Source organism: Microvirgula aerodenitrificans DSM 15089 (genome assembly GCF_000620105.1).
Lineage (GTDB): Bacteria > Pseudomonadota > Gammaproteobacteria > Burkholderiales > Aquaspirillaceae > Microvirgula > Microvirgula aerodenitrificans.
Genome location: NZ_KK211072.1, coordinates 102,919 through 184,611, shown reverse-complemented (window position 1 = coordinate 184,611; position 81,693 = coordinate 102,919). Strand labels below are relative to the sequence as shown.

Sequence of the window (81,693 nt, the reverse complement as noted above, 5' to 3'; positions counted from 1 at the left end):
CGACAATGGCAAGGAATTCTGTGGCCGAGCCATGCTCACCTGGGCGCATCAGCGCGGAGTACTGCTGCGGCAAATCGAGCCTGGCAAGCCAAACCAGAATGCCTACATCGAGTCGTTCAACGGACGGTTTCGGGACGAGTGTCTGAACGAGCACTGGTTCACCACTTTGGCTCACGCCCGTGTCGTCATCGAGGTGTGGAGACGGGAGTACAACGACGAGAGACCAAAGAGGTGTTTGGGTGGGCTGACACCGTCAGCCTATGCGAAGCAGTTAGCCGGAAAACCGGCTACATTAACCACCGGGCTCTAAAGCTGAGTGCTACTGAATCCGGGGTGACGTCGGCCTCACATTAAACTCAAATTGATTTAAGCATCTATTTTTATTTATTTTCTCTAGTTTCAACTGCAAATCAAATGCGTTTTTTGGATATTATTTGAACGCTCTGTAGACTTAACGGTTTTTCTATAATTTTTTACGGTTACAATCAAAGTTAACGTTGCTAAAATTGAATGTAAAGTACCTCCGGCAAAATCGCCAAAAGTTCCCCAACCCCCATGATTTCCTGACAAATAATTCAATATAAATTTCCATACGTCACCTTTGCCTTTTAATTCATCCCCTACTCCCAATCCAAACCATACCCCATAAATAGAACACAGAATGAAAACAGGGAGCATTATTAATAAATAAACCCAAGGAAAATTGCATAAACCATTAAGAAACCGCCATGCCGAAAAATTATTACACTAAGTATATTTCTCCCGGTTTCATTTGCTTTATTGTTACCCATACCCATCCATACCACCCATTTGAAACCTCAATTTTCTCACATTAAAACATAGGTTCATCCGGATGAAGAACCTCCTGCATACCTCACATGAGCATTAAAAATATCTGAATCAAAGATCCGTCATTTTGCTAGCTTTCTCTTTTTTCCCAGCATTTAAATTATTCACCAGCGCCAATATAATTTCCTGGATATTAATAGGGTAGGATTCTTTCCCTTCTTTCGAGCGATTCTGTGAAGCAAAAAGTCTTGATGCAATTTCTATTTTCAACTTGTGCTGATCTTCTTCTGGGAGAGATGCGATATAAGGTGTAATAGCCTTTAAATCAAGTGATTTTTGCTGATGATAGTACTGTTGTTCTCGGTGCTTAGAAGATTCTCTTGCCAGATATGCGGCAGGAATTGAAACCAAAAATATCAATGAAATACGTACAATAGCGTTGTCAATTTTAAAATCATTGTCAAATGATTCGTAGACAGAAAAAGCTCCAATTAAAATTATTATGAGCATACAAAAAAGTGAACCTCCTCGAAGCCAATTTGCCACTTTTTTCTCTTCGGAGGCATTTCTGTCGTAGTCACTTGCCATCGCCTTTTTGGAAATATGGCCGATTAAATCATCAGCCTGCGCATTTTTTTGGTTTAATTTCAAAAGCTCAGCGTCTGCTTCTTTTTTCGCAGCAGTTAGAAATTCATCAACAGCCTTATTTGATTCATTGACTATATTGTTTAATTTATCAATTTTTTCAATTACTCCGTTAGCTTCTTTAGCTACATATTCATATTTTTTTTCAACCACAGATGCATCATAAATCTTTGCAACACTTTCAGTAAGTTCATCCTCTGTGTTGTGCTTATATTTTTCATCTTTATATAAGTATTCTAAAATTAGATTTCTATCCAAACAATCAATACCATTGGATTTTAATTGTTTACTCAGAATTTTCCACATATTTTCAATAGTAACAATTTCATTTTCAAAATCACTATCTTTATAATTTTCATTGGCAAAAATTTCAGCGGCATGGCCACATAAAATTGAAATCTCACATATTCGTTTCAAGTCAATATCTGATTTATTTTTATGCGCGGCATCATTTTTATAATCAACACACCGCTTACTAATAGCACGAAAAACATTATCCAACTGCCTCTGATTTGCATCACCCTCAAGTAAAAATTTTAATTTAGTAATAGTATCTACAATACGATCAATACAATCATCAACAAGCGTAAAATCCACTATTCTCTCCATTTAAAGCAATGAAAAAGCACTCTGAGCGTGAGCTAATTAACCTCCGCGCCAGACAATTTTTCCAAAGATATTTACAAAAAATGCCCGTTCACCCGTTGCATCAATATCCCGGTATTTAACTGAATTGTCACTATGCAAAATCAGCCCACCCGGCGCCTTGAAAATCCGCTTGATTAACCACTCATCGCCCAAGCAGACCGCATACACCTCACCATCCTTCGGTGCCGTGTCAGTGACATCAATCACCACCGTATCGCCGGCCGACAGATAAGGCTCCATGCTATCACCTGCCATATACAGGGCTTTCAGATTACCGGGGACAAATCCCCGCTCATCCGCGTAGCTCTTGCGAAACGCCAACTGGTCGTCTTCCCGGACGATCCAGTTCAATGCCCCGTCCGCCGACAGTTCCAAGTCGTAGCGGTCGATCAGCACATAGTCATCCTGGCTGAGTTCTTCGGCATGGTCATAGGTGACGATGCTGCCAGCGCCAGTCAATTGCTCTTCCGGGCCGAACAGCATCTCTTTCACGGTCACGCCTAAAGCACGGGCGATCAGTTCCATGTCGTGCAGGGTGGGTTCGCGCGTATCGCGCTCATAGTTGCCGATGCGCGACTGCCCGTCCCATCCGCAGGCTTCGGCCAGTTGCTTCTGGGTCCAACCTTTTGCGTTTCTCAGGGTGGCGATGCGCTGTCCGAGTTTGATCATGTTTGACTCCATTACTGCATGAAGGGTGAAGCTATCACGCACCGTGTTTGCCGAAGGCGACGTTCCGTGTTTACAAAAATCACATAACGTGTTTTCATTGCCAGCATGAACCCCTCTCCTTCCTTCATCCGAGATGTCATTCAGGCGGCTGGCGGCGCACTGGCGATTGCCAAGCGTCGCGAGATCGGTCTGTCGGCCGTTCACAACTGGCCGCTGCGCGGCCGAATCCCGGCCGACCACTGCCCGACGCTGGAGCAAATGTGCGCGGGGACGTTTGTCTGCGAGCAGATGCGTCCGGATGTGGAGTGGTCGGTCATCCGTGGTCAGTCCACGGCGGTTTTCTCCTCTGCTGCTTGTCCTGACTCTTGAGCGGCAGTTCGCCGGTTCGCCCGGCGTTTTTTATTCATGCCTGCAGCGTAAGTCGTGGTGGGCGCGTTGAGAACCTTTGACGGCCTACGTTTCGGGCCGGGAGTGTAGGCAATGGGATTGCAGGACGCGATTAGGGCGGACGCCGACAGTTGGCCGGGGCTGCAGGAAGAGCTGAGCCGCACAGTCTGTGGCTCGGCTCAGGGGCTGCGCCACAAGCTGGTGGGCTACAAGGGCGCCAAGTTCTCACCAGAGGAACTGGCCATGCTGATGCTGGCGACAGGCAGCCGTCATACGGTGACTGCGCTGGCGCGGGAGCTCGGCGGCGTGTTCCTGCAACTGCCGCCGCTAACCAGTGGCGTGGACCTGTCGACGCTGGAAGCGGAATGCCAGGCAGTGACGATGCGGCTGGCTGACATGTTCGCCGAGATCCACCGGGCCGTCGCGAATGACGGGCAGATCGACGGTGATGAACGCAAGCGCATCGAGGCGAGTTCACATGCGCTGCGCGAGCAGGTCCTGCGCTATCTGACGCTGTCCTTCCGGCTGTATGCACCGCTGGAGTCGCAATGACTGAGCCGCGCCGCCCTTTCCAGCTTCGGCGGTTGAAGGCGCAGGCGTGGCAAATCCGGTTCCTGCCGCCTGATCAGCAGCGGGAGGCAGGCAAGGCCCTGCTGAAAGCGATCAAGCATTACCTGGAAAGTTTGAGCGATGGCGCAGAACTACCGAGATCCGACGTTCGACATAGTAGCGGCCCGCGAAGCGGCCGCACAGCGGGAAGCAGACAAAAAAATTGAGCAAGCCCGCCGAGAGGCTGAACGCCGCGCCGATCCACGCTACACGGCCATGCGGCGACGGAAGATTGCCCGACTGGTCAAGCGAGCCATGTCTGGCATACGAAAGTAGGCAGTAGGCGGTTTCTTTTTCCTGGCGGCGCCAGCAGGCAATGCCAGCAGTACATGCAGTTCTTGGGGGCGAATCATGGGGGCGACGCTGGAAGGGGTATTGAACCAGTTCCGCGATAACAAGATGCCGGAGATCGGCGTGTCCGATCTGCGCGCCGACGGCAAGAAGCACATCTTCGGGCCGAAGCGGAAGGCGTTCTATCGCCTGTTCGAGTACGTGTCGCCCCGCACCGGTATGGTCTGGGTCAGTGGCACCTTCGGCCACAAGGATCAGTGGTGGAAGGTGGAACGCGAGGCGCTGGCGGATACGATGACGCCTGAGGAGCGCGCTCAGGCCCAAGCTGAGTGGGCTCGCAAGGAGCAGGCACAAAAGGCCCGCCAGAAGCGGGTCCATGAACTCGCAGCCAGCCGTGCCCGGCATCAGTGGGAACGTGCCAATAAGGGCGGAACCTCACCCTATCTGCAGCGCAAGCAGGTGGCCCGGCCGGAAAGCATCCGTTTCATGACGGACAAGGGCTGGGAGGGCTGGATCATCATTCCGTTGATCCGCTATGACGAGTCCCGGCTGGTCGGCGCCCAGAAGATCGCCCCCGCCAGACTGGAGGACGGCGGCGACAAGCGCTACAGCAAGGGTTTCGAGAAAATCGGTGCTGCCTGCCGCCTGGGCGATGAACCAATGGATGGCGATGCGATTCTGATCGCCGAGGGCTACGCAACGGCGGCCAGCGGGCGCGAGGCAGTGGACTACGCGCACCCGGTCTATATGGCGATGGACAGCGGCAACCTGCCCCATGTGGCCCGGATCCTGCGAGCCAAGTATCCGAACAGCCCACTGCTGTTTCTGGCCGATGATGACTACCTGCCGAAGCGTGACGGCGAGCCGAACCATATAGGCATGCTCAAGGCCCGTCAGGCAGCGGCGGAGGCCGGCAACGCTGATCTGGTATTGCCCTGGTTCTCGGTCCGCCGGCGGGAAACGCGCGGGGACGACAGTCTGCCCGAGCTGACGGACTTCAACGATCTGCACTGTGTGGAAGGGATCGCGCCGGCCCGGGAACAGATCGCGGCAGCGATCGCCTCGCTGCTCTCCCCTACCCCGCTCAAGGAGACTGCGCCGCTTCCGGCCGCCAACGACCCGGACGGGGGTGCGGGGAGTCTGGATGAAGTGGTGTCCGCTGAGCTGTACCGGCATTTCGCGCTGGTAGAGGGCAAGACGCGGGTTTTCGACCGGCGTACAGCGGTGGAATACAGCAAGGCGGCGTTGAAAGACCGCTTCGGCCGGGCTGCCGTCGATGCCTGGCTCGCGCGCGGCGACAAGCTGCTGATGACGCAGGCCGAAGTCTCTACTGTCAAGCGTGACCGGGCCGAGATCGAGCGTAAGACAGATGTCGAGCTGGTACCGATCATGCAGCGCTATGTCTATCTGGACGGCTCCAGCAATATCTGGGATGCAAAGCTGTACCGGGTGATCGATCAGGGGGCAGCCAAGCTGGCCATGGGCAGTTACTTCGATGTCTGGCGTGACAGCCCGGAGCGCAAGGTGCTGCCGTTCGATGCGATCCGCTTCGAGCCCGGTCGTGATCTGGGCCCGAATTACATCAATCTGTACCGTGGTTTGCCGCTGATGCCGGCAATACCTGCGGGCGACCTTCCGCGCGATCTGTGGGCGCTGCTACCACTGTTCCCCCAGTGCGAAGCGATTGTCGGCTTGCTGCAGCAGTTGTGCGGCTGGCGGCCGGCGGTCATCGAGTGGCTGCTCAACTGGATTGCGTATCCGCTCCAGCATGTCGGGGCAAAGATGGACTCGGCGGTGCTGATGCATGGTGACATTCACGGTTCGGGCAAGTCGATGTTCTGGGAGCTGTGCGTGAAGCCACTGTACGGCGAATACAGCACGACACTGGGACAGCACCAATTGGAAAGCCAGTACACGTCCAGTCGCAGCCGGCGGCTGTTCATTCTGTTCGAGGAGGTATTCGCTTCCAATCAGAAGTACAGCCACACCGGGGTGCTGAAGCACATGATCACCGGCAAGACCCAGACGATCGAGAAGAAATTCGTGGACAGTTGGGAAGAGGAAAACCACCTTAATGCGGTATTCCTGTCCAATGCGATCCAGCCTTTCCATGTCGAGGCGCACGACCGCCGCTATCAGGTAGTCTGGCCAGCAGAGAAGCTGACCGAGAAGGTCAAGGCGGATGTGAGCTTTGAACTGGCCAATGGCGGGCTCGAAGCGTTCTATGGTCTGCTGATGTCGGTACCGCTGACGTTGACGGTCGAGCGGGAGGAGCCGGTCAAGTTCGATCCGCACACCCAGCCGCTCATGACCCCGGAGAAAGCCCGGCTGATCCGCTATGGCTTGTCGGGCTGGGAGCTGTTCTGCTCCGAGTGGATGCGCGGCGATCTTCCCGCCCCCTTTGTGAGTTGTCTGGCGGATGATCTGGTGGCGGTATATCGCCACTGGTGCAACAGGTCGGGCGAAAAGGAAATGTCACGCAACAAGTTCGTGCAGGCGCTGGCGACCAAAGTACCCAAGGCACGACGCTGGTGGCGCTGGAAAGGCATGGGCAATGCGCGGCAAGCCCAGGTGTTCAAGGTCGGGCGGGAGGGTGCAGGCGTTGCTGAAATGGACTTTCTGGGCGACCATATCAACTGCTTCCGCGTTGCGGCGCGGGAGGCTGAAATAACCCTTCCCGAAGTAGCCTGATATGCAGCTTGTGCAGGGACTATGCAGGGTTCTGTGCAGGGCTGATACCCAGTAACGGCGGGGGTTTGTGCAGCTTGTGCAGGGTAAACAGGTCACGTGCGGGTGCGCGTGGCCTTTTTTGTTTTCCCCCTACCCTTTTTCAATGTTTCAGGCGGGAGAAAAAATATCCACGCATGTATGAGAAATTACCCTGCACAAGCTGCATATCCTGCACAAAAGCCCGTCGTTACTGGATTTCGTGAACCCGGTTTGCTGCACATTACCCTGCACAGCCCTGCACAAAGGGCGGCTCACTTTCTGGTGAAATTCCACGCGCCATGCTGTAATATATTGATTAATAAAATAAAGCCTGACTTGATTTGGCTAAAGGAGTCTCCAAGAGTCTTCACGGAGGCGAACGTGGTAAACCTGAATGATATTGATGAGGCCCTGCGGCTCTGGGCCGGCTATGTAGCCCGGCGAGAAGATGGTGGTCTCGGCTATGCGATGCAAAGCCTTTACCGGATGGTGGAGTCCGGCCCGGAACGGGCGGTCGGCTTCGGTGTAGTGGTACCGTTTGCCGGCGTTCCGATCGATGTGCGCGACCCGGCCGAGCAGGAAAAGCTGGAACTGATCGAGCGGGTGGTCATGCGCGAGGTCACGCCATCGGTCAGGGTGGTTGTTCTGAGCTGGTATCTGGGGAGTGGGACTGTCGACCAGCGTGCCCGAGACCTGGGCACCACCCGGCGCACGCTCTACCGCTGGGTCGAGAATGCCAAGCTGGCAGTTGCGCAAAAAGTAGCCGCCGTGCGCTATGGCGTTCGACAGACCGCATTCCCGATAGTGGCCGACCGCTACCGCCTGGCAGCGAACGATTAGCCGTTGACAGCCATGGCACACTTTCGATAGCATTTAGGTAGGCTGTTTGTTTTTGCGTCCAACACAAACCCGAGATTGCATGTCTCGGGTTTTTTTGTGCCTGTCGCCTCCGCGCCCCGGTCGATCCATATCGTCGGGGCGCACCTCTTTATCGGGGGTCTCCCATGCGCATCGAAATGAAGGGCATCGAGACCCTGCACCGGGTGCTCGACAAACTGTCCGACGTCCAGCAGCGCCAGGTGCCGTTTGCCACCGCCAAGGCACTGAACTCCTTGGCTGAGCGTATCCGGATGGGCGAACGCGCCGTGATGCGGCAGCGCTTTGACCGCCCGACCGGTTACACGATGGACAGCATGTACATCCGCTATGCGAGCAAGTCCAAGCAGTACGCCGAGGTGAAGATCAAGGACTCGGCCTACAAGGCGGCGCCGGCGGCGAACTGGCTGAATACAGAAATCGTCGGTGGGCCGCGCCGGCAGAAGCGCAGCGAGAAGGCGCTGTCCATCGCTGGGCTGGGCAGCTACTGGACGCCCGGGCCGGGCGCAGTGATGGATGGATTCGGCAACGTCGGTCGCGGTTTCGTGGTCAAGATGCTGTCGGCGCTCAAAGCCTTCGGCGAGCAGGGCTATATGGCGAACCGGTCGAAGAGCCAGCGCAGTCAGCGCAAGGCACGCAACTTCGACATCTTCATCGGTACACCCAACGGGGAAGCGATGGGGGTATGGCAGCGCGTGGCCATGGGCCATGGCACCGCTCTGAAGCCGCTGATGTGGATTCAGAATGACGCGCCTGCGTACCGTATCCGCTTTCCGTTCGACAAGATCGCGGGCAACACCTTCAACGCACACGCGCCTGCCGAGTTCGAGCGGGCGCTGCGCGAGGCCATGGCAACTGCGAGACCGTAGGTCGCCGGCAGCACCGGCCGGTGGGCCGGTGGGCCGGTGGGCCGGTGGGCCGGTGGGCCGGTGGGTTAGCGGGTCCTTCCCCCACCTTCCCCCGACGCGGGTAATTCGAGCCGTGTTTTGGCGCTAGCCACGGGATTGCCAGGGACTTCCTTCCTTTTGCAATCCTAGTTTAGAGAAAACTACTGGCTGCTCTTATGCCACCTACCCACGCAACAGCACCAAGAGCTTCAAGGATGCTGATAGCCGCTGTTCCCCAAAAAATTTTTGATTTCTTGCTCGGCATCTTCGAGATCCATTTATTGATTTCCCGAAATGCATGGATAAAGAAAAAAGCACAAAGCATGTAAGCAAATAAAATCACGGCAACCGTAAGTATGCTGAAGTGAGCCGCTTGCACAGCCGGAATACTCAGCAAAGCTGTAATTATGCCTATCAATACCAAAGCCTCAGCGGTCCAGCTTCTGGTCATTTTCATCAGATCATTTGCAATAGCATCCGTGCTCATTTCCGCACCATCCAATTGAAATCATCAAGAAAAACCATGGTTATCCAGAATGGGCAAACTCGTCAACAAACGCGAACTCGCGCAGATCCTCGGCGTGTCCGAACGGACGCTGACCGAGTGGCAGCGTGACGGCCTGCCGATCGTGATCAACGCCGGCCGTGGCGCGTCCAACCAGTACGACACCGCGGCCGTCATCCAGTGGCGCATCGCCCGCGAGGTCAACGGCGCCAGCAAGGAAAGTCCGAAGGACCGCCTCGACCGCTTGCGCGGCGACCAGGTCGAGCTGGAACTGGCCGAAACCCGGCGGCAACTGGTCAACCTGGCCGAGATCGAGCCGGCGCTGGGCCAGTATTTTTCCGATGCCGTTGCGCTGATGGCCTCGATGCCCGACAAGTACGCGCCGCTGCTGAGCGAAGTGGCAACCGATCCCGATGCCATCCACGCCGCGCTCGAAGACCTGATTGAAGAACTGCGCCAGCAACTGGGTGACTATGAATTCCGCAACGACACTGATCGTGGCGCTGCTGAAGAAGCTGATGCGCCCGCCGCCCAAGATCAGCCCGGCTGAGTGGGCAACCACATACCGGCGCATGAGCGCCAAGGAATCGGCCTTTGTGGGCCGATTTTCGTTTTACCTGAACCCGTATTTCGAGTGGTTCCTGACCGAGATGATGCGACGCGACGTGACTCGCGGCGTGTGCCGGAAATCCGCCCAGGTCGGCTGGACCCAGGCCGTGATTCTCAACCTGCTGGGCTGGCTGATCCAGATCCGCAAGGGCACCGCCATCGTCATGTTCCCGAAGGAAGGGGCGGCGCAGGCATTCAACCTGGAAAAATTCGAACCGATGGTCGAAGGCACGCCCGAGCTGGCCGAGATCATCCCGACCAAGGGCCGGTCGAAGGACGTCAAGCAACTGTTCAAGAACTTCCTCGGCGGCTTCCTGAAGTTCGTCGGCTCGAACTCGATCTCCGACGTCAAATCGACCTCGGCCCGCTACCTGGTGGTCGAGGAACCGGACGACTGCAACCTGAACCTGCGCGGCCAGGGCGACGCCATCGCCCTGCTCGAAGAACGCGGCAAGACTTTCCGCGACGCCAAGCTCTTGATCGGCGGCACCCCGTCGATCAAGGAAGTGTCGTCGATCGACCGCGAGTTCGAGCAGAGCAACCGCTGTTACTGGCACGTCCCCTGCCCCGACTGTGGCGAATACCAGCCGCTGCGCTGGGAACAGGTGAAGTGGGAAAAAGACCCGCAGCAGCATGACCCGCTGTACGGCCACCACCGGCCCGACACCGCACGCTACTGCTGCGAGCACTGCGGCAGCCTGTGGAACGACGCGCAGAAAAACGCGGCGATCCGCGCCGGCAAGCCGGTCGAAACCGCGCCGTTCCGCGGCGTACTCGGGCTGGCGCTGAACGAGCTGTACAGCCAGATGCACGCCAGCCGGCTATCCGAACTGGTGGCGAAGTTCATCAAGGCAAACACCAAGCTGCGCACCGGTAACGCCAACGAGATGATCGTTTTCTACAACGCCACGCTTGGCGAGAGCTGGGAATTCAAGGACGGCCAGGCCAAGCCAGACGAACTGCGCGAACGCGGGCTCGACTACCCGCCGATGACCATCCCGCGTGGCGGGCTGATCCTGACCGCCGGCGTCGACGTGCAGACCGCACAGGGCGGCTGGCTGTCGGTCACCCTGCGCGCCTGGGGCCGTGGCGAAGAAAGCTGGCAGGTGCAATGGACCGACATCGCCGGCAACCCGCTCGACACCGAACCGCGCGACAACGACGGAAAGCGCCTCGACAGCGTATGGGACAAGCTCGACAAACTGCTGTTCACCCCGCTACGTCACGTCGACGGCTTCTACGTGCGGATCTCCGCCATCTCGATCGACTCCGGCGACGGCAACACCTCGGACGCCGTCTATGGCTGGGTGCGCAGCCGCCGGCGCCGCTATCCGGGCATCGAGATCATGGCCATCAAGGGCGCCAAGGCTGCCGGTGCGGAAATCTTCAGCCGCCCGCGGCCCTCGCTGGATACCGACTACCGCAACAGCAAGGTCAGCAAATACGGGCTGCGCGTGTTCATGGTCGGTACCGCAAAAGCCAAGGACCTGCTGATCGGCCCGAAAGGGCGGTTGACGCTCGACGGCTACGGCCCGGCGCGCTTTCACTTCTCGCGCCATGTGCGCAGCGACTACTGCGAGCAGTTGCTGGCCGAGCGCAAGGTGCCCAAGCGCGGCGCCGCCGGCTACAGCGACGAAATGGTGTGGCAGAAAGTGCCGGGCGCACGCAACGAAGCGCTGGACACCGAGGTGTACGCGCTGCATGCGGCGCGGGCAGTCAAGGTTCACCTGAAGTCGGATGCCGACTGGGACCGGATCGACCAGAACCTGCGCCAGTCGCCGCTGTTCGACGAACCGGTCGCCACCGCACCGGTCACCGACGAACCGCCCGACCCCGAAGACAACGACGACGACTTCGAGCCGCTGGAAGCAAGCTCGATGCTGGAGGACTGATGGATACCACCCTGCTGCGCAATCGCCTGATCGAGGCCGAAACCGCGCGCCACAAACTGCTGACCGGCTCGATGCGCGAACGCATCAGCCGCGGCGGTACCGACATCACTTACACCCGGGCCGACATCGGCAAGCTCGACCGCTACATCACTGACCTGCGGGCCGACATCGCCAAGGCCGAAGGACGCGGCAGTGGCCGCCGCGCCCTGAACATCCACTTCTGAGAGGACACACATGGGACAACGCACCCGAAAACGGCTGGAGAAATCGCCCATGCCGCGCCTCGGCGCCGTGTCCCACCAGGGCGCGTCGACCACCAGCCAGCAACTGGCCAGTTGGCTGCCGATCCGCGCCAGCGCCGACGCCGACCTGCTGCCGGAACTCGGCACCCTGGTGTCACGCAGCCGCGACCTGACCCGGAACAACGGCATCGCCGCCGCCGGCGTGCAGACCCTGGTCGACAACGTCGTCGGCGTCGGCCTGCGACTGTCGGCACTGCCGGACTACCGCGCCCTGGGCCAGAGCGCCGAATGGGCAATGGACTGGCAGCGCACCACCGAACGGCTGTGGCGAGAGTGGGCCGACAGCCCGCATTGCGATGCCGCCTGCACGCTGAACTTCGCCGGCCTGACCGAGCTGATGTTCCGCTCGCAGGTCATGAACGGCGACGCCGTGGCGCTGCCGCTGTGGCTGCCGCGTCCCGGCTCGCGCTTCGCCTCCTGCCTGCAGGTGGTCGAGTCCGACCGGCTGAGCAACCCGGGCGGGCAAGTGGACAGCGCTACCCTGCGCGGCGGCATCGAGCACGACACCTACGGCGCGCCGCAGGCGTATCACATCCGGCAGAGCCATCCCGGCGACTACCTGATGGGGATGATCGGCGACACCGGCGTCTGGCAGCGCATCCCGGCGCGAACCGCGTGGGGCCGGCGGCGCGTGATCCACCTGCACGACAAGGAGCGCTCCGGCCAGTCACGCGGCAAGCCGGTCATCTCGGCGGTGATCCAGCAATTCAAGATGCTGGACAAGTATTCCGGTGCCGAGCTGGACGCGGCAGTGATCAACGCCATGATGGCCGCGTTCATCGAAACCGAGATGAGCAGCGAAGACCTGTTCGAGCTGATGGGCGGCACGGCAGAAGGCATGGACAAGGAAATCCGCAAGCGCAACCGCGGCCGACCCCGGCTGAAACCCGGCGCCATCATCCCGCTGTACCCGGGCGAGAAAATGTCGCCGTTCATGCCGGCGCGGCCGGCCGCACAATTCGAGGCATTCACCGTCGCCGTCATGCGCCATATCGCCGCATCGATGGGCCTGCCCTACGAGCTGCTGCTGAAGGACTTCAGCAAGACCAACTACTCCAGTGCGCGGGCCGCGCTGCTGGAAGCCTGGCGCACCTTCCGTGGCCGGCGCGAAAAGCTGGCCGACTACTGGGCACAGCCGTGCTACGAGCTGTGGCTGGAAGAAGCGGTCAATGCCGGCCTGATCGACGCCCCCGGCTTCTATGAACACCGCGCGGCCTACTGCCGCAGCAAGTGGATCGGCCCCGGTCGCGGCTGGGTGGACCCGGTCAAGGAAGCCCAGGCGGCGCAGATCCGCATGAACGCCGGCATCAGCACACTGGAGGCCGAGTGCGCCGAGCAAGGACTGGACTGGGAAGAAGTGCTCGAACAGCGGGCGCGGGAACTCACCCGGCTGCGCGAACTCGGCATTGACCCGGCCTCACTGGCCGCCGTCGCCCCGGTGACCTTTGTCGAAAACCAGAACGTGAAAGGCGCCGATGACGGACAAGGCCCAGGCAGCACTGCTTAAGTTCGGCACCGTGGTCAGCGTGACCGACGCCGGCCGCATCTGCGTGCGCTTCGACGACCTCGACGGCATGGTCAGCCAGCCGCTGAAAGTCATCGTGCCGCGTGCACACCGTGACAAGGCACACCACGCGCCGGACGAAGGCGCGCTGGTCGCCTGCGTGGTCGACGAAAACATCGAGGACGGCGTCGTGCTCGGCGAGGTCTACAGCGACGTCGACGCCCCGGCCACCAGCAACCCGGCGCTGTGGCACTGGAAGATGGCCGACGGCAGCGAATTCGAGTTCGACCGCGACAGCGGCCGGCTGCGGATCAAGACCAGCAGCGACATCAGCGTCGAAACCTCGGCCGCTGCCAGCCTCAAGGCCGCGACCGACATCACCCTCGACGCGCCGCTGGTCAAGGTCAGCAACAACCTGGAAATCGGCGGCGGCATTACCCAGGGCGGCGGCGCGGGCGGCAAGGCCGTGTTCAACGGCCTGGTGGAAACCCTCGCCGACTTCGTTGCCCGCGGCAAATCGTTCCTCGGTCACCGCCACCAGGAGAACGGTGCCGGCAGCCAGACCGACCCGCCGGGCTGAGGCCGTACGCGCCCCCCTGCGGAACATACCTGTGGCATTGATAACAACAGGAAAGACATGCCATGAAATTCGAACAAGCCCTCAACGACGCCCGCGACGGCAAGCTCATTGCCCGCGCCGACTGGCCCGCCAGCCGGGCCCTGGCCCTGCAACTGCACTGGCGCGTGGGCGAACAGGTTCGCGCCAGCGGCTACCTCGCCACGCTGACCGGCCAGCGCTACCTGCCGGCCGACGATGACCTGTCTGCCGAGGACTGGCTCAGCGCCCGTTGACCCTCTTCACCACTGCAAGCCGCCTGCCCCGGGCGGCTTTTTTATGGGAGATCGCCATGCGCATCCTCACCCGCCTGCGCTCGCTGTTCCACCGTCTGGCCGAGCGGTTCCGCCTGCACCGACCGGCCACGGCGCCCGTCATCACGCTGTACAGCACCGGCCGCCCCGTCGGCGGCGGGCCGCGCGAAGTCGCCCGCCGCCGACGCCAGATCGAACGGGGGATGCTGAAATGCAGCCCCACGACCTGAAATACGCGCGCCTGCTCGGCCGGCTGTACAACGCCCCGCTGATGCTGCTGCCCGACAAGGCCGAGGCCCTGCATCAGGCAATGGCTGCGGCCCTGGCCGGCGGGCTCGCCTGGCGGTCCGAGGCAAGCAGTGGCGGCCGGTCGGGTACCGGCGAGCAGCCTGCGCGCAGGCCATACGCAGTCGTCGGCAAGGGCGTCGCCCTGATCCCGGTGTTCGGCCCGCTCGTGCAGCGCGGCGGCTGGCTCGATGCGCTGTGCGGCATGAGCAGCTACGACCGCACCGCGAGTCTGGTCGACCAGGCGATGAACGATCCCGAGGTCAACGCCGTGCTACTCGAAATCGACAGCCCGGGCGGCGAAGTCGCCGGCCTGTTCGCCCTGACCGACCGGCTCAAGGCCATGGGACAGCGCAAACCGGTCTGGAGCTACGCGAACGAAGGCGCCTTCAGCGCCGGCTACGCAATTCCCTGCGCGACCGAGCGGATCTACCTGCCGCGCACCGGCATGGTCGGCAGCGTCGGCGTCATCGCCATGCACGTCGACCAGAGCCAGCGCGACGCCACGCAAGGCTACGTCTACACCCCGATCTTCGCCGGCGAACGCAAGGCCGCCGGTTCGCCCCACGCCCCCCTGGACGATGCGACCCGCGCCGGCATGCAGCACGAAATCGACCGGATCTACGGCATGTTCGTTGACCACGTGGCGATCGGGCGACAGCTCGACCGCCAGGCGGTCATCGACACCCAGGCCGGCCTGCTCAACGCGGATGACGCGGTGGCCGGCCGCTTTGCAGACGGTATCGCGTCGCTGGACGACGTGGTGTCGATGCTCTCCGACGCGGCCAGTCCGCACACCTCTGTTTTCATGAAAGGCACCCAGATGGATCCCCAGGCACAACAACCCGACAACGCAGCACTCAACGCCAGCATCGCCGCCGACGCCAAAGCGGCCGAACGCACCCGCATCGCCGCCATCCTCGACCTGCCGCAGGCCCAGGGCCGCGAAGCACTGGCGCGCAAGCTCGCACTGACCACCGACATGGACGCGGCCGCTGCGGCCGGCCTGCTCGACGTCACGCCGCAGGCCAGCGCCGCCGCGCCGGCCCCGGCCAATCCGTTCGTCAGCGCCATGCAGGCGCTCGGCAACCCGCAGGTCGGCGCCGGCGGCCAGGCCGAACAGGACCCGGCTCAAACCGCCGCCAGCCTCGGTGCCGCCATCGCCGCCCTCGCTTAAGGACCACCATGCACGCCCAACTGAAAACCGAAGGCAGTTACCAGCCCGTCGCCCTGCTGTCGGGCGACGCCGCCAGCGCCCACCTGAAACCGGTCGTCGTCCTCGCCGGTCAGGCCCTGTCCGCCGGCGCAGTGCTCGGCACCATCACCGCCAGCAAGAAAGTTCTGCTGTCACTGGCCGCCGCCAGCGACGGCTCGGAAAAACCCGACCTGATCCTCGCCCACGACGTGGATGCCAGCGCCGGCGACACCGACGCGCTGGCCTACTTCACTGGCCCGTTCAACAGCCAGGCACTGACACTCGGCACCGGCCACAGCCTCGCCAGCGTATTCGAGCCGCTGCGCGCCAAAGGCATTTACCTCGACTGACCGGAGCCCCTCATGGATATCTTTACCACTGCCGTACTGGCGCAAGTCGTCGCCAACCTCAAGCGTCCGAAGCTGTTCCTGCTGAACAGCTTCTTCAAACTGGAACAGCGCGAAACCACCGAAGAAATTCACTTCGAGGTCGAACACGGCCGGCGCACGATTGCGCCGTTCGTCTCGCCGCTGAGCGCCGGCAAGGTCATCGCCAGCGAAGGCAGCACGGTCGTTTCCCTGAAGCCGGCCTACGTAAAAACGAAGACCCCTTTCAACGCCAATGACGCGATGCGCCGCGCCATCGGCGAGCAGATCGGCGGCGTGATGAGCCCGGAACAACGTGTTCAGGCCAATCTGGCCCGCACGCTGTCCGACCACGTCATGCAGATCGACCGCCGCCAGGAATGGATGGCCGCCCGCGCGATGATCGACGGCAAGTACACCATCGTCGGCGAGAAATACCCGGCCAAGCTGATCGACTTCCAGCGCGACCCGGCGCTGCGCGTGGTCAAGGGCACGGGCAGCAAGTGGTCCGACAACGGCGTCAATCCGCTCGACGACCTGCAGGACTGGGCGCTGCTGGTGGCGCAGAAATCGGGCGTCTACCCGAGCGAAGTCGTCATGGACCCGAACGCGTGGAAGCGCTTCCGCGACAACCCGGCGGTCAAGGAACGCTGGAACAGCCTGAACGGCAACATCAGCGGACTGACCCCGGCCGCGGCCGGCGACGGCGGCAAGTTCATGGGCAGCATCGACGGCTTCGACATCTACACCTACGCCGACTGGTACGTCGACCCGGTCGACAACCAGGAAAAACCGATGCTGCCGATCGGCAGCGTGCTGCTGTCGTCGGCCGACGGCCTGCAAGGCTACCGCGCCTTCGGCGTCATCCGTGACGAAGAAGCCGGCTTCCAGCCGCTGCCCTACTTCCCGAAGAGCTGGGTCGAAAAAGACCCGTCGGTGCGCTGGCTGCTGACCCAGTCCGCGCCGCTGGTGGTGCCGTACCGCATCAACGCCTCGCTGTCGGCCACCGTGCTGTAAGGAGCCCGCCATGAAAATCACGCTGCTGTGCCGCTACGAGCACAAAAATGGCGTCGCCGTCGCCGGCGAGCTGATTGAGGTCAGTGACGACGAAGCACGCCGGCTGGTCGACGAGCTCGGCCTGGCCGAGAAAGTCGGCAAGGCGGGCAAGTTCTCCGGGAAGCCGGCGCCGGCCGATGATCCCGGCACGGATCCTAACAACCCCGAGGTCCCGGCATGACCTGGGCGGATGAGCAGGCCGCCGCCTTCAATGAACTGGCCGACACCTTCGGCGCCACGGCGAGCTGGGCTCCGTCCCTGGGCGGCGAGCCGGTTGACAGCCAGCCGGTCCTGTTCGAATCACCGACCCGGGGTATCGGCATCGACGCCCCGGGCGATGGTCTCAACACCCGCTTCGACATCACCGACTTCGTACTGACCGCCGAGGCCCGCGCCTTTACGGGGCTCAAGACTGCGGTCGATTCGGGCCGGGCCGAGGTCCTGACCATCGCCGAAGACGGCCGGGAAACCGGCCGTTTCCACGTGCGCAGCGTGCGTCATGTCGGCGACGGCAAGCTGATCGAGGTCCGGCTCTCCGACATTTTGGACTCTGCTCATGCTCAACAAGATCGAGGACAGCCTGATCCGGCGGTTGCGCGACTCCTTGCCGGACGCGGTTGAAGTCATCCCGCTCCCGGACACCGTCGAGGGAATCGCAAGGCCGTTCGCAACCGGCCAGATCTGCGTCTACTACGCGGGCCTGAACGGACGGCCGCAGCCGAGCACAACCGGCAGCATCGAGTCCCGGCGCCAGATCTGGCAACTGCTGCTGCGTCACCGCCACCGTCGTCAGGATGGCGGCCTGCACGGGTTGATCGACTCGGCGCGCTACCTGCTGACCGGATTCCTGCCGGCCGGCGCAGCCGGACGGCTGCAGCTCGAAGAGGAAAGCGTGCCCGAGCCGCTCGATGGCGTCTGGGTCTCGTTCCTGACGCTGTCCTGCCCTGTACCCGTTCTGCATCTGGAAGACCCCGAAGCCGGGCCGCGTCTGGTCCGGCTCGAATGGGAAGGCCAGGTGCAGCCACCCAATTTCAAGGAGTCTCCATGAAATACCGCTATACCGGCCCGGTTTCGGGGCTGGACGTACCCGAACGGGGCGAAGTCGTCCTGGTCAACGGCGGGGAATACGACCTGCCCGCAGACAGCGATGCTGTTCGTCGTCTGGTGAAACTCGGCCATCTGCAACCTGTCACGGAGAGCATTCCCGATGCCGGCTAATTATCTGCACGGTGTGGAAACCATTCGCATCGACAAAAGCCCGCGCGCCGTCCAGGTGGTCAAAAGTGCGGTCATCGGCCTGATCGGCTGCGCACCAACCGGCCCCGTCAACGAACCGACCCTGTGCCTGAATGACGGGGATGCTGCGGCATTCGGTCCGCTGTTGAGCGGATTCAGCGTGCCCGACGCCCTGGACGCCATCTATGCCCAGGGTGCCGGCACCGTCATCGTCATCAACGTGCTGGATCCGTCTATCCACAAATCGCTGGTCACCAACGAGTCCGCCCAGTTCAACGCGGCGACCGGCCGGCTGAAAACGGCGCATCCGGCCATCGCCGACCTGGTCGTGCATCCGGCGGACGGCTCGGCCCCCTACACAGCCGGCGCCGACTACAGCGTAGATGCGGTCAGCGGCACCATCGACCGGCTGCCCGGTGGACGTATCCCGGCCGGTGCCACGACGGTCAGGCTCGACTACAGTCATGCGGACCCCTCCCTGGTTACACCGGGTGACCTGATTGGCGCCATTGATGCGATGACAGGCAAGCGCAGCGGCATGAAGCTGCTCGACGACACCTTCCAGAAATTCGGCTTCTTCCCGAAGATCCTGATCGCCCCCGGCTACGCGAGCCTGGCCTCGGTGTCCGGCGAACTGACCGCCTGGGGTGCCAGGCTCGGTGCCAAGGCGCTGATCGATGCGCCGATCGGCACCAGCCGCACCGTCGCTATCGCCATGCGCGGCCCGACGGTCGCCAACTCGCCGTTCAACACGTCGAGCCGGGCAGCCATCCTCTGCTACCCGCACGTCAAGGTCTACGACCGATCGACCGACAGCAACCGCCTGCAGCCGCTTTCGGCACGGCTGGCCGGCGTCATGGCTGCCCGAGACTTCGAAAAGGGCTACTGGTGGAGCCCGTCCAATACCGAAATCAAGGGCATCGTCGGTCTCGAATTCGAGTTATCGGCGCGTATTGACGATGCCCAGAGCGACGTCAATCTGCTGAACGAGGCCGGCATCGTGACTGTGTTCAACTCGTTCGGCAGCGGCTTCCGCGTTTGGGGCAACCGTTGCGCAAACTGGCCGAGCGAGACCGGGCTGACCACCTTCATTCCGGTCACCCGTACCCAGGATGTCATCGACGAATCGCTGCGCTACAACGCACTGCAGTACGCAGACAGGCCCTTCAACCAGGCGCTGATCGACATCATCACCGAGTCAACCAACAAGTTCCTGAGCAAGCTCAAGGGCGACGAGGCCGTTCTCGGCGGCGTGTGCTGGTTCGACCCGGCCCGGCAGACGGAAACCGAACTGGCCAACGGTCACGCCGTCTTCAGCTACAAATTCACCCCGCCGCCGCCATTCGAGCGCGGCACGTTTGAAAGCGAACTGACCAGCGAATACCTGGTCAGCCTGAAAGGCAGCCAATGATCCTCGAAGAAATCCGGGAAGGTGTGGTCTACGTCAACGGCACCAGCTACTTCGGCGCCGCCGAAACAGTCAAGCTGCCCGAAATCCAGTTCCGCACCACCGAGCGCAAGCCAACCGGCGGCATCGGCGTCATCGAACTGCCGGGTGGCGGCGTGGACAAAATGGAAATGGAAATCAGCTGGCGCAGCTACGACAGCGGCCTGGCCGGCTCCGTGTTCAATCCGCGTGCCGCCACCGCCCTGATGATCCGCTCGGTCAAGCGCACCTTTGACGCCAGCGGCGCCATCAGCAGCGAAGAGGCCGTCGTCACCCACGTCACCGTCGTACCGAAATCATTCGGTCTGGGCGAGCACAAGAGCGGCGAATCAATCGAGGTTCCGAACAAATTTGCCGTCCATGCGATCAAGCAAGTCGTCGGCAAAAAAGAGCTGGTGAACATCGACGTCATTAACCAGATCATGGTCATTGGTGGCCAAGATCTGCTGGCCAACCTGCGCAGCATTCTGGGGATTTAAATCATGAGCACCCGTACGAACGAAACGACCGAACAGACAACCGGGACTAAATCCGAACAGCCGGGCATCCTGCTCAGAGACGGCCGCCGCGCTGTGGTGGCCCCGGCGATGGGTCGCCATATCCGTCTGGCACGCCGCATGCAGGCCGAGGTCGGCCACGACTTCCTGTTCTCCATGATCGCCCAACTGACGACCCTAGACGGCAAGCCGATCGTGGTAGAGGACCTCGACGACATGCCGGCGCCCGACGTCGCCCGACTGCAGGGGCTCGTCGAGGGAAACTGAACGTGGGAGAGCTGCCCGATCTCCTCAGTTTCATGCATCTGATTGCGACAACGGGCTGGTCGGCGGCCGAAGTGGATGCACTGCCTGCCGCCGAGCTGGTTTTCTGGTGCGGGCAGGCGGTTGCCTATCACAATCACTTGAACAGGCCGCCGGGGTAAGGCTATCGTGTTGCTTTTTAGGGAAATGTCATGAAGTGGTTCGGTGCTGCATTCCTGTTGCTCATCCTGATCGGGTGCTCTGGAGAGGAAGCTCAGAACTTCAAACAGCCGAACTGGCAACGCGACGCCATTGTCTCGGCTCCAGGTGTGGCTCCGCGCAAGGTGCAGCAGGATGTCGATGCGAAGGGGCGCAAGGAAGTTCGCCATTTGTATCTGCCGGATGGCAAACCGGGCTTCCAAATCGAGCTGGATGGCGATAAGCGCATCGAGCAGATTGTGATTGCCTTCGATCAATTCAGGGACGCAGGGACTGAGCAAGACAACACGGCTGTTAAAACCATGGCAAAGCAGACCCTCGCCGTGCTGACTGGCGGCGACGGCCGGGAGGTTGATGCCCTGATTGAGGCGGGGAAAGGTGACGGTGGTACCGCTGCCAAACGCCGCGAGATCAATGGTGTGGAGATTGTTGCCAATACTGACGACGCCATGGTGATATGGACCTTGCAGCGCCCCGCAAATGCCGTGGCCGATGCCGAGAAATCCGCCGGGCCGGCAGACATCCCTACTCTCGGCATCTCGACAGCCACAATCAAGGCGGCGGTCGATAGCTACGCTGAGGGCTACCAGCATGGCACCCAAAAGGACGGTGTCCCTACTCTTGCAATCAAACTGCGACCTCAGGCCCGGATAGAACTGCTCGGCGACAGTGACGACCTGACTCTGGTTTCGGTGCTGATCCCGGCTGGCGGCGAGGAGGCGATTATGCTCAAGAACATGGCCAGGCTACTCGCCGTGCTTAAGGTGGCGTGCCCGGAAATGCAGTCCAAAGTCACCCCGGCGGCATGGATGCAGGAGCGTTTGGCTGAAACTGTCACTGACGGCAAAGGGCGCAAGCAATTTGCTCGTGTCGAAGAGTTTGGTAACAAGCGTGTGTACTATCACGCCAAAATCACAGACAAGCAGATCCGCGTCACGGTTGCCCATAAGGACATGCCGACCTCTCTGGTGCCATAAGGATCGACGCACACCCGTGTAAACCCAGGGCCCGATGGTTTGCCTCCATCGCGGCTCTGTTCTATCTGCAAACCGCCGTCAGGCGGTTTTTTCTTTAGGGGGCCTCCATGGATATGATCCAGTTCGGCATCGTACTGAAAGCCGTCGACCAGATGTCGGGGGTATTCAGCTCGGCCGCAGGCAAGTCGATCGGTGCCATCAGCCGGCTGGATCAGCGCATGAATGCGTTTTCCGACCGGCTGGACCGCCTTGGCAGCAAGGCCATGGGCGACGGCGCCCTGCTGTCCGGCATGATGCAGAAACCGATCGCAGCCTTTGCCGATGCCGAGGACGCCTCGGTCGGCCTCAAGGTAGCGATGCTCGGCGCCGGCGGCGAGCTCGATGCCCGCTTCAGCAAGATCAACAAGCTGGCGACCGATCTCGGCGACAAACTGCCGGGTACCACTGCCGACTTCCAGAACATGATGTCCGAGCTTGTCAAGCAGGGCATCAGCTACGACGCCATCCTCGGCGGTGTCGGCAAGGCGTCGGCTTATCTTGGTGTCATGCTGAAGAAACCACCGGAACAGGCTGCCGAATTCGTCGCCAAGATGCAGGACGCCACCGGCACGGTCGAAGGCGACATGATGGGCCTGATGGATACCATCCAGCGGGCGACCTATCTCGGCGTCAACGACGGAAACATGCTGGCGTTCTTTAATAACATGGCACCTGCCATGGACACCATGCGCGTGAAAGGCGCCAAGGCCGCCCAGGATATGGCCCCGTTCGCCGTCATGTTCGACCAGATGGGCATGCAGGGTGAAGCCGCAGGTAACGCGCTACGCAAGACCATTCAGCTCGGCATGGATGTACAGAAGGTCGCCAAGGCGAATGCCGGCTTGGCAAAAAAGGGGATCAAGCTCGACTTCACCGATGGCAAGGGTGAATTCGGCGGCATGGCAAACCTGATGTCTCAGCTCGACAAGCTGAAGAAGCTGAACACAGTCGATCGATTGAAGGCGCTCAAGAGCATTTTCGGTGACGAAGCTGAGACCTTGCGGGTGCTGGCCAAGCTGATCGAGAAGGGAGCCGACGGCTATAACGAGACCGTGGACAAAATGGCCCGGCAAGCCGATCTGCAGGCTCGCGTCAATCTGCAGCTCGGTACGTTGAAGAACCTGTGGGATGCCGCGACCGGCGCCTTCACCAACTCGCTGGCCGCCTTCGGTGCCCAGGTGGCGCCGGAACTGAAAGCGGTCACCGAGTGGCTGGGTGAAGCGTCCAGTCAGTTGACCACGTTTATTGCCGAGCATCCAAAGCTGGCCAAGGCCGCCGGCCTGGCGGCAGGCGGACTTGGCGGACTGCTGCTGGTCGGCGGTGCTGTCGCCGTCACGCTCGGTACCGTCAGCCGGCTGGCCGGTTATGCACTCGGTCCGCTAGCAAAAATCGGCGGGCTGTTCGGCAAGAAAGGGGGCGCAACCGGCAAGGCCGCTGAAGCGGCGGCCGGCATGGCGGTTCAGCGCGTCTGGGTCACAAACTGGCCTGGCAGCGGCTTCGATGCCGGTGGACCTGACGGCGGAGGCGGCAAGCGGAAGCCTGCCGCCACTGGCCGTAGCCGGATGTCGCGGCTTGGCGGCGGGATCAAGACTGCAGGCCGCTTCCTCGGACGTAACGCTGGCGGGCTGCTGGCCGTCGGCGCCTCGATGTATCAGGCATACGACACCTACCAGAACGCCAAGACCAGCAAGGACAAGGGTGCCGGCTATGGCGGCGCTGCGGGGAGCCTCGCAGGCGGACTGGCCGGTGCCAAGGCCGGCGCCCTGATTGGTGCGCTGGGTGGCCCGATCGGCATGGCGCTCGGCGGGCTGATCGGCGGCGCCATTGGCACCTTTGCCGGTCAGAAGCTCGGCGCCTACGCCGGCGGCAAACTGGCGGCCAGCGAACCCACGCCCCTTGCCAGAACCGGCACGCCCCCGGTGACGGCACCGCGTGCAGCCGGGCTGGGGGCGCCAGCTGGACCAGTACCGGCTCCGGTACCGCTGAACCCGGCCGCCCGGCAGCAGGCTGGCGCCACACCACCGGCGGGCAAGACCGTCGTGCCGCAGGTCAACCTGACCTACAACCCGTCACTGACCATCCAGGGCGACCCGATTCCGGGCACGGCCGAGAAGTTCAAAGCCATGCTCAACGCACACCGCGACGAGCTCCTGCGCCTGGTCAACCAGGCGGTAGAGAACAAGGCGCGTACCGCCTATTAAGGAGGTCCCATGTTTGCACTGCTGGGCACGATCCAGTTCAAGCTGATCACCTACTTCGACGGCATCGAGGTCAACAAGGCGACCAAGTTCGCCCGGCATGAAGTACTGGACGGCAAGCCGATCCTGCAGCGCACCGGCGACGAGCTGGACGAGATCAGCATCGAACTGGCGTTCCACGACTACTACTGCGATCCGGCTACCGAACTGAAACGGCTCGATGACGCCCGGCTGGCGGCCGAAGCCATGCCGCTGATCTGGGGCAACGGCGTGGTCGAAGGCCAGTTCGTGATCGAGAAACTGCGCGTGACCGGACAGACCGCCACCCGCTTCGGCAAACTGACCTCGGTATCCGCTTCGGTAAGCCTGATCGAATACGTCGAGCCACAAGTGCCGGTCGAAGCGGCCAGGGCGCGCAAGAAACAGAAGGCGCCGGCTCGCAAGAAAGGCCGGAGCAAGAAGGTAACCGGCACCAAGGTCACCCGCCCCGGCACGACCACTATCAAGAACAAGGACGGGGTCGAATTCACCAAAATCACCCGGAACTGACATGGACTATCTGGAACACCTGACCCGTGACGGTGACCGCTGGGACCTGCTGGCCTGGCACTACTACGGCGACGCGGCGCTGATGAACCCGATCATCGATGCCAATCCGCAGTTGCGCCTGCTGCCGACACTGGGCGCCGGTCTGACGGTGCGAATTCCGGTGCTGGAGGACGACGAGCCAATGCTGAGCAAGGAAGAACTGCCACCATGGAAACGGTGACCACCCACAAGACCGGGCCGCGACGCCTGGTCTTTTTCATTCGCTACGAAGGCCGCGACATCACCGCCGACATCAGCCGCGACTTCATCCGCCTGGTCTACCAGGACAAGCGCAGCGGCGAAGCCGACGAACTGGAAATCGTGCTGGAGAACAGCCACGGCCGCTGGACCCATGGCTGGTACCCGGAGAAAGGCGACCGGATCGTTGCCAGCTTCGGCTACGCCGGCGAAGCCATGCTGCCGTGCGGCACCTTCGAGGTCGACGAGTGCGAACTCAGCGGCCCGCCGGATGAAGTGTCGATCAAGGCCATCGCGTCCGGCATCACCCGCGCAGTACGGACCCGGCAGACCCGGGCCTACAACGGCCAGACCCTGGCCAGCGTCGCGCGCCAGGTTGCACAGCGCAATGGCCTGAGCCTGGTCGGCGACCCGGAACCGGTGCAGCTGGAACGGCTGACCCAGAATCAGGAAACCGACCTCGGCTTCCTGAAGCGGATCGCCGAGCAGTACGGCCACATGGTGTCGGTACGCGGCGAGCAACTGTTCGTCGCGCCGCTGTCGGCGGTCGACGACCGCGACGCAGTACTGACCATCAGCCAGCGCCAGCAACTGAAAAGTTACCGTATCCGCGACAAGACCAACGCCACCTACAAGAGCGTGTCGGTCACCTACCTTGATCCGAAAACCCGCAAGCTGGTCGAGCACACTGAGCAGGCCAAAACCACCAAGCGCAAGCGCGGTGACAAGGTCATCGAGGACAAGGCCGACACCCTGAAGCTGAACACCCGGGCCGAGAGCAAGCAGCAGGCTGTCGCTATGGCAAAAGCCGCCCTGCGCGACAAGAACCTGAAAGCGGTCGAAGGCGAGTTCACGCTGGTCGGCGACCCGCGCCTGCTGTCCGGCAACACGCTGAACATCTCCTGCCTCGGCAAACCCGACGGCGACTACCTGCTGTCGGAAGCCCGCCACAACATCACCCGCAGCAGCGGCTGGGACGTCTCGGTGACCGGCCAGCGGCTGCGTACCCATGCCGAATCCAGTGCGGCGGCGAAGAAACGGAAACTCACATGATTCTTGCAAACATCCAGTCCGCCGACTGGTCACTGGCGCTGGGCGAACAGGGTGCGGTCGTCGAGGACTTGGACGACATTGACCAGTGCATCCGCATCCTGCTCGGCACCCGTCCGGGCGATGTGCCGCTGGAGCCGCTGTTCGGCTGCAATGCTTGGCAGTGGATCGACGCCCCTATCGAGACCGCCCTGCCCCATGTGGTCGGCGACGTCCGGGCCGCGCTGCTGATGTGGGAACCGCGTATTGAAATCATCGGCATCACGCTGGCGCCGGGCGACGACGGCAGCCATTGGCGCATCCGGGTGAACTGGCGGCCGGTCGATGGCCGCGAAAACCGTACAACGGAGGTCCACCATGGACGCGCCACCTGATTTTATCGAACGGAGTCCCGACACCATCGTGGCCGAAATGGTTGCTGATATCGAATCACGGTCAGGCAAGACGCTGTACCCGGCACAGCCGGAACGGCTGCTGATCGACTTCATGGCGTACCGGGAATCCTTGCTGCGCTCGGCCGTACAGGATGCCGCCAGTTTGAACCTGGTGCGATTCAGCCGAGACAAAATCCTTGATGAATTGGCGACGGATCGCGGCATGCAACGGATGCCGGCCTATGCGGCCGGCTGCACGCTCGAATTCTGCGTGCCAGCCGTGCATTCGGCCGCCGTCCGGATTCCTGCCGGCACTGTCGTCGCCACCGGGGACGGTGCCGTGTCAGTCGTTACACGCACAGCGGCCGTGCTGCCGGCCGGTCGCCTGACCGTCAGCGTGCCGGCCTCGGCGCAGGACGCCGGGACGGCCGGTAACGGGTATGTGCCTGGCCAGATCAGTCAGTTGGTCAGCATCCTGCCGGATGCACCGGCCGGCCTGACAGTCACAAACACCAGCGCCACAGAGGGTGGCGCCGACGCCGAGACCGATGCGCGACTCCAGCAGCGGCTGTTGCTGGCGTTCGATAGCTACAGTGTCGGCGGTCCGGCCCCGGCCTACCGGATCATGGCCATGAACCAGCATCCGGACGTGATCTCGGTCGCGGTGGTATCGCACGATCCCGGTATTGTGACCTTGTACCCGTTAACGTCTGATGGTCCTGCGGGTCCGACCGTGCTGGCTGCAGTGCAGCGCGGCGTCAGCGCTGACGAGGTTCGCGTACTGAGCGATACGGTACGCACCGTGCCACCGGTTGCCCGACCCTATGCTGTACGCGGACGGCTGACCCTGCGGCCCGGGGCGGATCCGGCCACCGTGCTCGCACAGGCAGAGTCGGCAGTCCGGGACCTGGTTGACCGCATGGCCGGCGAGATGGGAGGGGACATCGTGCCCAGCCAGTTCATCGGTGTGCTGCAGCCGCTGGTTCACCGTGTTGAGCTGGACGAGCCGGCGTCATTCAGCACCTGCGAGTCCTGGCATTGGCGACAGTGCACAGGCATCGACTTGCGGCAGGCGGACTGACCATGACAGACGCGTTGATTGACCTGCCCGCCGTCCTGGCTGCCGATGCAAGATTTGCGGCTCTGGCCCAGATGTGGGGCTCCCGACTGGCTGCCATTGACCCGCAGGACGTCATTGTGCGCTGGATCGACCATGTAGACGCCTCGCTGCTCCCGATTCTGGCAGAGGAGTACAGCCTGCTGGATGACGGCTGGGAACTGGCGGATACCGAATCAAAACAGCGGGCACTGCTCAAGCTCTCCAGTCAGCTGCACCGCCGAAAGGGAACGCCGTGGGCCGTCAAGGCGGCGTTAGCCACTATCGGCTATCCGGTGCTGGATCTGATCGAACAGCGGGCCAGCCATGATGCGTGGGTGGCCGCAGGCGGGCTGACGCTGAATGGCGACTGGCTAACAGATGGCCATTCCACACTGGATCCGCCTGCCAGTATCGGTCCGCTGGTCCGCCACGCCCGACTTAACCACTGGGCTGAGTACTCAATCCGCCTCAATGTCGCTGATGGCGAGTGGACGCGCGAGCAGCAGCGCCGCATCCGCGCCACCGCCGAACGGTACGCACCGGTGCGGTCGCGGCTGGTCGCCCTGATCACGGCGGTCCGGCTGGCATTCGACGCCCGCATCCGCCTGACCGGCTATCGCGGCCGCGTGCATACCCGCCTCGACCGCTGCCGGCGTCTGAGTGCGTACAACCGCACGACGCTCGACGGCTGCTGGCTGCTCGATGGCGACGACGCCCCGCTGATGCTGGCCGGCTGGCCGCTCGACGGCCGCCGCCTGCACGGACGCACACCGACCGGCCGGCCGCTCAATGCCGGCGCGATGTCGCTGCACACCCGCCTGCGCCAGCGTATTCGCTCCAGCCTCGGCGGGTCGCGCACACGCACGGTCACGCTCGGCGGCAGGTTCGCCCGGCTCAACGGCCGCGCCCGACTGTCCGAATCCACGCTCGGCGGCGGCTGGCCGCTCGCCAGTGGCCGCTCGCTGGGCGACGCCACGCTGGACCGCATCGCGGCACCACGGCTCGACGGCACGTGGCTGCTCGGCGGTGAGACCGGCCAGCCGGGGCTGTGGTTCACCGGCACCCTGACCATTCGCCGTAATGGCATCACTACAACGGAGGCCATCTGATGGCTCAACAGGCTATCGCCGTTTCGCACACGTATCGGCACCAGGTCGCACTCGCCGCGGCCGCCGGCACCGCCATTCCGAAAACCGCGTGGATGGCATTCGGCCGTAGCGACCGACCGTATGAGCCGGAGACCGATTTCGCGCTCGGCGACGAGTTCGTGCGCGTACCGGTCACGACACAGGTCGACGGCCCGACGCTGATCGCGTCCGGCGTCCTGACCGGCGAGGCGGCCGGCGGCAACACACTGCGCGAGGTCGGCGTGTTCACCGCCGACGGCACGCTGATGGGCCGCCGCGTGCTGGCCCCCAAATCGTTCGAGCCCGACACCGAGTTCGAGGTCGAACTCGTTTTTGAATACTGAGAGGCACCATGACCCAGACCACGCTGACCCCGTCCGACGCCCCGGCGCTGACGACCTCGCTGCCGGCGCTGACCACCAGCAGCGTCGCCCACCCGGATACCTGGAATCCGACCCATCAGGCGCTGCTCGACAACGACGCCTATCTGAATGCCACCCTGGCGTCGCTGAGCGACAGCACGGACACCCGCGTCGGCGAGCTCGATGCGCGCGTGTCGGGCGTCGAGGCGACCAGCAGCGTGGCTGTCCAGCGCGCGGTCAGCCTCGACTGGCTGTATCGCGGCAACCGCGTCGCATTCGAGCTGTTCACGCCCGGCTATACGCTGATCGATCTCGCGCCGGTCCCGGTGACCGGTGGTGTCAATGGTGACGACTCGCTCGATGTGGCCAGTACCGCCAGCCTGCGCGTCGGTGATTACTATGTGCTGGCTGATGCTGGCGGCACTGCAGCTCTGGTCCTGGTGTCGGCCATCCTGTCGGCGACCCGCCTGCGCCTGAGCGCCAACCTCAGCCGAGACTGGGCGGCCGGCGCGACCCTGTCGCGGTCGAGCCTCGACGTGCGCGGTGCCGCAAACGCGGTGGCCGCCGTTGGCGACCTCTACCTGAGCCGCCCGATCAATATCGGCACCGACCTCGACGGCGGCGCCGTCGTGCTGCGCCGCACGCTGAATGCCGGCGAGGCGCGGCTCTACTATCGCGATGCCTACCAGACGACCTGGCGCGAGTGCGGCTGGTCGGTGCGTCGCCAGGGCGATGGCGTGCCGGCCGGATTTGCCGACTACGAATACATGCTGCCGATGCGTGGCGACGGCGCACTGCGCCTCGACATCAGCGGCGAGCCGATGACGATTCAGCATCTGGTCGCACTCGGTGCGCCGACCGGCCTCGGTGGGTTCATCAACCCGTCCCAGCGTCCCGCTACCCCGGTGATCAGCGCGCCGGCCGCCGCGGCCACCGGCATTATGGAGCGGCCGACGCTGGCGCTGGCCGGCTACAGCAGCCCGGCCGGAAATGCCCAGGCGGCGGTGCAGTTCCAGGTGTCGGCGACGGCGGATTTTGCGGCGGTGCTGCACGACTCCGGCGAACTGCCGGCCGGGCTGTCCTACCCGCTGCCGGCCGGCGTGCTGGCAGTCGGTAAAACCTATCAGGTGCGCGCCCGTGTCCGTGACGTGGCCGGCCTGTGGTCGGACTGGTCGGCCGCCAGCGCGTTCACCACCGCTGCGTCGTTCGTCTACGTCGCCACGCCGACGCTGACCGGCCCGGCCATGAACGCGGTCGACATCCCCGAACAGCCGACGCTGGCATCGAGCCCGTTCGCGGTGTCGGTCGCGACCGACACCCATACGGCCAGCCAGTGGCAGATCCGCAGCGCGGCCGGCAGCTATGCGGCGCCGGTCTGGGACAGCGGGACCGATACCGTCAACAAAACGTCGGTCGTGACCCCGGCCGGCAAACTGCAGCCCGGCCAGAACAGCTATTTCCTGCGCGTGCGCCACCAGGGAGCAGCCCGGGGCTGGTCGGACTGGTCGAATGAAATCAGGATCACCACCAAAACCCAGTTTGCGAACGTGATCGGCATCGTGCTGGCCCAGACCGGCGGCGGAGCCGGGACCTGGCGGCGCATCGACGAGAACGGCAATGACCGGGTCACGGATGCGTCGTTTTTCAACACGCACCCGATCTATGGCGCCATCAGCAGCGTGACGATCGACGGGCAGGCGATGGTCCGCATCCCGGCGTTCTATGTGAAGGCCGGCACGCTGGCCGCAGGGCCATATGCGGGGCGTCGATTCTGGTCGATCTCGGACCAGCCGCTGCCCGGTTACACGCTGCACCCGGCGTTCATGGTCGATGGGGCGCCGGTCGCGCAGTTCTGGGTCGGCAAGTATCAGGGCACGACGGATGGCACCAAGCTCGGCTCGGTCGCTGGCGTGGCGCCGGCGGTGGACCTCGCCTCCCTGACCCTGAAGGCCAGGGCCGTAGCACGTAACACAGGAGGTGTAACCGGATTTGGTCTGTGGAATATCTACCAACTGGCGGCGATCCAGTTGCTGGCTCTGATCGAAATGGGGGGCGCTGACAGCCAATCCCTGATCGGTCAAGGCTGCGTCAACGAAATGGCCACACAGGCAGTCGATAATTCTCTCGTGGCGCAGGCAACTTGGCGCGGCATCGTGGGCCTGTGGGGCAACATCTGGCAGATAGTCGACGGACTTCGGACCGACGCGAATTCCAGATACATGGTCTGGGACAGGAACGGTAACAAAACCTATCAGACTACCGGTCAGACCGCACCACGCAGTGGAACCTATCCAGCCACATTCTCAATCGACAGTGGTGCCCTCCATGACCTGTCGATCTGTTTTTTACCAGCTACCGGAGACGAGCTGGCTGCCAACGGCAGCTCTGGAGACCTCTTCTACCAAAATCCCGTCTGCATCGCCTATCACGGTGGCCATGCCCGCGGCGGTGCGGGTGATGGCCTGTTCCATCTCAGCATCATCGAATCCGAATCGGCGGTAACCGGGCTCGCCGGCACTCGTCTCGCAAAGGTCTGACCCATGAAAATTGAAAACCATACCCTGATCCTCGGCGAGACTCTGCTGCCCCTGCCGCGTCTCGCCGCCCCGGCCGCCGTCGATGTCTGGACGGTGCCGACCGACTACCGTGCCGACGGCTATTTTGTCGCCGTGACCCCGGCCGGCCGGCCGCCGGAAATTCCGGCCTGCGCGATGGCTGATACCGAGTACCTCGGTCAGCTCGCGCTGGCGCCGGATGACGACGCGCTGCTCGATGCGGCTCGACAGGCGGCACTGGCACGCATCAATGCCGCATGCAGCGCAGCACTGGCCGCGCTGGCCGCCAGCTACCCGGACGGCGAGGTCACCAGTTGGGCGCAGCAGGTACGTGAGGCCGAGGCGCTGGCGCACGATGCCGAGGCCGACACGCCGCTGCTGTCGGCGATTGCCGGCGCGCGCGGGCTGACCGTGCCTGTGCTGGCCGAGCGGGTGCAGGCCAAGGCCAGTGCCTATGCGCTGGCGTCCGGTGCGCTGATCGGCCGTCGCCAGGCCGCCGAGGACCGCATTGCTGCCGCCGGGACGCTGGACCAGGTGCAGGAGGTGACGTGGTGACCTGGCGCTATCGGCTCGATACGGCCTACACCCTCAAATCCCCGCACCTCGCGGGGATTTGCTTTTGCAACGAGTGGCTGCGGATTGGCGACGGCGCGCTGACCATTCCGGCCGGCTACGCCTGGGACGGCTGCAGCCCCGCCTGGCGTGTGCCGGGCGGTCTGTGGCTCGGGACGCCGGATGGTCCGCCCGGCATCGACGGCCGGCCGCCGACCTTCTATCCGAGCCTGGTGCATGACGCGCTGTGCCAGTTCGCCGCCGATGTGCCGGTGACCCGGGCCGCGACCGTGGCGCTGTTCCACGACATGTTGCGCGCAGCCGGCATGCCGGCCTGGTGTGCCGCGCTGTATGCAGCCGCGGTACGGGCATTCGGCCCGGCTGCGTTCGGTGGCGATCCGCACCCGGCGACCTGACTGTTGTCCTGAATCCATCCCCGTCGTGTGCGGGGTTTTTTCGTCCGAGGGAACCGTATGACCCATATCCGCCGCCGTGCGTGGCAATTCCTGATCGCTGTCGTCGTCGGATTCGGCGCCCTGATTGCGTTCCGCAGTCTGATAGTCGCCGCGGTATCCGCCGCCCTGGCCGGCCTGTCCGCCCAGGCGGTCGCCGCCATGGTCGGTAAGGCGGCCACCACCACAGCCGTGCCGCCGGTGCACCTGACCGCGGCCGTCGGAGCCTTCGTCGGATCGCTGTTCCTGCTGCTGAACCTGCGCGGCCGTGCCTGGCCGGAAAAAAGCATGCTGCTGGCCGTGTCGGCCGGTGGTTCGTATTTCGGCGGCGTGGCCACCTCAGAAATCTGGGCACTCGGCCCGGGCGGTACTGGCTTCGCCGGCATGCTCTGTGGCGTGCTGCTGATCCCGATCGCCGACGCCGCGATGGCGGTGCTGAAAGACATCGCCTGGATCAAGCGCTTGCTGTTCGTCAGATTGGGTGGCCAGCGCGATGCCGGCGACAGCGAACAGTAATCAAGTCATCCCATTCAGAAGCCCCGCTCAGTCGGGGCTTCATCATTTTCGGAGATACCAATGTCAGACATCACACTCGACCAGCTCAAGCGGGTTTATCCGAAAGCCGGCGCCCGGGCGGCGACATTCCTGCCGCACCTGAACGCCGCCATGGCGCAGTACGCCATCACCACGCCGGCACGCCAGCGTGCGTTCCTGGCGCAGATCGGGCACGAGTCCGGCCAACTGCGCTACACCCGCGAACTATGGGGGCCGACCGCCGCCCAGTCGGGCTACGAGGGCCGGCGCGACCTCGGCAACACTGTTGCCGGTGACGGTCGCCGGTTCATGGGGCGCGGCCTGATCCAGGTGACCGGGCGTGCCAACTACGGCACGACGTCGCAGGCGCTGTTCGGCGATGACCGCGTGTTGCGCCAGCCGGAGCTGCTGGAACAGCCGGAGCTGGCCTGCCGGTCGGCGGCGCTGTTCTGGAGCCAGAAGGGGCTGAACACGCTGGCCGATCGCGGCGACTTCGCCACCATCACCCGCCGCATCAATGGCGGGCTGAACGGCCAGGCCGACCGGCTGGCGCTGTTTCAGCGTGCGCAGGCGGTGATCGTATGACCGCTGCGCTCTATCGCTACGGCGCCGGCGCACTGCTGCTGATCACCCTGCTGGCCGGCGTCTGGTGGCACGGCTGGCATACCCGCGACCAGCAGGCCGAACGCGCCGTCCAGGACAAGGCACTGGCCGACGCCCGCCAGACACTGACCGACTTCCGCACCGAATCCAATCGCCTGAATACCATCGCTGGCGACATCCAGACCCGCGTCAACCAGATCAACGCCAATGCCGCCCGGCACAGCACGGAGTACCGTACCTATGTCACCCAGAACCCTCTGCCTGCCGATTGCCGTTTTGATGCTGAGCGCCTGCGCCGCATCCAATCCGCCGTCGACGATGCCAACGCGGCCATCACTGTCAGCCAATCTGGCGGCGCCAGCGCCACAGATCGAGCGCCTGGCCAGCGATAACCCGGATGATCTGGTCGAGCGCTATCTGGTTCTGGTGCGGCAGTATGCGGCCTGTGTTGTTGAGCGCATCGGGTTGCAGCATGCCTACGAGCAGAAATGAAAAAGCCCCCTCCCGTACGGATTCATACCGTAATGGGAGGGGGCTTTTTTTGCGTTAAAGGTCCATGCACATACCGTTCTCCTGCATGTGAAGGGCTTGAATCTTTATTAATTCCCGGAAAGGCATGCCGAGCTGGCAGGCTGGAAAAAGTTGCCCAGTATCATGCAAAGGCTCTCTAGCGATGCACTAATGGGTGCTACAGGAAAAATATAAATCACCCAATGCATTGATAAAAAATACTTTTTAAGTAATAGCTCACCAGTCCAGCATCGGCGCCACGGCAACGCGGCGGGGCGGGAGCTGGCTGGCAAATCCTTGCCCTGACTGGGTTTTGTCGTTGTCTGCGGCGGTCTTGTTGCTGTCCATTTCTACCTGTTTTTGCCGGTTTTCGTCGCTTCGGTGCAGCGCCGGGAGCGCATGACCGCCGCTGCCGCACCCAGGAATGCTTTTGCTGCACTGAAAACAGTGCCATGGCAACGATAACTAAGCATTTGAAATCAAACCGGGAATTATCCTACCTCGCTCAAGAGAGGGTCAAGCGCAGAGGGAAGATCGTTTTCAGTGAGACCAGCCGCTTCCCGAAGGAGGGCAATCACCTTGGGCAAAGGCTTGCCAACAACCCGACAAGACTCCGGCCGGCCCCTCCTCACCAGACAACACTCTCCCTGCCCTCCCGCCGGAAATGGCAGATGCACTGCCCGGACTGCTTGGCCCGGTACATGTCCTGATCGGCATAGCGCAGCAGGGTATCGGCATCGTCGCCATCCTCGGGATGCATGGCCACGCCAATACTGGCCGTGACCTGTGCCGTCTGACTGGCGCCCAGCTCGACCGGGGTCGCCACGGCGGCGGCAATCCGTTCCAGGACATCGTCCATTTCCTGTGCGCTGCCCAGCCCGTTCAGCACCACGACAAACTCGTCGCCGCCCAGCCGGGCCACGGTATCGCCAGTGCGTACCACCTTTTGCAGCCGCTTCGCGATCTCCATCAGCAGCGCATCGCCCGCATCATGACCATGCTTGTCATTCACCGGCTTGAACCCGTCCAGATCCAGAAAGCAGACGACCAGCCGGCCCGGTTGCCGGGCGGTCCTGGACAGGGCCTGGTTGAGGCGGTCCGACAGCAAGCGGCGGTTCGGCAGGCCGGTCAGTGCATCATGGAAGGCAATATGCTCTACCGCCTGACGGTGATTCCGCGAATGGGTAATGTCGATAAAGGCAATCACCACGCCATAACCGGCGTCGGAGCAGGGAATGGCGCTGATCGACAGCCAGCACATTGCCTTCTGCGCCGGATGGATGAAGCCGACTTCTTCATGGTGCACCAGTTCCCCGCCAAGCAGGGCGCGCATGCCGGGGAGCTCGGCAGCGCTCATGCGCGATCCGTCAGCGTGGTACAGCCGCCCCTCGAACCTGCTGAGATCGCTGGACAGCTGCACCTTACGTTCCAGGCCAAGCAACTGCTCGGACATCTGGTTGCAGTCGACAATATGCCCCTGCGGATCCGTCACCACGACACCGACCGGCAGCACATCGTAGATGGCCTGCAGCATGGCCCGATGGCGCTGCAGGCGCATGATCAGCCAGGTGATCAGCACGCAGACCAGCAGCAGCAGGATATTGATCGCCACACTGCGCAGCCGGGATTGGGTGATATAGCTCTCGACCGGGGACATGACGGCGTCGAGATCCAGCCCGACCGCTGCGGCCATATCGCCCGTCCCCAGTTTCTGCCAGCCGATCAGCCGGTGCACGGCATCGAAATCGCTGTCCCTTTCCAGCAGCCCCTGGCGTCTTCCACTGCGGCCCGGATGGGGCACTTCATCGGGCTCGCGCTCGGTCATGGCCTGAGACAGGGACAGGGAGCGGGCCAGATAACTGCCGTCCCGGCGGATCACGTACACCACATCACGCGGCAGCAACTGCAGCTCGTGCCAGCGCTGCAGCAGGTAGGCGGGCGCGATGCCGATGGTAATGACCCCGGCAAAGCCGCGCTTGTCGAACATCGGGCGGGAGATCGGGATCAGCCAGGTGCCGGTCGTGCGGGCCAGCAGCGGCTCGCCGACAAACAGGCCGGACCGGGCCGTGCGCTGATGAAACCGGAAATACTCCCGGTCGGCCACCGAGATGGTGTGATTCAGTCCCACCGAGGAATACACCATCTGTCCCTGGGCATTGTTGATCGACACCTGCATTTCGGCCACGGCCGGAAAACTGGCACGGGCATAGGACACCGAGCGGAGAAAGCCGGAGAACTCCTCGTCAACGTACTCGTTGCCCAGGGTCTGCAGCGTGACATCGACCATCTGCAGCAGCGTATCGGTCTGCTGGGCAACGGCACTGGCCAGCTGGATGGCCCGGTGTTCCGCCGCCTGACGGGCGGTGTCCAGCAATTTCTGGTGCGCCAGGGACTGGCTCCACCAGTAGCCGCTACTGAGCAGCAGCGCCGCAGCCGGGACAAGCAGTGCCGCGGCCAGACGCAGGCGGGATGGCAGCATGAAAATAACGCCATAACGGAATCCGTTTATGACAATAGTTTTGGACAACCGGATATGCAAGCAATTGCAAATTGCCAATTCCGCACAAAAACAATGCCTTGCCCCATCCCGTGCTGCGGTGCATGCCGATGCGCCACGCGCCATGTCACCGCCCTGCCCTCATGCCGGACCGGCTGCCGCAAACAGACTTACGGCGCCTGCTTCAGGCTGATCTTGTTGTGTACCGATTGCACGCCATTCACGCTGCGGGCCACGCTCACGGCGCGATCGATTTTTTCCTGCGAATTGACAAAGCCGCTCAGCTGGACCTTGCCCTTGAAGGTTTCGACATTGATTTCGGCAGCGCTCAGGCCGGGGTCATTGAAGATGGCGGCTTTGACTTTTGTCGTGATGGCCGAATCATCAAAGTATTCACCGGTGCTTTCCTTGTGTGGTGTCGATGCACAACCGGCAACGGTGACAAAGCCCGTGGCCAGTGCCACAAGCAGCAAACTGCGCATATAGCGGTTTGACATGATCAGATCCTTCAGAAGTCAGAGTGCCTGCAAATGAATATTTGCAATGCGACTCACTTCAATCTGCACTTGCTGACACCCGCTGTCTGTGCGATGACGCACAGACAGCGGTTCCGTGTCCGGCGTATTTTCAGCGGGCCTGATCCTGCCCAGGATGACAGGCCCCGTACCCCCCGAAAAAAGGACACACCATGGACAATCCCGTCACGCAGCCGCCCCTTGCCACCCCCGACACGCCGGCGCAGCCATCACCCGCCGGACCGGAATCCGGCCCTCCGGCACCGGGCAAGACGCAGCCGGCTCCCCACCGGGCGCCCAGCATCCCGCGGAACCCCAACATCAATCCGGCACGCAAGTAATCCTCCTCCGGCGGCGACCATTTGCGGCACACTGGAGCCTCTCCTCTGCTGGAATGATGATGATGCTGATTCGCCATGCCCTCCCCGCCGACAATGCCCGGGCGCGGGACATCGTGCGACATTCGCTGCAAGCGTTTGCCATCGAGGCGGAATTCGACGGGCTGGACCAGGCCATCGGTGCTCTCGGGCGCGAAGACAGCCCCAATGCCATCGAACTGGTCGCCGAGTGGCGCCAGCAGGTTTGCGCCTGCCTGGCGATCCAGGAGGTCAGCCACGGCTGCGGCAAGCTGTCCGGTTTTCATGCCGACGCGGCCTGTCGCGGCCATGGCATCGGCCGCGCCCTGCTGTCGCGCGCCATCGACGAAGCCCGGCAGCACGGGCTGTCCCGGCTGATACTGGATACCTGTGCAGACATGCACGCGGCGATACGGCTGTACCAGTCGCTGGGCTGGCAGCGCATTGCCGATCCGTCACCGGATGCAGGCGCCGACCGCAGCTATGAACTGACGCTGTAGCCGGTCCTACAGCAGGACCGCGCGCCGTACCCGTCCCTGCGGATTGGCCGAAGCGCCGATTGGCTGTCCCGAAGCCGGCACCGCCCGCGCGCGCCCCCACTGCCGGATGCCCTCGATCTGCTGATGAGTTTGTCCGGATAGACCTCGACAAAGGCATACCCCGGGTGCAGGGCCAGCGAACGGCCGCGGGCCAGCATCGTCGGCAGGCTTTCGGAGTACTTGTAGTGCTGGATGATCTGCCCGGCACAGTCCAGCGCGGCAGGCGACAGGCCGACCGGCGGCCGGAACGAAGGGGCCAGTGACGGGGTATCGAGTTTCGGAGAAGTGCCTAAAAGAATGCGCGCCATCTGTTTCGCCATATTGACCGGGAGAGCCTGGCCCATTGCCTGTCCGTCATGGCTTGCGCGTCAATAACTGCCGCGCAGGGTCAGCATCACATTGCGCGGCTCACCATAGAAGTTGTACGCCGTGCTGGTGCCGACCGAGGCGTAGTACTTCCTGTCGAACACATTGTTGACCAGCACGCCGACGGTGAAATGGCGGTCCAGCCGGAAGGCGGCCCGGGCGTTGAATACTGCATAGCCACCCTGCCCCTGCACCGCGCGATTGCCGCGCGAGCTCTCGCTGCCGCTGTTCGCCTGCACGCCGCCACCGAGGCTGAAGCCGGGCAGGCTGTCCTCGCTGAAGCGGTAGTCCGCCCACAGCTTGAACTGGTGCGACGGGGTCTGGATCGAATAGGCCTTTCCTTCCAGACTGCGGTCCTTCACATAGCGGGTCATCAGCCGGGTATAGCCGGCAGTCAGGTCCAGCCCGCGCAGCGGGCTGCCGGTCAGCTCCGCCTCCCACCCCCTGCTCTCGATTTCCCCGCTGGCCAGATAGTACGGCGTGCTGCTGGCCGGGTAGTCCGGATCGCGATAGGCGCGATTGCGGTCGCGCAGCGTGAACAGTGCCAGCGTGGCGCCGAGCCGGCCGTCAAGAAAATCGCCCTTGGCCCCCAGCTCGTACTGGCGGCCGGTGCGCGGGTCGATCACGCTGCCATCGGCCTTCTTCTGCGTCTGCGGCACGAAAATGTCCGCATAGCTGCCATACAGGGTGACATCGCGGCTGACATCGAGCAGCAGCCCGCCATACGGCGTGAAATGATTGTCGGCCCTGGCATTGCCGGTGCTCCAGTCGGTAGGCACCGACGGTGACACATTGCGGCTCCGGGTCCGGAAGGTGGTAGTGCGGCCGCCGAGCACCAGGGTCAGCGGATCGGCCAGACTGGCACGCAACTGGCCGTAGGGCCCGTGCTGGCTGGTCACCGTCTCGCTGCCGCTGGTATAGCGGATCGACGCTTCGGGCACGCTGTCCGGCTGGCCGAACAGCACATTGGGCACGGCCGGTGCCGAGCCGCTCTTGCTGGCCGATTTCCGCCGGTCGACATTGAAGCCCAGCATCAGGTTGTGACTGCGTCCCAGCAGCGCAAACGGTCCGTTCAGGTACAGATCCAGCCCGTCGCGGTCATAGTCGGATTCGCTCTGACTGCGATTGAAGCGGCTGAAAGTGCCGGTAAGCGGATCAACACCGCTGCCCGGCCACGCATCTTTGGAATCGCTGTGCTGGCTGCGGTGATTCAGCGCAGCCCGGGCCACCCAGCGATTGTCGAAGCGGTGTTCGATGCTGGCCGACACTTCTTCGGTCCGGATATGGTAGTTGACCCAGTCCGGATAGACATTGGTCGAGCGGTCGGTATTGATCAGCCGGGCATCGGTATACAGCGGCAGGCCCGACGACGGTGCCGTGGTGTTGTCGTTCTGGATGCTGGCGGACAGCGCCAGCGTGGTGGCCGGCTGCAGATCGTATTCCAGCGTGCCGAACACCAGCCATTTGCCGGTGTGGGTGCGGTCTTGGAAATACTCGCGATCCTGCCCCGACACCACCAGCCGGCCGCGCAGGCTGCGGTCGGCATTCAGCGGGCCGGTCACATCGACCTCGCTGCGATAGTTGTTCCACGAACCGGCCGCCAGCGTGCCGCTCAGGGCGAATGCCGCGCCCGGCCGCTTGCGGACCATATTGACCACCCCGCCCGGCTCACCACTGCCCTGCAGTACACCGGCTGGTCCGCGCAGCACCTCGACCCGCTCGTACATGGCCAGATCGAACTGCTGCACGGCGGTCAGCCCGGCATAGGACGGCACACCGTCATACATCGCGCCCAGGCTGTAGCCGCGTGTCATCACCTGGTCATTGGTGGTGTCGTTGGCAATCACCGTCACGCCGGTAATCTGGCGCAGCGCATCCGACATGGTCACCAGTTCCTGATCGTCCATCTGCTGCCGGGTCAGCACCGACAGCGAGTTCGGCACCTCGCGCGGAGCAAGCGGCACCTTGCCGGCCACGGTGGCTGCATCGGCCTTGTAGCCGGGCATGGCCTCGGCCGTTACCAGCAGTTCCGGCACCTCGCGGCCGTCGGCCGGCTCCCCGGCGTCGGCCGGGCCCCGGGCCTGCACCGTCACACCATGAAAAACCGCCAGCAGCGGGGTCACATACAGCAGTTTGCGCATCGAGCCTGTCCTTGTGTCCGGATCGACGGATGGCACGGGTGGCGGCGGCATGACCGATCCCCGTGCAACCGGCAAATCCGCTCGCATCAAAGGCGAAGAATGGTAGTCGATGGTCATGGCGCAGCCGTGTGACCCATTGCCGCAGCCGGCCATGACAAGCCGCGGCAAATCGTCGCGGACCGCGCAGACGCAAGGCATGCCATGCTGATTTGCTATCAAGGAATCCTGCTAAAGCACTCGCGCCCCATCCCTTATGCTGTGGTGTCGCCATGATCTCCAGAGAGCCTGCAGTGAACTTTGACCGCGTACGATCAGACAGCGACACCCGGCCGGCGCAGACCGACACCCTGATCACCCTGCCCGACTCGCCGGTACGGGCGACCTCGATCCGCGCCACCGCGCAGGTGTTCGAAGACCCGAAATCGGTCGCCCTGCTGTCGCGTCTGCGCCAGATCGCCCCGAGCGAAGCCAATGTGCTGCTCACCGGTGAAACCGGTACCGGCAAGGAGCTGATTGCCCGCCATGTCCATGCACTGAGCCGGCGCCGGCACGGGCCGTTCATTGCCGTCAATTGCGGCGCCTTCGCCGAGTCGCTGGTGGAAAGTGAGCTGTTCGGCCACGAAAAGGGCGCCTTTACCGGTGCTTTCTCCGCCCGGCCGGGCTGGTTCGAGGCTGCTGCCGGCGGCACGCTGTTCCTGGACGAGATCGGGGACCTGCCGCTGAAGCTGCAGGTCAAGCTGCTGCGGGTACTGCAGGAGCGCGAGGTGGTCAGGCTCGGATCGCGCAAACCGGTGCCGATCGACGTTCGCATCATCGCGGCCACCCATGTCCGGCTTGAAGAGGCCGTCGCCGCCGGCAAGTTCCGTGAGGATCTGTTCTACCGGCTGGGCGTGGTCGTGCTCGGACTGCCGGCACTGCGCGACCGGCCCGGCGACATCCTGCCGCTGGCACAGCACTTTCTCGCGGTTTACCGGCAGCGCCTGGGCCAGGGCAATGTGCCCCTGCATCCGGACGCCGAACGCAAGCTGCTGCGCCACCCGTGGCCGGGCAATATCCGCGAACTGGAAAACGCCATTCACCACGCACTGCTGGTCAGCGAAAGCCACCAGATCCGTGCGGAAGACCTGCAGCTGTCGTCACTGTCGCTGCCGGATGCCGCCACCGGCCCGGCCGACAGCGCGCCGCAGCCAGCAGAGGACACCTTGCGCCAGGTGTTGCTGACGCTGTTCGAGCGCCCGCCGCCGGACCTGTTCGACCGCATCGAGGACACCGTGCTCCGTACCGCCTACGAGCACTGCCGGCGCAATCAGGTTCACACGGCCCGTCTGCTCGGAATCAGCCGCAATGCGATCCGCTCACGATTGATCCGGATCGGCGTCATCGACGCCCGGCGCTAGCGCCGGCCGCCCTCTCGCCCGGACCAGCCACAGCGACAGCCCGGTCGCCAGCAGCAAAACCAGCAGCAGCCCCCAGCCGGCCTGGCCCGGATCGCCACGGTGGCGGATCAGCAGCCCGCTGCAGACCGGCCCCAGCGCCATGCCGGTGAAGAACGCGGCCGATACCCGGCCGGAAGCATGGGCCAGCGCACCAAAGCGCGAATCCCGTACCAGCATGCCCATGGCCAGCGCATTGGTGGCCACCGCGCTCAGCCCGACTCCGGCCACGGCCAGCCAGAGCAGGCCGGGGCTGCCGGCATCGGCCCGCAGGGACAGCGCAATCGACAGTGCCGAGACCAGCAGCAGTCCGGCCAGCAACAGCGCCTCCTCTGCCAGGCGGGCCCCCAGCGGCGTCAGCACCAGCCGCGACAGCATGCCCATGGCGCCGAACAGCGCCACCATGCCACCGGCACTGGTCGCCGACAGTCCCAGCCCGACGGCGTGCAGCGGCAGAAACAGGACAAAGGACGACAACACCATGCCGACGCAGCACTGGATGGCCATCAGCAGTACCAGCGGACGGTTCATGGCCGCAGGCGGCAGGGGACGGGCGATGGCGAGTGGCAGGGCCGGCAGTCGCCAGGCGCAGCACACCAGCCATGCGGCCAGGGCCGCCATCAGCAGAAAGGCGCCGCGCCAGCCGACCAGCCGCGCGCATCCCGGCAGGACCAGCCCGGCAAACAGCGCCGCCAGCTGCACACCGGACTGTTTCAGCCCGACCATGAAAGCCTGCTGCGACAGCCGGACCCGCTGCGCAATCAACTGGTTGGTCACCGGATTGGCCAGCGCCTGGGCCAGCCCGGCCAGGGCTGCCACCGGCAGCAGGCTGCAGAAGCCGGGCAGCACCGCCATCAGCGCAAACATCAGCGCCACCGAGGCAAACAGCAGGCACAGGGTCGAGCGCGGCCCCAGCCGGTCAAGCAGGACACCGGCCCGCAGGGACAGGACCGCCGCCACGGCAAAAGCGTTCAGGGTCAGATAGCCGAGTGTGGCCGGCGCAATGGCGAGATCATGGACCAGCAGCGGGCCCAGTGCGGCGACGGCATACAGCAGCAGCATCGGCAATGCCATGCCCAGTATCAGCAGTGATGGCAGCATCACGTCGCTGCTGGCAGGGGGGTCCGGCAGGAAGCGTGTCATGGGCAAAATTCCAGGCGATCAGAAAAACGCCGGACACGGCCAGCCATGGCCATGCCGTATCCGGCGGGCCCCACCCGTCGTGACCGGAAAGACGGAGGGAGGGAAAAAGCGGGCCGGCAGCGCATCAGCCACCGGCCGGCAGCGGGGTGAGGTCCGGACCGGTGCGGGAAAAATCCATCTGCCCGTCGTCGGCGAACGTCTCCAGCAGGCGTTTGCCGACAGCGCTGATCAGCGCTTCGTCCGCGCCATCCATGATGTGGGTGGCGCGTGCCGTGCGGTAAATGCCGGACAGCGGCGTCTGGTCGCTGACCCCTTCGGCGCCGTAGATCTGGATGGCGGCATCCGACACCAGACTCACCGCGCGCGACGCCGCCACCTTGGCCACATTGACGTCGATATCCGCCACCAGCCCCCGGTCCAGCCTGCCGGCCGCCAGTACCAGCAGGGCTCGGGCGCTGACGATGGCGCTGTAACATTCAAAGACCTTCAGCCGGGTCAGCTGCTTGTCGGCCAGCCGCACCAGCCGGCCGCGGGCCGAGGCGATGCGCCGGCACATCAGCCCGTAACAGCGTTCGGCCAGCCCCAGCCAGTGCCCGGCATGCAGTACGCGGCCGAGCAGCAGCCGCTCCCGTATCAGCACATGGCCACTGTGCGCCTGACCGAGCAGATGCGCGTCCGGTACCCGTACCGCTTCGAGCACCAGTTCGCATTGCCCCTGCAGGCGACCGAACACCGGCTGTTCGCGCTCGATGCGGTAACCGGCGCTGGTCGCCGGTACCAGCAGCAGCGACAGCGACTGCCCGACCGGCCCGCCGTCGCGGGTACGTGCCACGACCGTGACGAAGTCGGCATTGCCGCCGCGGCAGACGAACCATTTTCGCCCGTCGATACGCCACTGGTCCTGCTCCCGCCGGGCGCAGGTCCTGAGCGTGGCCGGTACCGAGCCGGCACTGTCCGGCTCGGACATTCCGTAGGCGCACACGACGCGGCCGGCCGCCAGCGGTTCGAGGACGCGCTGCCGCAGTTCGGCATGGCCATGGCGGTGCAGCATGTGTACATCCAGCGCGACATCGCTGCCGAATATCGCCGGTCCGTACTCGGAGGCGCCCTCCTGCTCGGCCACCAGCAGATAGTCGCGCAGCGACGCGACCCGCCCCCCCAGCTCGGCCGGATAGTACATGCCCCACAGCCCGGCGCGGCGGGCCCGCGCCGACAGTCCGGCCAGCAATGCCGCCGCCCGCGCACCGCCGCCGGCCAGCACCGGCTCGTGCGGGACGATATCGTGGCCGACAAAGTGGCGGACCCGCCCGGCCAGGACCCGTGCCGCGTACGTGCTGCCGCAAAAGGGTTCATTCATGCCGGTGCGCTCCCGGCCGTGCCGAGGAAGCGGATATCGGCGGCAAGCCGCTTCTTGTCCACCTTGCCCGCCGGTCCCAGCGGCAGCTGGCGGCAGAAGCACAGGTAGTCCGGCAGCCTGTCGGCAGCCAGCCCGTGCAGCCGGAAATGCCGGTTGACGTCTTCCAGCGACGGCCGTGACGCCCCGGGCTTCAGCGTCACGCAAAGGCAGAGCCGCTGGCCGAGATCGGCATCCGGAACCGGGATGCAGGCGGCGCCGACGATGTCGGGGTGTGCCGTCGCCTGACTCTCGATCTGCACCGGGCTGATATTGGTGCCACCACGGATAATGATGTCTTTCTTGCGACCGGACAGCACCAGGTAGCCCAGCGGGTCGATATGGCCGAGGTCGCCGGTGCGGACCCAGCCGTCCCGGCTGCGATAGCGGGCATCCAGTTCAGGCGCATTGACGTACTGCATCGGACTCAGCGGCCCGCGGGCCATGATCTCGCCAGGCTGCCCGGGCGCCTGCTGCCGGCCGTCCTCATCGACGATGCGGATGTCGCAGACCGACGGATTCGGCCTGCCGACGCTGTATTGCGCCACATCCGGCGGGTCGTCCGGCAGGCTGTGGCAGTTGACGCCATCGGCCGAGCCGTAAAGGCTGACGAAGCCGCAGCCGAACGCCTCCGTGCAGCGGCGGATGGTCGCCGGATCGATCATCGCACCGCCGCTGACGATGGCCCGCAACGACGAGGTATCGACCGCGGCCAGTGCCGGATCGGCCGCCATGCGCTGGAACATGGTCGGCACGCCGAGCAGGTGGGTCGGCCGCAACTCACCGATGGCGTCGATGGCAGCGGCCGTGTCGAAGCGCGGCAACACGGCAATGCCCCCCCCCAGCCACGACAGCACGCCGCAGCTTGCCGACGAACCGAAGGACGAGCCGAGCGGGACCAGATACAGCCCGCGGAAGCCCGGCCCGTCCGGATGCAGGCGCTGCAGGAAGCGGCCGCGCCCCCCGACCAGCGCATTGTGCGAATACGCAACCAGCTTGGGCTCCGACTCGGTACCGGATGACACCAGCAGCCGGACCGGCGCATCGGCATCGACCTCGACCAGTGCAGCGTCAGCCAGCGCCGGACCGCGCAGCAGGCTGTCCAGTGTCTGCCAGCCGGCACGCGGCGGGCCGTCGACAATGGGAAAGCGCAGCGACAGCAAGGTCGGCCGCAATGCCTCGACCAGCTGGCACATGTCGGTCTGCGCCTCGTGCGGCTCGACGATGAATGCCCGCGCGGCGCTGCGCCACAACAGCGATGCGATGTCCAGTTTCCCGCGCCCGGGCGGCAACGGCGCCACCACGGCCCCGAGCGCGGCGGCCGCCAGATCGATCGCGCAGCCCTGCCAGCCGTTGGGCAACTGATAGGCAATCACGTCCCCGGCCACGAGTCCCATGCACCGGAAGCTGCCCGCCAGCCGCCGCACGGCCTGGTCCAGCTGTGCATAGCTGACGACCTTCCCCGGCATGAGCACCGCCGGCGCCGTCGGCCGGCGCTGCACCTGATCGGCGAACAGCCGGTACACCGGACGGTCCGGATAAATGCCCTCGTCCTTCCACTGCTGGCGCAGACTGGCGGGGACCAGGTCGATCAGGCCGGCGCTGTTCATGCGGGGAAGTGCCACGGCGAGTTGACCTGCGCATACCCGCCATCGCCCAGCAACGGCCCGGCGTGCGGGTGCCGGGGCAGCCGGGCAAGGTCCTCGACCACGCGAGCAGCCGGGATGCCGGCGCCGGCCAGCAGCGGCAGCCAGTCGCTGGTGCCCTTCTCCCGCAAACGGCAGGCAAGTACGGCCAGGCCATCGGCCGGTGTGCCCCCCAGCAGATCGGCCAGCCGCGCCAGCGCCCCCTCATCGCGGCAGTCCAGCGCCAGCATGCCGTCGGCGGTGGGAAAGGCACCGCTGCAACCGGGATCGGCCGGGCTGGCACACAGCAGGCTGGCAGCACCGGCCAGCGAGGTCCGTACCAGCGCCCCGCTGTGACGGGCTCGCCGGGCGAACAGCGCCGCCGTAATGCCCTGGGCCGCCACGGCACCGCCCAGCACGTCCAGTGCGGCAAACAGCGTGCCGCCGCGCGTCCCCGACGCCGAGGCGATCGCGTCAGCCACGCCGGTATGCGCCTGGGCCATGAAATCGGTACCTGGCAATCCGGGGTCGGCATCGTCATCCCAGCCCGCCGCCCGGGCATATACCAGCGTCGGTTTCAGCGCGAGCAGGTCGTCGCGATCCAGCCCGAACGCTGCGGCCTTGCCCGGCGCCCAGTTGTGCAGGAACACATCGGCCCCGGCAACCCGTGCCTTCAGCTCGCGGCGCCCCGCTTCCGACTTCAGGTCAATCTCGATCACGGTTTTAAGCCGGTTCAGCGCATCGAAGCGCGCCGAGCAGCCGCCGGCCAGCGGCGGCATGCCGCGCAGCGCATCGCCGCCGGGCGGTTCGATGCGGATCACCCGCGCACCGAGCATCGCCAGCAGATGACCGGCCAGCGGCCCCTGGATGCGCCGGCACGACTCCAGCACCACCAGCCCCTCCAGCGGCAGCGCGGCGGGGGCGCGGCCCGGATCCGGCGGCAGGGGCGCCGCCGGCGGGAAGGCGAACGCCCATGGCCCCCGCCGCCTCAGTTCGATCTCGGCGGCGTCGCCGGCCCGCATGGCCAGCGTGCGCAGCGGACTGAGGGCGATGCCGGCCGCCCGCGCCAGTTCGCACAGGCTGGCGAAAGGCAGCGCCGCGGCAGCAGCCGGCAGCGGCGCCGGCTGCTGCGCCATGGCCCGGGCATAGCGCCACTGGAATGTCTGCCAGCCCTGCCCGGCCACGTCGGCGGCCACGCCAGCCGACCGCCAGAATCGCAGCCATGGGCCGGCCTCCAGCGCCTCCAGTTCGAAACGCATGCCGTCGGCGGACACGAACGGCGGATGGGCCGCCGCCTCGCCCGGTACGGCCGGGGCCAGCCCGTCCTGATCCGGAGCCGTGGCATCGGCCAGGTACTGGCCGACCGCCAGCAGCGCAGCCCCGAGCAGCGACCCGTCGCAGCGGGGAAAACGGCCGCCGCGCCACTGGCCCACGGCGCAGGCGAGCGCACCGTTCAGCGCCAGCACGCTGGCCAGCGTCGACACGTAATCGACACCGAGCAGGCGCGGGGCGCCGCCAGCGCGGCCATGCACCGACATCAGCCCGGACGCCGCCTGCAGCAGGGCCTCGCCGGCCGCATGTCCATGCCCGCCGCCCTGACTCAGCCAGTCGCAGCAAACCGGTGCCGTGAACGGCGTGTGCAGCGTAAAGCCGAGGCCGCCAGCCAGCCTGACGCCATCGTCGACGCGGCGCAGCCCCAGACGTCGCGCCTGGTAGTCGAGCCGGCCGGCAAAGGCCGCCAGTGCAGGTGGCGGAGTGCACAGGGCAAGCGTGCATCCGTTCAGCAGACGAGCGACCATTCCCGTCACCCCCCGGCCACGGCAGGCAGGATGGTCACGTGGTCGCCGGCCTGCAGCGGGGTCGCCAGCCCGGCGGCGAAACGGATATCGTCGTCGTTGACATACAGATTGATGAAACCGTGCACCGCGCCGCCGGCCATCAGCCCCGGCCCGATACCCGGATAGCAGGCATCGAGATTCTCGATCAGTTCACCCACGGTGTATCCGTGAGCGACGATCTGTCCGCGATCGCGGGTCAGCGGGCGCAGCAGCGCGGGAATGCTGACAGTGATGTCCATGTCGTTCTCCTGGAAAGTGAAGGTGGCCGGATCGCCGTTCAGGCAGCGGTGGCCGGTCTGGTATCGCCGGTGTCGAGGCCATGGTTGAACCGGACATCGCGATAGGCGGATACCGCAGCGATCCGCTCCTCGACCACGTGACCGTTGCCGATGCGAAAACTGCGCAGCCCGGGTGGATACCCGGCATCGGTGGACACGATCAGGTAATGCAGGGCCGGATCGGTCGCGTAGTCGATATCGCTGCGGCTCGGGTAGGCATGGCTGCCGGTATGCGAGTGGTAGATCGCCACGGTTTCCTGTCCCAGCCGCGCCATGTCGCGCGCCAGCCGCAACTGCTGGTGCGAATCGAAGCGGAAAAAGCACTCCGACCGCGCGGCGTTGTCCATCGCAATGCATCGGGTCGGCACGCCGGTACCGGCCGGACCGGCCAGCACGCCGCAGCTTTCAAGGGGATGGTCGGCCAGTGCCTGGCGGACAATGGCGTCAGCCAGTCGCTGATGGATGATCAACATCATGTTTCCTCCCTGTTGCCGATGGCCACGGGCCATCCGGTCGCGCGGTCGTCCCGCCCTCAGGGCGGAATCGGATGCGCAGTGCATTCCGTTCAGTAGCAAGGCAGTCCGGGCTCGACGTCCCGGATCCAGGCGATGATGCCGCCGTCGAGGTGTTTCACATTGCGAAAGCCGTGCCCCTGCATGTCGCGCAGCACCTGGCGCGAACGCAGACCATGCTTGCAGTGCAGAACGATGGCGGCGGACTTGTCCAGCGTCTCCAGCACGTCCTGGCGGATCAGCTCGTCTCGCGGGATATGGCGCGCGCCGTCGATGCGGACAATGTCCCACTCGAACCGCTCCCGGATATCGATCAGCACAACCGGCTCGTGGCGGGCCAGCAGTTGCTGCAATTCCTGCGCGCGGAGCGACGGCACCGGCGCATCGCCTTCGCCAGCCGCGCCGCGCCCGGCCGGATACTCGCCCAGGCCGGTCACGGCCTCGCGCTGCGGGGCGCGCCTCAGCGGCAGGCAGCGCAGGCTCATGTCCAGAGCGTCATAGATCAGCAGGCGCCCCAGCAGGCTGGTGCCGATGCCGGTAATCAGCTTGATCGCCTCCGTGGCCATCAGGGTGCCGATCGTTCCGCACAGCACCCCGAGCACCCCCCCTTCCGCGCAGGATGGCGTACGGGCCGGCAATGGCGGCGACGGATAGAGGTCGCGGTAGTTCGGTCCGGCACCGCCGGGCGCCTGTTCCCAGAACACCGACACCTGTCCTTCGAAGCGGAAAATGGCCCCCCACACATAGGGCTTGCCGGCCAGCACGCAGCTGTCGTTGACCAGATAGCGGGAGGCGAAGTTGTCGCTGCAGTCCACCACCAGGTCATAGTCGGCGAGCAGGGCCCGCGCGTTGCCGGCATCGAACCGTTCGCGATGCGATCGCACATGAATCCATGGATTGCGTTCCCGCAGCGCCCGGACGGCACTCCCGGTTTTCGGCTGGCCGATATCGGCGACCCCGTGCAGTATCTGGCGCTGCAGATTCGACGCTTCGACCACGTCGAAATCGATCACCCCCAGCGTGCCGACGCCGGCGGCCCCCAGATAGAGCAGGACCGGGGAACCGAGTCCGCCGGCGCCGATCACCAGCACCCGGCTGTGCTTCAGCCGTCGCTGCCCGTCCGGCCCGAACCCCGGCATCAGCAGGTGACGGCTGTAGCTGGTGAGTTCGGCACTGGACAGCGTGGCGTCCGGTGCAACCAGTGGCGGCAGTATCATCGTGCCCGTCTCCAGTTCCGATTGATCAATGAGAATTATTTTCATCCGCAGCCAGAGGGATGTGAATATCGATTTCAGCGCGACATCTATCGCTTTCGTTCGCGCCGGAATGCGGCAATCCCGTACCGGCGCCGCAATAAGCGCCTATGGTGGTACCTGCCCTTTCCCTTCGCATGCAGCAAGCGACGCCGCACCGTGTGCCAGCACTTGCGGCGTTATCCAGCAGACACACAGGATAGTACGCACTAAAGATAATGATTATTGATATCGTTTGTGTGCGTATTGAAATATCTCATATGCGAACAGCCCGGACACAGGCGGGCAGGGAGACAACATGTCATACCGGATCATGGCGAACGAAGCGCATGGCAGCGAGCGACAGCAGCAAGGCTGGGTCAGGCTCCGCCTGCCGGAAGAACTGGGCGAGTGCCACACCGACTGCCTCGGCATCGCGCCGGATTTCAGCCTGCTGCGCACCCATTACCGGCCGCAGCGGGATCTGGTGGAAGAGAGCCGCAAGCAACTGGAACGCCCGGTGCTGGCCATCACGCTGGGCCTGACCGGCGAGTCACAATTCCGCGGACATTGCGGCACCGAATTGTCGTTCCGCAGCGGTCACACCACGGTCTCGAGTTTTCTCAGCAGCCATGGCGAGCGCCATTACCGCCACGACCACAGTGTCCGGCAGATACGGCTGCTGGTCGGCGAACGCATGCTGCGACACTACCTGCCCGACGATCATGGCTGCCGGAAGCTGCTGGACAGCCGCAGCGGCGTGCGGCAACTCGCGTACCGGCCCACCTCGCCGGCCTGCCTCGCCCACGCCAATGCCCTGCTGTGGCAGGCATCCGAACCAGCGCCGGACATTCTGCAGACCCATATCCACGTGCTCAGCCTGCTGGCGGAACAACTGCGCCATCTGGATCTGTCACAGGACAGGCACACCCCGCGTCTCCGCCAGCGCGATGCCGACAAGCTGGACGAAGCCCGGCGCCTGCTGGAAATGCACAACGGCCACTACATGGGCATCAGCGACCTCGCCGCAGCGGTCGGCCTCAGCGAGAGCAAGCTGCGCTCCGGCTTCCGCCACCGCTTCCGGCAAAGTCCGCTGCGACTGCAACTGGAACTGCGGATGCGGAAAGCCTGGGCGCTGCTGGAGACCGGGCGCCAGGTGGCCGAAGTCGCCTACGAGGTCGGCTATGAGCATCCGAGCAATTTCAGCGCTGCTTTCGCGCGTTTCTATGGCAGGGCGCCAAAGTCGGTGTTCGGTCCCAAGCGCTGATGCGGCCCGGTCCGGCCGGAGCGGGTACGCCGCAGGCATGCTGAAACCCGGCTGTTTCATGCTATGATTTTTGCCATTCGGCTGTTTCCTGCTGGAAATGCCTTCATTGCCCTCCCCGGCCCCGGTGACGATCGTCCGTCTGCCATCGCCGCCCCAGCCCCTGTCCTCGCATGCCTACCCTCCGCCCAGGTCCGCCACCGTTGTCCACGACAAGGCCAGCGTCATACACCGGCGGATGGATGCTGCTGCTGTGCCTGCTGTTCTGGCTGCCGTTTGCGCAGGCGGGCGAGCTGCGACTGGGACAGCGCAGCGACTGGCCGCTCAGCCTGACCCCGTATCTGGACGTGCTGAAAGATCCCGATGCGCAGCTGGATCTGGCCGGGGTTCGTTCCCGCGCCAGTGACTTCGTCCCGGCCACGACCGATCTGCTGCGCCCCGGGTTCACCCGCTCGGCCTGGTGGCTGCGGCTGAGCGTGGTCAATGACCGTCCGCTCCCGCAGTCCCTGCGGCTGATGTTCCTGTCGCCGCGCCTCGCCGACGTCACCTTCCATGTCGAGCAGGACGGGCACTGGTCGCAAACCCGGGCCGGCCTCGCCGTGCCCAACAGCGAGCAGCACTGGTCATATGCGCCGGAACGCATGCCCGGCCTCAGCCTGGAACTGGCCGCCCACCAGCGCGCGCAGATCTGGATTCGCGTCAAGAGCCCGACCTCGATCGGCATGGATGCCGTCCTGACCACACCCGGGACGCTGCATGCCAGCGGCAGCCTGGAAGCGCTGCTGGACGGGATCAACCTGGGTGGCCTGGTCGTCCTGTGCATCTACTCGCTGTTCCTGTGCCTGTTCTCGCGCGACTGGCTGTTCGGCCTGCAGGGCGTGACCTGCGCCGTCTTCCTGCTGTACGAAGCATCGTACCGCGGCTATGCGAAACAGTATCTGTGGCCGGAAGTGACCGCGTGGGGATATCAGGCCAATGCCTGCCTCGGTGCGCTGACCGCAACCTTCATCATCGCCTACCTGTACTTCCTGTGCCGGCGGGAGAAAATCTCGCTGCCCTGGGCCAGTGTCTTTATCGGCACTGCCATGCTGTTTGTCGGCATTGCGCTGATGTCGCTGTTCGGCGATTACTATCTGATCGCGAAAATCAGCATCTACACGCCACTGGTCACCAGCATGCTGCTGGTGGCCGTCGGCCTGCTGTTCATCAAGCGCATGCCGGGCACGGCCTGGCTGGTGATTTCCTTTTTCATGGTGTCCGTCGTCGGCATCCTGATCCGCGCGCTGGAGCTCGGCGGCAGTACCCGCCGCTGGCTGCCGGACATCAACTACACACCGCTGGTCGCCATCGTGATCATGGCCTTCATGCTGGCGATTCTGGCCGCCTGGGTGAACCGGATGCGCGCCGAGCGTGCCGAAGCCCAGGCGCTGCTGCTGTCATGGCATATCCAGGAAAAGGACCGGCTGCAGAAGGAAGTGGACCGGCAGACCTCGGCGCTGAACCAGGCCCTGGCCGAAGCGCGGACCGCCCATGACGACCAGACCCGCATCCTGGCCTATATCAGCCACGATCTGCGCGCCCCGCTGGTCACCATCAGCGGCTATGCACGCCTGCTGCAGGACGGCTCGCCTCCGGAGCTGGCCGCGCACGCCCGGACCATTGCCCACAGCGCGTCCTACCAGCTGGGCCTGATCGACGAACTGCTCGAGTACGCAAAGGGAGAGCTGCATCCGCTCAGCATCGACGCGGCACCGCTTCGCCTGCCGGACCTGATCAACCACATTTCGCAGTACGCGCACATTCTGGCCGCGCAGCAGCACAACACCTTCATCCTCGACTATGCCGACGATATCCCGGACACGCTGATGCTCGACGGCTACCGGCTGCAGCAAGTGCTGCTGAACCTGCTGTCGAACGCGGCCAAGTTCACCCACGACGGCGAAATCCGCTTGCGGGTCGGTATCGAATACGACAACGGCGAACCGCATCTGGGCATCTCGGTCAGCGATACCGGAGTCGGCATCCCGTCGGAGAAGCAGGCCCATATCTTCGAGGCCTTCGCCCAGTTGCAGCGCAACCATGGCGGCGCCGGCCTCGGCCTGTTCATCTCCAGGCGCATCATCCAGTACATGGGCGGCACGCTGGCCCTGCACAGCACCCCGGACCAGGGCAGCCAGTTCCATTTCGCCATCCCGTGCCGTGCCGCCGACAGCAGCGCCCGCACCATGCAGATCGACCTGCCGCCCCCGCCGGCCATGCCGGCGGTCCCCCCCCCCGCCCTCGCATGTCCTGCCGCCCGAGCCGCGGCTGCGCGAACTGGCGCAGATGGCCGAAGCCGGCCTGATCACCGATATCGAGGACTGGATCGTGCTGATGACCTGCAGCTGTCCGGAAGCGCGCTCCTTTGTCGAAGCGGTTCGCGCCGCACTGGACGCGCTGGATTTTGCGGCAGTCCAGGCACTGGCCGCAGCCACACCGGCGGCCGGAAACGGGCAAAAAGATGCCCGCACGGGGCGGGCATGAATCCAGAAGAGGCAACGCAAGGCATGGGGAACAGCGTGTTCCTGCTTTGAGTGCGAAGCCACTTTAACACATACATTCTTGTATGTATATTAATTTGCAGCGTCGTCGGCCGCCTGCGGGTGCGAAAAGTGGCTGGCCAGGATCGCCTCGGACAGACGGTCCGCCGCCTGCGAGCGGATACCATAGCGCGGCCGGGTCAGGGCAAAGGCCGGCGAGTACTCGAGCGCCGGCGCCGGCAGTTGCCGCAGGCGCCCCTGGTCGACCCAGACCTTCGCGCAGTGGTTCGGCAGATAGCCGATGAATTCACCGGACAGCAGCAGGAACACCGTGCCTTCCATATGGGCGGACACCGCGCGGGTATTGAAGCCGGCTTCGAGCGGGGTGATGAAGTGCGACTGGCCGCGTCCGGCCACGGCGAACGCCTGCACATCACCCTTGTCCAGCACCTCCTTGCCCAGCGCAAATACCGGATGTTCCGGCGACGCGTACAGGCACTGCCGCTCGACGAACAGCCGGTCGTAGGACAGGCCCGGCATGTCCTTCTCGGACGAGGTGATGCCGAGGTCGAGCCGGCCCTGCAGCAGCAGGGACTCGATATCCATCGAGTCGATGACCGTGACCGAGACATTGACCTGCGGAAAATCATGGCAGAACTGACGCAGGCTCTCGGCCAGCCGGCACTCCGGGTTGGTCGCCAGCGTGTCGATGATGCCGATGCGGACATGGCCGAACAGCACGTGGCGGATCTGCCCGACCCGGTCCTCGTACTGGTCGATCAGTCCGAGCAGGATCCGGGTTTCCTCGTAGATGCGCTCGCCTTCGGCCGTCAGCCTGAACCCGCTGCGGCCACGCTCGCACAGGCGCAGCCCCATCCGGGTTTCAAGGTCGTGCATCTTGTTGCTGATCGCCGACTGGCTCAGCCCGAGGTGCGCCTGCGCGGCAGAGAAACCGCCGCAATCGGCAATGGTCATGAACACCCGCAGCAGGCGGATGTCGAAATTGTCCAGTCGCATGGGATCCGTCCACAGACGTCGTGATGGGCCGGCATTTTACGCTGCCGGCGCACGCTGGACGCATGACCGTGCGCAATATGCAGGCGGCGCACTGCCCACCCGGTCGCGGCCAGCCAGGCCGGAAAACAAAAAACGCCCCGCGCGGGCGGGGCGAAACTGGCCGGAGAGCCAAATAAATCGTTACAGGGTCAGCGCACCGGTTGCAAGCTCGTAAGCGGCGTAGATACCGAGGAGAACCACGACCACGGCGATAACCACTTCAGCCGGCATGAACGGTTTCTGGTTCTGTTCCTTGCGTGCCTTCAGGTAGAACACCACACCGACGGCGTACAGGATCATCGACAGGAACAGGTACTTCGGACCGGCAGCGTACAGCAGCCACATGCCGTAGACCGATGCCACCAGGCTGACCAGCAGATCCTTGGTGCGGGTACCGGATTCAGCCTCGCTGTAGCCGTCCTTGCGGACTGCAATGATCAGTGCATACAGCGCGCACAGCAGATACGGGATCAGGATCATCGAGGTTGCGAGCAGCAACAGGGTCAGGTAACCGGCCGAGTTGAACAGGGTGATGATCAGGAACAGTTGCACCAGACCATTGGTCAGCCACAGTGCATTGACCGGGGCACCATTCTTGTTCACCACGCCGAAGAACTTCGGCATCGTGCCATCCTTGCCTGCCAGGTACGGCACTTCGGCAGCCAGCAGGGTCCAGGCCAGCAGCGCGCCACCCACCGAGATCACCAGGCCGATATTCATCAGCGTGGCACCCCAGTCACCGACAGCGGCCTTCAGCACACCAGCGGTCGACGGGTTTTTCAGTGCGGCGAGTTCCGGCTGGGTCAGGATGCCCATCGACAGCAGGGTCACGGCCACGAACATCACGATGGACAGGGCGAAACCGATCATGGTGGCCTTGCCGACGTCACGCATGTTTTCGGCACGGCTGGAGAACACCGAAGCGCCCTCGATACCGATGAACACCCAGGTCGTCACCAGCATGGTGCTCTTGACCTGATCCATGATGCTGCCCAGTGCGGCGGTACCCCAGAAGTCGAGACGGAAGGTGTCGACCTTGAATGCCACGATCACCAGCACCAGGAACAGGGCCAGCGGAACCAGCTTGGCCACCGTGGTCAGGATGTTGATGAAGGCTGCGCTCTGAATGCCGCGGCAGATCATGAAGTGCAGCATCCACAACAGCACGGACGAGCAGACGATGGCCGGCAGGGTATTGCCTTCGCCGAAGAACCCCAGCGCACTGAACGAACCCAGTGCGGAGAAGATCACCACGAAGTAGGACACGTTGCCGATCCACGCCGAGATCCAGTAGCCCCATGCCGAGTTGAAGCCCATATAGGGCCCGAACCCTGCCCGGGCGTAACCGTACACGCCGCCTTCGATTTCAGGCTTGCGGTTGGCCAGGGTCTGGAAGACGAAGGCCAGCGTCAGCATGCCGAAGAAAGTGATTACCCAACCGATGATGATCGCACCGGCACCCGCGCTTGCCGCCATATTCTGGGGCAAAGAGAAAATGCCTGCCGCGATCAGCGCGCTGACAACCAGCGCGGTGAGTGCGCCCAATTTCAGTTTCGGCGCTGCAACTTGAGTACCGTCAGACATGTTGGCTCCCAAAAGTTAACAAATTAATAGATTCTGATTTTTTACCGCAAAATTTTTTCATGGCCCCCGGCCACCGATCAGGCCGCCTCCGCCAGCCGCTCTGCTTTTTTCGCATTACGGTAGGTTTTCCGGACATAGTCGGAAGTCATTGCCTGCAAGACCCCACCGTAGCTCAGTGAAAAATACACCGCATCGCCGACCTGGTAATTCATTTTCGAGTCGGTGACATCCAGAATCAGGTGATCGCTGCTGCCGCCGATAATACGAATGGCCGGATCGGACGGAATCAACTGTTCAAAATCAATATCCTGCTTGCCCAGGGCGCAAATGGCACGCTGGCGATTGCCGAAATCCTCGAATTCAGGCTTGTTGCCGAATGCATCCAGTGCGGTGGAATTGATCGGGACCGACGGTTTTTCCTTCAGCTCGATAATTTCCACGCCCAGTTCGAATGCATCCTGGGTGGTGCCGGGAATCGGGTCGTCATTCAGGCCGATGCCCATCAGCAGCGAAGCGCCAAGGCGAAGCTGGGTCACGCCGGCCGGCATCCCGCCACGCAGCAGCAAGGGCAGACCGGCCGAGCTGGCACCGGACACGGTGTGCAGCCTGACGCCGAGTTCGCGTTCGATGCGCCGACCGATATCGACCAGTGTCTGCTGGTTTTCCGTGGTCGGCTCGACCCCGCCGTAGCAGGCCAGGTTGGCGCCGACGCCTTCCAGTTCGAGGTTCGGCAGATCCAGCACCAGCTTTGCCAGCGCCACGGTGTCTTCAGCCCGGAAGCAGCCTTCACGCAGGTCGCCAAGGTCGTGCATGACGATGACCTTGTGGGTCCGGTTCAGGGCGGCGGCGGCGGCGGACAGGGCCCGCACCGTGCGCGGTTCCGAGTTCAGCGAAATATCGGCATACGTAACCACGTCGACGGCGCGACTGACTTGCGGAATGCGCAGCAGCATTTTCTCGACCGGCATGCCGGCCATGTTTTCCAGATTGCCAATACGGGAATCCCCGACAGTCTTGATGCCACCATCAATAAAGGCTTGCGCCACTTCGCAGGCGCCACGCGCCAGCTTGGTAATGCCAACCGGGGTGATTCCGTGGTCACGGCACAACGAGACCATCGCCTGGGCATTGTTTCTAATCACTGCCAGATCGACAAAAAGACATGGAAAAGTCTGAGACATGATATTCCTCACCAAACCGTTGCGAATAAGGGAAGAGCGGGTACCCGAACTCGTATCCGGATTGAACATCAGGCGATATTCAATCTGGATGCGAGCCTTGTTGTTTCTTTTGGCTTGAGCGTAATTTACTGCGGCCACTCTCCGGCTTAAATACCGAAGGTGACTTACTTTACATTTGCAAAACCAAATGTATCGCCAGAACGGCGCAGAACGGGGGCAGGGTCAGCGCGGGGCGGCGAGCGCCGCGCACGGGTCCGGACGCGAGACGGGGGCAAGGCGCAGCAGGTGATCGAACGCCGACTCTGGCGGGTCCTGCTCGACAAAGCCGATCACCAGCGGCGGGCGGTCGCCGGACAACCAGCGCGGCACGCCGAGGTCGCGCCGCACATGGCCGTTGCCGGCCAGCAGCACCACGCCGCGCCCGGACTGGCCGTCCAGCACATCGGCCATGAACACGTCACGGGCGACCTGGGCATTGACCATGCCGGGCACGGCGCTGTCCGGCAGCAGGCGGCAATGGCCGTCACGCACGGCTTCGCCCTGCCCTGCCGCCAGATCAGCCGGCAGCGCTTGCGTCAGCCGGTGACGGGCGATGCTGGCTGCATCCAGCGCGGCCGGGAAGCCGGCGCGCGCCACCCTGGCGGCATCGGCGCGGGACACGTTCGCCGCCAGCAGCGGCAACTGGTAGCGCTGCGCCAGTGCGACCACCGGGCGGTAGTAGCGCCAGTCCCAGCCGCCGTTGTCGGTCCGCGCAGCAGCGATCACGCAGTCGGCGTCCTGTCCGCAACGCTGCTGCGCCATGGTCAGGGCCGGCTGGCTTTCGCGGTCAAACTGCTCCATGGCGATGGCCGGCCGCCAGCCGGCCTCCACCGCGGCCGTCAGCAGCGCAAGGCGCTCGCGATGGCCATCGGTGTTGTCGTGCACCTCGCCCATCAGCACCACGGCCGTTCCCTGCAACGCTTCAGCCAGTGCAGGGGCTGCCTGCGCGCCGGCAGCAAGGACGGACAGGAAAACGGCGGGCAGCAATCGGCACGGGCGCAGGGACATGGCAAATCCGGAGCGGGACGGGTGAAGCCGCGAGTGTAGCCCGGATTGCGCGCGCGCTCCCTCCCGAACGGCAATGCCGATACACTAGTTGTTCCTTACTTGTTCTTTTCGTTCTTTTTGGGCCAGGTCCACCAGACAACGAAAAGACCGATGGCCAGGGCCAGCCCGGCCTCGAGGAGAAGGATCCACATCCGGCACGCTCCTTGCGACTCACCAGGAATCAGCTTAGACCACCATGCGCATCAGTCACTCGGGCCCGGCCCCGGAAAACCGCAACGATCTCAAGACCCTGGGCACACTGCTGCCCTATCTGCTCGAATTCAAGGGCCGTGTCATTGTGGCCATGGCCTGTCTGGTCATTGCCAAGCTGGCAAACGTCAGCGTGCCGCTGCTGCTGAAGGATGTGGTCGACACGCTCGGCCCGCAGCATGCCGTGCTGACGCTGCCGCTCGGCCTGGTGGTCGCCTATGGCCTGGCGCGGCTGGCGACCGGCGTGTTCGGTGAACTGCGCGACGCGGTATTCGCCAAGGTGACGCAGCGGGCGATCCGCCGCATCGCGCTGCAGGTGTTCGCGCATCTGCAGCGGCTGTCGCTGCGCTTCCACCTCGAGCGCCAGACCGGCGGCATGAGCCGCGATATCGAACGCGGCACCCGGGGTATCGGCTTCCTGCTGAATTTCATGCTGTTCAACATCCTGCCGACACTGCTGGAAATCGCGCTGGTCGCCTTCATCCTGCTCGGCAGGTATCACTGGAGCTTTGCCGCCGTCACCTTCGGTACCATCGCCATCTACATTCTGTTCACGCTTGCGGTGACCGAGTGGCGCATGGTCTATCGCCGCAGCATGAACGACCTCGACAGCCAGGCGAACAGCAAGGCGATCGACGCGCTGCTGAACTTCGAGACGGTCAAGTATTTCGGCAACGAGAAATACGAGGTCGCCCGCTATGACCGCAATCTCGCCTCATGGGAAGAAAGCGCAATCAAGAACCAGACCTCGCTGAACCTGCTGAACGCCGGCCAGGGCGCGATCATCGCCATCGGCGTCGCGCTGCTGATGGGCATGGCGGCCAATGGCGTGGTTACCGGGCAGATGAGCATCGGCGACCTGGTGCTGGTCAACGCCTATCTGATCCAGCTGTATGCACCACTGAATTTTCTCGGTTTTGTCTACCGCGAGATCAAGCACTCGCTGGCCGACATGGAGAAGATGTTCACGCTGATGGAAGTCGGTGAGGAAATCGCCGACAAGCCCGACGCGCAGACACTGTCTACCCGCTCCGCCGCCATCCGCTTCGACCAGGTCGATTTCCACTACGACCCGAAGCGGCAGATCCTGCACGATGTCAGCTTCGACATTCCGGCCGGTCATACCGTCGCGGTGGTCGGCAGCTCCGGCGCCGGCAAATCGACGCTGTCGCGGCTGCTGTTCCGCTTCTATGACGTCACCGGCGGCGCGATCCGCATCAACGGCCGCGATATCCGCGACTACACCCAGGCCAGCCTGCGCGCGCAGATCGGCATCGTGCCGCAGGACACAGTGCTGTTCAACGACACCATTTACTACAACATCGCCTACGGTCGGCCCGAGGCCAGCGAAGCCGAGGTGATCGAGGCCGCGCGTGCAGCGCGCATCCACGAGTTTGTCAGCCAGTTGCCGGACGGTTATCGCACCCAGGTCGGCGAACGCGGGCTCAAGCTGTCCGGCGGCGAGAAACAGCGCGTCGCCATTGCCCGCACCCTGCTGAAAAATCCGCCGATCCTGGTATTCGATGAAGCGACCAGCGCGCTGGACTCGGAAACGGAAAAGGCCATCCAGGCCGAACTGGCCGCCATTGCCGCCAACCGCACCACGCTGATCATTGCCCACCGGCTATCGACCATCATCGATGCCGACCAGATCGTGGTCATGGAACAGGGCCGCATCGTCGAGCGCGGCGCCTTCCGCGAACTGGTCGAACGCGACGGGCGTTTTGCCGAGATGTGGCGCCTGCAACTGCAGGAAGAGGAAGCCGCTGCGGCCGGCCAGCCCGCCAGTCAGGCGGTCGGACCGGCCTGATTCCGCCTAGCCGCCGATGCCGAACACCAGCGATGACGCGAACCGCTTGCGGAAGGTCGGCACCGCATCCAGCACTGCCATCACTGCGCCCCGCGCGCCCCGGCTGACCGGGTCCTGGTGATCGAACAGCGTCACCAGGCTGTGGGTGAAGCCGGTGACGGCCAGGCTGTCGACGCGACGGCGGCGCGCATACTCGGCCAGCCGCGTCGCGTCGCCGGCGTCGCCGGGACGGGCGATCAGCCCGGACAGCAGCGCGGCATCGCGCAGGCCGAGGTTCAGGCCCTGGGCCGCAATCGGGTGCATGGTCTGCGCCGCATTGCCGGCCAGTGCCACGCGGCGGCTGACGATACGGTTGGCGACCTTCAGCCGCAGCGGCACCGCCAGTCGCGGTGCGGTCGGCGTCAGCCGCCCGAGCCGCTCGCCGAATGCCGCGCCGAACTCGGCACCGAATGCCTCGTCATCCAGCGCGATCAGCCGCTCGGCATCGTCGTGACTGCGGGTCCACACCGCCATCAGCTCGTCACCGACCGGCAGCAGTGCCATCGGTCCCCGGGCGGAAAAGCGCTCGAACGCCACATTGCCATGCGGGGTTCCCGGCCGCAGCCGCGCCAGCACCGCGCACTGCCGGTAGTCGTGCTCGCGTCGCACCACATCCGGCAACTGGTCAATCAGCCCCCCGCCATCGGCCAGCACCACCAGCCGTGCCGTCAGCCAGTGCGGTGCGGCGCCATCCGGCGCGATGCCGAGCTCGGCAAAGCTGCTGCCGCTGCGCAGCGTGGTCGCCCGCGACGAGAACGCGACCGGCACGCCGGCGGCCAGCAGCGCCTCGCGCGCAGCCGCATACAGATCCGAATATGCGACCGAATGGCCAAGGTGTGCCAGGCCGAGGTCATCGCGGTCGAGTACGGTGCGGCCGAAAGCCGCCGCCTGACTGACATGGACCCGGTCGATCGGCGTCGACGGCATGCCGTCGTGCCAGATGCCGGAAGCGGCCAGCGCCTGCTGGCTGGCATGCGACAGCGCCAGCACGCGCGGATCGCGCACATCGGCATCCCGCGCCCGTGCCTCGACCAGCAGTACCGAGCGACCGGCCGCCTTCGCCGCCAGCGCGACACTCGCGCCGACCGCGCCGCCGCCGACGACGGCGACATCAACATGCAGTGGCAGCATTCAGTCGCGCTCCGCCAGCAGGGCCTCGACCGCCTCGACCGACTTCGGCACGTCGCCCGACAGGACCTCGTGTCCGCTCGCGGTCAGCAGCACGTCATCCTCGATGCGGATGCCGATGTTCCAGAACGCCTCCGGCACATTGTCGGCCGGCCGCACATACAGGCCGGGCTCGACCGTGGTCACCATGCCCGGGTGGTATTCGCGCCATTCGCCATCGATCTTGTAATCGCCGACGTCATGGACGTCGATGCCGAGCCAGTGGCCGATGCGGTGCATGTAGAACTGGCGATAGGCTTCGGATTCGATATTGCCGTCGACACTGCCCTGCAGCAGGCCGAGGTCGATCAGGCCGCGCACCTGGACCGCCAGCGCCGCATCGGCCGGCACGTTCCAGCGCACGCCGGGCGCCAGCGCGTCGATGGCGGCCTGGTTGGCCGCCAGCACCACCTGGTACAGGTCGCGCTGCGGACCGCTGAAGGTGCCGTTGACCGGGAAAGTGCGCGAAATGTCGCCGGCGTAACCCTGGTATTCGCAACCGGCATCGATCAGCAGCAGGTCGCCGTCGCGCAGCACACTGCCGTTGCCGACATAGTGCAGCGTGGTGGCGTTGGCACCGCCGGCGACGATGCTCTCGAACGACGGATAGCGTGCGCCACCGGCGATGAAGGTGCGCAGGATTTCCGCCTCGACCTGGTATTCATGCCGTCCCGGACGCGCGGCGCGCATCGCGGCAACGTGACCGGCAGCGGACAGGCGTGCGGCCTCGCGCATCAGGGCGATTTCATGCTCATCCTTGACCAGCCGCATTTCGTGCACGAGCGCATGCACGTCCTTCAGCACCGTGGGTGCCGTCACACCGGTGCGGAAGCGGGCGCGCACCGTGTTCAGTGCCGCATTGATGCGGGTATCGAACGCCGCATCGCGGCCAAAGCCGTAATGCAGCGTATCCCGGTTCGCCAGCAGATCGGGCAGCCGGGCATCGAACTCGTCGATCGGCCAGGCCTCGTCGAAGCCGAACGCCTCGCGCGCGCCTTCGGGGCCATGACGGAAGCCGTCCCAGATTTCCCGTTCCAGATTCTTTTCGCGACAGAACAGCACCGAACGGCCATTGCTCGCATCCAGCACCAGCACCGCCTCCGGTTCGGCAAAGCCGGTCAGGTAGTAGAAGCTGCTGTCGAAACGGTACGGATAATGGGCATCGCCATTGCGGTGCTGTTCAGGCGCGGTCGGCAGGATGGCGATGCCATCGCCGAGCGACCGGATCAACCGCTCGCGGCGGCCGAGATGGGGAGTGACGTCGGTCATGTGAATTTCCGTCTTTGGGCACCGCCGTCGCGGTGTCGGAACTGCGACGGCGGCCGGCGACGGCCGCGCATCGCGACAAGGCTGTCATTGTAGCCACTGCGGTGCGCTGCTGTCAGAGCAGCCCGTTCAGCCGGGCATACTCGTAGAGCTCACGGTCGTTCGACACGCCGAGCTTGCGCGAGCCCTGGCGCTTCTGGGTGCTGACGGTCTTGACGCTGCGATTCAGCAGTCTGGCGATATCCGACACCGAGTTGCCGGTGACAAACAGGCGGACGACCTCCAGCTCGCGCGTCGTCAGCCGCTGCCGCTGCAGCGGATTGCCATCCTTGTCGGGCAGTTTGTCGGCGCGGCACAGGATGTCGGCCGCCTCGCGGTCGATATAGGTGCCGCCATTCATCACCGCATGGAGGGCCGGGATGATCTCCAGTGCGGCGGTACTCTTCAGCAACAGCCCCTGCACGCCGACATCGACGATCGTGCGCAGCACGGCCGCATTGGTCAGCATGGTCAGCACGATCAGCCGGACCGCCGGAAAATGGCGCTGCACATAGGTCACCAGGCCGATGCCATCACCCTGCCTGCTGCCCGGCATGTAGAAATCGGTAATCAGGATGCCCGGCGTCTTGCTTTCCAGCAGCCGGATCAGCCCGGACGCGCTGTCGGCCTCGCCGCTGATGCGAAGCTCTTTCACGGATTGCAGTGCGTTCCTGATGCCGATCATCACGATCGGGTGGTCATCCGCAAGCACGATGTTCATTCACGACCCTCCCAGGTGGAAAACAGGCAGCACTCCAGCGCGTCGGCCAGCGCCGCCATCCGTGCCGGATGACGCCTTTCCTCCGCCAGACGCTCGATGGCCGTGCACAGGCGGACCCCCGGAGCAGATTCGACAATGGCCAGTACGCCTTTCATCCGGTGCGCGTGATGGAGAATGGCCAGCCTGCTGCCAAGCCGGATCGCCGTCTGCAGGCTCCGCATGTCGTCGCGCATGGTCTGCTCGAACACCTGGAGAAACAGAACGGGAATGGCCGCTCGTGACAGTGGCAGGACCGGAGAGAAGAGAAGGTCTTTCATGCCCGGCATCGATCCCCCCGTCCCCCCGCCCCGGGCAGGTAGACAGGGAAAGCTGTTCAGAATGAACAAATCGTGTTCAGGATCGCTGACGTGGCAGTGCTTTTGAATAGGATTTTTCTGATTTCGCAGCTTTTGTGCCGGATCCGGGGCGGTGTCCGCTCAGCCATCCAGCGACGAACGCCGGCTGATGCGGCGGTCGTTGTCGGCGAACGGCAGGGCGGCGGCCTCGTCGAATTCCTCGCCGGCGCCACGGCGGAAACAGGCCCAGGCAATGGCGTACAGGAAGCCGCCGAGTGCGGCGACGGTATACAGGGAGAGGATCAGCGCGTCGGTTTCTGACATGTCGGCTCCAGTCGGTGACCCGCCCCGGCCACGCCGGGGCGGAAAAGGGTTTCCGTTCAGGCGTGGGCGGCGAGAACCGGGATGCGGGCGTTGACGGCGCGACCGGTCATCACGGTGCGGCACACGTTGTACGCCATGATCACCATGCCGCTCAGGTACAGCAGCCCGCCCACCAGCCGCACGAAGTGGTACGGATAGGTGGCCTTGACCACTTCGGCGAACGCATAGGTCAGCGTGCCGTCCGGGTTCAGCGCACGCCACATCAGGCCCTGGGTCACGCCGGAGATCCACAGCGCGGCGATGTACAGCACGACGCCCAGCGTCGCCAGCCAGAAGTGCGCCTCGATCAGGCGGATCGAGAACATCTGCTCCCGGTTGAACAGCCGCGGGATCATGTAGTACAGCGAACCGATGGTGATGAAGCCGACCCAGCCCAGTGCACCGGAGTGAACGTGACCGATGGTCCAGTCGGTATAGTGCGACAGCGCGTTGACGGTCTTGATCGACATCATCGGCCCCTCGAAGGTCGACATGCCGTAGAACGACAGCGACACGATGAGGAACTTCAGGATCGGGTCAGTGCGCAGTTTGTGCCAGGCACCCGACAGGGTCATGATGCCGTTGATCATGCCGCCCCAGCTCGGAGCCAGCAGAATCAGCGAGAACACCATGCCGAGCGACTGGGTCCAGTCAGGCAGCGCGGTGTAGTGCAGGTGGTGGGGACCGACCCACATGTAGGTGAAAATCAGTGCCCAGAAGTGGACCACCGACAGCCGGTACGAATAGATCGGGCGACCGGCCTGCTTCGGGACGAAGTAGTACATCATGCCGAGGAAGCCGGCGGTCAGGAAGAAGCCGACCGCGTTGTGGCCGTACCACCACTGCACCATCGCGTCGACGGCGCCGGAGTAGATCGAATACGACTTCCACAGCGTGACCGGAACAAACGCGCTGTTGACGATGTGCAGCAGCGCAATCGCCAGAATGAACGCCCCGTAGAACCAGTTGGCAACATAGATGTGCTTGACCTTGCGCTTGGCGATGGTGCCGAAGAACACGACCGCATAGGCGACCCAGACGATGGCCAGCAGCACCTTGATCGGCCACTCCATCTCGGCGTACTCCTTGTTGAAGGACATGCCGAGCGGATAGGTGATCACGCACAGGACGATCACCGCCTGGTAACCCCAGAAGGTGAACGCGGCCAGACCATCGGAGAACAGCCGGGTGTTGCAGGTGCGCTGCACCACGTAGTAGCTGGTCGCGATCAGCCCACAGCCACCGAAGGCGAAAATCACGCCACTGGTATGCAGCGCGCGCAGGCGGCCAAAGTGGAAATACGGACCGACGTTCAGGTCGGGCCAGACCAGTTGCGCGGCGATGGTCACGCCGACCAGCATGCCGACGACCCCCCATAGCACGGTCATCAGGGCGAACTGGCGTACGACCTTGTAGTTATATGTCGACTGCGACTCCATAGCGCTTTCTCCAGGACTGAAACAACGGCGCCCCCGTCCCGCGCCGGCACGGCGTGAAACACGGACGAAAAACAGACAGGGCGGACGCTCAGGTCCGCCGGGGCCCCGGCCCGCAAGCCGGCGGGCAGCCTTCCAGCGCGGCCAGCGCCTGCAACGGGTCGTGACCCGGCCTGATGGTGAAACTGTCGAAACCGGCCTGTGACAACGCGTGCACGGTTTCGACCCGGACATCGCCGACGGCCCGCAACTCCCCCCGCCAGCCATGCCGGTCGCGCAGGGCCCGCGCCAGCGCATGGCCGCGCCGGTCGGCATGACCGGAGAAATCGATGGCGATAAAGGCGATATCGTCGGGCGGGAAAATCAGCCGGCCGTCTTCCAGCAGGGTGGCCGGATCGGTACCCGCATCCAGCCAGACGGCCGGCGGATGCCGACGACCGCTCAGCCGTGCACGGCAGGCCTTCCACAACGGCAATGGCAGCACCCAGCCCGGCTGGTCGACAAACACCGATCCGCCAGGCGGAAAGGCATCCACCGCGGCAAAGCCAAGCCAGTTGTCATTCTCGATCCGCCCGCTGCGGATCACCCGGCTGCGGGATTCATTCATGGCCGGCCTCCGCCTGTGCGGCTGGCCGGCTCCGGTCGACTGTCATGTGCATGGCTGCCTCGGCCCCTTTCCGTCCCTCCCGCCATCGCCGGTTTCCGGGCTGGAAACGCGATGCGGTTTTTATGCCGGGAGGTTATGCCGTAGACCGTGCCGGCGGTATGGGCAGATGACAGTAAAAACACCGGAGCAGTTGCCGCTCTGTGACCCCGCTGATCCGGTGTTTTGCCCCGTTTGTGTGTCTGTTTCCCGCCGCGGGCGCTGCCTAGAATCCGGGATCCCTTCTTCCGCCCGGACCCCGCTCCCGATGACACGCTATGAAACGCTGGCCGACGATATCGCCCGCTCGATCGACACCGGCGTACTGCGTCCCGGCGACCGCCTGCCCTCGGTCCGCCAGGCCAGCGCCAGTCGCGAGATCAGCCCGTCGACGGTATTCCAGGCCTATTACCTGCTCGAAGCACGCGGCCTGATCCGCGCCCGCGACCGCTCCGGCTACTACGTGACCGGCACCGCGCCGCGCCTGCCACCGGAGCCGGAAAACCTGCCGCAGCCGACCGCCACCGCAGCCGCGCTGGAGATCAGCGAGCGGGTGTTCGACGTACTCGAATCGACGCTGCGCCGCGATCTGGTGCCGCTCGGCTCGGCGTTTCCCAGCCCCTTGCTGTTTCCGCTGCCGCGGCTGGCCCAGGTCATGGCGTCCTCGGTGCAGAAGCTCGACCCGTGGAGCTCGGTCGACGACCTGAGCCCGGGCAACGCCCGCCTGCGCCGGCAGATTGCGCTGCGCTACCTGATCGACGGCCTGCACGTCCACACCGACGACATTGTCATCACCAACGGGGCACTGGAAGCACTGAACCTGTGCCTGATGGCGGTCACCCGGCCCGGCGATGCTGTGGTGGTCGAATCACCGACTTTCTATACCGCGCTGCAGTCGCTGGAACGCATCGGCCTGCACGCGATCGAGGTGCAGACCCACCCGCGTGAAGGCATCGACCTCGCCGCACTGGAAAGCGCACTGACCCGGCACCGGCCGAAAGCCTGCTGGCTGATGACCAATTTCCAGAATCCGCTCGGCAGCCTGATGCCGGACCACAAGAAGCGCGATCTGGTCGAGCTGCTGGCCCGCCACGATGTACCGCTGATCGAGGACGATGTGTACGGCGAACTGTATTTCGGCAGCAAGCGCCCGACACCGGCCAAGGCCTTCGACCGCCACGGGCTGGTCATGCACTGCTCGTCGTTCTCCAAATGTCTGGCACCCGGCTACCGGATCGGCTGGGCCGCGCCCGGCCGCTTTGCCCGTACCGTCGCCCGCCACAAGCTGACCACCACGCTGACCACCTCGGCACCGGCCCAGGCCGCGCTGGCCGCCTACCTGGAGAAAGGCGGCTACGACCGCCACCTGCGTCACCTGCGCCAGGCGCTGTCCGCGCAGCAGCGCGACGTCATGCAGGCCGTCGCCCGCCACTTTCCGCCCGGCACCTGCGCTACCCGCCCCGACGGCGGCTATTTCCTGTGGATCGAGCTGCCCGACGGCATCGATGCGCTGGACCTGCACCAGCGCGCGCTGTCACACGGCATCAGCATCGCACCGGGGCGGATCTTTACCAGCCATCCGCGCTTCGCCAACTGCTTCCGGCTCAATTACGGCCATCCCTGGGACGCCGACATCGAACAGGCGATCGCCACGCTCGGCAAGCTGGCCACCGTCGGTGGCCGGCCCTAAGCACAGAAAAGAATAAATAGAAACTTTTTTGATGTTTTTAATGCATATGGCAAAACTTACCATCGCTCCCTCAACCCTGAATCAGGAATGCCCCATGAGCCGCTTTCCCATCCACAGCCCCGATTCTGCCCCCGAAGCCGCGCGTGACGCGCTGAACAGCGTCCGCCAGGCATCCGGCTTTATCCCGAACCTGATCGGCGTGCTCGCCAATGCCCCGACCGCACTGGAAACCTACCGCACCGTTTCCGCCATCAACGCCCGCTCCAGCCTGAATGCCGCCGAACGTGAAGTGGTCCAGCTGACCGCCGCCACTACCCACGGCTGCGCATTCTGCGTTGCCGGCCACAGCGCCATGGTCGAGAAACAGGCACTGCTGCCGCCGGCCGTGCTCGCCGCGCTGCGTGAACGCCATGCACTCGACGACCCGCGCCTGAACGCGCTGGCCCGCTTCACCCTCGCCGTTATCGCCGGCCGCGGCCAGGTCGATGACGACGCGTATGCCACCTTCCTCGCCGCCGGTTTCACCCCGGCCAATGCGCTGGATGCCGTGCTGGGTGTCAGCCTGGCCACGCTGTGCAACTTCGCCAACAACCTGGCACAAACACCGCTGAATCCCGAACTGGCGACCTGGCGCTGGGACGCGCCGGCCGCGGCGCGCGCGTAAGCGGGCCGGCCCGGAGGAAACCGACATGAACGATATTTCCACAACGCCCGCACTGCATGACCGGGTCGCCGGACTGGCACAGCAGACGCTGGCGCCACGGGTCATCGACATCGACCGCGATGGTCTGTACCCGGAAGCCTTCCTGCGCGAACTCGGCGCCCTCGGCGGCTTTTCGGCCGCGCTGGCCGCGGAGGACGGCGGCAGCGGGCTGGCCAGCCAGATCGGCGTCATCGACACCGTCGGCCGGGTCTGCGGTTCAACCGCCTTTCTGGTCTGGTGCCAGACCACCTGCATCTGGTATCTGCGCCATGCACCGAATGCCGCCGTGCGCGAACGCCATCTCGGACCGCTGCTGCGCGGTGAACGGCTTGGCGGCACCGGTCTGTCCAATGCGATGAAGCACCTGGCCGGCATCGAGGACATCCGTTTGCGTGCCCGCCGCGATGGTAGCGGCTACCGCATCGACGGCAGCCTGCCATGGGTATCCAACATCGGCTCCGGTCACGTATTCGCCGCTGCCGCCGCCGTCGACGACGGCGGCTACGTGATGTTCCTGCTCCAGTGCGACCAGGCCGGCGTCTCGCTGCACGCCTGCCCGGAATTCGCCGGTCTGGAAGGGACGCGCACGCTGAATGTCCGCCTGCATGACGTCGCCATCGACGCCGATGCCGTCATCGCCGCTCCGGCGGAGTTCGCCGGCTATATCCGCCGCATCAAGCCCGGTTTCGTGCTCGGCCAGCTTGGCATCGGCTTCGGCATTGTCGACGCCTGCCTGCGCATCCTGCGCGAGTCGGCGGTCTCCCACGGCCACGTCAACGCCTTCCTCGATCAGCAGGAAGCGCCGCTGGCGGCAGAACTGGCCGCCGCGCGCGCGCAGGCCGCCGCCCTGGCCGACGCCGCCGATCAGGGCACGGTACGGCCGCTGGACGTGCTGAAGTTGCGCGCCGCCGCGGCAGAACTGGCGCTGCGCGCCGCCAACGCCGCCGTGCTGCATGCCGGCGCCAAAGGCTACCTGATCCGCCACCCGGCCCAGCGCCGGCTGCGCGAAGCGGTGTTCGTTGCCATCGTCACCCCGGCGCTGAAACAGTTGCGCAAGGAAATCCATGCGCTGGAGCACGCCGCATGAGCGTGCAGTGGATGTGCGGTCCTTGCGGCTTCATTTACGACGAAGCACTGGGCCTGCCCGACCACGGCATCGCCCCCGGCACCCCGTTCGCCGACATTCCCGACGACTGGGTCTGCCCCGACTGCGGTCTGGGCAAGCCCGATTTCTTCCTCATTCCGGATTAAGGAGCCCGCAGTGACCGCAAGGCCCGATGCCCTGCCCGCCCTGTGGGCGGAAAATATTTCCCTGTCCTACCCGCGGCCGGACGGCCAGCGCCAGCGGATACTGGAAGGCTTCGGCCTGTCGCTCGCCGCTGGCGAAACCGTGGCGCTGCTCGGCCCGAGCGGGGTCGGCAAATCGTCGCTGCTGCGCGTGCTGGCCGGCCTGCAGACCGCCGACAGTGGCCGGGTGCAGGCACTCGGCGCGCCGCTGACCGGCCCGCATCCGCGTCTGGGCATGGTGTTCCAGGACCCGTGCCTGCTGCCGTGGCTGACCCTGGCCGGAAACGTCGCCTTCGGCCTGGATTTCCGTCACCAGCCGGCGCTGGACGCCGCCAGCCGGCGGCGGCGGGTCGATGACGCCATTGCCGAAGTCGGACTGGACGCCTTCCGCCTGCGCCACCCGGCCGAACTGTCCGGCGGCATGGCCCAGCGTGCCGCGCTGGCCCGCAGCCTGGCGCGCCAGCCGGCCATCCTGCTGCTGGACGAGCCATTCAGCGCGCTGGACGAGATTACCCGTGGCGATATGCAGTTGCTGCTGCGCGAGGTCATTCGTCATCACCAGGCGGCCGCCGTGCTGGTCACCCACGATATCGACGAAGCCCTGCGGGTAGCCGACCGCATTCTGCTGATCGGCGGCCAGCCCGGCCGCCTGATCGACAGCTGGACGCTGAACCTGCCGGCGCCGGGTGCCGACCAGGACCGGGCGCTGACTGAGCTGCGCCTCGACATCGTGCAACGGCTGCGACATGCCCGCACGCCCTCCCCCCTCCCCCAACAGGCCTGACCATGACCCAAGATCCGTTGCGCTCCCGCCGGGAGTTCCTGAAATTGTCCGCGCTGCTGACCGCCGGCGGCGCACTGCCGCTGCTGCAGTCGTTCGAGGCCCGCGCCGCCGCCGATGCCAATGCGCCGGTGCGGATCGGCTACCTGCCGATCACCGATGCCACACCACTGCTGGTCGCCCATCACAACAAGCTGTACGAGGCCGAAGGGCTGACGGTGGAAGCCCCGCGCCTGTTCCGCAGCTGGGCGCAACTGGTTGAAGCGTTTGTGTCCGGCCAGGTCAATGTGGTCCACCTGCTGTCGCCGATCACGGTGTGGGCACGCTACGGCAGCAAGGTGCCGGCCAAAGTGGTCGCCTGGAACCATGTCGACGGCTCGGCCCTGACCGTACTGCCCGAGATCGACAATATCCGCCAGCTCGGCGGCAAGACGGTGGCGATCCCGTTCTGGTATTCAATGCACAACGTGGTGCTGCAGCAGCTGCTGACGCAGAACGGCCTGCAGGCGATCAGCGGCGGCCGCGCCGCGCCGCGCGCCAATGAAGTGAATCTGGTGGTGATGTCCCCGGCCGACATGACCCCGGCGCTGGCCAGCCGCCAGATCGCCGGCTTTATCGTCGCCGAGCCGTTCAATGCCGCCGCCGAGCTGCTGAAGGTCGGCAAGGTGCTGCGCTTTACCGGCGACGTGTGGAAAAACCATGCCTGCTGTGTAGTTTTCATGCACGAGCGCGATCTGAACCAGCGCCCGGAATGGAGCCAGAAAGTGGTCACCAGCCTGGTCAAGGCCCAGGCCTGGATCCAGGACAACCGTGGCGCCACCGCGCGCCTGCTGTCCAGGGACGGCCCCAACCGCTACACGCCGCACAGTGTGGAAACCCTGTCCCGGGTGCTGGAGCCGAATGCGGCCCAGGCGCGCCAGTACGCAGCCAGCGGCGCCATCCGTCACCCGGACTGGAAGGAAGAGCGGATCGACTTCCAGCCGTATCCGTTCCCGAGCTACACCGAAACCCTGGTGCGGATGCTGAAGACCACCCGCATCGAGGGCAACAACGCCTTCCTCGCCGGGCTGAAGCCCGAGCAGGTCGCCCGCGACCTGGTCGATGATCGCTTCGTCAGGCAGGCGCTGCGCCAGGTCGGCGGGCTGAAGACGTTCGGGTTCCCCGATTCGTTCACCCGCAATGAAATCGTGTCGGTCTAGGAGGATGCGGATGTCTGTTCTTGCGGCCGGAAACGGCAAGGCCGCGCGGCTGGCGCTGGCCGTGGGCGGGCTGGCGCTGCTGCTGGCAGCCTGGGCACTGGGCATCCAGTGGCTGGGTCGCGAGCAGCCGCTGGCAGCCCTGCTCGGACCGGGGCCGACCTTCGTCAGCCTGTACGAGCTGCTGGCCGGCAACGAGCTGACCCGCCATGTGCTGGTCAGCCTGCGCCGGGTACTGGTCGGGCTCGGCCTGGCATTCGCCATCGGCGTGCCGCTCGGCCTGGCCGTCGGCGTGTCGCGGCCGGTCGAGGCCGGCACCTCGGCCGCATTCCAGTTCCTGCGCATGATCTCGCCACTGTCGTGGATGCCGATCGCGGTCATGGTGCTGGGTGTCGGTGATGCGCCGATCTACTTCCTGCTCGCCTTCGCCGCAGTGTGGCCGATCATGCTGAACACCGCCGCCGGCGTGCGCCAGCTCGACCCGCGCTGGCTGCAACTGGGCCGCAGCCTCAGTGCCACGCGCACGGAGACACTGTTCCGCATCATCCTTCCCGGCATCCTCGGCCATATCCTGACCGGCGTCAGACTCGCCATCGGCATCGTCTGGATCGTGCTGGTGCCGTGCGAAATGCTCGGCGTCAGCGCCGGGCTCGGCTATTTCATCCTCGATACGCGAGACCGCCTCGCCTACTCGGAACTGATGGCCGTCATTCTGCTGATCGGCCTGCTCGGCTACCTGCTCGACGCCCTGGCACGCTGGCTGAAGCGTGCCGTGCATGCGGAAGCCTGAACGCCCGCCGCCTCCGTTTTGACCGCCATCAACGCAACATGACATCCGTGTTGCATAATGGCGGGGTTGATTTTTGTCACATGGAATTTGTCATGACTGCCATTCGTATCGCCATGATCGGCGCCGGTGAAACCGGTACCCCCCTGCTGCGCCAACTGCTTGACGCCCCGTTCGTCGAACTGGTCGGTCTGGCCGACCTCGACCTCGAACAGCCGGGCATTGCGCTGGCGCGCGAGCATGGCCGCCCCGTCACTACCGACTTCCGCGAACTGGCACGCGATGCCTCGATCGACATCCTGATCGACGTGACCGGCGTCCCGGCCGTGCGCGAAACACTGCGCCAGATCATGCAGGACACCCGCAACGAACATACGCTGATCATGCATGAGCGCATCGCGCTGCTGATGCTGTCGCTGTCGGCCGGCCACTGGATCGACGGCAAGCACGACAACGAACACTACGTGTAATACCGCCGCCGGCCGGCCTTCCCATGCCCGGGGGAAGGCCGGTGGCCGGCTTTTTCCGACCTTTCATAAAAGATTCACTAGCAAGTTGTAAATAGACTATAAATAATGAGACTTTGTCATATCCTCCGGGCTGAAGATGAATGCTGCAAAGAAGATCCGAAAACTCATAGAGAACAATCAGGAACCCGAGCAGATCACCATCCTGAAGTCGCTGGTGCTCGCCATCGAAAAAGGCGAACCGTTCCGGCTGCAGTCGCTGTATGACCTGAACATGCCGCACTTCGACCTGGCCATCGAGCTGATCCAGGACTGGCGCTTCGATCACCACATCTCCTCGCGCAGCAAGCTGTGGGAGCAACTGGCCAACGAACTGCGTGCCCGACCGAACGACGAACCGGCAGAAGCCGTAGAGGTCGCTGATGGCGACATCCCGGCTGTCGAAGCCGCCGCCGCCCCGGTAGTGGAAAAGGCACCGGCCAAGACCCCGGCCGCAAAAAAGCCGGCCGCCAAGCGGACCAGCAAGCGGCCCGCCGCCAAGTAAGCACAAGACGCCGGTTCAACCGCAGCAGACCCCCCGGTCTGCTGTTCCAGTTTGTGCTTCAGTCCCTGACCAACCCGCCGCGCGCGGGTTTTTTCATGCCGGCAAGCGCCGGTTTCATCATCACGATTTGTGCTAACCAATCCAGTCTTTATTCTTTTACAGCCATATCGCGGATTCATATCCTGATGGTTATCGCCAGCACGGCCAGCCCGTGCCGACGCGAACCGAATGGAGAAAAACCGCATGTCCACCGTAGCCCTGTCCCTGATTTCCCCCGCCAGCGAACGGGCTGATGCCCCCCGTCACGAACACCCGGTTCTCGCCGCCGCCCGCCACCAGGCCCGGGTCGCGAACCTGCCGTTTGCCGGCAGCGTCACGCCGCAGCAGGCATGGCAACTGGTCGAGGCCGGCGCCGCGCAGCTGGTCGATGTCCGCTCGCCGGAAGAGGTCAAATTCGTCGGCCGCGTGCCTGACACGCAGAACGTGCCGTGGGCGTCCGGCACCGCACTGAACCGCAATCCGCGTTTTCTGAAAGAACTGGAAACCCGCGCCGGCGGCAAGGACGCCGTGCTGCTGCTGTTGTGCCGCAGCGGCAAGCGCTCGGCCGAGGCCGCTGCGGCCGCCACCCGCGCCGGCTTTGACGCGGTATTCAATGTCCTGGAAGGCTTCGAGGGCGAGCTGGATGCGCACCAGCAGCGCGGCGCGGCCGGGGGCTGGCGTCACCGGCAACTGCCGTGGCAACAGGACTGACGGCATGAATTCTCCCTTCCTCGCCATTCCGCCCGCCGCCACAGACGCCGGCGACGGCCTGTGGCCGCTGGAACAGGTGGTCGCCGAACTGCGCACTGCCCGCGCCCAGTGGCGCGCCGCCCAGCACCGCCAGGCCGAATCGGGCAGCCGAGAGCTGCCTTCGCGCGACATCCTGACCGACATCACCCACGCACTGCGTGCGGCGCTGTTCCCGCTGCGACTCGGCCCGCCGGACCTGCGTCCGGCCGGTGAGGACTTTTACGTCGGCCACACCCTGGACCGGGCGCTGAACGCCCTGCTCGGCCAGGTCAGGCTGGAGCTGCATTTCGTACTGCGCCACAAGAGCGGAAACCTGGACGCGCAGATCGACCACAAGGCGCGCGGCATCGTGCGCGAGTTCGCCATCCGCCTGCCGCAGATCCGCCGCCTGCTCGACAGCGACGTCGAATCGGCCTACCTCGGCGACCCGGCCGCGCGCAGTGTGGACGAGATCCTGCTGTGCTACCCCGGCATCGTCGCCATCATGCATCACCGGCTCGCCCATGCGCTGTACCGGCTTGGTGTGCCATTGCTGGCGCGCATCGTCGCCGAACTGGCGCATGCCGAAACCGGCATCGACATCCATCCCGGCGCGCAGATCGGCCGTGGCTTCTTTATCGATCACGGCACCGGCGTAGTTATCGGCGAAACCGCCGTGATCGGCGAGCGCGTGCGCCTGTACCAGGCCGTCACTCTCGGCGCACGCCGCTTCGAGACCGACGACAGCGGCGCGCTGCGCAAGGGCGGCCCGCGCCATCCGGTCGTCGAGGACGACGTGGTCATCTATGCCGGCGCCACCCTGCTCGGCCGGATCACCATCGGCCGCGGCTCATCCATCGGCGGCAATGTCTGGCTGACCCGCAGCGTGCCGCCGGGCAGCGCCATCACCCAGGCCGGCCTGCAGCAGGAAACGCCACCGCGCGACGGACCGGCGCCATGAACCCGCATCACTTTGGCCGCGAGGTGCGCCAGCTCCGCGAGACGCGGATCTGCGCGCAGGAAGCACTGGCGGAACGCGCCGACCTGAACCGTTCCTGCCCCGGCGGGATCGAGCGTGGCGACGTGGTGCCATCGCTGAACACCATGGCCTGGCTCGCCGGCGCGCCCGGATTGAAACGGCCCGGACGGGTCGCCCGCTGCGAAACCCGCCTCGCAGCCTGAATGCCCAGGACCGCCCGTTGATGTCGATAGCATATCGAGTCGCCATCAACGAGTGGACCCTGTTTGCCGATTCCCTTCCACTCACCCCAGGAGCAGTTTGATGTCCGCTCAACACGATGCGCAGCTGGCGCTCGGCGACAATGCCGCCCGTCAACTGGCAAACGCCACCAAGACGGTTCCACAACTTTCCATCATCTCGCCGCGCTGGCTGACCCACTTGCTGCAATGGCAACCGGTCGAAGCCGGCATCTACCGTCTGAACAAGGTCAGGAACCCGCGCGACGTACGTGTCGCTTGCTCGCAACGGGACGAGTCGGAACTGCCGTCGACCTTTGTCGACTACGAAGAACAGCCGCGCGAATACTTCCTCAACGCCGTGACCACGGTACTGGACGTGCACACCCGCGTGTCCGACCTGTACTCCAGCCCGCATGACCAGATCAAGGAACAGCTGCGGCTGACCATCGAGACGATCAAGGAGCGCCAGGAAAGCGAGCTGATCAACAACCCGGACTACGGCCTGCTGGCCAATGTGGCCGACGAGCAGCGGCTGTCGACCCTGACCGGCGCCCCGACCCCGGATGACCTCGACGACCTGCTGACCCGGGTGTGGAAAGAGCCGGGCTTCTTCCTGACCCACCCGCTGGCCATCGCCGCCTTCGGCCGCGAGTGCACCCGTCGTGGCGTGCCGCCGCCGACCGTCAGCCTGTTCGGCTCGCAGTTCCTGACCTGGCGCGGCATCCCGCTGATCCCGTCGGACAAGGTGCCGGTCGAGGACGGCAAGACCCGCATCCTGCTGCTGCGCACCGGCGACAAGCGCCAGGGCGTGGTCGGCCTGTTCCAGCCCGGCCTGGCCGGCGAGCAGAGCCCGGGGCTGTCGGTGCGCTTCATGGGCATCAACCGCAATGCCATCGCGTCCTACCTGATCTCGCTGTATTGCTCGCTGGCAGTGCTGTCCGACGATGCGCTGGCCGTTCTCGAAGACGTGGAAATTGGCAAGTACCATGACTATCCAGACACTTACAAGTGAGCCGGTCCCGGCCGGCCTGCCGGACGTGCTGACCCTGGCGCAACTGGCCGGCGAGTTCTTCGCCGCGCTGCCGGGGTCGCCGCCGGCCGCCCCGACGGCACCGACCCCGCTGCGCGCGACCGGACCGGTCATCGCCTCCGGCAGCGGCTCGCCGACGCTGGCCCCGGCAGCCCCGCCGGGCGAAGCACCGGCCGCCGCCGGCGTACCACGCGGCCACAATGCCGCGCCCGGCGTGCCGCAGGGCTACGCTGCCGCGCTGCCGACGCTGGCTGCGCCGTCGGCGCCCTCCTCGTCGTCGCCGTACTACTTCCTCGACAGCGGCAATGGTTATCCGTCCGCCAGCGGGCTGTCGGTACCGCACAGCCTCGCCGCACAGCCATTCGGCTTTCCGGGCGAAACGGCGCTGCGCGAGTTGCTGGCCGACATCGACCACCGGCCACGGGACCGGGCAGCACCGGCAAACGGCAGCGGTCATTTCTACTTCCTCGACCCGGCAGCCGACGGCCGTCCGGCCCGCAGTGCCCCACAGGCCGCCAGCCAGCCGCCGCTGGATGTGAACCGGGTACGCCACGACTTCCCGATCCTGCAGGAACGGGTGAACGGCAAGCCGCTGGTCTGGTTCGACAATGCCGCGACCACGCACAAGCCGCAGGCCGTCATCGACCGGCTCGCCTGGTTCTACGCCCACGAGAACTCGAACATCCACCGTGCCGCGCATGAACTGGCGGCACGGGCGACCGATGCCTACGAGGCGGCGCGACAGAAGGTGGCCCGCTTCCTTGGCGCGGCCTCGCCGGACGAAATCGTGTTCGTGCGCGGCGCAACCGAGGCCATCAATCTGGTGGCAAAGAGCTGGGGCGCAGCCAATATCGGCGCGGGAGACGAAATCATCGTCTCCCACCTGGAACACCACGCCAATATCGTGCCGTGGCAGCAACTGGCGGCCGAAAAGGGCGCAAAGATCCGCGTGATCCCGGTCGACGACAGCGGACAACTGCTGCTCGACGAGTACCGCAAGCTGCTCGGACCGCGCACCAGGCTGGTTGCAGTAACCCAGGTATCGAACGCACTGGGCACCGTGACCCCGGTGCACGAAGTCGTGGCGCTTGCACACGGCGTCGGCGCCACGGTGCTGGTCGACGGCGCGCAGGCGGTGTCCCACCTGCGGGTTGACGTGCGGGCGCTGGATGCGGACTTCTACGTGTTCTCCGGCCACAAGGTGTTCGGCCCGACCGGCATCGGCGTGGTCTACGGCAAGAAGGCGATCCTGGACGGCATGCCGCCGTGGCAGGGCGGCGGCAACATGATTGCCGACGTCACCTTCGAGCGCACGCTGTACCACGGCGCCCCGGCCCGCTTCGAAGCCGGCACCGGCAATATCGCAGACGCCGTCGGCCTTGGCGCCGCCATCGACTACGTCGAGCAGCTGGGCCTGGACAATATCGCCGCCTACGAGCACGCGCTGCTCGAATACGCGACCCACGGCCTGCGCGCCATCCCCGGCCTGCGCCTGATCGGCACCGCGCAGCACAAGACCAGCGTCGCATCCTTCGTCCTGCAGGGCTACAAACCGGAGGAAGTCGGCGACGCGCTGAACCGCGAAGGCATCGCCGTGCGCTCCGGCCACCATTGCGCACAGCCGATCCTGCGCCGCTTCGGCGTCGAAGCCACGGTGCGGCCGTCGCTGGCGTTCTACAACACCTGCGAAGAGGTCGACAAGCTGGTGGCCGTGGTCAGGGGGCTGGCACGACGGTAGAGGGTCGCGTCAAGCCAGAACGGGCAATCCGGTGCATTCCCGGGAGGGAATGGACGGGGTTGCCCGTTTGTTCTGGTCGCTTCCGTACCGGGTCGGCAGTCATGGGAAGTGGGTATTTTCTCCCCGCGCCGGAGGGGAACACGATTTGATCATGACCAAAATGCCGGTATATCTGGTTCATCCCCGCGGACGCGGGGAACACAGCCGTCAGATAGGCCAGCAGCGCAATCACATCGGTTCATCCCCGCGTCCGCGGGGAACACATGTCCTCCAAGACGATACCGATGACGTAGTCCGGTTCATCCCCGCGTCCGCGGGGAACACTTCACACCCTCGACAACCTCGGTAACGTAATTCGGTTCATCCCCGCGTCCGCGGGGAACACCGCGGGTGGAATCTGTCCATCGTGACTGACGACGGTTCATCCCCGCGTCCGCGGGGAACACCAGACAAACACGCTCAAACATCTATAGTGCCCCGGTTCATCCCCGCGTCCGCGGGGAACACGATGAGGGTCACTTTCTGGCCCGTCCAGATTTCGGTTCATCCCCGCGTCCGCGGGGAACACTCAATCCTTTTTATGAATTTCACTAATCCAATCGGTTCATCCCCGCGTCCGCGGGGAACACGCCGGCGCACTGAACTCACCGTATTTGGCTGACGGTTCATCCCCGCGTCCGCGGGGAACACCTGCTGGCTGATTGTAGGCCCGCACTCATGGGCGGTTCATCCCCGCGTCCGCGGGGAACACGAACGGGTCTGCTACCGCTGTCCATGCTCCGGCGGTTCATCCCCGCGTCCGCGGGGAACACACAAGGCATTCCAGTCGCGCGGCGAGTGCGTCCTGGTTCATCCCCGCGTCCGCGGGGAACACTGGCTGACCCGGATCAACAAGCGGTCCGGACGCGGTTCATCCCCGCGTCCGCGGGGAACACTCAATCGAGAGGATGGAGAGCCGGGGCATGACCGGTTCATCCCCGCGTCCGCGGGGAACACGTCGGCCTCGTCCGCCAGATCGGCGCGGCAGTGCGGTTCATCCCCGCGTCCGCGGGGAACACCCAAAGCGGGCATGGCATGCAGCGTGTGCCTGCGGTTCATCCCCGCGTCCGCGGGGAACACCCAGGCCCAGCCAGGGCCACTGGAGGAATCCGCGGTTCATCCCCGCGTCCGCGGGGAACACAGCGCGCGCATCGCGGCCGTGTTGATGGCGCGCGGTTCATCCCCGCGTCCGCGGGGAACACGGCGCGCAGGGTCTCCAGCATGTCGAGAATGTCGGTTCATCCCCGCGTCCGCGGGGAACACTAAGCGGCTGGCCAGTTTTTCTAATTTGCAGGCGGTTCATCCCCGCGTCCGCGGGGAACACACTAAAAATAGTCAATTGATTACAAAAGACTATTTTGCACCCGGAAAATCTACCAACTTTTTGCCTTGCCCAAGGTCAGCGTCAAACCACCCTAGGCTGTGACGTCACCGGAATCCGGAGGATGAAACGACACCAGTCTGGCGCCGTCGAATTCGACCGGCATCCGTCGATTGCGACCAAGCGTGACAAACTCAAAACCGGCCTCATTGGCGGCTTGCCAGGCCATTACCGCATTGCCGTCCTCCAGCCCTTCTTCCACCTGCTGCCACAGGTATTCACGCACCTTGCGATTGTACGTGCCAACGTAGACGCCGGCCCGTACCTCCAGCAGCCAGATGGCCATGCGGCCGCGCAGTCTGGGCGGGGCATTCTCAAGTACGATGACCAGCATCGCCAAGCCCCTTCTCTTCCGGAATCGCCACCTCGACCACCCCGTCCACGACCGGCACGCTCAGCCCGCCCGCCGCCAGCAGTTCTTCGATATCGGGGATGATCCGCTCCAGCAGTCGCGTGCGGCGAAACATGTCCCGGCATGACTGTCGCACGGTCCGTTCGTCATTGCCGCCGGTCGATTTCGCGGCAACGGCAAAGGCGGCCGGAACAACGGTTTCGAATTTGTACAGGTCCGCGATGTCGTAGACGAACGACAGCGGTTTGCCACTATGGATAAAGCCGATGGCCGGCGCATAGCCGGCTGCCAGTACGGCCGCCTCGACCACGCCATACAGACAATGGTTGGCCGCAGACAGGCAGCGATTGACCGGGTCGGCGGCGTCCCAGTCATTGCGATCATAGTTTCGCCCCTGCCATTTGACGCCATACTGCCCGGCCAGCAACTTGTACAGCGCCCGGACGCGCGTGCCCTCGATACCGCGCAACTGCTCGACCGAACGCCGCTGCGGCGGCTCGTCGCCAAAACGGCGCCGGTACATCTCGCGTACCACCTTGAGCCTGGCATCGTCATCCAGCGCCAGCCGGGCCTGATGCAGCAGCCGGTCCGCCCGCGCTCCGCCCGGCTGGCCTGCCGAGTACAACCGTACCCCGGCCTCACCCACCCAGACCAGCAGCGTACCCACTTCGGCAGCCAGCTTGCAGGCCGCATGCGACACGCGAACCCCGGGCTCCAGCAGCAGACAGGCAACACCGCCGATCGGAATATGCGTCCGTATCCCGGTCGTGTCGACGGCGACAAATGCACCATCCAGCACGTCCAGCTGACAGCGCTCGACAAACAGCACCGACAGCCGTTCCCTGACCGGAATCGGCTTGAGTTTGGGGAGAGGCTGGCTCATCGGGTCATCCCTCGGCCAATGCCGCATATATGGAGACTCGGCACGCCACCTGCTGCCGATGGCTGCCGGCACACCGGCGGCAGCGTATCAAAATGCCAAGCTTCACCTGATGACTGGATGACTCCGCCGCCCATATGGCCTTCCCGCGCATTGATCAGGACGGAATGAGTATGTCATGCGAAAAGCATGGTGCGCAAAGCCTGAGCGTCCAATGGGACACCATCCCGCTCACGCGGGGAACACATTGCCGAGGCGGACAAGAATGAGCTGCTTTTCGGTTCATCCCCGCGTCCGCGGGGAACTCTAG

85 protein-coding genes, 1 pseudogene and 1 CRISPR repeat array are annotated in these 81,693 nt (G+C 64.5%); of the genes and pseudogenes, 58 read left to right on the top strand and 28 right to left on the bottom strand.

Features of this window, described 5'->3' with window-relative positions; all coding sequences use genetic code 11:
- The coding region (locus Q352_RS0118940) for an integrase core domain-containing protein (protein ID WP_028500659.1) at nucleotides 1–310 on the top strand (310 nt) is incomplete at its 5' end.
- Nucleotides 311–399: 89 nt separating this feature from the next.
- Here Q352_RS0118940 and Q352_RS23680 read toward each other — a convergent pair.
- The 3 genes from Q352_RS23680 to Q352_RS0118935 form a co-directional block, all read right to left on the bottom strand.
- Nucleotides 400–678 (bottom strand): hypothetical protein, encoded by a 279-nt coding sequence (locus Q352_RS23680; protein WP_156952618.1) that lies wholly within the window; start codon nucleotides 676–678, stop codon nucleotides 400–402.
- A gap of 222 nt (nucleotides 679–900) precedes the next feature.
- Nucleotides 901–2,031 carry a hypothetical protein gene (locus tag Q352_RS23675; RefSeq protein WP_156952617.1) on the bottom strand — a complete coding sequence of 377 codons (1,131 nt, stop codon included), beginning with the start codon at nucleotides 2,029–2,031 and terminating at the stop codon, nucleotides 901–903.
- Between the two features lie 48 nt (nucleotides 2,032–2,079).
- Nucleotides 2,080–2,751 (bottom strand): XRE family transcriptional regulator, encoded by a 672-nt coding sequence (locus tag Q352_RS0118935; protein ID WP_036386991.1) that lies wholly within the window; start codon nucleotides 2,749–2,751, stop codon nucleotides 2,080–2,082.
- Nucleotides 2,752–2,856: 105 nt separating this feature from the next.
- Between Q352_RS0118935 and Q352_RS23135 the strand changes: the two genes are divergently transcribed.
- The 5 genes from Q352_RS23135 (at nucleotide 2,857) to Q352_RS0118915 (ending at nucleotide 8,492) form a co-directional block, all read left to right on the top strand.
- A complete protein-coding gene (locus tag Q352_RS23135) occupies nucleotides 2,857–3,120 on the top strand; it encodes a YdaS family helix-turn-helix protein (protein WP_084300419.1) in 264 nt (87 codons plus the stop codon).
- A gap of 111 nt (nucleotides 3,121–3,231) precedes the next feature.
- Nucleotides 3,232–3,690, top strand: coding sequence for a phage regulatory CII family protein (locus Q352_RS0118930; protein ID WP_028500657.1), 459 nt, complete (start codon nucleotides 3,232–3,234; stop codon nucleotides 3,688–3,690).
- Between the two features lie 408 nt (nucleotides 3,691–4,098).
- Nucleotides 4,099–6,729, top strand: coding sequence for a DUF5906 domain-containing protein (locus Q352_RS22535; RefSeq protein ID WP_051529099.1), 2,631 nt, complete (start codon nucleotides 4,099–4,101; stop codon nucleotides 6,727–6,729).
- Between the two features lie 399 nt (nucleotides 6,730–7,128).
- Complete coding sequence (locus tag Q352_RS0118920) at nucleotides 7,129–7,587, top strand: helix-turn-helix domain-containing protein (protein WP_028500656.1); 459 nt, start codon at nucleotides 7,129–7,131, stop codon at nucleotides 7,585–7,587.
- Between the two features lie 164 nt (nucleotides 7,588–7,751).
- The gene (locus Q352_RS0118915; RefSeq protein ID WP_028500655.1) at nucleotides 7,752–8,492 is read left to right on the top strand and encodes a hypothetical protein; all 741 of its coding nucleotides are present in this window, start codon (nucleotides 7,752–7,754) and stop codon (nucleotides 8,490–8,492) included.
- 169 nt (nucleotides 8,493–8,661) lie between these two features.
- Here the strand turns inward: Q352_RS0118915 and Q352_RS0118910 are convergent, their stop codons facing one another.
- The gene (locus tag Q352_RS0118910) at nucleotides 8,662–8,997 is read right to left on the bottom strand and encodes a hypothetical protein (protein WP_156952615.1); all 336 of its coding nucleotides are present in this window, start codon (nucleotides 8,995–8,997) and stop codon (nucleotides 8,662–8,664) included.
- 49 nt (nucleotides 8,998–9,046) lie between these two features.
- Here Q352_RS0118910 and Q352_RS0118905 point away from each other — a divergent pair, with 49 nt between their 5' ends.
- The 33 genes and pseudogenes from Q352_RS0118905 (at nucleotide 9,047) to Q352_RS0118745 (ending at nucleotide 33,835) form a co-directional block, all read left to right on the top strand.
- A complete protein-coding gene (locus Q352_RS0118905) occupies nucleotides 9,047–9,565 on the top strand; it encodes a DUF1441 family protein (protein ID WP_028500653.1) in 519 nt (172 codons plus the stop codon).
- Nucleotides 9,489–10,355, top strand: a pseudogene (locus Q352_RS24530) (phage terminase large subunit family protein); the annotation flags it as partial. The gene Q352_RS0118905 and the pseudogene Q352_RS24530, both read left to right, overlap by 77 nt.
- The gene (locus Q352_RS24525; protein ID WP_373280128.1) at nucleotides 10,353–11,516 is read left to right on the top strand and encodes a terminase gpA endonuclease subunit; all 1,164 of its coding nucleotides are present in this window, start codon (nucleotides 10,353–10,355) and stop codon (nucleotides 11,514–11,516) included. The pseudogene Q352_RS24530 and the gene Q352_RS24525, both read left to right, overlap by 3 nt.
- Complete coding sequence (gene gpW / locus Q352_RS0118895; RefSeq protein ID WP_084300417.1) at nucleotides 11,516–11,740, top strand: gpW family head-tail joining protein; 225 nt, start codon at nucleotides 11,516–11,518, stop codon at nucleotides 11,738–11,740. The genes Q352_RS24525 and gpW overlap by 1 nt, the downstream gene beginning before the upstream one ends.
- 49 nt (nucleotides 11,741–11,789) lie before the next feature.
- Nucleotides 11,790–13,325: a phage portal protein gene (locus Q352_RS0118890; protein WP_244879603.1), complete on the top strand. Its 1,536-nt coding sequence runs from the start codon at nucleotides 11,790–11,792 to the stop codon at nucleotides 13,323–13,325.
- On the top strand, nucleotides 13,294–13,902 hold the full coding sequence (locus Q352_RS0118885; RefSeq protein WP_028500649.1) for a phage baseplate assembly protein V: 609 nt from the start codon (nucleotides 13,294–13,296) through the stop codon (nucleotides 13,900–13,902). The genes Q352_RS0118890 and Q352_RS0118885 overlap by 32 nt, the downstream gene beginning before the upstream one ends.
- Nucleotides 13,903–13,964: 62 nt before the next feature.
- On the top strand, nucleotides 13,965–14,174 hold the full coding sequence (locus Q352_RS0118880) for a Thoeris anti-defense Tad2 family protein (protein ID WP_028500648.1): 210 nt from the start codon (nucleotides 13,965–13,967) through the stop codon (nucleotides 14,172–14,174).
- Nucleotides 14,175–14,230: 56 nt separating this feature from the next.
- A complete protein-coding gene (locus Q352_RS0118875) occupies nucleotides 14,231–14,422 on the top strand; it encodes a hypothetical protein (RefSeq protein ID WP_028500647.1) in 192 nt (63 codons plus the stop codon).
- Entirely contained in the window at nucleotides 14,404–15,654 is a 1,251-nt protein-coding gene (locus tag Q352_RS22045; RefSeq protein ID WP_051529098.1) for a S49 family peptidase, read from the top strand. The genes Q352_RS0118875 and Q352_RS22045 overlap by 19 nt, the downstream gene beginning before the upstream one ends.
- A gap of 8 nt (nucleotides 15,655–15,662) precedes the next feature.
- Nucleotides 15,663–16,022: a head decoration protein gene (locus Q352_RS0118865; protein ID WP_028500645.1), complete on the top strand. Its 360-nt coding sequence runs from the start codon at nucleotides 15,663–15,665 to the stop codon at nucleotides 16,020–16,022.
- Between the two features lie 12 nt (nucleotides 16,023–16,034).
- Nucleotides 16,035–17,054, top strand: coding sequence for a major capsid protein (locus Q352_RS0118860; RefSeq protein WP_028500644.1), 1,020 nt, complete (start codon nucleotides 16,035–16,037; stop codon nucleotides 17,052–17,054).
- Between the two features lie 10 nt (nucleotides 17,055–17,064).
- Nucleotides 17,065–17,274 carry a hypothetical protein gene (locus Q352_RS0118855; RefSeq protein WP_028500643.1) on the top strand — a complete coding sequence of 70 codons (210 nt, stop codon included), beginning with the start codon at nucleotides 17,065–17,067 and terminating at the stop codon, nucleotides 17,272–17,274.
- Nucleotides 17,271–17,714 carry a hypothetical protein gene (locus Q352_RS0118850; protein ID WP_028500642.1) on the top strand — a complete coding sequence of 148 codons (444 nt, stop codon included), beginning with the start codon at nucleotides 17,271–17,273 and terminating at the stop codon, nucleotides 17,712–17,714. Before Q352_RS0118855 ends, Q352_RS0118850 begins: the two co-directional genes overlap by 4 nt.
- Nucleotides 17,650–18,141 carry a Gp37 family protein gene (locus Q352_RS0118845; protein WP_084300415.1) on the top strand — a complete coding sequence of 164 codons (492 nt, stop codon included), beginning with the start codon at nucleotides 17,650–17,652 and terminating at the stop codon, nucleotides 18,139–18,141. The genes Q352_RS0118850 and Q352_RS0118845 overlap by 65 nt, the downstream gene beginning before the upstream one ends.
- Nucleotides 18,138–18,311 (top strand): hypothetical protein, encoded by a 174-nt coding sequence (locus Q352_RS23670; RefSeq protein WP_156952614.1) that lies wholly within the window; start codon nucleotides 18,138–18,140, stop codon nucleotides 18,309–18,311. Before Q352_RS0118845 ends, Q352_RS23670 begins: the two co-directional genes overlap by 4 nt.
- A complete protein-coding gene (locus tag Q352_RS0118835; RefSeq protein WP_028500640.1) occupies nucleotides 18,301–19,740 on the top strand; it encodes a phage tail sheath subtilisin-like domain-containing protein in 1,440 nt (479 codons plus the stop codon). The genes Q352_RS23670 and Q352_RS0118835 overlap by 11 nt, the downstream gene beginning before the upstream one ends.
- Complete coding sequence (locus tag Q352_RS0118830) at nucleotides 19,737–20,255, top strand: phage major tail tube protein (RefSeq protein WP_028500639.1); 519 nt, start codon at nucleotides 19,737–19,739, stop codon at nucleotides 20,253–20,255. The genes Q352_RS0118835 and Q352_RS0118830 overlap by 4 nt, the downstream gene beginning before the upstream one ends.
- 3 nt (nucleotides 20,256–20,258) lie before the next feature.
- Nucleotides 20,259–20,540: a hypothetical protein gene (locus Q352_RS0118825; protein WP_028500638.1), complete on the top strand. Its 282-nt coding sequence runs from the start codon at nucleotides 20,259–20,261 to the stop codon at nucleotides 20,538–20,540.
- Nucleotides 20,541–20,728: 188 nt separating this feature from the next.
- Nucleotides 20,729–21,712, top strand: coding sequence for a hypothetical protein (locus Q352_RS0118815; RefSeq protein ID WP_028500637.1), 984 nt, complete (start codon nucleotides 20,729–20,731; stop codon nucleotides 21,710–21,712).
- Nucleotides 21,713–21,819: 107 nt separating this feature from the next.
- Nucleotides 21,820–23,952: a phage tail tape measure protein gene (locus Q352_RS22530; RefSeq protein WP_051529097.1), complete on the top strand. Its 2,133-nt coding sequence runs from the start codon at nucleotides 21,820–21,822 to the stop codon at nucleotides 23,950–23,952.
- 9 nt (nucleotides 23,953–23,961) lie between these two features.
- Nucleotides 23,962–24,498 carry a phage tail protein gene (locus Q352_RS0118805; RefSeq protein ID WP_028500636.1) on the top strand — a complete coding sequence of 179 codons (537 nt, stop codon included), beginning with the start codon at nucleotides 23,962–23,964 and terminating at the stop codon, nucleotides 24,496–24,498.
- 1 nt (nucleotide 24,499) lies between these two features.
- On the top strand, nucleotides 24,500–24,718 hold the full coding sequence (locus Q352_RS0118800; protein ID WP_028500635.1) for a tail protein X: 219 nt from the start codon (nucleotides 24,500–24,502) through the stop codon (nucleotides 24,716–24,718).
- A complete protein-coding gene (locus Q352_RS0118795; RefSeq protein WP_028500634.1) occupies nucleotides 24,706–25,788 on the top strand; it encodes a phage late control D family protein in 1,083 nt (360 codons plus the stop codon). Before Q352_RS0118800 ends, Q352_RS0118795 begins: the two co-directional genes overlap by 13 nt.
- Nucleotides 25,785–26,159: a GPW/gp25 family protein gene (locus tag Q352_RS0118790; RefSeq protein ID WP_028500633.1), complete on the top strand. Its 375-nt coding sequence runs from the start codon at nucleotides 25,785–25,787 to the stop codon at nucleotides 26,157–26,159. Before Q352_RS0118795 ends, Q352_RS0118790 begins: the two co-directional genes overlap by 4 nt.
- The gene (locus Q352_RS0118785; protein ID WP_028500632.1) at nucleotides 26,143–27,240 is read left to right on the top strand and encodes a baseplate assembly protein; all 1,098 of its coding nucleotides are present in this window, start codon (nucleotides 26,143–26,145) and stop codon (nucleotides 27,238–27,240) included. Before Q352_RS0118790 ends, Q352_RS0118785 begins: the two co-directional genes overlap by 17 nt.
- A 2-nt stretch (nucleotides 27,241–27,242) precedes the next feature.
- Nucleotides 27,243–28,367 (top strand): phage tail protein, encoded by a 1,125-nt coding sequence (locus Q352_RS23130; RefSeq protein ID WP_084300411.1) that lies wholly within the window; start codon nucleotides 27,243–27,245, stop codon nucleotides 28,365–28,367.
- The gene (locus tag Q352_RS0118775) at nucleotides 28,367–28,729 is read left to right on the top strand and encodes a hypothetical protein (protein WP_028500631.1); all 363 of its coding nucleotides are present in this window, start codon (nucleotides 28,367–28,369) and stop codon (nucleotides 28,727–28,729) included. Before Q352_RS23130 ends, Q352_RS0118775 begins: the two co-directional genes overlap by 1 nt.
- Before the next feature lie 8 nt (nucleotides 28,730–28,737).
- Complete coding sequence (locus tag Q352_RS0118770; protein WP_028500630.1) at nucleotides 28,738–31,284, top strand: glycoside hydrolase family 78 protein; 2,547 nt, start codon at nucleotides 28,738–28,740, stop codon at nucleotides 31,282–31,284.
- 3 nt (nucleotides 31,285–31,287) lie between these two features.
- Nucleotides 31,288–31,857 carry an HI_1402-related protein gene (locus Q352_RS23980; RefSeq protein ID WP_211249658.1) on the top strand — a complete coding sequence of 190 codons (570 nt, stop codon included), beginning with the start codon at nucleotides 31,288–31,290 and terminating at the stop codon, nucleotides 31,855–31,857.
- Nucleotides 31,854–32,270: a hypothetical protein gene (locus Q352_RS0118760; protein ID WP_028500629.1), complete on the top strand. Its 417-nt coding sequence runs from the start codon at nucleotides 31,854–31,856 to the stop codon at nucleotides 32,268–32,270. The genes Q352_RS23980 and Q352_RS0118760 overlap by 4 nt, the downstream gene beginning before the upstream one ends.
- A 57-nt stretch (nucleotides 32,271–32,327) precedes the next feature.
- Entirely contained in the window at nucleotides 32,328–32,822 is a 495-nt protein-coding gene (locus Q352_RS0118755) for a hypothetical protein (protein WP_028500628.1), read from the top strand.
- A 60-nt stretch (nucleotides 32,823–32,882) separates the two neighbouring features.
- Entirely contained in the window at nucleotides 32,883–33,425 is a 543-nt protein-coding gene (locus Q352_RS0118750; RefSeq protein WP_028500627.1) for a glycoside hydrolase family 19 protein, read from the top strand.
- The gene (locus Q352_RS0118745; protein WP_028500626.1) at nucleotides 33,422–33,835 is read left to right on the top strand and encodes a hypothetical protein; all 414 of its coding nucleotides are present in this window, start codon (nucleotides 33,422–33,424) and stop codon (nucleotides 33,833–33,835) included. The genes Q352_RS0118750 and Q352_RS0118745 overlap by 4 nt, the downstream gene beginning before the upstream one ends.
- Before the next feature lie 746 nt (nucleotides 33,836–34,581).
- Here Q352_RS0118745 and Q352_RS0118735 read toward each other — a convergent pair.
- Entirely contained in the window at nucleotides 34,582–36,432 is a 1,851-nt protein-coding gene (locus Q352_RS0118735; RefSeq protein ID WP_028500625.1) for a bifunctional diguanylate cyclase/phosphodiesterase, read from the bottom strand.
- Nucleotides 36,433–36,620: 188 nt separating this feature from the next.
- Entirely contained in the window at nucleotides 36,621–36,947 is a 327-nt protein-coding gene (locus tag Q352_RS0118730) for a BON domain-containing protein (RefSeq protein WP_233495223.1), read from the bottom strand.
- 418 nt (nucleotides 36,948–37,365) lie between these two features.
- On the opposite strand from Q352_RS0118730, the gene Q352_RS23660 reads away from it, so the two are divergent.
- Nucleotides 37,366–37,821, top strand: a complete 456-nt coding sequence (locus Q352_RS23660; protein WP_051529096.1) for a GNAT family N-acetyltransferase — start codon at nucleotides 37,366–37,368, stop codon at nucleotides 37,819–37,821.
- On the opposite strand, the gene Q352_RS0118720 is transcribed toward Q352_RS23660, so the two are convergent.
- Together Q352_RS0118720 and Q352_RS22020 are read right to left on the bottom strand one after the other, a co-directional pair.
- Nucleotides 37,803–38,204, bottom strand: a complete 402-nt coding sequence (locus tag Q352_RS0118720) for a hypothetical protein (protein WP_028500622.1) — start codon at nucleotides 38,202–38,204, stop codon at nucleotides 37,803–37,805. The genes Q352_RS23660 and Q352_RS0118720 overlap by 19 nt on opposite strands.
- Nucleotides 38,205–38,228: 24 nt before the next feature.
- Complete coding sequence (locus tag Q352_RS22020) at nucleotides 38,229–40,367, bottom strand: TonB-dependent siderophore receptor (protein ID WP_051529095.1); 2,139 nt, start codon at nucleotides 40,365–40,367, stop codon at nucleotides 38,229–38,231.
- A gap of 290 nt (nucleotides 40,368–40,657) precedes the next feature.
- On the opposite strand from Q352_RS22020, the gene Q352_RS0118710 reads away from it, so the two are divergent.
- Nucleotides 40,658–41,764 (top strand): sigma-54 interaction domain-containing protein, encoded by a 1,107-nt coding sequence (locus Q352_RS0118710; RefSeq protein WP_276325003.1) that lies wholly within the window; start codon nucleotides 40,658–40,660, stop codon nucleotides 41,762–41,764.
- Here the strand turns inward: Q352_RS0118710 and Q352_RS22015 are convergent.
- The 7 genes from Q352_RS22015 to moeB all read right to left on the bottom strand — a co-directional run bounded on the left by Q352_RS22015 (nucleotide 41,723) and on the right by moeB (nucleotide 49,806).
- Complete coding sequence (locus tag Q352_RS22015; protein WP_051529094.1) at nucleotides 41,723–42,943, bottom strand: MFS transporter; 1,221 nt, start codon at nucleotides 42,941–42,943, stop codon at nucleotides 41,723–41,725. The two genes, Q352_RS0118710 and Q352_RS22015, sit on opposite strands and share 42 nt — an antisense overlap.
- A gap of 124 nt (nucleotides 42,944–43,067) precedes the next feature.
- The gene (locus Q352_RS22010; RefSeq protein WP_051529093.1) at nucleotides 43,068–44,300 is read right to left on the bottom strand and encodes an acyl-CoA dehydrogenase family protein; all 1,233 of its coding nucleotides are present in this window, start codon (nucleotides 44,298–44,300) and stop codon (nucleotides 43,068–43,070) included.
- On the bottom strand, nucleotides 44,297–45,961 hold the full coding sequence (locus Q352_RS0118695; RefSeq protein ID WP_211249657.1) for a class I adenylate-forming enzyme family protein: 1,665 nt from the start codon (nucleotides 45,959–45,961) through the stop codon (nucleotides 44,297–44,299). The genes Q352_RS22010 and Q352_RS0118695 overlap by 4 nt, the downstream gene beginning before the upstream one ends.
- Nucleotides 45,943–47,760, bottom strand: coding sequence for a CoA transferase (locus Q352_RS0118690; protein WP_036386987.1), 1,818 nt, complete (start codon nucleotides 47,758–47,760; stop codon nucleotides 45,943–45,945). Before Q352_RS0118690 ends, Q352_RS0118695 begins: the two co-directional genes overlap by 19 nt.
- Nucleotides 47,761–47,765: 5 nt before the next feature.
- Nucleotides 47,766–48,038 (bottom strand): MoaD/ThiS family protein, encoded by a 273-nt coding sequence (locus Q352_RS0118685; protein ID WP_028500618.1) that lies wholly within the window; start codon nucleotides 48,036–48,038, stop codon nucleotides 47,766–47,768.
- 38 nt (nucleotides 48,039–48,076) lie between these two features.
- Nucleotides 48,077–48,553, bottom strand: coding sequence for a M67 family metallopeptidase (locus Q352_RS22005; RefSeq protein ID WP_211249656.1), 477 nt, complete (start codon nucleotides 48,551–48,553; stop codon nucleotides 48,077–48,079).
- An 89-nt stretch (nucleotides 48,554–48,642) separates the two neighbouring features.
- On the bottom strand, nucleotides 48,643–49,806 hold the full coding sequence (moeB, locus tag Q352_RS0118675; RefSeq protein WP_028500617.1) for a molybdopterin-synthase adenylyltransferase MoeB: 1,164 nt from the start codon (nucleotides 49,804–49,806) through the stop codon (nucleotides 48,643–48,645).
- Nucleotides 49,807–50,140: 334 nt separating this feature from the next.
- On the opposite strand from moeB, the gene Q352_RS0118670 reads away from it, so the two are divergent.
- A complete protein-coding gene (locus Q352_RS0118670; RefSeq protein ID WP_028500616.1) occupies nucleotides 50,141–51,088 on the top strand; it encodes a helix-turn-helix transcriptional regulator in 948 nt (315 codons plus the stop codon).
- A 239-nt stretch (nucleotides 51,089–51,327) separates the two neighbouring features.
- Nucleotides 51,328–53,658, top strand: coding sequence for a sensor histidine kinase (locus Q352_RS0118665; RefSeq protein ID WP_028500615.1), 2,331 nt, complete (start codon nucleotides 51,328–51,330; stop codon nucleotides 53,656–53,658).
- 39 nt (nucleotides 53,659–53,697) lie between these two features.
- Here Q352_RS0118665 and Q352_RS22000 read toward each other — a convergent pair whose 3' ends face one another.
- The 4 genes from Q352_RS22000 to Q352_RS0118645 form a co-directional block, all read right to left on the bottom strand.
- Nucleotides 53,698–54,621, bottom strand: a complete 924-nt coding sequence (locus tag Q352_RS22000; RefSeq protein WP_036386986.1) for a LysR family transcriptional regulator — start codon at nucleotides 54,619–54,621, stop codon at nucleotides 53,698–53,700.
- 180 nt (nucleotides 54,622–54,801) lie between these two features.
- Nucleotides 54,802–56,244 carry an arginine-ornithine antiporter gene (arcD, locus tag Q352_RS0118655; protein WP_028500614.1) on the bottom strand — a complete coding sequence of 481 codons (1,443 nt, stop codon included), beginning with the start codon at nucleotides 56,242–56,244 and terminating at the stop codon, nucleotides 54,802–54,804.
- 77 nt (nucleotides 56,245–56,321) lie between these two features.
- Nucleotides 56,322–57,425: an alanine/ornithine racemase family PLP-dependent enzyme gene (locus Q352_RS0118650; protein ID WP_028500613.1), complete on the bottom strand. Its 1,104-nt coding sequence runs from the start codon at nucleotides 57,423–57,425 to the stop codon at nucleotides 56,322–56,324.
- Nucleotides 57,426–57,647: 222 nt separating this feature from the next.
- Nucleotides 57,648–58,472, bottom strand: coding sequence for a ChaN family lipoprotein (locus Q352_RS0118645; protein WP_028500612.1), 825 nt, complete (start codon nucleotides 58,470–58,472; stop codon nucleotides 57,648–57,650).
- 235 nt (nucleotides 58,473–58,707) lie between these two features.
- Between Q352_RS0118645 and Q352_RS21995 the strand changes: the two genes are divergently transcribed.
- Nucleotides 58,708–60,531: an ABCB family ABC transporter ATP-binding protein/permease gene (locus tag Q352_RS21995; protein ID WP_051529091.1), complete on the top strand. Its 1,824-nt coding sequence runs from the start codon at nucleotides 58,708–58,710 to the stop codon at nucleotides 60,529–60,531.
- A 6-nt stretch (nucleotides 60,532–60,537) separates the two neighbouring features.
- On the opposite strand, the gene Q352_RS0118630 is transcribed toward Q352_RS21995, so the two are convergent.
- From Q352_RS0118630 to Q352_RS21990, 7 genes are all read right to left on the bottom strand, one after another.
- Nucleotides 60,538–61,701, bottom strand: coding sequence for an FAD-dependent monooxygenase (locus Q352_RS0118630; protein ID WP_028500611.1), 1,164 nt, complete (start codon nucleotides 61,699–61,701; stop codon nucleotides 60,538–60,540).
- On the bottom strand, nucleotides 61,702–63,006 hold the full coding sequence (locus Q352_RS0118625) for an aminopeptidase P N-terminal domain-containing protein (RefSeq protein WP_028500610.1): 1,305 nt from the start codon (nucleotides 63,004–63,006) through the stop codon (nucleotides 61,702–61,704).
- Nucleotides 63,007–63,118: 112 nt separating this feature from the next.
- Entirely contained in the window at nucleotides 63,119–63,763 is a 645-nt protein-coding gene (locus Q352_RS0118620; protein WP_028500609.1) for a response regulator, read from the bottom strand.
- Nucleotides 63,760–64,080 (bottom strand): Hpt domain-containing protein, encoded by a 321-nt coding sequence (locus Q352_RS0118615; RefSeq protein ID WP_158537421.1) that lies wholly within the window; start codon nucleotides 64,078–64,080, stop codon nucleotides 63,760–63,762. Before Q352_RS0118615 ends, Q352_RS0118620 begins: the two co-directional genes overlap by 4 nt.
- A 159-nt stretch (nucleotides 64,081–64,239) precedes the next feature.
- A complete protein-coding gene (locus Q352_RS0118610) occupies nucleotides 64,240–64,422 on the bottom strand; it encodes a cbb3-type cytochrome oxidase subunit 3 (RefSeq protein ID WP_028500607.1) in 183 nt (60 codons plus the stop codon).
- Nucleotides 64,423–64,478: 56 nt separating this feature from the next.
- Nucleotides 64,479–65,900, bottom strand: coding sequence for a cytochrome-c oxidase, cbb3-type subunit I (ccoN, locus tag Q352_RS0118605; protein ID WP_028500606.1), 1,422 nt, complete (start codon nucleotides 65,898–65,900; stop codon nucleotides 64,479–64,481).
- 88 nt (nucleotides 65,901–65,988) lie between these two features.
- Nucleotides 65,989–66,504 carry a DUF934 domain-containing protein gene (locus Q352_RS21990; protein WP_051529090.1) on the bottom strand — a complete coding sequence of 172 codons (516 nt, stop codon included), beginning with the start codon at nucleotides 66,502–66,504 and terminating at the stop codon, nucleotides 65,989–65,991.
- Nucleotides 66,505–66,808: 304 nt separating this feature from the next.
- Between Q352_RS21990 and Q352_RS0118595 the strand changes: the two genes are divergently transcribed.
- The 14 genes from Q352_RS0118595 (at nucleotide 66,809) to Q352_RS0118525 (ending at nucleotide 78,731) form a co-directional block, all read left to right on the top strand.
- Nucleotides 66,809–68,230, top strand: coding sequence for an aminotransferase-like domain-containing protein (locus Q352_RS0118595; RefSeq protein ID WP_028500605.1), 1,422 nt, complete (start codon nucleotides 66,809–66,811; stop codon nucleotides 68,228–68,230).
- 94 nt (nucleotides 68,231–68,324) lie between these two features.
- On the top strand, nucleotides 68,325–68,894 hold the full coding sequence (locus tag Q352_RS0118590; protein ID WP_028500604.1) for a carboxymuconolactone decarboxylase family protein: 570 nt from the start codon (nucleotides 68,325–68,327) through the stop codon (nucleotides 68,892–68,894).
- 25 nt (nucleotides 68,895–68,919) lie between these two features.
- Entirely contained in the window at nucleotides 68,920–70,020 is a 1,101-nt protein-coding gene (locus tag Q352_RS0118585; protein ID WP_051529089.1) for an acyl-CoA dehydrogenase family protein, read from the top strand.
- Nucleotides 70,017–70,184 (top strand): rubredoxin, encoded by a 168-nt coding sequence (locus Q352_RS0118580; RefSeq protein ID WP_028500602.1) that lies wholly within the window; start codon nucleotides 70,017–70,019, stop codon nucleotides 70,182–70,184. The genes Q352_RS0118585 and Q352_RS0118580 overlap by 4 nt, the downstream gene beginning before the upstream one ends.
- Before the next feature lie 10 nt (nucleotides 70,185–70,194).
- The gene (locus Q352_RS0118575) at nucleotides 70,195–71,004 is read left to right on the top strand and encodes an ABC transporter ATP-binding protein (RefSeq protein ID WP_084300398.1); all 810 of its coding nucleotides are present in this window, start codon (nucleotides 70,195–70,197) and stop codon (nucleotides 71,002–71,004) included.
- A gap of 2 nt (nucleotides 71,005–71,006) precedes the next feature.
- Nucleotides 71,007–72,200, top strand: a complete 1,194-nt coding sequence (locus tag Q352_RS0118570) for an ABC transporter substrate-binding protein (RefSeq protein WP_028500600.1) — start codon at nucleotides 71,007–71,009, stop codon at nucleotides 72,198–72,200.
- Nucleotides 72,201–72,210: 10 nt separating this feature from the next.
- On the top strand, nucleotides 72,211–72,987 hold the full coding sequence (locus Q352_RS0118565) for an ABC transporter permease (protein ID WP_156952612.1): 777 nt from the start codon (nucleotides 72,211–72,213) through the stop codon (nucleotides 72,985–72,987).
- Nucleotides 72,988–73,079: 92 nt separating this feature from the next.
- Nucleotides 73,080–73,454 carry a Gfo/Idh/MocA family oxidoreductase gene (locus Q352_RS0118560; RefSeq protein ID WP_028500598.1) on the top strand — a complete coding sequence of 125 codons (375 nt, stop codon included), beginning with the start codon at nucleotides 73,080–73,082 and terminating at the stop codon, nucleotides 73,452–73,454.
- Nucleotides 73,455–73,590: 136 nt separating this feature from the next.
- A complete protein-coding gene (locus tag Q352_RS23975; protein ID WP_051529088.1) occupies nucleotides 73,591–73,995 on the top strand; it encodes a hypothetical protein in 405 nt (134 codons plus the stop codon).
- Nucleotides 73,996–74,238: 243 nt separating this feature from the next.
- A complete protein-coding gene (locus Q352_RS0118545) occupies nucleotides 74,239–74,745 on the top strand; it encodes a rhodanese-like domain-containing protein (protein ID WP_084300396.1) in 507 nt (168 codons plus the stop codon).
- Nucleotides 74,746–74,749: 4 nt separating this feature from the next.
- Nucleotides 74,750–75,724, top strand: a complete 975-nt coding sequence (epsC, locus tag Q352_RS0118540; protein WP_028500596.1) for a serine O-acetyltransferase EpsC — start codon at nucleotides 74,750–74,752, stop codon at nucleotides 75,722–75,724.
- The gene (locus Q352_RS0118535) at nucleotides 75,721–75,945 is read left to right on the top strand and encodes a helix-turn-helix domain-containing protein (protein ID WP_028500595.1); all 225 of its coding nucleotides are present in this window, start codon (nucleotides 75,721–75,723) and stop codon (nucleotides 75,943–75,945) included. The genes epsC and Q352_RS0118535 overlap by 4 nt, the downstream gene beginning before the upstream one ends.
- A gap of 100 nt (nucleotides 75,946–76,045) precedes the next feature.
- Nucleotides 76,046–76,975: a family 2A encapsulin nanocompartment shell protein gene (locus tag Q352_RS0118530; protein WP_028500594.1), complete on the top strand. Its 930-nt coding sequence runs from the start codon at nucleotides 76,046–76,048 to the stop codon at nucleotides 76,973–76,975.
- Nucleotides 76,950–78,731 (top strand): family 2A encapsulin nanocompartment cargo protein cysteine desulfurase, encoded by a 1,782-nt coding sequence (locus tag Q352_RS0118525; RefSeq protein ID WP_028500593.1) that lies wholly within the window; start codon nucleotides 76,950–76,952, stop codon nucleotides 78,729–78,731. The genes Q352_RS0118530 and Q352_RS0118525 overlap by 26 nt, the downstream gene beginning before the upstream one ends.
- Before the next feature lie 173 nt (nucleotides 78,732–78,904).
- A CRISPR array of direct repeats spans nucleotides 78,905–80,094; the repeat unit is 29 nt; unit sequence CGGTTCATCCCCGCGTCCGCGGGGAACAC.
- A 91-nt stretch (nucleotides 80,095–80,185) separates the two neighbouring features.
- Here Q352_RS0118525 and cas2e read toward each other — a convergent pair.
- Together cas2e and cas1e are read right to left on the bottom strand one after the other, a co-directional pair.
- A complete protein-coding gene (gene cas2e / locus Q352_RS0118520) occupies nucleotides 80,186–80,485 on the bottom strand; it encodes a type I-E CRISPR-associated endoribonuclease Cas2e (protein ID WP_028500592.1) in 300 nt (99 codons plus the stop codon).
- A complete protein-coding gene (gene cas1e, locus Q352_RS0118515) occupies nucleotides 80,466–81,386 on the bottom strand; it encodes a type I-E CRISPR-associated endonuclease Cas1e (RefSeq protein WP_028500591.1) in 921 nt (306 codons plus the stop codon). Before cas1e ends, cas2e begins: the two co-directional genes overlap by 20 nt.
- Nucleotides 81,387–81,693 lie beyond the last annotated feature (307 nt).

Excerpts from the sequence above, each read along its gene's own strand:
- Q352_RS23680 (WP_156952618.1), bottom strand. The coding sequence starts at position 678 with ATGCTCCCTGTTTTCATTCTGTGTTCTATTTATGGGGTATGGTTTGGA.
- Q352_RS0118935 (WP_036386991.1), bottom strand. The coding sequence starts at position 2,751 with ATGATCAAACTCGGACAGCGCATCGCCACCCTGAGAAACGCAAAAGGT.
- Q352_RS23135 (WP_084300419.1), top strand. The coding sequence starts at position 2,857 with ATGAACCCCTCTCCTTCCTTCATCCGAGATGTCATTCAGGCGGCTGGC.
- Q352_RS0118930 (WP_028500657.1), top strand. The coding sequence starts at position 3,232 with ATGGGATTGCAGGACGCGATTAGGGCGGACGCCGACAGTTGGCCGGGG.
- Q352_RS22535 (WP_051529099.1), top strand. The coding sequence starts at position 4,099 with ATGGGGGCGACGCTGGAAGGGGTATTGAACCAGTTCCGCGATAACAAG.
- Q352_RS0118915 (WP_028500655.1), top strand. The coding sequence starts at position 7,752 with ATGCGCATCGAAATGAAGGGCATCGAGACCCTGCACCGGGTGCTCGAC.
- Q352_RS0118910 (WP_156952615.1), bottom strand. The coding sequence starts at position 8,997 with ATGAGCACGGATGCTATTGCAAATGATCTGATGAAAATGACCAGAAGC.
- Q352_RS0118905 (WP_028500653.1), top strand. The coding sequence starts at position 9,047 with ATGGGCAAACTCGTCAACAAACGCGAACTCGCGCAGATCCTCGGCGTG.
- gpW (WP_084300417.1), top strand. The coding sequence starts at position 11,516 with ATGGATACCACCCTGCTGCGCAATCGCCTGATCGAGGCCGAAACCGCG.
- Q352_RS0118890 (WP_244879603.1), top strand. The coding sequence starts at position 11,790 with ATGCCGCGCCTCGGCGCCGTGTCCCACCAGGGCGCGTCGACCACCAGC.
- Q352_RS0118885 (WP_028500649.1), top strand. The coding sequence starts at position 13,294 with ATGACGGACAAGGCCCAGGCAGCACTGCTTAAGTTCGGCACCGTGGTC.
- Q352_RS0118880 (WP_028500648.1), top strand. The coding sequence starts at position 13,965 with ATGAAATTCGAACAAGCCCTCAACGACGCCCGCGACGGCAAGCTCATT.
- Q352_RS0118875 (WP_028500647.1), top strand. The coding sequence starts at position 14,231 with ATGCGCATCCTCACCCGCCTGCGCTCGCTGTTCCACCGTCTGGCCGAG.
- Q352_RS22045 (WP_051529098.1), top strand. The coding sequence starts at position 14,404 with ATGCAGCCCCACGACCTGAAATACGCGCGCCTGCTCGGCCGGCTGTAC.
- Q352_RS0118865 (WP_028500645.1), top strand. The coding sequence starts at position 15,663 with ATGCACGCCCAACTGAAAACCGAAGGCAGTTACCAGCCCGTCGCCCTG.
- Q352_RS0118860 (WP_028500644.1), top strand. The coding sequence starts at position 16,035 with ATGGATATCTTTACCACTGCCGTACTGGCGCAAGTCGTCGCCAACCTC.
- Q352_RS0118855 (WP_028500643.1), top strand. The coding sequence starts at position 17,065 with ATGAAAATCACGCTGCTGTGCCGCTACGAGCACAAAAATGGCGTCGCC.
- Q352_RS0118850 (WP_028500642.1), top strand. The coding sequence starts at position 17,271 with ATGACCTGGGCGGATGAGCAGGCCGCCGCCTTCAATGAACTGGCCGAC.
- Q352_RS0118845 (WP_084300415.1), top strand. The coding sequence starts at position 17,650 with ATGCTCAACAAGATCGAGGACAGCCTGATCCGGCGGTTGCGCGACTCC.
- Q352_RS23670 (WP_156952614.1), top strand. The coding sequence starts at position 18,138 with ATGAAATACCGCTATACCGGCCCGGTTTCGGGGCTGGACGTACCCGAA.
- Q352_RS0118835 (WP_028500640.1), top strand. The coding sequence starts at position 18,301 with ATGCCGGCTAATTATCTGCACGGTGTGGAAACCATTCGCATCGACAAA.
- Q352_RS0118830 (WP_028500639.1), top strand. The coding sequence starts at position 19,737 with ATGATCCTCGAAGAAATCCGGGAAGGTGTGGTCTACGTCAACGGCACC.
- Q352_RS0118825 (WP_028500638.1), top strand. The coding sequence starts at position 20,259 with ATGAGCACCCGTACGAACGAAACGACCGAACAGACAACCGGGACTAAA.
- Q352_RS0118815 (WP_028500637.1), top strand. The coding sequence starts at position 20,729 with ATGAAGTGGTTCGGTGCTGCATTCCTGTTGCTCATCCTGATCGGGTGC.
- Q352_RS22530 (WP_051529097.1), top strand. The coding sequence starts at position 21,820 with ATGGATATGATCCAGTTCGGCATCGTACTGAAAGCCGTCGACCAGATG.
- Q352_RS0118805 (WP_028500636.1), top strand. The coding sequence starts at position 23,962 with ATGTTTGCACTGCTGGGCACGATCCAGTTCAAGCTGATCACCTACTTC.
- Q352_RS0118800 (WP_028500635.1), top strand. The coding sequence starts at position 24,500 with ATGGACTATCTGGAACACCTGACCCGTGACGGTGACCGCTGGGACCTG.
- Q352_RS0118795 (WP_028500634.1), top strand. The coding sequence starts at position 24,706 with ATGGAAACGGTGACCACCCACAAGACCGGGCCGCGACGCCTGGTCTTT.
- Q352_RS0118790 (WP_028500633.1), top strand. The coding sequence starts at position 25,785 with ATGATTCTTGCAAACATCCAGTCCGCCGACTGGTCACTGGCGCTGGGC.
- Q352_RS0118785 (WP_028500632.1), top strand. The coding sequence starts at position 26,143 with ATGGACGCGCCACCTGATTTTATCGAACGGAGTCCCGACACCATCGTG.
- Q352_RS23130 (WP_084300411.1), top strand. The coding sequence starts at position 27,243 with ATGACAGACGCGTTGATTGACCTGCCCGCCGTCCTGGCTGCCGATGCA.
- Q352_RS0118775 (WP_028500631.1), top strand. The coding sequence starts at position 28,367 with ATGGCTCAACAGGCTATCGCCGTTTCGCACACGTATCGGCACCAGGTC.
- Q352_RS0118770 (WP_028500630.1), top strand. The coding sequence starts at position 28,738 with ATGACCCAGACCACGCTGACCCCGTCCGACGCCCCGGCGCTGACGACC.
- Q352_RS23980 (WP_211249658.1), top strand. The coding sequence starts at position 31,288 with ATGAAAATTGAAAACCATACCCTGATCCTCGGCGAGACTCTGCTGCCC.
- Q352_RS0118755 (WP_028500628.1), top strand. The coding sequence starts at position 32,328 with ATGACCCATATCCGCCGCCGTGCGTGGCAATTCCTGATCGCTGTCGTC.
- Q352_RS0118750 (WP_028500627.1), top strand. The coding sequence starts at position 32,883 with ATGTCAGACATCACACTCGACCAGCTCAAGCGGGTTTATCCGAAAGCC.
- Q352_RS0118745 (WP_028500626.1), top strand. The coding sequence starts at position 33,422 with ATGACCGCTGCGCTCTATCGCTACGGCGCCGGCGCACTGCTGCTGATC.
- Q352_RS0118735 (WP_028500625.1), bottom strand. The coding sequence starts at position 36,432 with ATGCTGCCATCCCGCCTGCGTCTGGCCGCGGCACTGCTTGTCCCGGCT.
- Q352_RS0118730 (WP_233495223.1), bottom strand. The coding sequence starts at position 36,947 with ATGTCAAACCGCTATATGCGCAGTTTGCTGCTTGTGGCACTGGCCACG.
- Q352_RS23660 (WP_051529096.1), top strand. The coding sequence starts at position 37,366 with ATGATGCTGATTCGCCATGCCCTCCCCGCCGACAATGCCCGGGCGCGG.
- Q352_RS0118720 (WP_028500622.1), bottom strand. The coding sequence starts at position 38,204 with ATGGGCCAGGCTCTCCCGGTCAATATGGCGAAACAGATGGCGCGCATT.
- Q352_RS22020 (WP_051529095.1), bottom strand. The coding sequence starts at position 40,367 with ATGCGCAAACTGCTGTATGTGACCCCGCTGCTGGCGGTTTTTCATGGT.
- Q352_RS22015 (WP_051529094.1), bottom strand. The coding sequence starts at position 42,943 with ATGACACGCTTCCTGCCGGACCCCCCTGCCAGCAGCGACGTGATGCTG.
- Q352_RS22010 (WP_051529093.1), bottom strand. The coding sequence starts at position 44,300 with ATGAATGAACCCTTTTGCGGCAGCACGTACGCGGCACGGGTCCTGGCC.
- Q352_RS0118690 (WP_036386987.1), bottom strand. The coding sequence starts at position 47,760 with ATGGTCGCTCGTCTGCTGAACGGATGCACGCTTGCCCTGTGCACTCCG.
- Q352_RS0118685 (WP_028500618.1), bottom strand. The coding sequence starts at position 48,038 with ATGGACATCACTGTCAGCATTCCCGCGCTGCTGCGCCCGCTGACCCGC.
- Q352_RS22005 (WP_211249656.1), bottom strand. The coding sequence starts at position 48,553 with ATGATGTTGATCATCCATCAGCGACTGGCTGACGCCATTGTCCGCCAG.
- moeB (WP_028500617.1), bottom strand. The coding sequence starts at position 49,806 with ATGATACTGCCGCCACTGGTTGCACCGGACGCCACGCTGTCCAGTGCC.
- Q352_RS0118670 (WP_028500616.1), top strand. The coding sequence starts at position 50,141 with ATGTCATACCGGATCATGGCGAACGAAGCGCATGGCAGCGAGCGACAG.
- Q352_RS0118665 (WP_028500615.1), top strand. The coding sequence starts at position 51,328 with ATGCTGCTGCTGTGCCTGCTGTTCTGGCTGCCGTTTGCGCAGGCGGGC.
- Q352_RS22000 (WP_036386986.1), bottom strand. The coding sequence starts at position 54,621 with ATGCGACTGGACAATTTCGACATCCGCCTGCTGCGGGTGTTCATGACC.
- arcD (WP_028500614.1), bottom strand. The coding sequence starts at position 56,244 with ATGTCTGACGGTACTCAAGTTGCAGCGCCGAAACTGAAATTGGGCGCA.
- Q352_RS0118650 (WP_028500613.1), bottom strand. The coding sequence starts at position 57,425 with ATGTCTCAGACTTTTCCATGTCTTTTTGTCGATCTGGCAGTGATTAGA.
- Q352_RS0118645 (WP_028500612.1), bottom strand. The coding sequence starts at position 58,472 with ATGTCCCTGCGCCCGTGCCGATTGCTGCCCGCCGTTTTCCTGTCCGTC.
- Q352_RS21995 (WP_051529091.1), top strand. The coding sequence starts at position 58,708 with ATGCGCATCAGTCACTCGGGCCCGGCCCCGGAAAACCGCAACGATCTC.
- Q352_RS0118630 (WP_028500611.1), bottom strand. The coding sequence starts at position 61,701 with ATGCTGCCACTGCATGTTGATGTCGCCGTCGTCGGCGGCGGCGCGGTC.
- Q352_RS0118625 (WP_028500610.1), bottom strand. The coding sequence starts at position 63,006 with ATGACCGACGTCACTCCCCATCTCGGCCGCCGCGAGCGGTTGATCCGG.
- Q352_RS0118620 (WP_028500609.1), bottom strand. The coding sequence starts at position 63,763 with ATGAACATCGTGCTTGCGGATGACCACCCGATCGTGATGATCGGCATC.
- Q352_RS0118615 (WP_158537421.1), bottom strand. The coding sequence starts at position 64,080 with ATGAAAGACCTTCTCTTCTCTCCGGTCCTGCCACTGTCACGAGCGGCC.
- Q352_RS0118610 (WP_028500607.1), bottom strand. The coding sequence starts at position 64,422 with ATGTCAGAAACCGACGCGCTGATCCTCTCCCTGTATACCGTCGCCGCA.
- ccoN (WP_028500606.1), bottom strand. The coding sequence starts at position 65,900 with ATGGAGTCGCAGTCGACATATAACTACAAGGTCGTACGCCAGTTCGCC.
- Q352_RS21990 (WP_051529090.1), bottom strand. The coding sequence starts at position 66,504 with ATGAATGAATCCCGCAGCCGGGTGATCCGCAGCGGGCGGATCGAGAAT.
- Q352_RS0118595 (WP_028500605.1), top strand. The coding sequence starts at position 66,809 with ATGACACGCTATGAAACGCTGGCCGACGATATCGCCCGCTCGATCGAC.
- Q352_RS0118590 (WP_028500604.1), top strand. The coding sequence starts at position 68,325 with ATGAGCCGCTTTCCCATCCACAGCCCCGATTCTGCCCCCGAAGCCGCG.
- Q352_RS0118585 (WP_051529089.1), top strand. The coding sequence starts at position 68,920 with ATGAACGATATTTCCACAACGCCCGCACTGCATGACCGGGTCGCCGGA.
- Q352_RS0118580 (WP_028500602.1), top strand. The coding sequence starts at position 70,017 with ATGAGCGTGCAGTGGATGTGCGGTCCTTGCGGCTTCATTTACGACGAA.
- Q352_RS0118570 (WP_028500600.1), top strand. The coding sequence starts at position 71,007 with ATGACCCAAGATCCGTTGCGCTCCCGCCGGGAGTTCCTGAAATTGTCC.
- Q352_RS0118565 (WP_156952612.1), top strand. The coding sequence starts at position 72,211 with ATGTCTGTTCTTGCGGCCGGAAACGGCAAGGCCGCGCGGCTGGCGCTG.
- Q352_RS0118560 (WP_028500598.1), top strand. The coding sequence starts at position 73,080 with ATGACTGCCATTCGTATCGCCATGATCGGCGCCGGTGAAACCGGTACC.
- Q352_RS23975 (WP_051529088.1), top strand. The coding sequence starts at position 73,591 with ATGAATGCTGCAAAGAAGATCCGAAAACTCATAGAGAACAATCAGGAA.
- Q352_RS0118545 (WP_084300396.1), top strand. The coding sequence starts at position 74,239 with ATGTCCACCGTAGCCCTGTCCCTGATTTCCCCCGCCAGCGAACGGGCT.
- epsC (WP_028500596.1), top strand. The coding sequence starts at position 74,750 with ATGAATTCTCCCTTCCTCGCCATTCCGCCCGCCGCCACAGACGCCGGC.
- Q352_RS0118535 (WP_028500595.1), top strand. The coding sequence starts at position 75,721 with ATGAACCCGCATCACTTTGGCCGCGAGGTGCGCCAGCTCCGCGAGACG.
- Q352_RS0118530 (WP_028500594.1), top strand. The coding sequence starts at position 76,046 with ATGTCCGCTCAACACGATGCGCAGCTGGCGCTCGGCGACAATGCCGCC.
- Q352_RS0118525 (WP_028500593.1), top strand. The coding sequence starts at position 76,950 with ATGACTATCCAGACACTTACAAGTGAGCCGGTCCCGGCCGGCCTGCCG.
- cas2e (WP_028500592.1), bottom strand. The coding sequence starts at position 80,485 with ATGCTGGTCATCGTACTTGAGAATGCCCCGCCCAGACTGCGCGGCCGC.
- cas1e (WP_028500591.1), bottom strand. The coding sequence starts at position 81,386 with ATGAGCCAGCCTCTCCCCAAACTCAAGCCGATTCCGGTCAGGGAACGG.